93 protein-coding genes, 2 pseudogenes and 1 CRISPR repeat array (1 of these 96 cut by a window edge) are annotated in these 112,103 nt (G+C 50.2%); of the genes and pseudogenes, 20 read left to right on the forward strand and 75 right to left on the reverse strand.

The genetic code is table 11. The features are described 5' to 3' along the window. A CRISPR array of direct repeats spans positions 1-650; the repeat unit is 32 nt; unit sequence ATTTCAATCCACGCATCCACACAGGATGCGAC; it begins 246 nt to the left of the window's first position. A 363-nt stretch (positions 651-1,013) separates the two neighbouring features. After that, positions 1,014-1,610, forward strand: coding sequence for a LysE family translocator (locus AC27KL_RS20790; protein WP_487170889.1), 597 nt, complete (start codon positions 1,014-1,016; stop codon positions 1,608-1,610). Positions 1,611-1,653: 43 nt separating this feature from the next. After that, entirely contained in the window at positions 1,654-2,406 is a 753-nt protein-coding gene (locus tag AC27KL_RS20795) for an AraC family transcriptional regulator (RefSeq protein WP_487170972.1), read from the forward strand. Between the two features lie 65 nt (positions 2,407-2,471). Here AC27KL_RS20795 and AC27KL_RS20800 read toward each other — a convergent pair whose 3' ends face one another. Together AC27KL_RS20800 and AC27KL_RS20805 are read right to left on the reverse strand one after the other, a co-directional pair. Continuing rightward, positions 2,472-3,239 carry a hypothetical protein gene (locus tag AC27KL_RS20800; protein ID WP_487170890.1) on the reverse strand — a complete coding sequence of 256 codons (768 nt, stop codon included), beginning with the start codon at positions 3,237-3,239 and terminating at the stop codon, positions 2,472-2,474. 103 nt (positions 3,240-3,342) lie between these two features. Further along, positions 3,343-4,218 (reverse strand): ADP-ribosylglycohydrolase family protein, encoded by an 876-nt coding sequence (locus AC27KL_RS20805; protein ID WP_487170891.1) that lies wholly within the window; start codon positions 4,216-4,218, stop codon positions 3,343-3,345. A 212-nt stretch (positions 4,219-4,430) separates the two neighbouring features. Here AC27KL_RS20805 and AC27KL_RS20810 point away from each other — a divergent pair, with 212 nt between their 5' ends. Then, positions 4,431-4,907, forward strand: coding sequence for a hypothetical protein (locus AC27KL_RS20810; RefSeq protein ID WP_487170892.1), 477 nt, complete (start codon positions 4,431-4,433; stop codon positions 4,905-4,907). 82 nt (positions 4,908-4,989) lie between these two features. Here AC27KL_RS20810 and uvrA read toward each other — a convergent pair. After that, positions 4,990-5,406: pseudogene (gene uvrA, locus AC27KL_RS20815) on the reverse strand (ABC-ATPase UvrA); the annotation flags it as partial. A gap of 225 nt (positions 5,407-5,631) precedes the next feature. Here uvrA and AC27KL_RS20820 point away from each other — a divergent pair. Continuing rightward, a complete protein-coding gene (locus tag AC27KL_RS20820) occupies positions 5,632-5,994 on the forward strand; it encodes a hypothetical protein (RefSeq protein WP_487170893.1) in 363 nt (120 codons plus the stop codon). A 935-nt stretch (positions 5,995-6,929) separates the two neighbouring features. Here the strand turns inward: AC27KL_RS20820 and AC27KL_RS20825 are convergent. From AC27KL_RS20825 to AC27KL_RS20835, 3 genes are all read right to left on the reverse strand, one after another. Next, entirely contained in the window at positions 6,930-7,472 is a 543-nt protein-coding gene (locus tag AC27KL_RS20825; protein WP_487170894.1) for an NADPH-dependent FMN reductase, read from the reverse strand. A 69-nt stretch (positions 7,473-7,541) separates the two neighbouring features. After that, the gene (locus AC27KL_RS20830) at positions 7,542-8,474 is read right to left on the reverse strand and encodes an NADP-dependent oxidoreductase (protein ID WP_339323546.1); all 933 of its coding nucleotides are present in this window, start codon (positions 8,472-8,474) and stop codon (positions 7,542-7,544) included. Between the two features lie 38 nt (positions 8,475-8,512). Continuing rightward, on the reverse strand, positions 8,513-9,907 hold the full coding sequence (locus AC27KL_RS20835; protein ID WP_487170895.1) for an MFS transporter: 1,395 nt from the start codon (positions 9,905-9,907) through the stop codon (positions 8,513-8,515). Between the two features lie 184 nt (positions 9,908-10,091). Here AC27KL_RS20835 and AC27KL_RS20840 point away from each other — a divergent pair, with 184 nt between their 5' ends. Together AC27KL_RS20840 and chrA are read left to right on the forward strand one after the other, a co-directional pair. Then, positions 10,092-10,979, forward strand: a complete 888-nt coding sequence (locus AC27KL_RS20840; RefSeq protein WP_487170896.1) for a LysR family transcriptional regulator — start codon at positions 10,092-10,094, stop codon at positions 10,977-10,979. Between the two features lie 75 nt (positions 10,980-11,054). Continuing rightward, positions 11,055-12,281 carry a chromate efflux transporter gene (gene chrA, locus AC27KL_RS20845; RefSeq protein ID WP_487170897.1) on the forward strand — a complete coding sequence of 409 codons (1,227 nt, stop codon included), beginning with the start codon at positions 11,055-11,057 and terminating at the stop codon, positions 12,279-12,281. Positions 12,282-12,422: 141 nt separating this feature from the next. Here chrA and AC27KL_RS20850 read toward each other — a convergent pair whose 3' ends face one another. From AC27KL_RS20850 to AC27KL_RS20935, 18 genes are all read right to left on the reverse strand, one after another. Then, complete coding sequence (locus tag AC27KL_RS20850) at positions 12,423-13,817, reverse strand: MATE family efflux transporter (protein WP_487170898.1); 1,395 nt, start codon at positions 13,815-13,817, stop codon at positions 12,423-12,425. Positions 13,818-13,939: 122 nt separating this feature from the next. Beyond that, positions 13,940-14,848 (reverse strand): HD domain-containing protein, encoded by a 909-nt coding sequence (locus AC27KL_RS20855; protein WP_487170899.1) that lies wholly within the window; start codon positions 14,846-14,848, stop codon positions 13,940-13,942. A gap of 256 nt (positions 14,849-15,104) precedes the next feature. Then, on the reverse strand, positions 15,105-15,530 hold the full coding sequence (locus AC27KL_RS20860) for a VOC family protein (RefSeq protein WP_487170900.1): 426 nt from the start codon (positions 15,528-15,530) through the stop codon (positions 15,105-15,107). 96 nt (positions 15,531-15,626) lie between these two features. Continuing rightward, positions 15,627-17,183, reverse strand: a complete 1,557-nt coding sequence (gene spoVB, locus AC27KL_RS20865) for a stage V sporulation protein B (protein WP_487170901.1) — start codon at positions 17,181-17,183, stop codon at positions 15,627-15,629. A 223-nt stretch (positions 17,184-17,406) separates the two neighbouring features. Further along, entirely contained in the window at positions 17,407-18,324 is a 918-nt protein-coding gene (locus AC27KL_RS20870; protein ID WP_487170902.1) for a hypothetical protein, read from the reverse strand. After that, positions 18,321-19,811: a hypothetical protein gene (locus tag AC27KL_RS20875; RefSeq protein WP_487170903.1), complete on the reverse strand. Its 1,491-nt coding sequence runs from the start codon at positions 19,809-19,811 to the stop codon at positions 18,321-18,323. The genes AC27KL_RS20870 and AC27KL_RS20875 overlap by 4 nt, the downstream gene beginning before the upstream one ends. Before the next feature lie 99 nt (positions 19,812-19,910). Then, the gene (locus AC27KL_RS20880) at positions 19,911-20,711 is read right to left on the reverse strand and encodes a type 2 periplasmic-binding domain-containing protein (protein WP_487170904.1); all 801 of its coding nucleotides are present in this window, start codon (positions 20,709-20,711) and stop codon (positions 19,911-19,913) included. Positions 20,712-20,905: 194 nt separating this feature from the next. After that, on the reverse strand, positions 20,906-21,247 hold the full coding sequence (locus AC27KL_RS20885) for a hypothetical protein (protein ID WP_487170905.1): 342 nt from the start codon (positions 21,245-21,247) through the stop codon (positions 20,906-20,908). 88 nt (positions 21,248-21,335) lie between these two features. Next, positions 21,336-21,542, reverse strand: coding sequence for a hypothetical protein (locus tag AC27KL_RS20890; protein WP_487170906.1), 207 nt, complete (start codon positions 21,540-21,542; stop codon positions 21,336-21,338). 7 nt (positions 21,543-21,549) lie between these two features. Further along, positions 21,550-22,446 (reverse strand): carbohydrate ABC transporter permease, encoded by an 897-nt coding sequence (locus tag AC27KL_RS20895; RefSeq protein WP_487170907.1) that lies wholly within the window; start codon positions 22,444-22,446, stop codon positions 21,550-21,552. A gap of 25 nt (positions 22,447-22,471) precedes the next feature. After that, positions 22,472-23,386: an ABC transporter permease gene (locus AC27KL_RS20900; RefSeq protein WP_339323536.1), complete on the reverse strand. Its 915-nt coding sequence runs from the start codon at positions 23,384-23,386 to the stop codon at positions 22,472-22,474. A 164-nt stretch (positions 23,387-23,550) separates the two neighbouring features. Continuing rightward, positions 23,551-25,266: a sensor histidine kinase gene (locus tag AC27KL_RS20905; protein WP_487170908.1), complete on the reverse strand. Its 1,716-nt coding sequence runs from the start codon at positions 25,264-25,266 to the stop codon at positions 23,551-23,553. 3 nt (positions 25,267-25,269) lie between these two features. Then, positions 25,270-26,793, reverse strand: coding sequence for a response regulator transcription factor (locus AC27KL_RS20910; RefSeq protein WP_487170909.1), 1,524 nt, complete (start codon positions 26,791-26,793; stop codon positions 25,270-25,272). A 248-nt stretch (positions 26,794-27,041) separates the two neighbouring features. Further along, entirely contained in the window at positions 27,042-27,875 is an 834-nt protein-coding gene (locus AC27KL_RS20915; RefSeq protein WP_487170910.1) for a MurR/RpiR family transcriptional regulator, read from the reverse strand. A 64-nt stretch (positions 27,876-27,939) separates the two neighbouring features. Then, positions 27,940-28,704: a PHP-associated domain-containing protein gene (locus tag AC27KL_RS20920; protein ID WP_487170911.1), complete on the reverse strand. Its 765-nt coding sequence runs from the start codon at positions 28,702-28,704 to the stop codon at positions 27,940-27,942. Continuing rightward, entirely contained in the window at positions 28,701-29,846 is a 1,146-nt protein-coding gene (locus AC27KL_RS20925) for an ABC transporter ATP-binding protein (protein WP_487170912.1), read from the reverse strand. The genes AC27KL_RS20920 and AC27KL_RS20925 overlap by 4 nt, the downstream gene beginning before the upstream one ends. Next, on the reverse strand, positions 29,847-31,673 hold the full coding sequence (locus AC27KL_RS20930) for an ABC transporter permease (protein WP_487170913.1): 1,827 nt from the start codon (positions 31,671-31,673) through the stop codon (positions 29,847-29,849). It lies immediately after the preceding gene. Between the two features lie 34 nt (positions 31,674-31,707). Then, positions 31,708-33,000, reverse strand: coding sequence for an ABC transporter substrate-binding protein (locus tag AC27KL_RS20935; RefSeq protein ID WP_487170914.1), 1,293 nt, complete (start codon positions 32,998-33,000; stop codon positions 31,708-31,710). Positions 33,001-33,547: 547 nt separating this feature from the next. On the opposite strand from AC27KL_RS20935, the gene AC27KL_RS20940 reads away from it, so the two are divergent. Continuing rightward, positions 33,548-38,011 carry a glycosyl hydrolase gene (locus AC27KL_RS20940; RefSeq protein WP_487170915.1) on the forward strand — a complete coding sequence of 1,488 codons (4,464 nt, stop codon included), beginning with the start codon at positions 33,548-33,550 and terminating at the stop codon, positions 38,009-38,011. A gap of 360 nt (positions 38,012-38,371) precedes the next feature. On the opposite strand, the gene AC27KL_RS20945 is transcribed toward AC27KL_RS20940, so the two are convergent. The 4 genes and pseudogenes from AC27KL_RS20945 to arsM form a co-directional block, all read right to left on the reverse strand. Continuing rightward, positions 38,372-38,743 (reverse strand): hypothetical protein, encoded by a 372-nt coding sequence (locus AC27KL_RS20945; protein WP_487170916.1) that lies wholly within the window; start codon positions 38,741-38,743, stop codon positions 38,372-38,374. 185 nt (positions 38,744-38,928) lie between these two features. Next, the gene (locus AC27KL_RS20950) at positions 38,929-39,774 is read right to left on the reverse strand and encodes a Gfo/Idh/MocA family oxidoreductase (RefSeq protein ID WP_487170917.1); all 846 of its coding nucleotides are present in this window, start codon (positions 39,772-39,774) and stop codon (positions 38,929-38,931) included. After that, positions 39,771-40,850: a Gfo/Idh/MocA family protein gene (locus tag AC27KL_RS20955; protein ID WP_487170918.1), complete on the reverse strand. Its 1,080-nt coding sequence runs from the start codon at positions 40,848-40,850 to the stop codon at positions 39,771-39,773. Before AC27KL_RS20955 ends, AC27KL_RS20950 begins: the two co-directional genes overlap by 4 nt. A gap of 489 nt (positions 40,851-41,339) precedes the next feature. Beyond that, a pseudogene (gene arsM, locus AC27KL_RS20960) lies at positions 41,340-41,474 on the reverse strand (arsenite methyltransferase); the annotation flags it as partial. Positions 41,475-41,646: 172 nt separating this feature from the next. On the opposite strand from arsM, the gene AC27KL_RS20965 reads away from it, so the two are divergent. Then, complete coding sequence (locus tag AC27KL_RS20965) at positions 41,647-42,537, forward strand: diguanylate cyclase domain-containing protein (RefSeq protein WP_487170919.1); 891 nt, start codon at positions 41,647-41,649, stop codon at positions 42,535-42,537. 199 nt (positions 42,538-42,736) lie between these two features. On the opposite strand, the gene AC27KL_RS20970 is transcribed toward AC27KL_RS20965, so the two are convergent. The 10 genes from AC27KL_RS20970 to AC27KL_RS21015 all read right to left on the reverse strand — a co-directional run bounded on the left by AC27KL_RS20970 (position 42,737) and on the right by AC27KL_RS21015 (position 58,225). After that, positions 42,737-43,543, reverse strand: coding sequence for a helix-turn-helix domain-containing protein (locus tag AC27KL_RS20970; protein ID WP_487170920.1), 807 nt, complete (start codon positions 43,541-43,543; stop codon positions 42,737-42,739). Between the two features lie 2,365 nt (positions 43,544-45,908). Continuing rightward, on the reverse strand, positions 45,909-45,956 hold the full coding sequence (locus AC27KL_RS20975; RefSeq protein ID WP_487170973.1) for a hypothetical protein: 48 nt from the start codon (positions 45,954-45,956) through the stop codon (positions 45,909-45,911). A 665-nt stretch (positions 45,957-46,621) separates the two neighbouring features. After that, complete coding sequence (locus tag AC27KL_RS20980) at positions 46,622-47,668, reverse strand: BadF/BadG/BcrA/BcrD ATPase family protein (protein WP_487170921.1); 1,047 nt, start codon at positions 47,666-47,668, stop codon at positions 46,622-46,624. Then, a complete protein-coding gene (gene argH, locus AC27KL_RS20985; RefSeq protein WP_036711369.1) occupies positions 47,665-49,176 on the reverse strand; it encodes an argininosuccinate lyase in 1,512 nt (503 codons plus the stop codon). Before argH ends, AC27KL_RS20980 begins: the two co-directional genes overlap by 4 nt. A gap of 531 nt (positions 49,177-49,707) precedes the next feature. Then, positions 49,708-52,224: an NEW3 domain-containing protein gene (locus tag AC27KL_RS20990; RefSeq protein ID WP_487170974.1), complete on the reverse strand. Its 2,517-nt coding sequence runs from the start codon at positions 52,222-52,224 to the stop codon at positions 49,708-49,710. Between the two features lie 232 nt (positions 52,225-52,456). Next, positions 52,457-54,199 (reverse strand): ABC transporter permease, encoded by a 1,743-nt coding sequence (locus AC27KL_RS20995; RefSeq protein ID WP_487170922.1) that lies wholly within the window; start codon positions 54,197-54,199, stop codon positions 52,457-52,459. Between the two features lie 16 nt (positions 54,200-54,215). Beyond that, positions 54,216-55,298, reverse strand: a complete 1,083-nt coding sequence (locus AC27KL_RS21000; RefSeq protein ID WP_487170923.1) for an ABC transporter ATP-binding protein — start codon at positions 55,296-55,298, stop codon at positions 54,216-54,218. 172 nt (positions 55,299-55,470) lie between these two features. Next, a complete protein-coding gene (locus tag AC27KL_RS21005; RefSeq protein ID WP_339323519.1) occupies positions 55,471-56,553 on the reverse strand; it encodes an extracellular solute-binding protein in 1,083 nt (360 codons plus the stop codon). A 180-nt stretch (positions 56,554-56,733) separates the two neighbouring features. Then, on the reverse strand, positions 56,734-57,879 hold the full coding sequence (locus AC27KL_RS21010) for an ROK family transcriptional regulator (protein WP_487170924.1): 1,146 nt from the start codon (positions 57,877-57,879) through the stop codon (positions 56,734-56,736). An 82-nt stretch (positions 57,880-57,961) separates the two neighbouring features. After that, the gene (locus AC27KL_RS21015) at positions 57,962-58,225 is read right to left on the reverse strand and encodes a hypothetical protein (protein ID WP_487170925.1); all 264 of its coding nucleotides are present in this window, start codon (positions 58,223-58,225) and stop codon (positions 57,962-57,964) included. Positions 58,226-58,395: 170 nt separating this feature from the next. Between AC27KL_RS21015 and AC27KL_RS21020 the strand changes: the two genes are divergently transcribed. The 3 genes from AC27KL_RS21020 to AC27KL_RS21030 all read left to right on the forward strand — a co-directional run bounded on the left by AC27KL_RS21020 (position 58,396) and on the right by AC27KL_RS21030 (position 61,167). After that, positions 58,396-59,001 carry a TetR/AcrR family transcriptional regulator gene (locus tag AC27KL_RS21020; RefSeq protein WP_339323517.1) on the forward strand — a complete coding sequence of 202 codons (606 nt, stop codon included), beginning with the start codon at positions 58,396-58,398 and terminating at the stop codon, positions 58,999-59,001. Between the two features lie 134 nt (positions 59,002-59,135). Further along, positions 59,136-59,684 carry an HXXEE domain-containing protein gene (locus AC27KL_RS21025; RefSeq protein WP_487170975.1) on the forward strand — a complete coding sequence of 183 codons (549 nt, stop codon included), beginning with the start codon at positions 59,136-59,138 and terminating at the stop codon, positions 59,682-59,684. Positions 59,685-59,940: 256 nt separating this feature from the next. Beyond that, the gene (locus AC27KL_RS21030) at positions 59,941-61,167 is read left to right on the forward strand and encodes a copper amine oxidase N-terminal domain-containing protein (protein ID WP_487170976.1); all 1,227 of its coding nucleotides are present in this window, start codon (positions 59,941-59,943) and stop codon (positions 61,165-61,167) included. A 1,951-nt stretch (positions 61,168-63,118) separates the two neighbouring features. On the opposite strand, the gene AC27KL_RS21035 is transcribed toward AC27KL_RS21030, so the two are convergent. The 3 genes from AC27KL_RS21035 to nirB are packed head-to-tail and all read right to left on the reverse strand — an operon-like array spanning position 63,119 to position 66,626. Next, the gene (locus AC27KL_RS21035; protein ID WP_339323513.1) at positions 63,119-63,880 is read right to left on the reverse strand and encodes a formate/nitrite transporter family protein; all 762 of its coding nucleotides are present in this window, start codon (positions 63,878-63,880) and stop codon (positions 63,119-63,121) included. Next, positions 63,855-64,205, reverse strand: coding sequence for a nitrite reductase small subunit NirD (gene nirD / locus AC27KL_RS21040; RefSeq protein ID WP_487170926.1), 351 nt, complete (start codon positions 64,203-64,205; stop codon positions 63,855-63,857). Before nirD ends, AC27KL_RS21035 begins: the two co-directional genes overlap by 26 nt. A gap of 15 nt (positions 64,206-64,220) precedes the next feature. Then, positions 64,221-66,626, reverse strand: a complete 2,406-nt coding sequence (gene nirB / locus AC27KL_RS21045) for a nitrite reductase large subunit NirB (protein ID WP_487170927.1) — start codon at positions 66,624-66,626, stop codon at positions 64,221-64,223. Between the two features lie 251 nt (positions 66,627-66,877). Between nirB and AC27KL_RS21050 the strand changes: the two genes are divergently transcribed. Continuing rightward, the gene (locus tag AC27KL_RS21050; protein ID WP_487170928.1) at positions 66,878-67,726 is read left to right on the forward strand and encodes a nucleotidyltransferase domain-containing protein; all 849 of its coding nucleotides are present in this window, start codon (positions 66,878-66,880) and stop codon (positions 67,724-67,726) included. A 509-nt stretch (positions 67,727-68,235) separates the two neighbouring features. On the opposite strand, the gene AC27KL_RS21055 is transcribed toward AC27KL_RS21050, so the two are convergent. The 19 genes from AC27KL_RS21055 to AC27KL_RS21145 all read right to left on the reverse strand — a co-directional run bounded on the left by AC27KL_RS21055 (position 68,236) and on the right by AC27KL_RS21145 (position 85,015). Then, positions 68,236-68,796, reverse strand: a complete 561-nt coding sequence (locus AC27KL_RS21055) for a hypothetical protein (protein ID WP_487170929.1) — start codon at positions 68,794-68,796, stop codon at positions 68,236-68,238. 302 nt (positions 68,797-69,098) lie between these two features. Beyond that, complete coding sequence (locus AC27KL_RS21060) at positions 69,099-70,187, reverse strand: toxic anion resistance protein (protein WP_487170930.1); 1,089 nt, start codon at positions 70,185-70,187, stop codon at positions 69,099-69,101. Between the two features lie 18 nt (positions 70,188-70,205). Continuing rightward, positions 70,206-70,874 carry a hypothetical protein gene (locus AC27KL_RS21065; protein ID WP_487170931.1) on the reverse strand — a complete coding sequence of 223 codons (669 nt, stop codon included), beginning with the start codon at positions 70,872-70,874 and terminating at the stop codon, positions 70,206-70,208. 17 nt (positions 70,875-70,891) lie between these two features. Then, positions 70,892-71,515, reverse strand: coding sequence for a hypothetical protein (locus AC27KL_RS21070; RefSeq protein WP_487170932.1), 624 nt, complete (start codon positions 71,513-71,515; stop codon positions 70,892-70,894). Positions 71,516-71,652: 137 nt separating this feature from the next. Next, positions 71,653-72,678: an ATP-grasp domain-containing protein gene (locus tag AC27KL_RS21075; RefSeq protein ID WP_487170933.1), complete on the reverse strand. Its 1,026-nt coding sequence runs from the start codon at positions 72,676-72,678 to the stop codon at positions 71,653-71,655. Between the two features lie 9 nt (positions 72,679-72,687). After that, complete coding sequence (locus AC27KL_RS21080; RefSeq protein ID WP_487170977.1) at positions 72,688-73,509, reverse strand: HAD family hydrolase; 822 nt, start codon at positions 73,507-73,509, stop codon at positions 72,688-72,690. Next, a complete protein-coding gene (locus AC27KL_RS21085) occupies positions 73,509-74,654 on the reverse strand; it encodes a cysteine protease StiP family protein (RefSeq protein WP_487170934.1) in 1,146 nt (381 codons plus the stop codon). Before AC27KL_RS21085 ends, AC27KL_RS21080 begins: the two co-directional genes overlap by 1 nt. A 24-nt stretch (positions 74,655-74,678) precedes the next feature. Then, complete coding sequence (locus tag AC27KL_RS21090; RefSeq protein WP_487170935.1) at positions 74,679-75,926, reverse strand: phosphoribosyltransferase family protein; 1,248 nt, start codon at positions 75,924-75,926, stop codon at positions 74,679-74,681. A 67-nt stretch (positions 75,927-75,993) separates the two neighbouring features. Continuing rightward, the gene (locus AC27KL_RS21095) at positions 75,994-77,220 is read right to left on the reverse strand and encodes an HpcH/HpaI aldolase/citrate lyase family protein (protein ID WP_487170936.1); all 1,227 of its coding nucleotides are present in this window, start codon (positions 77,218-77,220) and stop codon (positions 75,994-75,996) included. Between the two features lie 132 nt (positions 77,221-77,352). Next, complete coding sequence (locus tag AC27KL_RS21100; RefSeq protein WP_487170937.1) at positions 77,353-78,159, reverse strand: TerC family protein; 807 nt, start codon at positions 78,157-78,159, stop codon at positions 77,353-77,355. A gap of 32 nt (positions 78,160-78,191) precedes the next feature. Next, positions 78,192-79,448 (reverse strand): TerD family protein, encoded by a 1,257-nt coding sequence (locus AC27KL_RS21105; protein WP_487170938.1) that lies wholly within the window; start codon positions 79,446-79,448, stop codon positions 78,192-78,194. A gap of 71 nt (positions 79,449-79,519) precedes the next feature. Further along, a complete protein-coding gene (locus tag AC27KL_RS21110; RefSeq protein WP_487170939.1) occupies positions 79,520-80,101 on the reverse strand; it encodes a TerD family protein in 582 nt (193 codons plus the stop codon). An 84-nt stretch (positions 80,102-80,185) separates the two neighbouring features. Beyond that, positions 80,186-80,761, reverse strand: a complete 576-nt coding sequence (locus AC27KL_RS21115; protein WP_487170940.1) for a TerD family protein — start codon at positions 80,759-80,761, stop codon at positions 80,186-80,188. A 25-nt stretch (positions 80,762-80,786) separates the two neighbouring features. Continuing rightward, on the reverse strand, positions 80,787-81,386 hold the full coding sequence (locus AC27KL_RS21120) for a TerD family protein (protein WP_487170941.1): 600 nt from the start codon (positions 81,384-81,386) through the stop codon (positions 80,787-80,789). A 295-nt stretch (positions 81,387-81,681) separates the two neighbouring features. Next, a complete protein-coding gene (locus AC27KL_RS21125; RefSeq protein WP_487170978.1) occupies positions 81,682-82,128 on the reverse strand; it encodes a tellurite resistance TerB family protein in 447 nt (148 codons plus the stop codon). 41 nt (positions 82,129-82,169) lie between these two features. Beyond that, positions 82,170-82,931 carry a VWA domain-containing protein gene (locus AC27KL_RS21130; RefSeq protein WP_487170942.1) on the reverse strand — a complete coding sequence of 254 codons (762 nt, stop codon included), beginning with the start codon at positions 82,929-82,931 and terminating at the stop codon, positions 82,170-82,172. A 335-nt stretch (positions 82,932-83,266) separates the two neighbouring features. Next, complete coding sequence (locus AC27KL_RS21135; protein WP_487170943.1) at positions 83,267-83,827, reverse strand: sigma-70 family RNA polymerase sigma factor; 561 nt, start codon at positions 83,825-83,827, stop codon at positions 83,267-83,269. Positions 83,828-83,948: 121 nt separating this feature from the next. Then, on the reverse strand, positions 83,949-84,449 hold the full coding sequence (locus AC27KL_RS21140; protein ID WP_487170944.1) for a hypothetical protein: 501 nt from the start codon (positions 84,447-84,449) through the stop codon (positions 83,949-83,951). A gap of 236 nt (positions 84,450-84,685) precedes the next feature. Then, a complete protein-coding gene (locus AC27KL_RS21145) occupies positions 84,686-85,015 on the reverse strand; it encodes an OsmC family protein (RefSeq protein ID WP_487170945.1) in 330 nt (109 codons plus the stop codon). 266 nt (positions 85,016-85,281) lie between these two features. On the opposite strand from AC27KL_RS21145, the gene guaD reads away from it, so the two are divergent. From guaD to AC27KL_RS21165, 4 genes are all read left to right on the forward strand, one after another. Then, on the forward strand, positions 85,282-86,646 hold the full coding sequence (gene guaD, locus AC27KL_RS21150; RefSeq protein WP_487170946.1) for a guanine deaminase: 1,365 nt from the start codon (positions 85,282-85,284) through the stop codon (positions 86,644-86,646). A gap of 101 nt (positions 86,647-86,747) precedes the next feature. Then, a complete protein-coding gene (locus AC27KL_RS21155) occupies positions 86,748-88,088 on the forward strand; it encodes a uracil-xanthine permease family protein (protein ID WP_487170947.1) in 1,341 nt (446 codons plus the stop codon). A 236-nt stretch (positions 88,089-88,324) separates the two neighbouring features. Further along, positions 88,325-88,462 carry a TetR/AcrR family transcriptional regulator gene (locus AC27KL_RS21160; protein WP_487170948.1) on the forward strand — a complete coding sequence of 46 codons (138 nt, stop codon included), beginning with the start codon at positions 88,325-88,327 and terminating at the stop codon, positions 88,460-88,462. 111 nt (positions 88,463-88,573) lie between these two features. Then, on the forward strand, positions 88,574-89,080 hold the full coding sequence (locus AC27KL_RS21165) for a hypothetical protein (protein WP_487170949.1): 507 nt from the start codon (positions 88,574-88,576) through the stop codon (positions 89,078-89,080). A gap of 299 nt (positions 89,081-89,379) precedes the next feature. On the opposite strand, the gene AC27KL_RS21170 is transcribed toward AC27KL_RS21165, so the two are convergent. After that, positions 89,380-90,105, reverse strand: coding sequence for an SMI1/KNR4 family protein (locus AC27KL_RS21170; protein ID WP_487170950.1), 726 nt, complete (start codon positions 90,103-90,105; stop codon positions 89,380-89,382). Between the two features lie 310 nt (positions 90,106-90,415). Between AC27KL_RS21170 and AC27KL_RS21175 the strand changes: the two genes are divergently transcribed. Continuing rightward, positions 90,416-91,027 (forward strand): hypothetical protein, encoded by a 612-nt coding sequence (locus tag AC27KL_RS21175; RefSeq protein WP_487170951.1) that lies wholly within the window; start codon positions 90,416-90,418, stop codon positions 91,025-91,027. Positions 91,028-91,210: 183 nt separating this feature from the next. Here AC27KL_RS21175 and AC27KL_RS21180 read toward each other — a convergent pair whose 3' ends face one another. After that, positions 91,211-92,116: a TetR/AcrR family transcriptional regulator gene (locus AC27KL_RS21180; protein WP_487170952.1), complete on the reverse strand. Its 906-nt coding sequence runs from the start codon at positions 92,114-92,116 to the stop codon at positions 91,211-91,213. 236 nt (positions 92,117-92,352) lie between these two features. Between AC27KL_RS21180 and AC27KL_RS21185 the strand changes: the two genes are divergently transcribed. Further along, positions 92,353-93,795, forward strand: coding sequence for a DHA2 family efflux MFS transporter permease subunit (locus tag AC27KL_RS21185; RefSeq protein WP_487170953.1), 1,443 nt, complete (start codon positions 92,353-92,355; stop codon positions 93,793-93,795). A gap of 204 nt (positions 93,796-93,999) precedes the next feature. Here the strand turns inward: AC27KL_RS21185 and AC27KL_RS21190 are convergent, their stop codons facing one another. From AC27KL_RS21190 to AC27KL_RS21245, 12 genes are all read right to left on the reverse strand, one after another. Continuing rightward, on the reverse strand, positions 94,000-94,704 hold the full coding sequence (locus AC27KL_RS21190) for an ABC transporter ATP-binding protein (RefSeq protein WP_487170954.1): 705 nt from the start codon (positions 94,702-94,704) through the stop codon (positions 94,000-94,002). A 22-nt stretch (positions 94,705-94,726) separates the two neighbouring features. Continuing rightward, a complete protein-coding gene (locus AC27KL_RS21195) occupies positions 94,727-95,965 on the reverse strand; it encodes an FtsX-like permease family protein (RefSeq protein WP_487170955.1) in 1,239 nt (412 codons plus the stop codon). Then, positions 95,922-97,412: an ABC transporter permease gene (locus AC27KL_RS21200; RefSeq protein ID WP_487170956.1), complete on the reverse strand. Its 1,491-nt coding sequence runs from the start codon at positions 97,410-97,412 to the stop codon at positions 95,922-95,924. Before AC27KL_RS21200 ends, AC27KL_RS21195 begins: the two co-directional genes overlap by 44 nt. Before the next feature lie 606 nt (positions 97,413-98,018). Next, positions 98,019-99,230: an MFS transporter gene (locus AC27KL_RS21205; protein ID WP_487170957.1), complete on the reverse strand. Its 1,212-nt coding sequence runs from the start codon at positions 99,228-99,230 to the stop codon at positions 98,019-98,021. 14 nt (positions 99,231-99,244) lie between these two features. Then, positions 99,245-100,372 (reverse strand): Gfo/Idh/MocA family protein, encoded by a 1,128-nt coding sequence (locus tag AC27KL_RS21210; RefSeq protein WP_487170958.1) that lies wholly within the window; start codon positions 100,370-100,372, stop codon positions 99,245-99,247. A 49-nt stretch (positions 100,373-100,421) separates the two neighbouring features. Next, on the reverse strand, positions 100,422-101,237 hold the full coding sequence (locus AC27KL_RS21215) for a sugar phosphate isomerase/epimerase family protein (RefSeq protein ID WP_487170959.1): 816 nt from the start codon (positions 101,235-101,237) through the stop codon (positions 100,422-100,424). Positions 101,238-101,243: 6 nt separating this feature from the next. Then, a complete protein-coding gene (locus AC27KL_RS21220) occupies positions 101,244-102,779 on the reverse strand; it encodes an ABC transporter substrate-binding protein (RefSeq protein WP_487170960.1) in 1,536 nt (511 codons plus the stop codon). A gap of 43 nt (positions 102,780-102,822) precedes the next feature. Continuing rightward, on the reverse strand, positions 102,823-103,707 hold the full coding sequence (locus AC27KL_RS21225) for a carbohydrate ABC transporter permease (protein WP_487170961.1): 885 nt from the start codon (positions 103,705-103,707) through the stop codon (positions 102,823-102,825). Between the two features lie 17 nt (positions 103,708-103,724). Next, on the reverse strand, positions 103,725-104,657 hold the full coding sequence (locus tag AC27KL_RS21230; RefSeq protein WP_310860671.1) for an ABC transporter permease: 933 nt from the start codon (positions 104,655-104,657) through the stop codon (positions 103,725-103,727). Positions 104,658-104,760: 103 nt separating this feature from the next. Next, the gene (locus AC27KL_RS21235) at positions 104,761-106,371 is read right to left on the reverse strand and encodes a response regulator transcription factor (protein WP_487170962.1); all 1,611 of its coding nucleotides are present in this window, start codon (positions 106,369-106,371) and stop codon (positions 104,761-104,763) included. Next, on the reverse strand, positions 106,349-108,076 hold the full coding sequence (locus AC27KL_RS21240) for a sensor histidine kinase (protein ID WP_487170963.1): 1,728 nt from the start codon (positions 108,074-108,076) through the stop codon (positions 106,349-106,351). Before AC27KL_RS21240 ends, AC27KL_RS21235 begins: the two co-directional genes overlap by 23 nt. 759 nt (positions 108,077-108,835) lie before the next feature. After that, positions 108,836-109,327 carry a hypothetical protein gene (locus AC27KL_RS21245; RefSeq protein WP_487170964.1) on the reverse strand — a complete coding sequence of 164 codons (492 nt, stop codon included), beginning with the start codon at positions 109,325-109,327 and terminating at the stop codon, positions 108,836-108,838. A 201-nt stretch (positions 109,328-109,528) separates the two neighbouring features. Here AC27KL_RS21245 and AC27KL_RS21250 point away from each other — a divergent pair, with 201 nt between their 5' ends. Further along, a complete protein-coding gene (locus AC27KL_RS21250; protein WP_487170979.1) occupies positions 109,529-109,870 on the forward strand; it encodes a helix-turn-helix domain-containing protein in 342 nt (113 codons plus the stop codon). 569 nt (positions 109,871-110,439) lie between these two features. Continuing rightward, the gene (locus AC27KL_RS21255) at positions 110,440-110,763 is read left to right on the forward strand and encodes a BC1872 family protein (RefSeq protein ID WP_487170965.1); all 324 of its coding nucleotides are present in this window, start codon (positions 110,440-110,442) and stop codon (positions 110,761-110,763) included. Between the two features lie 37 nt (positions 110,764-110,800). Here the strand turns inward: AC27KL_RS21255 and AC27KL_RS21260 are convergent, their stop codons facing one another. Then, positions 110,801-111,883 (reverse strand): hypothetical protein, encoded by a 1,083-nt coding sequence (locus tag AC27KL_RS21260; protein ID WP_487170966.1) that lies wholly within the window; start codon positions 111,881-111,883, stop codon positions 110,801-110,803. Positions 111,884-112,103 lie beyond the last annotated feature (220 nt).

Consider the following 112,103-nt stretch of genomic DNA (forward strand, 5'->3'; position numbering starts at 1 on the left):
TACTATATCTTCCTGCATATTTCAATCCACGCATCCACACAGGATGCGACAATTGCAGCTAAATAATCAAATGCGGTCTATGAGGATTTCAATCCACGCATCCACACAGGATGCGACAGTCCTTAAAGGAATACCAATCTCCACCCCATGTATTTCAATCCACGCATCCACACAGGATGCGACCCGGAAGACGGGACGCTTTATAAACCTGACCCCAATTTCAATCCACGCATCCACACAGGATGCGACGCGTTCGCTAAACGAAATTAAAGGAGGACGAAAATATTTCAATCCACGCATCCACACAGGATGCGACCCCGACGCGTTGGCGTGAATTGATTGCCGAGCCTATATTTCAATCCACGCATCCACACAGGATGCGACGATTTCGTCGTAACGTCCATACTGCACTTCGTTGTTATTTCAATCCACGCATCCACACAGGATGCGACTGAAAAGGCAATCATTCCGCGAAGTTGCACCGGCATTTCAATCCACGCATCCACACAGGATGCGACATTTAAAACACCAGACATATATACAGATATATTGATTTCAATCCACGCATCCACACAGGATGCGACGATAGAAAACGACGAATACTTCGTCATGATCTGCATTTCAATCCACGCATCCACACAGGATGCGACTCCGATTTTCAGGCGAACTTCCCTCAAAATAGGCTCTTTATTTCATTAAACAACATTTCCTGCCCCATAGAATAAACATTTATTCACATAAAAGGAAGGGTACCAAGATTTTTCGGGTGCGAACCCCCGGGGAATTCATGTTCACTTCACATTCGCACCAAAGACTTTCCCAGGCGATCTGTAAAAAGGTACCGCTTACTTCTTTATCTTATCATAACCCGTACGGGACAGCTATGATGTTCCCCAAACCATGCGGAGTCCCGGAAAAATCTATCTCCTGAGCTCCTTGCAATAATGTACTATTCCCTATCGGCTTTTCGGCTCTATAATGCAAGAAACTTATTCTTGAAGGAGCCTGTGAGCATGAACATCATGTCGTTCCTCTTATACTGCGTCGTCGTCACCTTCACGCCGGGACCCTCGAATATCGTCATTTTGGCGTCGGTGAATCAAAACGGCTTCAAACACGCTTTAAAGTTCATTGCCGGATCTTCTTTGGCTTTTGTGCTGCTGATCGCAGCCTCGGTAACGGTAAACCGGGAATTGCTGACCCGCATGCCGGTATTGCTCGCCGGACTTCGAATCGCCGGGAGCTTGTTCATCCTTTACCTGGCTTATAAAATCCTCCGGATGGATGTGTCCCGCGCGGCTGCCAAGCAGGCAACGTCGTTCATGTCCGGATTTTGCATGCAGTTTCTCAATCCCAAGGTGGTCTTGTTTACCGTTACGGTGATCCCGATCTACGTCATGCCTTACTATACATCGGGCTTCGTCCTTTCGGCCTTTGTGGCGCTGGTTTCGCTCATCGGGATTTTAGCCTACCTAACCTGGGCGGTTTTTGGTAAGCTGTTAAAAACACTGCTGCAAAAATACCAAAAAGCGACCAATATCATACTCGCATCGTCTCTGGTCTATTCTGCGGTCATGGTGTCCGGGATCGTGGAGCTTGCAAAGGGGTGACATGACATTGGAAGAACGGTTTACCTACAGCCAATCCGCAGGCATGACGGCTCTGTCCGCCAGCTTATCGGATTTCACTTATAAAAAACACTGCCACGAGGAATACGCCATGGGGGTTACCCTGCGCGGGGTCCAACAGTATCATCTGGAAGGCAGCATGCAGTCGTCCGTCCGGGGCGGCGTGATGTTGTTTCATCCGGAGCAGACCCATGACGGAAAAGCCCACGACCGGTCGGGAATCGACTACGTCATGGTCTACGTTCATCCGGATCTCTTTTTGGAGGCTCTCGGAAAAAAGGATGTGCTGCGCTTCAAAGAACCGATCGTGTATCATGCCGGGTTAAGGCAAAGCTTGCTGGAGTTATCGCAGGCTATTTCCGAAGGTCGGGACGAAGCGTTATGCAGCGATCTGCTTTTTAAAGTCGCGGGGCATGTCTCCCAGGATATTTTGGAGCCGATGAACATCAAGGACCGTACCTTTACGGAAAAAGCCAAAGAAATGATGCGCAGCGACCTGCAGCATGTGCTTCGCCTGGATGAAATCAGCCTTGCCTTCGGGATGTCCAAATACCAATTCATCCGCGCTTTTAAAGCCAACACCGGCATCTCGCCTTACCAGTATTTCGTGAACTGCCGGGTGGAGCAGGCAAAACAGGTGATCGAGCAGCATAAGGACATTTATCTGGCCGTCAGCAGCTGCGGTTTTGTGGATCTGGCCCATCTGAACCGGCATTTTAAACAGGTGTACGGCACGACGGCTTTCGAATATTTGTCCTATGTGAAAGGTAACATGTGACTATCGTTCCGCCCGGCTCTTCGTCCTGTATCCGGAAAGGATGGCTGGCTGGAGAGCCTCTTCGCTCATTCGGATACCAGCCGCTTCTTGTCCAAATCCAGCCGGTATTGTATTTTCCCGATGGGGTCGCCGCCCGCTCCCACAGGCGGATACACGATCAATTTGTCGTTTTCAACATGCGGAAACGGATTGATTTCGGAATAAACCAGCGTATGGAACACATGCCCGTTGCTAACGATTTGCAAAGGAAAAGCTTCGCCGCTGCGTTGATCGACCGCAAACAAATATCCTTCCACCCCATGACCCGTTTTGTACTGCGGGGTAAGAACGTAAACGTCCGCATCTTTGAAACGAATCCTCTCGAAAGACAGCTTCTTGTCGTCGGGCCGGGCAAACATCAACGCGGGCAGCTCCAGCAATACCCGATTTTCTTTTCCTTGCCGGTAAATAACGGAATAGTCGCTTTGAAACGTTTTGTCGCCTTCCCGTCCGTAATTGCTCGATGCGACCAAATGCCCAAGCTCCTCCCACCCGTTCGACATCATCACTAACGTTCCTTGCTCGGTGACCGTCTTGGCACGAATGGATGGAGTGTCTTTCACCGAGTCGAGTTCGGTGGAAGCCGTAAGAATCGATTTTGGAAACTGGCTGGTGAGCTTGCTTGGGGTTTCCGGCCCGTGGGAAACCTCGTCTTTTTTGTGAATGGCTTGATCGGTGGGATTCGGCGCGGAAAGATCCGTAGCGCGATCAGGTTCAACCGCCGCCTGAGGCGTGCAGCCCATCAGCAGGCCAAACCATAAAAGAGATGCAGAAAATAAAATCTTCGTGTTCATATGAATTCTCCCGTTTTCGCTTACCATGCGTTTCCTTCATTGTACTCGCCGAATCCATCCAAAAAGTTTATAAAATGTATTTCATTATTTAAATTTCCGTCATCTAGGTCCTAAGCGCATACAACCCCGAAACCGCCCGGTCGAGTCTCTCTTTGATTAGAATCGCCTCCGTATATCGGGCGGGAATGCCCTCGTAGCCATAATAGATACCAGCCAACCCGCCGGCAATCGCGCCGATCGTGTCGGAGTCTCCCCCTAGATTCGCCGCCTGCTGCACGACGCTAGCAAAATCCGGCGCATGGAGCAAAATATGCAGCACCCACCGGAAGGTATGTACGACAAAACCGCTCGGCGGGCAATCCGGCTCCGCTTCGATGATGCCTTCGTATTCGCTACCTGCCGTCTCGGCCAAAATCGCTGCTCTTAAGTTTTCGCCCTGCAAAAGACGCTCAGCGATCCGGTTGTACAGGATGCAGGCTTCCGCGCACCTTGGATCGTAATGCGTCATCCGCGACTGCATGGTTGTCACCCGCTCCATATCCGCCGGGTCGCTGTAGGCCAGCGCCGCCGGCAGGCACCGCATAAGGGACCCGTTTCCGCCGCTTTGTCCCATATCCATATGCGCAACAAAAGCCGCTTCGAACCAGTCCCCCTCGTATTTCTCAAATACGTGACGGATGATGTTCCCGATGTCTTTGGGCCGCGATTCATACCAGGCCATAAAACGGCGCCCGATCGCCTCCATCGGCTCCTCCGGATGTTCGAGAATCCCTTCCGCCACGCAAAGCGTCATCATCGTATCGTCGGTCACTTCCCCCGGTTCCAGGCTCCACACGCCCCCGCCGATGATCTCCGTCAAATAGCCGTGTTTCGCCTCGACCTCTTTTGCGCTCATAAACTCCGTCGTTCCGCCCAGCGCGTCGCCCACGGCCACGCCATACAGCCCGCCTTTGATGCGGTCGAATAGTTTGCTTTCCATGTAAGCACCTCGTTTCCTGATTTGGAGATAGAATTCCAGGCAAATGCTTATTTGGCTATGATTATACTACAATAGGCCGCTTATGTCGGGGCGTGCCGTTAGGCAGCCCGGTGCAGACCCGATTTCACAGACCACCCTTTTAGAAAAATAATATAGATAAAGCAGCAACAGTCGGTATTTTTCCATCGTCTTTTAAATGGAGGTGTTTATCCATGAAGATCATTATTGCCGTTATCATTCTTTTGAGCTTGTTCGTCTCTCAGTCCTTTAATCCGGGGCAACTTCGGTCGACAATCACGGGGGTGGAATCCAAGAATTCGGATATGAAGGATTTTACGGCCCGTGTCACCGTCCCAAAGAAACTGAAAACGGGCAAGGAGTTTGTGGTAAAAGCCGAGCTTCTAGTGAACACGGAACAAAAAATGACGATGATGAGCAGGGAGAACGTGTTCGTATTTTTGATTAAAGATAGAAACGGAAAGCAAATCAACTCTTTTGGGGTTCATGATGTAGGAAAGGTACGGACGCTCTCCGGCAAGAAGACGATCTCAGAGGTATACCACTATAAGATAAAGGAACCGGGCGTCTATACGATTTCAGCAGTCGCGGAATTTAAAGTAAATCAAGGCGGCAGTTTCAAGGACTATAAAATGGAAGCCGATCCCCAAACGGTTGAGGTAACGGAATGACAAAGATAGCCCCAAAGTTTTCTTTGGACTGCCTTATCATTTTCCGATGAACGGTATGCGTAAAGGCTCCTGCCGGCTTCGATCATTTCCGGGCGCGCGAGAGATGGGCCGCCAAGTATGTTCCGGTGTGGGAGCCTTTGGTGGCGGCGACTTCTTCCGGCGTGCCCTGAGCGATCAAGCGTCCTCCCTCTTCGCCGCCCACCGTGTTCGAAATCGGCCACCCAGTCCGATTCCGCAATAAGGTCGAGATTATGCTCGATCACGATCACCGTATTGCCGGCGTCTACCAAACGGTTGAGCAGGGAGCAAAGCTGGCGTACATCCCAGGGATGGAGCCCCGTCGTCGGCTAATCCAATAAATAGAGGGTATGTTCCTGGTTTTTTTACTTAGTTCCTTCGCCAGTTTGATGCGCTGGGCTTCTCCTCACGACAAGGTGGATGTTGGCTGTCCCAGTTGCAGGTAGTCCAGGCCGACCTCGCAGAGCAGTTCCAGCCTTCCGGCAATTTCCGGCTCCACGAAAATCGAAGCGTTCTCCCGGACCGTCCCTGGAATCTATTGATATTATGGATAAGTCACTTAAGGCCTCAGTATGTCCAGATGTTTCTAACGGAGTTGAATCCTGTGGAGCATGGGACAACTACTATAGACATAACATACTAAATGGAGATTTCACAGCTCAGGTTCTGGGACTTTCAAACGAGCCTCACATGTACACCAGTCTTCATGGAAATATTGGCAACGATTCAGGCAAAGCATCAAGACTTTCTACATTTTAAGTCTTATATAGACACATATGAAAGATACGTTGTTGATGGATTGGAATATTACAAGTTTATGGAAGCATTAAGCTGGGGAGGAACAATTGCATCATTTATTTTGTTTTATACAACATATTCCGGCCCAGTTGGTTGGGTAGCCATGGTAATAAACTACTCGAATGCATTAACCATATTAATTGGAATTACTTCATCAGCATATGGCACTAAATCGAGGCTGGACATTACTAAAAATACAGCTCAGTATCAACAAAATGCTATTAATCAGATATACAATATGTTTGGTGATGCCAATTATGGTATAATATAAATCTGGCTTTTAGCAGAAAGGAGAAGGGTCATTAAACGTCGAATAGCCTATGCTATACCTGTTTTAATTTTTATCGGAACCGATATTGGATTACTCATATTCTTAGCTTCAAATTTTAAGGGATTATCCGAAATCGGAAGTATGGGTATTATCCTGATTGTTTGGTGTTTATTGACATTGGTAACTTTATATGCTGTTTACCAATATATTGCCTGGATAAGAGATAAAAAGATATAGCAGAAAATAGCCCTCTTAACAAAGACCGCTTAAGCATTGTGCTTAGGCGGTCTAGTCTAATTGATTTTATATATCTTAATTCCGGCTCTTTTGTCATTCAAGAGTGTATTGATTCAGAAAGCCCGAAATCGGGAACGGTTGGAGTATGTTTAAGCAAGAAAATCAAGTCTTCGGACGTCTGATAATATTCGGTGGCATTATATTCAGATAACTGAATATCGGTAAAATCCGCTTCGCCTTATAAATAAAAGCTCTCGATTTTAAAGTCATTAAGTGGGAAATGGAGTTTCACCCATATTGATTTTGGCAAGCGGCAAAAAACGCTACTGACATACTGTTGTCAGTAGCGTTTTTATATCATCATTAAACCATTAAACGAGAAGTGGCTATATGGCTCCGCATCCAGCCTATACTATCTTTATGTGTGAAGCGAACGTTATGAATAGGTCCAATCAAAACCAAGAGCAGCGACGTTATTGGATTGGCGTCGTCTCCGGAGCTCATGTCAGATATGGAGAGGAAGGCGGTTTTGCGCAGCTTTCGTTCATGGCTGTTTCCCTCATTTCACCTGACCTGACTTTACCATCAGTATAACCCCCAATTATGACATAAGTTGACGTAAATGAGAGGTGAGGGATACAAAAAGAGCCTTTGCCGCGAACGGCAAAGACTCTCAACACACTTTTGAAAAACAGCCTTTATCGCAAAGTTTTTAAAGCACCGCTCCAGGCGATCGTTTGATCCAGCATCGCGTTTACATTTTGAAGATGCAATTCGGCCGGTTTGAATGTTCTGAAGTTTTCGAAATCCGTATACAGCGATAAGGTCGGATGCACGCGAACGTCCGCAACCAGCAATTCGCCCAGGATTCCCCGCAAATGCTCGGCCGCGCGTGCTCCGCCCGTCGAACCGTAGCTGACGATCCCCGCCGCCTTGTTGTTCCATTCGTCGCGTGCAGAATCCAGCGCATTTTTTAAGGCTCCCGTAATGCTGTGATTGTACTCTTGAACAATAAATACAAAACCATCCAAGCGGGAAAGCTTCTCCGACCATGCCGTCAATCCGGGTTCGTTGCCGGTACCCTCTCCATAAAACGGCAGTTTATAGTCTGCGATGTCTACGATTTCATAATTCGCGTCTCCCCGTTGATCCCCGATTTCTTTCACCCAATTTCCGACTTGCGGGCTTAAACGTCCTTGGCGCGTGCTTCCTAAAATGATGCCGATGTTCAACTTTTCCATGTTATATCCTCCTCTATTTTACGATCGCCAACTTTAATAGCTGGTCGTTTTTCAGGTTAACTCGCGGAATTACTCCGCAATCCGGACGATGATCCGCCCTCTCCCGTGCCCGGTTTGGCATAGCTCGTGGGCCTGCTGAAGGTCTTGAAGCGGAAATTCCTTTCCAATCGTCGCTTTCACTTTTCCTTCCGCCATCAATTGGGCAATCGCTTGAAACACTTCGTTGGGCGCAAGTTCATTGCTGAATCGCGCATGAATGCCCAGTTCCTCGGCTTTCTTTTCGGAAGGGACGTCGACAAGCGAGAGAAGCGTTCCTCCGCGTTTTAAAACGGACCATGAACGTTCAAGCGTTTCTCCCCCGACAGCGTCAAGCACCAAATCGACGTCTTGGACGACCTCTTCGAACGACGTCGTTTTGTAATCGATCACGGTATCCGCGCCTAGCGACTTCACATAGTCTACATTGGCCGTCGAACACGTTCCGATTACCTCGGCGCCTTTCCATTTGGCAAATTGAACCGCAAACGAGCCGACGCCTCCTGCGGCGGCATGAACCAACACGCGTTGTCCCGGTTCCAGGCCGCCATGGGCAAAAAGCGCCATCCAGGCCGTCGTGGCCCCGCCCGATATCGCAGCTGCTTCGGCAAAAGAAAGCTGCTCCGGTTTATGGGCGATGGTTTTCACGGTCGTTGTCACATACTCCGCGCAGGCTCCGTGACTGGCCCGGCCGAAAACGGCCTGCCCTTTCTCGAATCCTTTTACGTTCGACTCTTCGACGACTCCGGCCACAGCCGATCCGGGAATAAAGGGAAACTGCAGCGGAACGTGTTTCTGCATCAACCCTTGGCGGTAAGCCCAGTCGACGGGCAATACGCCCACGGCATGCACGCGAATCAATATCTCATCGGACGCCGGCGTCGGTACCGGGATCCTCTCCAGCGTTAAAACCTCGGGCCCTCCATATTGATGAACACGGACGGCTTGCATCATGGGTCTGGTCATCATGATTCTCCTTTACATGCATCGTTATATTTCAAAACTTAGCCTGCCTTGGCGCGTTTTTTCGGGTCCGGACGGAAGGAAGCTTGGACGCTTTTGGCGCCGAACAGAACGAAATACAACGCAATCGCCAAAAGAGAAACGCAGGCAAGCATAAAAAAGGCATTGCTATACGCGGCGGCCCGCTCATAGACTTGCCAAGGATTCAACCGAACGGTCGCCAAAGCATCGAGCACCTTGCCGATCATAGCGGTGGAAGCCGCTCCCGCCATAAACGTCATCATCGTATAAAAACCCATCCCGATCCCGGCCTGCTCCTTCGACAAAGTGCGGGATACGTTATTGGACATCGCCACCTGAATGAAGGTCTGCCCTATGTTCGCCAAGGCCAAAACGATCCACAGCCACGCCGGAGACATCCCCGACAACGTCGATAAAACGCAAAAGCTCATGAACAAAGGAATGGCCGCCGCATAAAAAAGAAACGAATTCCCCTTCCGGTCAGCCAGTTTGCCGGCCGCCCTCCCTAACAGCGCGGCAGCAACCGCCCCCGGGAACAGCACAAAGCCAATATACGCGGAAGAGACATGGTTTACGTTGGAAAGCAGCTGCGGCGCGATAAACGGCACTCCCGCACCCAAACCGGCGGCCAGCAAGGCAACGAGAACGGCTAGCGAATAATTTTTACTTCGAAACAACGACGGCTCGATAAAGGGTTCGGCAGCAAACCGGATGCGCAGAAGCAGTAAAACGAATGAAAGCAGGCCGACCGGCAGGAAAATGAGCGAACGGGTGAGCGACAAAAGCACGCAAGCGACCGTACCCGCAAGAAGAACGCCCCCGATCACATCGAGCTTGCTTGCCGTTTTGATCGGTTGATCGTCCAAGTGTTTTCGGAAAAAAGGCAGCGTCAACCAGATCAGAAACGAAAAACAGAACAGCAAACGCCAATGCAGCATGCCTGCCACCAAACCGGCCGCAATGGGGCTCAACGCATTCCCAAGCGCTAACCCGCTAACCAACGTGCCTATTGCGCGGCCGCGCTTTTCGGAAGTAAAATACTTTACCGGGATCAGCATCGAGATGGAGGGAATCACGGCGGCTCCTGCCGCCTGCAGCATTCGCCCGGCAACCAGCATTCCATATTGCGTCGCTGCGAGCCCCGCAAGCGAACCTAAAGACATCAGAATCAATCCGAATGTCAACACATTCTTCAATCGATATCGATCGGCCAATTTGCCATACGTGACCGTTCCGATCGCATACACGATGCCGTATCCGGTCGTCATCCAGCTGACGTTCGAGGCGGAGAGGGAAAATTCTTCGCTAATCGAAGGAAGGGCCACATTAAAGATCGTTGCGTTCATCACGGATATGATCAGCGTAAAAAACATGATTCGAAGCAGTTTTTCCGCCGTTTTTTCCGTCTTCTTCAAAGAGGCCTCCACTTATACCACCCCCTCCCTCATGAACATGTGATACATTTAAACACGGATCGATCTATCAAATTTGACGCCGCGTCTGCCTTTGTTTTCCATTGTATGATTGCTTTAAAATAAATGAAAATATATATTTATTTATATAATGATATACTCGGGTATATGGATAGGAGGGATGCACGTGGAATTGCTGCAGCTGAAATATTTTCAAACGGTCGCCCGGCTGGAACATATGACCAAAGCTGCCGAAGAGCTTCATATTGCTCAGCCGGCCCTCAGCAAAACAATTTCTCGTTTGGAACAGGATGTAGGCGTGCCCCTTTTCGACCGCCAGAACCGGCAAATTCGGCTGAACCAATTCGGCAAAATCTTTTTGGAGCATGTCGAGTCGGCCCTCTTATCGTTGGAAGAAGGGAAGCGCCAAGTGTTGGAGCAAGCCGGGCTGGAACGCGGGCGCCTGTTTTTGGCGACGACCAATCACAAATGCGATGCCGAAGTGATCGGTTCGTTTTTATCGATGTACCCCAACATTAACCTTCGCCTGACGCAAATCCCGACGGAAGAGGAGAAATTGGATCTCCTTCTAAACGGGGAAGCGGATTTTTGCATCACCTCTTTGCCCGTGGAACATGAGGAAGTCGACAGCATGCCGTTTCTGACGGAGGAAATCTTTTTGGCCGTACCTCCCGGCCATCGCTTCGCCGATCGGCAAAGCATCGACTTGATCGAAGCGGCGGCGGAGCCTTTCATCAGTTTGAAAGAAGGGAACAGCTTCAGGGAATTAACGAACGGCTTTTGCAGGGAAGCGGGGTTTGAACCTGCGACGATATGCGCCGTGGACGAATTCGCGGTCATCAGCAACTTTGTGCAGAACGGGATGGGCGTTGGTTTTTTGACGGAAACCGCCAAAGAGAAAGACCCTTCTTTAACGCTGGTTCCGATCCGTCAACCCTATTGCCGGCGTTCTTTTCGGTTAATTTGGCTGAAAAAGCGCTATTTGTCGCAAGCGGCGCAAACTTTCCGCGACTTTCTTCTCCAGTATTACAGAGACTTTAACAAGCCTCAGTGACGCGTTGCAGACGAGGCGCTATCGATGTGGAACGTGCATATTCCAAAAAACACGAGGGCGAGGTCGAAAGTAAAAATGACGAAACAAACGGATGCAGCATCGCATGCCGAAACGGAAGCCACGAAACGTCCCGAAGGTTCGATCCTCGAAATCCTGGGAGCATCGACGAAGCTCGGATTGACGTCGTTTGGCGGGCCGATCGCCCATTTGGGCTATTTTCGCGACGAATACGTCAAACGCCGGAAATGGCTGGACGAAAAAAGTTATGCCGACCTGGTCGCCTTGTGCCAGTTCCTGCCGGGACCGGCCAGCAGCCAGGTCGGGATCGCCATCGGCATGATGCGCGGCGGACTGCTCGGCGGGATCGCGTCCTGGATCGGTTTTACGCTGCCCTCCGCTTTGGCGCTGATGCTCTTCGCTTATCTGCTTCACCATGCCGACGTCAGCGGCGCCGGTTGGCTGCACGGGCTGATGATCGCCGCCGTGGCCGTCGTCGCCCAAGCCGTCTGGGGCATGGCCCGAAGCCTGGCTCCCGACCGGAACCGGGGCACCATCGCCATTTTGACCGCTGTCATCGTCTTGGTATGGCCTTCTGCTTATACGCAGTTGATCCTTATTGCTGCCGCGGGGCTTGTCGGCCGATGGTTTTTGACCGCATCCAACGTTCCGGAAACGCCTCGTCTGGGCATAGCGATCCGCCGCCGTACGGCGGTTGCCGCCTGGGTCGTGTTTGTCGGCCTGCTGCTGGGATTGCCGCTGCTGCGAGCCGCCTCCTCCTCCCAAGGCTTGGCGCTGTTCGACTCCTTTTTCCGAGTCGGTTCGCTCGTTTTCGGCGGCGGCCACGTCGTGCTTCCGATGCTTCAGGCCGAGGTGGTTCCCGCTGGCTGGGTCACGGAAGCCCAGTTTCTTGCCGGGTACGGGGCGGCTCAAGCGATCCCGGGTCCCTTGTTCACCTTCTCCGCTTATTTGGGAACCGTCATGAACGGCTGGGCCGGAGCGGGCATCGCCTTAATCGCGATGTTCCTGCCTTCTTTTCTGCTGGTTACCGGTGCGCTGCCGTTCTGGGATATGATTCGCAACCGTCCGCGTTTCCAGTCGGTGTTCCAAGGGATCAACGCCGCCGTGGTCGGCATTTTGCTCGCCGCGCTGTACGATCCGGTGTGGACGAAAGCGATTCATACGCCTTACGACTTTGGCCTTGCGATCGCTGCATTCGGCTTGCTGATGTTATGGAAGCTTCCCCCATGGGCCGTCGTGTTGTTTTGCGCAGCCGGCGGGGCGATTATCTCTTCGTTCACGTAAGTCACGATCAAGATACCGACAATCCTCCGAGAACTTTGTCCCATCAAAAAACCCCCTGGAATTCATCGGATCGCCTTAACCGTTCCAATGTTTATTCCAAGGGGGCCCTTTATTTTTGCCCGCTTTTCATTACGATCTATATCAAATCAGCTTCCTGCGGTACCACTTCTCGCCCCTGAAACGCCACCAGAAAATCGCGCCGCGGACGCCCCATTCGGTGACCATCGCCACCCAAACGCCCATGATGCCGAATTTCAGCGGGATGGCGAGCACATAACCCAAAATGACGCGCAGCACCCACATCGACAGCAGCGACGTGATCGAGGTGAAGTTCGAATCCCCGGCCGCGCGCAGCGCCGACGGCATGATGAAGCTGGCGGACCAGAAAATCGGCTGCGTAATGGCGATGAGCAGCGTGAGGTTAAAAATGTCCGGAACGATTTCGGCCGGCGGCGAAAACAGATTGACGATCCACGGGAACAGCGGCAAAATGATCGCCGCGATCACGATAAAAAACACCGTCGACAGCCCGATAAAGGACTTGATGAATTTCCGGGCGTCCGGAATGTTGCCGTTCCCGATGCACTGGCCGACCACCGTGACGACGGCGATGCTGAGCGCGCTGCCCCCGATCTGGAACAGGAGCGAAATCGAACCGCCGATCGCGTTTACCGTAATCGCCAGCGTTCCAAGCTGCACGATAAACGTCTGCGTCAGCAGCTTGCCGCCGTTAAAAAACATCTGCTCCGCGGCAAACGGGATGCCGATGATCATGATCTTTTTCAGCAGCGAAAAATCGATCTTCAGCGCATCCTTGATCCGGTAGCGAAGCGTGTGGTTCATGCGGATCAAATAAAACAGCGAAATGCCCGTGCCGAGCACCCTTGCCGTAATCAGCGAAATAATGAGTCCCATGATGCCCATATCGAGCACGGTAATGAACAAAATGTTCAGCAATAAATAGGACAGGTTCAAAATCAGGGACAACCCGAGGCACGCTTTCGTCTCCGCTACGCCTCGGAGCGCTCCGGTCACGGCTTGGAACACCGCGATAAACGGATACGAAAGGCAGCTTCCGATCAGATACAGCCTTGCATTTTGGAAGACGTCGGCTTCCGCCTGCCCGAACAGCAAATTCAGCAAAGGGGTGTGAAAAGCGATCACGAGCACGCACAGCAGGATCGAAATGAGCGCCACCGCCGTAATGGCCTGCGCGGCCGTTTTCGATACCATGCCGTCGTTCCCGCTGCCCTTGTACTGCGCCACGATGACGGTCCCGCCCGTCGCGACGGCAATAAAGACGTTCACGAGGAAAATGTTCAGCGAATCCACCATGCTGACCGCGCTGACGGCCGCCACCCCGGAGGAGGCAATCATTGCCGTGTTCAACAAGCTCATTAAAATAATAAAAGCTTGATCCACAAATATCGGGATAATGATCGCGATAATTTGCCTGTAATCAAGCTTGCTTCCGGTAAAATACTTATTCAGGAATACATTCGTTTTCTGTTTGTAATATGGAGCCGGCGTACCCAAAATGTCATCTCTTCTTCCGTGTAGTTTAAAGCGTTCACCGTATTATAGCACGGTTTGGGCGGAATGGATGGGATGGATTCGTTTTTTTCGAAAAAATGCTCCGAAGCATCCCTCGCGGCGGGCTATAAAAGGCCCTTCTTCAAACTGCGGAGAAGATGATGGTACACTTCATGCGGGTACAGCCGGAACGCCTCCTGCATGGCCGCGCAGGCCGAAATGATGATATCCGTGCCTTCCGAATTGGGTTCGAAGTCGATGCCTCGCGAAGTGAAGTAGCGAAACATCTCAACTTTTTTCTCCGCGCATTCCCCATCCCCTTGCCTGCAGCGCTCGATCCGCTCGAAGACGGACCGTTTGCAGGCGAGCAGCCCCTTTTCCTCCAGTTCGCTTTCGATGCGGGCAATCCGCTCGGAAGAAGCAAACAAACACGCAAACACCGCATCGAAAAACTTCGGATTTCGGCGGCACCGGCTCTCCTCCTCCGAAACCTCGATTCCCAGGAAAAACGACTCGACCTCGTCCTGGAACGTATCCAGCAGCGGAAAACGCGAGGCGTACCCGAGGCTTTCCACCAGGTTCACGTAATACCATTTCTGCTTGTCGTAACCCCGTTTGAATTTGTTCCATACTTCGTCGCCGTACGCTGCAAAATCCCTTCGGACGGAGCGCAAATTATGCAATTTGTCCGCGCAGGACAGCTGCCTGGTGGACAGGTCGGCGCTTTTCAAAAATTCCAGCGTATGTTCCTTACGCGCTTCCCACGACAGGCTTTTGTCCGGTTCGGACGCGCCCTGCACCAGGCGCAGCACCTCCTCGCCGAATCGGCTGCGGATGTCTTCGTCCGTGGTGTCGGTATCCTCGAGGGTATCGTGAAGCAGGCCGGCCATGACGACCTCCTCCTTGCATTTGGCTTCAAGCAGAATCATCGCCACGCCGAAAGGATGGCTGATATAAGGGATTTCGCTTCCTTTTCTGAACTGGTTCCGATGGGCGTAGGCCGCAAATTCGATGGCAGCGTCGATTCGATTCATGGGTTTTCACATCCTTTGCGAGTATTTTAACCATAGACCAAAGGTATGGCCGGCATTCGATGTTTACTCCGATCGATTACCGTTATTATGAACGAACCGTTTCGGGAAGTCGATCCCTATTTTGGACATAAGCTCGCTCATTGCTTTTTTGCCCTTTGCCGGGAAGTTTTAATACTATATTTCGCGTTGTGCGGCATGGTTCTTTTCTGAAAAGAAAAAAGCCGCCGTGTCGGCGGCCGGGCATGGCATCGGTATTTCAAATGCCTGTCTTCAATATATCCAAAAAATGCGGATTGTACATGATCCCCAGAACGTTGCCGAACGGATCCGTGACCGAAGCCGTGATAAAACCTTGGCCACGATGCGTGACCGGTTCGTATTCTTCCGCTCCCATGTCTATTAATTTCTCGAAAAGGGTTTCCACATCGTCTACATGCCAGTACATGATAACGCCCCCCGGATCGGCCGCGGAACGCGTGGGAGCAAAACGCCGGTCGATCAGGCCCAATTCATGTTGATAATCCCCGACGCGGAATTCGGCATAGACGAGCAGTCCGTCCGGCCCCCGGCGCTCGAAGTATGGCTCCATGCCGAGCAGATCCGAATACCACGTTTTTGCAGCCTCCATATCTTCCGCCCAATAACTGATCGTCGCAAATCCGCGCAAGGTTTGTTTTTTCATTTTTCGTTCCTCCCCAAATTCATTTGATATCGTTCCTCTATGGGTAGGATAACGAAGAATCTTTGACGCCTGTATGTCAGTGTTTAGGATATCTCCTCAGGAAACCGGCGTTATCGTCGGCGTCTTCGGTCCGCTCCGCAATGCCCGGGTCAGCTGCAATGTTCCGAGATAGGCGAGGATCGAGACGAGCAGCGCCCCGATCAAGGCGATCGCCTGCCCCAAGTCCATGCGTTCGAGAAAACGGTGGGCCGCCAGGCTCGTTACCGTCATGACGATGCCGCCCGCTCCCGCTTTCAGCAACACGCGAAAATCGAAATAAAATCCGATCGTTTGGGCCACGGCAAAAAAATTCAGCACGGTGAGCAGCAGCGTGCCCAGCCCGAAGGCTACGGCCACCCCTTTGATTCCGATGTTGGAGCCCAGCACGAAAATGAGGCTCATTTCGAAAATGTTCGTCATCACATGGTTCCACATGACCGTGGACGCTTTGCCCAACCCGAGCAAAATGGCCTGCAGCGGCTTTTCGAAATAATGGAGAAAAAACAGCGGGGCAAGCAGCTGCAGCAAAACGCCTGCTTCGGGGGCGTGATAGATCACGGTCGTTAACGGTTCGGCCCATAAATACAGGATCAGGGTGCAAGGCACGCCGACGAGAAGCGCAGTGCGCATGGCCATGTCCATTCTGCTGTGCACGAGCCGGCTGTTGTTGTCCACGCTCGCTTCGCTGATGGCCGGGATCAACGCGGTCGAAAGCGATTGGGTAAAAAAGCCGGGGAGAAACAGCAGCGGAATGGCATAACCGGCCAGCAGGCCGAACTGCTTGGTCGCCATCTCGACGCCGACCCCGAACAACACCAGGCTTTTCGTAATGACCAGCGGCAGAAACGCGTGGTACAAGGAATGGATGAAGCCGCTGCCCGTCATCGGAAGGCCGATGCGGAGCAGGTCTCTTAGCGTGCGGTCCCCTTTGGGCGATCTTCGGGGGACAAGCGCAGGTTTTTCCTTGCCTTTTCCCCGGTGCGCCCATTTGAACACCGAAAACAGATAAAGCAGCCCGACGCCTTCGCCGACGACGGAAGCGGCCATCGCCCCCGCGGCGGCATACGCGATGCCGTAAGGAATCAGGACGTTCACGACGCCGATAATGACGACGATCTGCGCCAGGTTTTCGATGATGTCGGATAGGGCGAGCGGGTTCATGTTTTGCCTGCCGCGAAAATATCCCTTCAACACGGCGGACATGGCGATGATCGGAATGATCGGCGTAATCGCAACCATCGCGTAATACGCCCGCTGATCGGCCAAAACGATCGAAGCGATCCATTTGGAGCCGAAAAGGGCCGCCAAGGTCAATACGACGCTCAGCGTGCCCGTGACCGATAAAGATACGGCCAAAATCCGTTTGATCCGCGCTTCATCCCCCTTGGCCTCCGCCTCCGACACGAGCTTCGAAATCGCGACCGGAAGCCCGAGCTCCGTCATCGTAATAAACAACGGCAGCAGCGGATGGGCGATCATGAGCAGCCCGACCCCTTCCGCCCCCAAAAAACGCGCCAGCAAAATGCCGTTCACAAAACCGAGCCCTTTGGTAAAAAACGACGATACGGTCAACACAAACGTTCCGCGAATAAAACTTTGCTTTTTTAGTCCCATTGGTCGCATCCCCACCTACTGTTTGTCCTGTTCTATTTTTTAAGCTTATTCGGACAGGGGGCAATACATGCAGACAAGGTTGCGAAAACGGCTCATTCTTCCATAAAATTCCTAAAGCGCAAATCGCGCAGCGATCGAGGAAACTCGCCCATTTCAATGGATCGGTAACATACTTTTGCCAATGGGGCGCTGCATTCAAACATATATTGTTCTACCGGCGCTGCTAATTCGCTCCGATCTGCTCCGGTTCCCCCCGGGTGAACACTTTAACGCTGACAACCGGCTTGGGATCTCCCTTGAATTTGCAGCTGAACGACAATGTCTGCCCGCCTGCAGCTACAGTCGGCGCCTCGGCGGATGTCTTGACGGTTCTCAGGAGATTCCAGTTCCGATCATAGATTTTGCCTTCGGAGGCGCCCTCGCAGACCAGATACTCATTGACGGCAACTTCAGTTTCAAAAGTCATATACGTGCCGTTCGTATAAATCGTCGGACGCTCTACTGCCGCATCTTCATTGCCGTAAGAAGGCATCACGCGCAGGCAGAAACGGAGGGGCTGAGCCGCATACTTGTTGTAAAAGGCCCAGTCAGCACCGCCCGGCTGACCGGGCTGCAGCTCTTCCGGGCTGCAAACAAGCGGTTTGGAGATAGCAATCGGATACAGCTTCCATCTCCCCCTTCCCGCTTCCTCCAGATGCCAGTCGCTTTTCGCATCGCAAAGCCGCTGACGCTGCTCCGCGGTAAAAACCTGCGCATGCCGGGCTTCCTCCCAGACACGCACGCTATCGAGCAATATATTGATATTGCCGTTACGCTCAAGTACAGCCATGTCGGCAACCAGTGAGAAGCCGGCGTTAAATCCTGCGGCTTTCGACAGCACCCATTCTATTTCATCCAGAGCAGTCGCTTCGAAGCGCTCCGAAGCAGAACGGATCAGGAACCAGCCAAGCATCGGCGGTATGAAATTTCGTTTGAAATAGCGCTGGTTGCTAAGCCGAAGTTCAAGCTGGCCTTCCCGGGTGAGAGCACCCCACGGTTCACCCCAATTGAAGCGGGTAAATATATGCCATAAATAATTCGGCACGACAATACTCGCATCATTGATGACCTCGCTGCCCCAGCGCTCGTAGCACATATTCACGAACCGGTTGACGCCGTGACCGTCCTGTCCTGTCCTGTCGCATACAAGCCTTCCAAACCGTCAAACGAGATTTGCTTTAGTCCAGCCTCGGCCATCAATCCGCCAATACGTTCACTGAACCGGTCCTGCAGCCGGATATTCGGGAACACAACATCATACGGATGATCCCATAAACGGCCGATTTCCGTTCCTTCCAGATGCGGGGCCGGGGCGGTTCCGTGCATGCCGCGTTTGACACCTGTCAGCTTCCACGGAGCGTTCTCCGAAACACCGCCATATTCGATGAGTTCCTGATCAATCTTGGCCGTACGCCGGAACAAGCTGGCCGTAAACGGCCGAGGATCTTCGATCCCGATCTCCTGGTCGAGCGCTCCGATCGATGCCGTCAGCTTCGCCGTACCGACCTTTGCCAGTCCTTCATCAGGAACGGGAGCAACGTAAGGATCGTTCAGCGTCGTGAAGTTGGACAAGGTATGAATGCCGACATGCACCCCTTCGTTTTCCGCCAGCTCGACACATCGCTTCAAGCTTCGGTCCCCGTCAGGGAAATGTTTGGGCTTCAGCTTGAAATGCCCCCAGTTCTCAAACGGATCCGGATGGTATACATAGTTCAAACCGGCAAGCCTCGTATACCGTACGGCCGCTTGGATCGTCTCCTCAGAAAAATCGGTAATCAAATAAGACCGGGTAGCCAGGGGCGACGTTTTCCCCCAGACACCGTCAAATTCCGGATGAGGCAGCCCTTCCCCAAGCTCAATCGCTTCAATTGTCGCCAGCACCCGATCAACCGGGCAGCCGAATAAGGCAATTTTGGTTCCCGGGATATGGGCGTCATCACCGTCCATGCCCTCTACTTCTGCATTCGGCAAATTCCATACCGGGCGATGTGCGGGTTTGGTCCTGTTGCGGGCGAATGACTGCAGCAAGCTCCCCCCCTTGACTACAGGCCAGGCCGTAGACACTTCGTAGTCGAACTTATTGTCGGACAGCTGACGTCCGCCGGAATCCGCATTGTCGCTGACGGCATAGGTCGGCTGGACGTATGCCATCCTTTCCAGTTCGGCTGGCCAGCCCCCGACGGTTTTTATATTCAGCGCCTGCATCCCGATGGCAAAATCACCACCTTGAACAACGCCTACCGACTCTCCGATCGAGGCGTCAATCGTTATGACGATTGGTCCCCAGATCAAGGTATCCGGATCTGCACCGGCGATACGGATCACCTCAAAGGTTGCGTAACATTCCCTGCTTGCTATGGAAACGGTCACGATCGCGCCGCCAGGATAATGTAACGTTAGCTCCCCGGACGCCGCATGGTATTTTGCTGCTGAGGGCGTTTCCAACTCTTGCCCGGTCGCAAGACGAATGAGCGGCGAATTGTGCGCTGTGTTCACATACGATTGCCGGCCTCCTGCATCTGAAAGCGCCGTCACTTCCCCGGTATCGCTGATTCGAATAGCCATCGATCCAGCCTGTATATTAAGCATGGTTTGGTGTCCTCCTTAATGACCTCTAACATTTTAGGAAATGTAAGGAGGCCCCCTCTCATCTAACGCCGGAATAAGGCCTCCCGCTTTTCTAACTAATCATTTTAAATTTTCATCATATATTTTTTGAGCTTCTTCCAGCACCTTGTCTCCGCCCATCTTCTTCCACTCGGCAACAAATTTATCGAATTCATCGAGAGATTTGCGGCCCGTTATAAAGTCGATATAGGTAGTGAGCGTGAACTGGCTCAATTTATCTTGATAATCGTTGTACACCGGCTTATTGAACGGTGATAGAATATCGATCACTTGTGTACCTTTCGCCCGGGTTTCTTGCGCCAATTTGCGCAAGTCTTGATCCGACGTATATGCGGTTTGGAAATAGTAATCATTGAAGGAGCCAGGCAAACAGAAGCCGCCGATTCCCGCTTTTTTGCGTACTTTTTCATCATCGTACGGCGGGATGAATTCGACCGTACCTTTATCGCCCTTCTTCCAGTGCTGACCTTCCACGCCGAAGTTCATCAGCTCATACATAGCCGGCTCAAACTCCGTAGCTTCAAATACCTGCATATATTTGATCAGCTTGTTTTGATCCTGTGCCAGCTGCTTGCCGAACATGATGCCGGAAGCGAAAGCCGGATTGTATTGCGAGATACCGTAGCTGCCGCTTGGACCCTTGACGCCGCCCACCGTTTCAAAATTAAAATCCGGATTCTTCTTTTTGAGCTTGTCGTACCATTGTTCGCCTCCCAGGAAGGCATTGCCCGGAAGGAATGACCACCAGTAATATTCTATGGCGCCGATCTTGTCGGCCAGCACTTTATCCTCAACGTTGCTCCCTTTGTTAACGACAAATTCAGGGTCGATCAATTCATTTTTATACCAGCGATTCAGCACGGTAAGCGCCTCTTTGGCCCCCGGCTCAATCTCGCCGCGGACAATCTTGCCGTCTTTTTCCCGGAAAATATTCGGATACGCATCAAAAGCGCCAAATACGGAACTGAACATCGATTCGATATTATCTGCCGAAGCGGTGATGCCATAGGTGTCCTTTTTGCCATTGCCGTCCGGGTCGTCATTCCGGAATTTGGTCAGCGCCTTTCCATTTCTTCCAGCGTTTCCGGCGTTTTGGCGATACCGACCTTCTTCATCCAGTCACTGCGGAAAGCAAGCTGGATGCCGTCGATTCCGATATCCCATATAACCGGCAGTCCATAGATTTTGTCGTCTCTTCTAACATATTTGAAGGGATCGTCGCCCAGATATCTTTTCAACCATGCAACGTATTTGGGCATATGCTGCTCGATCAGATTCTGCGGGATCTCAGTCGCAACCCCTTGCTCGATCAGCTTGTCGTAATCCGGGAAGTTCGGTTCCTTCCACCAATCGGGGATTTCGTTGGAAGCGATCATCAGGTTCAGCTTTTCTTTCATTGCATCTCTTGATGAACTAATAAAATCAATATCGATGTCGTACTCCTGTTTCAGCTTCTCAACAATGGGTGAATTCGTGGTTGTCGCATCATCCAAATTCCAGAATGTCAGCTTCGTCTTCTCCTCGGCCTTGGTTCCATTCATTCTCCGAGGCGCTGCCGGGATCGGCTCCCTTGGCGGATTCCGTCTTGCTGCAGGCCGACAGGACCGAGATAAGCAGGGCGCCTGCCAATATTCCGTTCAACCAGCTTCTCTTCAATTCAATCATCCCTTTCTTGAGATCGCTTTCAAACATGAGCAATTCAACCTTTAACCGCGCCGATCATAACGCCTTTAACGAAATATTTCTGAATAAACGGATACACCACGAGCATCGGAATAATGGAAAGCATGACGACCGTCGCCTGCAGCTGCCTGCCGGAGAAAACAGTCTCCTTCCCTATGTTCTGGATCACATTATTGATATCTGTCATATCGTTCTGAATGATGATTTTGCGCAATACAATTTGCAGCACCTGCTTGTGCGGATCTGACATATAGATCATGCTGTCGAACCAGGCATTCCAGTGCCCGACTCCGACCCACAGAGCTATGGTGGCAAGTACGGGTTTGGAGAGAGGAATGACGATTTGAACGAATATTCGAAGATAGCCGGCTCCATCGACCCTAGCGGATTCTTCCAGTTCATGCGGAATGGATCTGAAGAAATTTCGCATAATCAGTACGTTGAACGATCCGATCATACCGGGGATGACAAGTGCCCATAACGTGTTCAGCATATGAAGTTCTTTGATGATGAGGTAAGTCGGGATCAAGCCGCCGCCGAAGAGCATCGTGAACAAGATGAAGCTGGTCAGCGTCCGATTGAACGGAAGGTCTTTTTTGGCCAGCGGGTAAGAGGACAGCGCCGTGAAGAATACGGATAGAGCGACGCCTACGGTCGTACGAACAATGGTATTCCAGTACCCCCTCCACAGTTCATCGAACTCCATGGCCAGTTTGTAGCTTCCGAATGTCCATTGCTTGGGGAAGAGAACGAGGCCCGTGGCATAAGCGGCTCCTTCCGTATCCGCTCCGTCAAACGAAATGACAATTTGCGTCCAGAACGGGTACAGCGTAGCGATCATGATCAGCAGCATGATAAGATACAGCAGGGCGTCCACCACTTTGTCCCCCGCCGTCTTCTTGATGTTCATCATACCGACCGCTCCTTCGTTAGAAACTCTACCATAATGCGTGCTCCTTCCCGCCCAGCCGCTTTACGACAGTATTGACGGCAACAATCAAGATTAAAGCGATAACCGATTTGAAAAGCCCTACGGCTGTAGCATAACTGTAGTCCATTTCAACCAGGCCTTTGCGGTACACATAGGTGTCGATAATATCCGCGACGTTATACACTTTGACATTGTACATATTGAAGATTTGATCGAATCCGGCATCCAGTATGCCCGACATGGACAGAATGAGCATGATAGCGATTACAGGAGCGAGCATAGGGATGGAGATATAGAACATCCGTTGAAAACGTCCGGCGCCATCCATGACAGCCGCTTCATGCAGTTGGGGATCAATATTCGATAATGCAGCGAAATAAATGATCGAGCCCCAGCCAAAGCCCTGAAAGATGGACGTAACAACCAGAATCGTCCGAAAATAGCGTTCATCTGCCAGGAAGAGCGTCTTCTCGCCGCCAAGCAGGTGGACAATCATATTGACCGGACCATCAAGCGAGAAAATCGTAAAGAAAATCCCCGCTAATACAACCCAAGAGATGAAATGCGGCAAATACGATACCGTCTGTACCACCCTTTTGAATTTCGTACTGGTAATCTCGCTTAGCATTAAAGCAAACAAAATCGGAACGGGGAAACCAAAGAGAAGTTTGTATACACTGATCATGAGCGTGTTGCGTAGCACCGTGTAGAAGTAGGGATCTTCAAAAATCATTTCAAAATGCTTGAACCCGACCCAAGGACTCCCTAAAATCCCCTGCGTAATCTTGAAATCCTTAAAAGCCAGCAGCACGCCATACATCGGAGCATAGTTGAAAATGATGTAATAAATGACCGCCGGAACCATCATCAGCAGCAGAATACGGTACTGTTTGATCTTTTTTCGGGTATCTTTTGTCAGCATGCGTTATGCACCTTGGATGTACACGATTCTTTCATGGCCATCACCCCTTTCTATAGTGAAAACTATAGCAGAGGCTCAACATAAAGAAATTATCAAATATTTTGGAAACGATTCAGTTTTTTACGGAATTCATGGGGCTTGTCACCGGCCAAAATTCGTATCATCTATTCCATGGTATTTTGTTGATATTTCGGGACGGTGATGGTCATGATCGTGCCTTGCCCGAGTCGGCTGCTGACGGAAATCCCGTACTCCGGCCCGTACAGAAGCTGTATTCGGTCATTCACATTTTTAAGCCCGTAGCCGGTGGAATACGCCGTCAGAATTCTCTCGGCCGTATCCGGCGGCATTCCCGGCCCGTTATCTTCCACGTCAAAGACAATCGTGTTGTCACATACCCTCGCCCTCACTGTCAGCAGGCCGCGTTCCGCCTCCTTTTGGTCAATGCCATGGAGGATCGCATTCTCGACAAGCGGCTGAAGGATCAGATGGATCGTATGGTAAACGTATACCGCTTCCTCAATTTCATATTCGACGTCAAAGCTGTAATCACGCATGATCTGTATAATTTCCACATAGGACTTCATATTTTCGATTTCATCCCTGACGGAGGTAATGTTGTTCCCCCGGTTGAGCGCCGTCCGGTAAAACCTCGAAAGAGAGGTCACCACGTGGCTGATCTCATGAGAGTCGCTTTTGATCGCCTGCCAGTTGATGAAAGATAGCGTGTTGTACAAAAAATGCGGGTTGATTTGCCACTGCAGGGCTCTGAGCTCCGCCTCCTTCTGCACGATTTTGCTGCGGTAGGATTCGTCAATCAATTCATTAAGCCTGAACAGCATCCGTCCGAACCGGTTTGTCATCTCCCCGATCTCGTCTCTGGACGTGCTTGCCACCCGAAGGCTCAAATCCCCCATCTCTACCCGCTTCATCATAGCGTTGAGCGCATAAATGCGCCGAATCATCGTTCGGGAGAAAATATAAATAATAACGAGCAGCGCAGCAATGCAGACCAGAATCAAACCCAGGGTAACCCTGATGATCGAGCCGGCTCCCTCTGTTAATTTCTTAGTTGGAACAAAGCAATAGAAGGTCCAGTTCGTCTGCTGAATTTCCTTCTTGACCAGAAAAAATGAAGTTTGCCCGTCGACGATCATACTGCCGTCTTCTTTCGACAAATCCCCGGACAGCAGTCGTTGACGCTGGCTGGCGTTTGGGTTGGCATAGATTAATCGCTGGTTCTCATCTGCGATGAAAATAGCATTATCCTGCAGTGTATCCGATAAATTAAACAAATCCTTCGCATTGATCCTCATATAGACGAGGTTCGTATTTCCTTTCGCATAAAAGTTGGGGAATTGAGCAGTCACGATCAATCCGTCGTCGAAAAACCATTGATTCCGGTTCGGAGCGGCCAGAAGGGCGTCATGGTACCACCGCTCCTCGCTAACCCGTGATGCGGAGAGAAGCGCATCTCCAAATTCCGGAACGGAGCTTTGGGTGTAGAACGTGATCTGTTCAATGTTCTGGTCCATGTTTTTCATCATGTTAAAATACGGCAGCAAGTAGCCGTTCAGATCGCGGGACAAATTAACGAGGTCGATGTAGTCGTTCGTCACGATTTTCTCAAAGGTCGCATTATAAATAATAGATCGTATCGTATGATTGTACCGTTCCAGAGACTTCTCAATGCTCTCCGTGATCGTGCCCGCGTTCTTTTCAATTCCCTGCAGCGCCTGATACTCCAACATTTGCTTGGACTGATGATAGGCGTAGAGCCCGAGCACCAGAATGGGGATAATGATCACCGTCAAATAGGATACGAACAGCTTGTGCTTGAAACGCATCCGGTCAAATAGCCACAACCGCTCCCGTCTCATGGCTCACAGATCTCCCCGGTATTGTGATGGCGGTACGCCATAGTGGCTTTTGAACAACGAACTGAAATAGGGAAAATTGCTGTATCCCACATCCTGACTGATGTCGATAATTTTACGGTTCGTCGTCAGCAGCAGTTCCTTGGCCTTCTCCATCCGGTACATGGTGATGAATTTGTTGATACTGATCCCTTTTTCCTTTTTGAACAAATAACTTAAGTAGCTTGGAGACAAATAGACCTGCTTCGCCAGCCATTCCAGCGACAGGTCGGTTTGGTACCTGGTATGTATCATCCGAACGACTTCCTCGATTGCCTTCGGCATCCCGTCCCTGTATCCTTCGCCAGAGGGGATATGCTCATCCAAAATAGCCTGCATCACCCTGCGCAAATCGTGTAATCTGGCAGCGTTATTGATTTTCTCAAGCTCCTTCTTGAACAAGCCGGGTTGATTGCCCGAAGTAACGTCAAAGATCGATCTGACGATCTCCATGCACACATATTTGATGTAGACGACGGAGAGCTGCTTGCAGTTCTGCACGGTGTCGAACAATTGCTCGAACCTCAGTCTGACAATGCTCCAGCGGCTTAACTGGATATACTGCTTGATGTCCTCCATGGCATCATTGACGGAAGCCATCATATCGCCTTCCCCCGTCGGGACCGTCCGGTTTGCCTGCAGCACGGTTCCTTCCTCCAGAAAAAAAGAAATCTCCAGAAGGGGCTCCAGCTCCTGGTACGCCTGATACAGCTGATTGGCCTCATCAATCGGACCGCTGACAGCAACCATCATGTTCTGGCCGTAATCTTCCTTGACCCGGTTGATGATTTCCTGACCGAGCTCTGTAAACACCTCCACCGACTCATCCGCAGCAGCTTCAACGAGAAGCAGCCCCTGAAACTCATTCAAATGAATCAATTCAGATCCACGGTCTACCGCCTCCGCCAGCTTCACTTCAAAATCCTCCCGGTCAAACAAACGGCTGCGCGAAGTCAGCATCAGCATACGGATCAAGGAATAGCCGCATATGCTGCTGATCGGCATCGGCACCGGTTCCTTCACGGTTTGCCCTAGAATGAGATTGGTGAGTACCTTCTGCTTCTCGAAACGGACCTCCTTCAAGTAGGCTTGCTGCATCCGCTCCTGCTTCTCTTTCTGCAGCCGTTCCTGTTCACACTGCTGAATCACATGGGACAATACCTTGATGAACTCTCCAACCTGAACCGGCTTCAGCAAATAGCGTACCGCCTCCAGGCTGATGGCGCGCTGTGCATACTCGAATTCGCCGTAGGCGCTCATGAAAATAACTTTGATAGGCCGTCCGGATTCCCTTACTTTCTCTGCAAGCTGCAGTCCGTCCATTCCCTTCATTCGGATATCGGACAGCAAAATATCGACGTCGTGGTGATCGAGGTAAGAAATCGCTCCTTCGCCGCTTCCCGTTTCGGCAATTTCCAGATCAAATCCATATTTCTCTACCAAAAAACGGACGCCATCCCGTTCAAACTTGTCGTCGTCAACAATGAGCATCTTCAGCACATCCTGCACCACCTTATACCCAAAAATAATGAATTTAAATGGAAGGCATATACAACCAACTCTGCACGCCCACTCAGCAAAGTTCTCCATCTTCGCGCCTGAAGCCCAAAATATAAAGCGTTTACAATTTGGAACAATTCTAACACAAAAGTATAGGTTGAATAAGATCCTCATCAGTGCGTGGACAAAATAATTCAAAGCAATAAATTGCTAATAGCAAAAAAGCCGCCATGCAGGCTCTAAACCCGCTTTGGCAGCATCTTCGAATATCGTTGCCGCAGCTCGTGCAGCTCCTCGCTTCCCGTGACCGCCTGTTCGCCCATCTGCTTGCCGACGGCGACGATCAGCGACTCGAGCAGGGCGACCGGGGCGACCATGGAATGGAACTCCCAGAGCTGGCCGCGTGCCGTAAACAGGGTCACGTCGGCCTTCTCCAGCATCGGGCTGACCGCCAGATCCGTGATCAGCAAGGTCCGGTACCCCTTCATCCCGGCATAGTCGAACAGAACCGACAGTTCGGGCGACTCGGACACAAATCCGAACATGACGATGAGGTCCTGCGGCTGCACATGCACCAGCAGGTTCAACAGCTCATGCCCGCCGCGGTCGAGCCGCTTGACCCTCATCCCGAACCGGGTCAGCCGGAAATCGGTCAAAGCCGCGAGGCTTTCGGCGGAGCCCGGCCCGTAGAGGTACACGGTCCCCGCTTCGCGCAGGAGCGAAGCCGCCCGCTCGAACGACTCCTGACTCAAACGGTCGGCCGTCTGCCGCAAATAATCCGCACCGACGAGCAGGCTGGCGGCGGCGTCATTTTCGTTCATTTTGGAAAACGCGGACTGCAGCTTCTGCGACGGGGACAGCAGCATTTCGTCCTTTACCTTCTGCTTGAATTCCTTCAGGTTTTTGCATCCGACCTCGGACCAGAAACGCGACACCGTCGACGTGCTTACCTGGCAGGCGGCCGCGATCTCCTCCTCCACCATAAACGGGATATCTTCCATATGTTTGCTGATATAATCCGCGACCCGCTGATGCCCGCGCGACAGTTTCTGGCCTTCCAGCTCCAGATTCATGGGCTTGCCTCCTCTCCCGAAGGGATGAATGAACAACGGCCTAAACCATAAATGAAATGAAACGTTAAACGGCCTTCACTTCGACCTTTTTCTTCAGCAGCTTTTTCACCGCGTTTGCGGCTCGGACCTGCAGATGCAGACTCGGGGAAATGAATCGTTTGCAAGCCCCTTCCCGGATCGCGGCCTTCAGCTCGGCTACCGTTTCGTAGTCCCCCGGCAACTCGTTGTACACGCATCCGACCTGGAACATCTGGTGCGCGTCGCTGCCAGCCACGACCGGCACGCCCAGCTCTGCGCCGAGCGGCAGCACCAGGGCGATGTTTTCCTGAATGCCGATTTCATGCAGATCCTTGCCGTTCAGGTCGAAGGCGTCGAACCGGCGCAGCAGCTCACGGTCCACGTGATACAGATGGTTGGACTCGCGGAACGGGTGGCCGCCGATCACCATCATGCCCCGCGGTTCGCACATATCGAACAGCTCCGCAAGCCCGATGAACGAATCCGGCGTCGTATGCGGCTCAAGCAGCGCGCGAATTTCAAGCAGCGCGTCCTTCGGCCCCGAGACGAGGATGTGTCCGCCTTCGGCCACGTCCACTTCCATGCCCGTAAAAATTTTGAAGCCGTCGCGGTCGTAATAATGGTTGTTGCACGGCAGCAGCCGGTCGAGCGTCCCGTAGACCTCGTCGAAGCGGCGCGTATTGAAATGCTCGGTCAGCGTAATGGCCTCAAGCCCCTGCTCGCGGGCCTCGTCCAGCATCTCGTTGAAATGGTCCATGGAAAAATCGGTTTTTTTGGACAGTTTAACATGAAAGTGAAAGTCAATTTTCATCGGTGTATTTCCTCCAATATAGGTGTAATGGTCGACACGCCCAACTCCTGCCGTATGCCTGTTTCACGGTCGTACAGGTTGATGCGGTCCTTGCGGAAAGTCGCATACAACACGCGGCCCGGAGCGTAATCCGGATCTCCCATGACGCGGGCGCTCAGCTTCTCCTGACCGAAGGCCGCCCTCACCAGCGTCTCGCCGCCGGCGGGCAGCACCTCTTCCACCTTCACCGGGATCGAGCCGGGGACCCGCGCTTCGTGCAGCACGACATCCTCCGGCCTCAAGGTCAGGACCACGGCGCGGTCCGCTCCGCCGTCCAACGGCGCCGACAGCCGGAAGCTGCCGAGCGGCGTTGCCAGCATGGATTCGCCTCCGTTCCGGCGGCACATCCCCTCAATCCGGTTCAGCGGATAATCCGAGCTGCCCATGAATTCGGCCACCTGCAGCGTCCGGGGACGCCGGTACAACTCCCGCGGCGTATCCGCCTGCACGAGTTCGCCGCCGAAAAATACCGCGACCTTCGTTGACAGAGTAATCGCTTCGTGCTGGTCGTGCGTCACATAGACGATCGTCGTGCCCAGCTCGCGGTGGAGCCGCTTCAGCTCGGCGCGCATCTCGGTCCGCAGCTTCGCGTCCAGGTTCGAGAGGGGCTCGTCGAGCAGCAGGATCGACGGGGACGTCACGATCGCCCGGGCGATGGCGACCCGCTGCTGCTGCCCGCCCGAGAGCTCGCCGGGATAACGGTCCGCCAGCTCGGAGATGCGCATTTTGTCGAGGGCGGCCATGACGCTCCGCCGGACCTCGGCCTTCGGCTGCTTTCGCACCTGCAGGCCAAAGGCAACGTTGTCGAAGACGGTCATATGCGGCCACAGGGCATAACTCTGAAACACCAGGCTCACGCCCCGCTTGGCCGGATCGAGATGGTATGCCAGGCTGCCGTCAGCCACCCGGTTTCCGGAAATCACGACCGTCCCCTCATTCAGCTTTTGCAGCCCTGCGATCGTCCGAAGCAGGGTCGTTTTGCCGCAGCCCGACGGGCCGAGCAGCGTCACGAAATCCCCCTCTTCGATCGTCAGGTCGATGCCTTTTAAAATATGCTTCCGCTGCACATGCACATGAATCTGGCGCAGTTCAATCGCGTTCATTCATTGCCCTCCCAATCCTTTGGTCAAATCGGCCTTCCCGAACTTTACCGCAAGCGCGTAAACCGCCACGACGATCGCGATAATGATCATCAGCACGACGTTGGTCAACTGGTCGTATCCTTTTTCCACATAATAAAAGGTGAGCGTCGTCAACGTCTCCGTCCGCGGCGTGACAAGCATGATGATCAGCTCCATCTCCTTCATCGCCCCGATGAACACGAGGATGAAGGCGGACAGCAGGCTCTTGCGGCTAAGCGGCAGCAGCAGGCGCCGAAAACGCGTAAACCAGGAGGCGCCCCCAAGGACGGCGGCTTCCTCCAGCTCCGGCCCGATCTGCATCATCGCGGCGCCGCCCGCCTTGACGGTAAAGGGCAGCTCTTTGACTATCGTGATCAGGATTATGATCGTAATCGTGCCGTACAACGCCGGAATGAACAGGACCGGTTTCGCGAACATCGTAATGTAAATCGCCGCCAGCGAAATACCGGGGATAAAATACGGAAAAAACGAAAGCTGGTCCACCAGCTTGCCCATGGCCGTATTTTTGCCGCGGGCGACGGCGTAGCCGAACAGCAGCCCGAGCACCGCGGCCGCAACCGAGGCGATGCCCGCGATCACGAGCGAATTTTTCAGGGCGAGCAGGAAAATCGGGTTCTGCAGCACGCCCTTTTCTCCGGTGTTGATATTCGGATCGGAACCTCCCGCCCAGTAATGAAGCGTGAAGTTGTCGGGACTGAACGAGCCGTTTTTCAGCAGGAACGTTTGCAGCAGCAGCACCAAAAACGGCACGACCGCGACGGCCACCATCCCGGCCACCGTCGTCACCGCAGCCGGAAGCCGCCATTTGCCCAGCGGCATGTGCGTTACCGCGCTTCCTTTGCCCGACACGGTCACGTAGCTGCGCCGGCCGCCGATGAGGCGCTGATTGTAATAGATCGCCAGCATGGTGATCAGCATCAGCGTCAGCGACAGCACGTTTGCCTCGGTCGTCAGCCGCGAACGCATGCTGGAATACAGCATCGTCGAAATCATGTAGAAGTTGACCGGGGTTCCGAGCAGGGCAGGCACGCCGTAGGCGCTGACCGCCTTCGTGAAAATCAGGATGAAGCCCGACAGCACCGACGGCAGCATCAGGGGAAACACGATCCGCCGCAGCACCTGCAGCCGGTTTGCCCCCGCCATTTCGGCCGCCTCCTCCAGCTGGCTGTTCATCGAGCTGAGCGCCGCGCCGACAAGCAGAAAGAAATATACGCTGTCATGGATGGATAGGGTCAACACGATCGGCACGAAGCCGTACGACAGCCAGTCCGGCGGCGCCACATGCAGCAGCGACTGCAGAATGCCGGGCGTTCCGCCGATTTTGTCGTTTTTGAAAAAGGTCAGCCACGCCTGGGACAGCATCCACGAAGGCAGCAAATACGGAATGATCGCCAGAAACGTGATCGTCTTTTTCAGCGGAATATCCGTACGCGTCACGAGCCAGGCAAGCCCGCAGCCGAAAACCATGGACAGCGCCGAAACCGTCACCCCCACCGATAAGGCGTTCAGCACCGGCTTGTAAAAAAGGGACCAGCTCATGTCGCTCGCCAGCACGCGGCTCCAGTGGTACAGCGTCAGGTGCCCCGGATCCGCCGCGGGCGTGAGCCGGGCATCCTGGGTTTTCCAAATGAATGTCGAGTAGATTAAGTTCAGGACCGGCCAGACGATGGTGTACGCGAGAAACAGAAGGGCCGCCGCCCCGATCAGGTACAGCGGATTCCGCAGCGCATTGCGGCACCGGTTCAGCCATCTGGCCTGCCACGTATTCAGCATGGGTTTATGCAGCATCCGGATTTCCTCCTGCCTGTGTCATTCACGTTCGTCATTTCTGCTTGATCCAGAAATCCCGGACCTTCGGCGCCTCGAAGTACAGCTTCTCCCCATCGTAAATCCACAGGTTCAGGTCCTCGAAAGCCACCTCGTTTTTCGTCTTCACGTCCGAACGCGGCACCCAGGAGCCGACCTCGTTGAACGGAGCCATGCCTTCGCCCTGGCCGTCCTTCTCGCCCATCATCCAGCGGATGAACAGCTTCGCTCCGGCCGGATGCGGCGCTTTGTTCGCCAGGAACAGGTAGCCGGAATCCGGCACCGACGTCTTCGGCTTGATGTCGTAAATCGGGCGCACGTTCCAGCCTTTTTCCTCGACCTTCGATACGTCGCCGGACACGGCGAGCCCGACCGCGTCGCTGCCGCCCTTGCCGATCGCATCCAGCACGTCGTCGCTTCCTTTCAGCACGACCAGCCCGTTATCGAACAGCTGTTTGATAAACTCATACCCCGCGTTTTCCGTGCCGTGCAGCTCGATATCCTTCCCGAATTTTTCCTTGTAGGCCGCCGCCATATCGTCGCTGTGGATGACCATCGTCGTGAACAAATCCATGAACGCCGGCGAACTGAGCGGATCGGCCGTATACACCTTGCCTTTGAATTCAGGGGTCGTCAGGTCCCACCAGTTGGTGACCGGAGCCGACTTGTAATGACCGGTATTATAGAAAAGCGTGCGGAACTCCAGATAATTGGCGTATCCTTCGGCCTGCGTGCGGTACGGCTCGTCCACCTTCTCCGCCAGGTCTTCCGGCAGGTATTTGACGTATCTCCCTGGCTTCACCATCTCTTCTTCGACGGCTCCGCTCACTTCCTTCGTAATGATGACGTCCGGGTTGAACTGTCCGGCTTCCTGTTCCTTCGTCACCTTGTCCATCATCTCGTCGGACTTGACCTTGCTCACCTCGACCTTGATGCCCGGGTACTGCTTCATAAACGTCTCCGCCGCATCGTTCGCCCGTCCCGACGTGGAGTAGACGATGATCTTGCCTTCCTTTTTGGCTTGCTCGTACAGCGCCTCCGGCGTTTCGCTGCCGGACGCGGCCGCCGAACCTTGCACGGATTCCGCCGGTTTAGCAGGCGCATCCTGGCTGCCCGCCGAGCCGCTTCCTCCTTGTCCGCAGGCGGTCAGCAGCAGGGCCGTGCCCAGAACCAGCGCCGCTGCCTTGCCAGGCCAGGACCAGGCAATCCGTTTTCCCCCCGGCGCGTATGTATCCCGCTCCATCCCCGTTGTTCCTTTCGCGTTCACTTTCAAGACGGTCCTCTCGTTTACCTTCCCTTTTGTTCTCATGTTCCGTGGCCTCCCTATCGTTAACTTCGATTTATGAAGCGTATGGTCATCCGGATCTATCGCTTACACCTTCACTATAGGGAGGAAGTGTCAACGGAATGTTAGGCCGGCGTGCAATTTTGGTAAAAAATTATCATTTGTTCGTTAGAAGATAAAAAAATTTCATTTTCGAGATCAGAATCCCCCCAATATAGCCTCTCACCGGACCGGCCCCGGGTCATCCTGGCAATCAAACTGAGCACGCCGATCCCCGTGAACATGATGTTCCAATCATGCGAGCCCGCAATGAGCCTTCCCAATGGAACTCCTGAAAGGAGCCCAAGATTTGGATGGGGAGTGAGACCCCCATAATAACAATCGTTTATTTTGTTATTATTATATTAGTGTAATTAAATAACTTTTAATTGCCATTAAATTCCCATTGTGATAGTATAATGTCTCGAAAAGGGAAAAATAAAGCGGTTACAAACGAGTCATTCGATATTTTTGTTAGTTTATTTTCTCGCTTTGTTAGCCCTTTATCTTATTGCAGCAAAGGGGAGTTTGTATGAAATCATCGACCAAATGGCTTAGTACCGCCTTGTCGGCGGTATTGTTCGCTTCGCTGCTGTCTCCCGCTAACGGATCGGCCGCTTCCCAAACGACCGGCGGCAGCGCGGCAGCCAACGACATTCCCGGACACTGGGCCGAGGCAAGCATCCAAAAATGGGAGGGCAGCGGGCTGATCCGGGGTTATCCGGACGGCACCTTCCGCCCCAATGCGAAAATTACGCGCGCCGAGTTCGTGTCCTTGCTGAATCATTTGTTCGGTTTTAGGGCACCGTCGAAGGAGAGCTTTGCGGATGTGCCGGGCGATGCATGGTTTGCAAACGCTTTCCAATCTGCCAGAGCAGCAGGCTACTACACCGGATTTCCAGGCAATACGGCCAAGCCAAACCATCCGCTTACCCGTCAGGATGCAGCGGTGCTCTTGGCGCGGGCGTTTGAATTGAGCAGCAATGAAGCCGCCTCCTCTCCTTCTTATCCGGATCAGGAGAAGATCAGCGGATACGCCCGCGAAGCGGTCCGGTCTCTCTCGGGCATTTTTCAGGGTTCCCCCGGCGGGAGCTTCCGTCCGGAAGAACCTATCACCCGCGCTGAGGTCGTCACCTTGATCGATAAACTGGTACGCGCGTATTACCCGGCAGCCGGCACCTTTACCCCCGGGGAGGTCCAGGGCAACGTTGTGGTCAACCATGGGGATGTCGTCCTGAAGGACGCCGTCATTCAAGGCAACCTGTACCTTGCGCCGGGCATCGGCGATGGCGGAATCACCCTCGACCATGTTACCGTGCAGGGAACCGTCTTGATCGAAGGCGGACAGAACATCGTCTTGAAGGACTCCAAGCTCCGGACCGTCCTCGTTCACCGAGCCGACGGTCAGGTGCAAACGCAGGCGTCCGGCACGACCCATATCGGGCAGTTCACCGTAAACAGCGCGTTGTCGCTTGAAGCTGTCGATGCCTCTGCCATCGACAGCGCCGAATTCAACCGGCCTGTGCGGCTGAATTTGGGCGCGGGGGCCTCCATCGCCTCGCTGACCGTCACCCCGTCGGCCGCGGGCACATCCATCACGGGCACGGGCACAATCAAACAAGCGGTGATCCAGGGCGCTGACGTGACGCTAAACGGCAAAACGCTTCCGGCGGGAACGGTCAGCATTTCCGGCGGAGCGGTCGGCACAGGTTCGGTGTCGTCCGGCACCCCGGGAGCAGGCGGCAGCACATCCAGCAGCACAGGCGGCTCTTCTTCCGGCGGCAGCGGAAGCGGCGGGGACCACGGAGGCAGCCCGGCGGAGAACGTCCCGACCGTCAATCTGGTGGACGCGGCCGCGACCGACCGAACCAAGTCGCTGTTTGTTTATTTGAACGAGCTCCGCGGCAAAAACATTCTGTTCGGCCAGCAGCACGCCACGACGGAAGGCCTGTCCATTACGGCGAAAGACGGGACGCAGTCGGATACCTTCAACAGCGTGGGCGCCTACCCGGGGCTTTTCGGGTGGGATACGCTGAGCCTGGAAGGCAAGGAAAAGCCGGGCGTAGCCGGCAACGCCGAGCAAAGCCGGGACAATCTTGTCGCGGTGATGAAAAAAGCCTATGCCGACGGCGGCGTGCTGACGCTCAGCTCGCATATGCCGAACTTCGTCACGGGCGGGGATTTTTACGACACCAAAGGCAACGTCGTGTCCCACATCCTGCCGGGCGGCGACAAACACGCGGCGTACAACGCTTTTCTGGACCAAATTGCCGACTTCGCCCTTCACCTCAAGACGGACGACGGCAAGCCGATTCCGGTCATTTTCCGGCCGTTCCATGAGCAGAGCGGCAGCTGGTTCTGGTGGGGAGCCGCTTTTACGACCACCGACGAATACAAGGAGATTTACCGCTATACGGTCGAGTATCTGCGCGACAAAAAAGGCGTGCACAACTTCCTTTACGCCTACTCGCCCGGCGGCGGTTTTGGCGAATCCGCGGAAACATACCTCAAGACTTACCCGGGCGACGACTACGTCGATATTCTCGGCTTCGACAGCTATTACAACGGCGAAGGCGACTCCTGGTTCAACGGCGTGAAGACGGAGGCCAAAACCGTGTCCCGGATCGCCGACAGCCGCGGCAAGGTCGCTGCCTTCACCGAATTCGGCTATCAGAAAATGAAGGTCGCGGGCAACGCCACCCCCGACTTCTACACGAAGCTGGCGGAGACGCTCAAATCCGACCCGGACGCGAAAAAGATGGCGTACATGCAAACCTGGGCCAACTTCGGGCCGGATTCGGTTTACGTCCCATATCCGACCGGCGATCCGAACCAGGAGCATGAAATGCTGCCGGACTTCAGGAAATTCTATCAGGATGCGTATACGCTGTTCAGCGACGGCGTGACCGGAGCTTACGATAAAAAGGTCAACACTGTGTCCGAGCGGGGTTTCATGCACATCGCCTCCCCAACCAACCAAAGCACGATCAAAGACGCCTCGACACTCATCCGCGCCCGCGTGCTGAATGAAACGCCGGATCGCGTCGTGTACAACATCCAGGGCTCTGATGCCGAATACCCGATGGCGCTGAACCCGGACAGCGGTTACTACGAAGCGGAGTGGACGCCGGCGGCCGGCCTGAACGGCAAAACCGCGGACGTTACCGTCAAAGTCTACGGCCAAAACGGCGCCGTCCTGCATCAGCAAACGAACACCGTGTTCGTAAAAATCGGCGAGGTGCTCGCCGGAGCCTACACCTTCGATACGGCCGCCGACGTCGAAGGCGTTCAATACAACGGCGAATATACCGATTCGCTTAAGGAAACGCATGACGGAAGCGTGGCGCACAGCGATTTTAACGGGGGCTCCCTGGTGATCCGCGCCCCGCATTTGAACGGAACCGATTCGTGGCAGGAGCTGAAGCTGGAGCTGAAAAATGCCAAAACCAAGGCCGGGGCAAGCTCGCTCGCGGATATCAAACGGGTCAAAATGGACGTGTGGGTGCCGGCGTCCGCCGGGGAGACCAGCGTGAACGCCAGCCTGCGCGCGGTCGGACAATTGCCGCCGGATTGGAGCAATAAATACGGCATGGATACGACGTATGTCCCGCTCGCTTCCCTGCCGCAGGAGACGATCGACGGCGTGGAATACGTCAAATTCAGCCCGACGGTCGATTTTACGAATGCGGACGCCTTGGCGGCAGCCGACGACATCGCCTTGTCCATTGTGGGCAGCGGGCTGGATGCGGGCGGCGAAACGCTGCCGGTCTATGTCGATAACATCCGCCTTTACAACGCTTATCACGAGACATCGGGAGACCCGGCAATGGTCGACGACTTCGAGGGGTATCTGGGGAGCAGCGACGCCCTGGCCGGCAAGTTCGTGCATGCCGGCGGCGACCCGGCGAGCGCTGCGCTGGACGGCACGCATAAGCATGGCGGCAGCTACGGGCTGAAATACACGTACACGCTGGCGGGCAGCGGTTACGCCGGCATCACGAAAGCGATGAACGGCGCCGATTGGTCCGGCTTCAACGCCCTGCAGTTCTGGTACCAGCCGGACGGCCAAGGCCAGAAGCTGGTGATGCAAATCAACGCGGGCGGCAAAACGTACGAATATTACCCGGACACGAAAACGACCGAACCTGCACTGATCACCGCGCCGTTCAATGAATTCAAGCCCGCCAACGGCGCAACCGGCACGCTGACGAAAACGAACCTGAAGAACGTCCAGGCTTTTTCGATTTACACCAACGCCGTGCCGGACGGACATCGGCTGACGTCGTCCATGTATTTTGACGACATCCATGCGCTGCTTGATCCGAATGCCGGCACCGTCCCCAGCGGCAGCGAAAGCGGCGGCATCGCGCCGGGCGTGCTGTTCGATTTCAACGACAACATTGCCGGCTGGACGTTGAACGACAATACGCTGGGCGCGGACAACCTCGCGAATCCCGAGGACGGCGGCAGCAAGGTGCTCAGCGCAGACTTCCCGGCCGCGGCTGCCGGCGACCAACATTTCGAGCTTGCCTACATGAGCGACCAAGACCTCAGCCAAGGCAACACGTTAAAGGTTCGCGCCCGGGTCGCCGGCGGCACCGCCAAAGCCAAGCTGTTCATCAAAGCTGGAGCGAACTGGGCCTGGGCTTCAACGGATGAAGTGGAGCTGACCGGCGAATACCAGTGGATCACGCTCAGCCTGAACGGCAAGGATTTCAATGGCGAAGCCATCGACAAGACGCTGATCAAAGCGGTCGGCCTGCAAATCTCCTCGCCGAACGGGCAAGGAAAATTGACGGTGTACGTGGATGACGTGACCCTGGACGAAAAGGAGCTGGCTGCCGGGTCGGGCGATACAAACCTTCCTGAAAAAAGAGCAGCCGGGGAGGAACCAGCAACCGGCCAAACGGAACCTCCCGCTCAGGAAAAGCCAACAGATGAAGAAAGCGGCACAAGCCAAGAAAATGTTCCTTCCGGTGAAGACGAGGGGCTATGATAAACCAAATGGAATAAAAACGGACGTTTGCCTGAAGCACGCACCCGCAGGCTGTCGAGAAGGTTCTCGGCAGCCTTTTTTTATACACGATATATCGACTTCAGATCGTGTATCTTGAAAAAGCATAACTTTCTGATGTCCACGTTCGTTTTAAGTAATGTAAGGAAATTGTTGCAGCAAACGTCCATAAACCATACCCTTCAATCCTCGATCGCCTGATACATCATCGTCCATAAATCGAAGGGGAGCTTGCTGTTATTCGGCATCTGCGCGCCCCGCAGCCGAATCAAGAGCAGCTCTTTTTATTGGGGATGATGCCTCATATTATAATAGGCCGATGTGCAAACAGGTACGGCGTCCTTACCGAAACTGCGGCTTCAGCATTTCATCAAAGTAGGTGCGGCGGGCTTCTTCGCTGTCAAACTGAAGCATAACCTCGGCCGCATCGCTATACGCCCGGCAGCGTTTCGAACTCCGGCCGGTAAAACACATCAGGCCAATATAAACGATGATGACATACAGACTCCATGACATAAAAGAAAGCTGATGAACAAGCGCCAACCTTGATGTCCAAAATACAGCCCCCAGAAAGACGATGAACCCTAATTTGACGATCGTTTCATTAAAAAGCAGCCTGTTCTCGCTTCGGAGCTGCCTGGTGATAATTTCATCCTTGGTCATGGACAAGTAGCTTTCACATGCTTTGAGGTAATGCTTGTTATAAACTTTCATTGCTCTCCCCCACCGGTCCCCTTACTCGATCGCTATGCTAAAAAGACTTACAAAGGAATCAATTCTCTATTTTCTAATAAATTCCTTCTACACCGGAACGATCCAAAAGAAGACGCGTCCCAGGCAAAACAAGCAGCCATCCCCGGGTCTTCTTCCCGATGATGGCTGCTTTCTATGATTCGCGCTTATCCGTTTTCCGGCAGCTCGATCCATTGATATGGCTGCTTTGCGGCGATAAGCCCGCTTTCGATGATACTGATGACGGCAATCGTCTCGGCGGGCGGCACGGCCGCTTCCCCGGTCTCGAAAAACCTCGCCAAGTCGCGTATAAAGCTCTGGAAAAAATCCGATGCCGGCTGCACGACGCGGCAGGCTCCCGAGGCGTAGTTGACAGCCATCATAAACGGACAGCCCGGACCCGGCTGCTGGATCGTCGCCTGCCGGCCGCCTGAGAATTCGACCAGCAGGGTCGGCGCAGCCTCCGTGCCGGTGAACATGACGCGTTTCGCTTCCGTTCCCATCAAGGCCACGATCGGCTCGATCTGGTGAATCGAGTAGTTTTCCAGCAAACCCGGGCCCCAGCTGGAGATCACCCGGATGCCTTCCCTTTCGACCTCCGCGTATTCGGCGGCATACCGCAGCGCGGATGAAGAATACAGCGGCGTCCGGTGCCGCGCGGCCCGCTCGAACAAACGCAGGGCCGCCGCCCGGTCCGGGGCGAACGTCTTGTCGATGTAGGTCGGCTTCCCCGAAGCAAGCGGCAGCTCGGCAAGGGCCTCATGCTGCTCCGGGTTGTCGGGCGACAGCACGATCAGATAGTCGCTTCGGGCAACCACCTCTTCAATCGTTCCGCAAGGCGTCACGCCGTTTTTGGCGCACCACTCTTTATTGCTCAGCCCATGCTCGGCGTCCTTCATGCCGTATGCGAAGGCGACCTCCATCGCGCCTCCGGCGGCATCCCGAATCCATGCGGGATATTGATTGGCATGCCATTCGTCCAGGTAATAATCGATAAAGCCGATTTTCTTCATGCCAGCGCTCCCGCTTCCAGCAGGGAAATCTCGCGGCCTTCTTCCGAGGAACGGTAAATGGCCTCGATCATTTGGGCGGTCACGATCACCGTGTCAATATGCGACGGCAGCTTTTCCCCGGAATGGATCGCGGTGATAAAGGCGTCGATCTCCTCCTGAAAGGCATCGCTTTTCGGATAGTTCGGCGTGCTTTCGAGCAAAGCGCCATGCTTTGCCGAATAAAGCGTAAACTCCTTGCCGTACTTCAGGCGGATGCCTGCCTTGTCCCCGAGAAAATCGATGTACATTTCTTCCACGCCGATATTTTGCGCCCATGCGCCGTTGACCGTGATTGACGGTCCTTCCGTGCGGATCATGGCCGTCACGAAATCATCCACGTCATAGCTGCCTTCGTAATTCGGAGGGCCGGCCCACATGTTCAGGTAAGCGTAGTTCTGCATGTCCGTGCCCAGCTTGGAGTACGCCTGTCCCGTCACCGTTTTCGGCCGTGGATCGCCCGCGCAATACATGACGATATCCAGGAAGTGAACGCCCCAGTCAATCAGCGCCCCGCCCCCGGCAACCGCCTTGGTCGTAAAATCGCCCCCAAGCCCGGGGATCGAGCGATGCGCACGGAAGCTGACGACGACGTGGTACAGCTCGCCAAGCTCGCCGCTTTCGATCATCTGTTTGATAATGTTGACGCCTTTGTTGAAGCGGTTCACGACGCCGATGTTCAGCGTTTTGCCGGTTTCGTGCTGCACCTTCTGCATCTCCAGCGCTTCCTTATACGTTCTGGCCGCCGGCTTTTCGCACAGGACGTGTTTGCCCGCGCGCATGCAGTCGATCGCGATCGGGGCATGGACATTGTTCGGCGTGCAAATCGATACCGCCACCACGTCCGGATCCTCCAAAATGACGCGGTAATCCTCCACCGCCGTGCCGCAGCCGTACTTCTCGACGGCCTGTTCGGCCCGCTCCTTGCGAATGTCGCAGAAATACTTGATCTCGGCGTCCTTATTGGCCATATAAGCCGGAATATGCGCGCCGTTGGCGATCGTTCCGCAGCCGATCACGGCCACCGTCGTTTTTGCCATCGCTTTTTCCCCTCCGATTTTTGAACCCGGCAAAGGCAGCTCCGGATTGCGTATAGTATTGACCGGCAACGTGATCCGAAAATAGCTCCAACCTCCGCTGAAGCCGGCAGCTTTTTCATTCGTGACCCGTTACGGGCAACTACTGACATGTTACCATGAAAGCGGTTTATTTGACTTCAAAATCGTATATGAAAATAGGATTATCGTATCCGTTTCGCTCGCGGCCGAGCTCGCTCGGGAAACGGAAGCGGGTCAGGCTATGCGCCGTCATTTTAAAAAAATTATGCACCAACGGATGGGCTTATTCCCACGCAGTTTATCCTCCAGCACCTTCCACTTCCGGGCCTTGTTATCCGCAATAGAAAAAGCGGCAGCGATGTTCTGTAGCTTCATCGTTCAGCCGCTCTCCCGTCATATCTGTTTCGCTAAGTTGTAAAAAAAGCACCGGTTAAGGTGCTCATACCCTGGTGGTTTGTCGCCTCGTGACCTTTAGGGTTTGGTCGCTTGGATCACTGCCGAAACGATATAATCTTCAATATTTGATCCCGGAACCCAATCCTTAATAAACGCCCTGGACTCATCCTTCGGCTCCACGCTGATGTTGTCGAATCCGCTTTGTTGAATTTTTACGGATTGGATTGTTATTTCTGATCAGCATATCATATCAGCACTCACTTATATAGCGTCAAAAAGAAGGGGCCATTCGCTCGAGGAGGATTGACTTTCCTGTTAGGGTAAGGTTTATGCTTAACGTAAGGAATTCCGGCCGGAATAACTTGCGAAAGGGTGTCCTCGTTTGAGAATTGGAGAGTTCGCGGAGCTGAACCAGGTGACCACCAAAATGCTCCGCCACTACGACGAAATCGGATTGCTTAAGCCTGCGGCCATTGACCCCGGGACAGGCTATCGATCCTATGCATCGGAGCAATCTCGTCTATTGAATTGGATTATGATTCTGAAAAATCTCGATTTTTCCCTGAAAGAAATCAAGGAATTTGTAAGCGGCCCCATCGAGAGCACGTTCGTCGTTCAACAATTGATCCGCAAACGCATCGAGATTTCCGCAGCGTTGAATGAACAAATCCAGAAGAAAACGGCCATTGATCGCCTTATAACCATCATCGAAAAGGAAGGATTCGAAATGAACAAGGAAATCGATTTGCAGAATATAGGACCGGCGGATGTGCATGAAATCAAGAAGAACATGCCCAATATGGAAACGTTTCTTGAAGCGGCGGCCCGCATTGTTGCGCTTTGTTCGGACGATGACCATCTCTCGGTTTTCCGGTTTGACATCAGCCACTTCAAATCAATTAATGACGATTACGGTTTCGAAGTCGGGGACAACGTCATTGTCGCCTGCTATAACATGATTGAATCCAACGTGAAAAAGTACATACCGCATGCGACCATTGGCCGCGCGCACGGCGATGAATTCATTGTTTTCGCCCAAGCTGGCAAGGACTTGACCACCCTCACCGCGCAACAGATCATCAACGATATGAAAGGTTTTGATTTTGCCTCGATCGGTTGTCCGAAGCAGGTGGGGTGTTATATCGGAGGTCTGGCCGGACCGTTCAAAAACCGCGCGAATATTCGGCACATCATCGAGGATTCGATCGAAGCGATTAACCGCGCAAGGCGAAACGGACCCAACTCGTTTGCGATCGAAGCTTACGGCGTCTAATAGCGCTCTATGATGCTCCGCCCTTATCTTTCAAGGCTTAACCGAATCTTTCTAAGGATCCAGAGCGAAACGATAACCACCGGATGTAGGCGATGCCTTTTCTCCCGGTGGTTTTTCTTGTTGTACTGCGCCTGCTTTAACCTTCCGTCGATGCCAACGTCTGCCCCCTGCTTTTATTTTCAGCTGAAGCCGCGCCTCCTCACCCGCCCGTTTCCTTCGTTTGCCCCGCCTTCGGGATGCTCCGCCGAAATTCATTCGGGGTGATCCCGTATTCCTTTTTGAAGACGCGGTAAAAGGACCTTAAACTGTTGAATCCGGACTCAAACGCGATCTCCGTGACCGGATGCATGGTCGACCGCAGCAGCATGTGGGCATACGCCGCCCGTTGGCCGTTGAGGTAATCGCGGAAGGAAATGCGAAACTGTTCCGAGAAGAGGCGGGAAATGAGAAACTTGCCGATGCAAAGCTCCCTGGAGAGCGTGTCCAGCGTGATCGGCTCCAAAAAATGAATGTCGATGTAAGCGAGGATTTTTTGGACGATGTCCATGTTCTTCGTGTAATCGACTTTTTGCAGGGACAACAACGGCAACACATGCCCCAGCAGCACGGAAGCGTAGGCCTTAAGCAGACGAGGGTCGCAGGATTCGGCGTATAGCCCGTACATGGTTTCCAGGGTGCTTATAACGACCGGATGTTTCGGGACGACGGGGTTGTCCGGAATCGAATGAAGCAAATCCCCCGTGTAGTCGCCCGGAAACGAGGCATCGAAAAAGATGAGCAGAATCCGGCTGTGCTCGATCGTTTTGTAGCTGTGAGGCTGATTGGGAAAAATGATCGCCATGTCTCCCTCGGACAAGATATACTCCCGCTGACCGATGCCGATATGGATTTCGCCGGACAAAACCAATGCGATTTCCACGTTTTTATGCAAATGAAGGGGATACGTGTTATTGGTGGACACAAACGAATGAAACTGCTGGTCGCGATGCTGGTATTTGAGTTTCATGGTTAACCCTCCGTGTCGGCATGGATGTCCTAAGCAGTGGAGTCTGCGTGATGTCGATATAAAAAACATAATACGGACCGGACGCGCCGCACAAGAAGCGGGAGCAATATTTGGCACAAAAAAGATTCGTTTTTGGCAGGTAAAACCATTTCAAAAGATTTAAAGTAATAGCAAGCAGCAAGCTGCCCGATGAGAGAAAAAGCAAACAAAAACCAAGCTTAACGACAAACATTCAAGCGAAGGGAGGAAGTATAACGGGATCGCCATCGAACGGTAAGGATGCATCCAGGTTATACGGCAAACGCATGAAATGGAAGAGCAAAGGATTCAAGAGAGTCACGGCCGTCGTTTCGAGTTTTGTGGTAGCGCTTTCACTTGTAGAGGTACAGATTGCTGATGCGGATTCGGCGCAGGCGGCCGGGAAAAAGCCGGTTGTGGGCACCCCCCTCCCCGCTTTTCCGGGCGCGGAAGGCGGCGGAGCGTATACTACCGGCGGCCGGGGCGGCGACGTTTACATCGTGACGACACTCGAAGATTACGGCCTCAACGAACAGCCTGTCCCGGGATCGCTTCGGTACGGGATTTTAACGACGCCGAAAGAAGGACGCACGATTGTTTTTAACGTATCCGGCACGATCGAGCTGGAAAGCTCCTTGAAATTCAAGAACATCAAAAACCTGACCATCGCCGGACAAACCGCGCCGGGCAACGGCATTACGATCGCCGGCTGGGATACCGACATCAGCAATTCGGAAAACATCATCATCCGCTATATCGCCTTCCGCCCGGGGGCCACCAATGTCTTTAACGGCAGCGATTCGATGGATGCGCTCTGGGGACGGGACAACAACCAGTTTATCATCGACCATTGCTCCTTCAGCTGGAATACGGATGAAACCTTGTCGCTGTACAGAGGCGAAAACGGCACGGTTCAGTGGTCCATCATCTCGGAGAGCCTCACCTTATCCGGCCATTCCAAAGGCAGACACGGCTACGGCGGCATCGCCGGCGGGGACAAAACGACGTTCCATCACAACCTGTACGCCAACCATACGTCGCGGAATCCCAGACTCGGCGGCGGCTACGCCGGAGCGGCGGACGCCGACCATACGGCGGTAGTCCAGTTCTCCAACAACGTGATCTATAACTGGGGGTTTAACGGCACGTACGGCGGAGGATTCACCTTCACGAACTATATGAACAATATCCAAATTGCCGGCCCGGGCACCAGGGATAACGTCACCGACCGGGTCATCGATGCGGGCGAATCCAAAAAGCTTGGCGGCTTCTATATCGCAGGCAACCGGATTAACGGCAAACTTACGGGCTACCTCGACGGATCGTCGGCGAATGTCAAAAGCTCCGGCGACGACAGCGGGGACCAAAAGACGACCTTTGCGGACAAACCGTACCTTTCCGCGGACAGCACGGGAGCCAACCACGGGGTGACCAACCCGGCGTTTGACGATTACGTGCAGCGCAGCGTGGTAAAAGCAAACGAGCCGCTGCTGAGAGACATTTTGCAGAAGGCCGGAGCCACCTATCCGCGCCGCGACGCCATCGACGCAAGAATCGTCGCGGAAGTGGAGCAAGGACTGGGAAGATACATCAACACCGAAAACGAGGTCGGCGGGTATGTCTCGGACTTTGGCGTCGTGGAAGAGCAGCGGCCGGCGGATTTTGATTCCAATCTCAACGGCATCGACGACGAGTGGGAAAAGAAACATAAGATCTGGGGCGTCAAAGATGCCTATAAAACCGTGACCGACAACGGCTACACCTGGCTCGAGCTATATCTCAACGGCCTGGTCGACATGGATCATGCCGCCGAAAACCCCGAAGCGAAACTGTTAGCGCCCGAGAATAACGCGCAATTCGCTTTGGGAGAAGCCGTACCGGTGAAGATCAAAACTTCCTCCAAATTCGGGCATAAAATCGAGAAGGTAGCCGTGTACAACGGTTCCGAGTACCTTGGAGACGCCGTCAAAAGCGGAGGACAATATGTCTTTACCATCAAAGACCTGAAAGATGCCTCCTACCATATCTCGGCAAAAGTCACGGACTCGGAAGGAAACGCCACCCAAACCACGGCATCCGACATTCACGTCAATACCGATTCCCGAACGCTGACGGGCGCAGGGTGGGCTTCGGCCGACGTCGGCCATCCGGACGTTCAAGGCACCGGCAGCCTCGTTGACGGCGTGATCACCGTCAAAGGCAACGGAAAGCTGGGGACAAGCGAAGGCAGCACGAAATCATCGCCCGAAGCCGACGCTGCCAAGGACGACTTCCATTTCGTCTATAAGGAAATGACCGGAGACATGGAAATCACCGCGAAACTGGAGGCCATCGGCTCGGTCGACAATCATGCCTTCACGGGTCTGATGATCCGCGAGGATCTGACGGAGGACAGCGCCGCCGCAGCCCTGGGTCTGTCTTGGGTGAAGTTGTCCAAAGCGACGAGCTGGTCCGCTTATTTGGCGGGAAGAGACAAAAAAGGCGCAGGCTTCGACGCCTTGGACGAAAGTCTGGACAGCGCCGCTGCGGCCGCAAAGGCCGGCGTCCAGCTGATCCCGGACATTCCGTTCAAGATCGGCGGCGTGGAGCAAGGCTATTGGCTTAAGCTGGGCCGTAAAGGCGACACGTTCTATGCTTACGGTTCGACCGACGGCAAGGCATGGACAAAAATCGGCGAAAGAACGATCGCGATGAACGATTCGGTATACGTCGGTTTTGCCGTCGACAGCAATGACGTTGCCAACGATATCGAGCAGCTGAACTATGCCAAGTTCTCCAACGTCCATATAGAAAATCGCTTTGAACCGGTCGCCGACTAGGTTCTGGGGAAAAGCGTTGCCCACGGGCAAATTTTAAAATGGATTCCGGATCATCGTTAACCGCCTTCCTGGAAGGCGGTTAACTTCGTTTATTTCATGCAATGTTCTCCACTTCAATACATACGCCAATCGACGGCGTTTCCGGCGCTTCCTTTTTGAACGCAAAAATCGGAACAGGGACATGCTTAACGCAGGTCCCCATTCTCCTAGTTGTGACGTGCTCGATCGAGCCATTTTCCATTTAATTTTGACGCCGCAAAAGCCGCAATCCCTGGGCAATGACGCCGAAAATCGGTTCCTTTTTCGCCTCGTCGATTTGCGCCAAAGGGCAGAGGGACCGGAAGCTATTCACCAATCGGTTCCTTACAAACGGGTTATTTTGCAGCACGCCCCCCTGCAAAATTACGGTAAACGGCGCGGCAGCCATGCCGAGTCTGTCCATAACCGACCTTGCCCCCAGAAACAGCTCATCTGCCGCCGTCTCCAGAATCAAGCGCGCAGCCTCGTCCCCCTCCTGTTCCGCTTCCCCGGCGAGCAAGGCGAGTTCGGCCGTTTTGTCCACGCTGTACTCGGAGGAGTACGCCCAGTTGAACAACTCCTCTTCATTCCGCAGCCCCAGATGCCGAAGCAGCTTGCCGGTTAACGCCGTAGGGACGCCCCTTCCGTCGAATCCGCGCAAAGCGGCACGGATCGCCTGTTGGCCGATCCAATACCCGCTGCCTTCGTCGCCGACACGGTGGCCCCAGCCGCCTGCCCGCGCGCTTTGGCCATGATCGTTGATTCCGTGCACGATCGAACCGGTACCGGCGATCACGAGGATGCCGGGCGCCCCGCCCGTGGCCCCAAGCAAGGCGGCCACGCCGTCATTCTCCACGACGACGCGGTCCGCCGTCACTCGGGTGCGGGCGAGGGCTTCCCTCACCATCCCTTCGATCACTTCCCGATCATGCCCGGTATCCAGGCCGGCTACGCCAAATACCGCGCAGGCCACGTCAAGCGGCCCGTCTTCCGCGATGTCGGCCCTTTCCTTCCGGGCAGAAGATGCCGATGCGGCACCGGGCTCAAGCGGCGCTTCTCCTCTTTCGGCGGCCGACGCAGCCAACTGCCGCTTGGCCTCCCGGATCGCCCGCGTCAGCTCCAGCGCCGCCGCTTCCCTTCCCGTTCCCTGGTAGTTGCAGGAACCCGCTCTCCCGCTCGCCAGCATCCGACCCTCCCTATCCGCGAACACGGCCAGACATTTCGTCCCTCCGCCGTCCAAGGCCAGCAGAGGGACTCTTGCTGCCATCATGAGCCGCCGCCCCAACCGGCCAGCGTTCGGTCAAGCTCCGCAAGCGCTCCTTCGACCCGGCTACGGGCTGCAGCCAGCCACTGCTCCTGACTCTGCTGGCTTGTTTTCCGCGCAGCGATGGCACGCCGGATTTCCGCCGGAGAAGGTCCTCCCGGCAATGTCCGGATATCCACGAAATGAACCGGATCCAGCGCCAACCGCAGCTCCTCCGCAGTCAGCGACAGCTTCCGGCCAATGACCTGAAGGGCAATCTCGTTGACAAGCTCCAGCGTAATTTCGCTTGCCGCCAGCCCCGCGGCGACGGAACGTTTTACCACTTGGCTCACGATATGATGGGCATTGCGGAAGGACAGACGGTCGGTGCGGACCAGCGTATCCGCCAGTTCGGTCACCGTTGCGAAGCTGGCTTCGGCCCGCTTCCGGAGAACCTCTTTGTTGACGTCGATCGTCCCGATGACGCATGAGAGCAGGCGGTACATCCGGTCCAACACCTTGAGCGCCTTCCAGGCGTAAGGCTGCATGTCGTCTTCGGTATCGACGATGTCGCCGAACGGCGTGTTGTGCATCATGGTCAGCACCGTTTGGGCATTGCCCACGCAGCTGGACAAAAGCGCGCGCATATGTTCGAACGAAACCGGGTTCCGTTTTTGCGGCATAATGGAGCTGATCTGCACATAGGGGTCCGCGACGCGCAGCATGCCGAACTCCTGGGTGCACCACAGCAGAAAATCCTGCGACGATCGGCCCAAATTAATGGCCGCCAATTGCACGGCCGTCATGATTTCGCCGATGTAATCGGCCCCGCCGATCGCATCGTAGGAGTTATAGATCAGCTCGTCAAAGCCAAGCAGCTCCTGCATCCGCTCCCGGCTGATGGCAAAACCGGAAGTGGTCAGCGCCGCCGCCCCCATGCTGCTCCGGTTGCAATTGGCATAAGCCGCCTGCATCCGGCGGAAATCGCGGTCGAGCGAGTCCGTCATCGCCAGGATATAATGGGCGAGCGTCGTCGGCTGCGCCTGCTGCGTATGGGTATACCCGATCATGACCGTATCGGCATGCTCCTCGGCAAACGCAAGGAGCTGGCTCTTCAGCTCCAGAGCGCCGCGAAGCGTTACGAGCATGTTCTCCCGCAGCACGATCCGGTAAATCGCGATGCCCATATCGTTGCGGCTGCGGGCCAAATGCAGATTGTCCGCGATGTCACCGGCCGCCGCATGCAATTGATGCTCGACCTGGAAAAACAAATCCTCGAATTGTCCGGTATATTCGGCTTGGCGAAGCTTCTCCAGATCGAGGCCGCGAATCGCCGCCGCAATTTGCCCCGCTTCTTCTTCGGTAACCAGTCCCTGTTCTTTCAGCATGATGAGATGCGCCTTGTTGATCGCCATCATCGGCGCCAGCAGACTGGTTTTCGCTTCGTCAAACGCAGGCGCGAGCACGACTTCCGTATAAGTGCGGCCTGGAAAAAGCTTGCCTTCCTCCTCCAAAATTTGTTCCCGATTCCTCATGTTGTTCAGATCCTTTCCGTTAATGATCTTGTGATTTTAAACTCATTATTTCAGGCTCAAAACCGAAGCCTTGATATTATGCGGTTGACCGCTACGGTTCCGGATCGTTCTTCCGATCGCTGCCCGCCTCCAAATTTCTATGATTTCACTTTCCACAAAGGTAGAAATTCGGAGACAGCTTATGCTTCCGATGCTAGCTTTTCTTCGAAAAGCTTTCAGGCGAACGCAGCATATGCTTCCGAAGTAGCTTTTTTTCAAAAAGCTTTTAGCTTCGTAAGAATCGATTCCGGCCCCTCCGCTACTTCGCTTATTTTCAAGTGCTTATTGTCATGTCGAGTCTTATTTCAATTCGTTATAAAATTAAATCGCGTTCGAATCCTGCCCTATGTACCTTCTCGCGACTTACTGCGAACCTGTCATCCCATTAGCCAGAAGGAGAGGGCACGACGCAAAGCGGTTTGGCTTTACGACGCGCCCGGCCTACCTTTTAGCCGACTTCTTTACTTCCTCGCCCAAATTCCCGCTCGGGTGTTACATCTTAGGAGCAGCAACCCCGGCTGGCGCCGCACCACCTTGTTTCAGGCTGATCATGTTCACGAACATCCGGATCGAACCCGGCACAAGGCTTGGCATTTCGCGGTACCAAACAAGAGAACTGTACGTGTAAGTACCTTTGCCGTAGTCAGCCGTCAGGAACGTGCCGGTAAATTCTTTTTCGCCAGGATCTCCGTTCGAGATCAGCTCCGTATACTCCTTGCCCCATTCGGACGGGTTGTACGCGGAGCGGTCCTGAATCCAATTTTGCCAGTCGGCGTCCGTAATTTTGTTCGGCGTGTTAAAGATCGGATGCTCCGGCGCCAGCACCGTGACCTTGGAATTTTCGTCCGTGACGCGCCACTGGATCAGCGGCTGACCGATCTTGATCGGATACGGGGCCAAATCCGGCGACCATTTGTCCTCCGGCTTGTGGTATTGGACCACCAGGTTGCCGCCGTTTTTGGCATAATCGAGCAGACGCTGGTTGCTTGGAATCAGCTCCGGACGGAAGGCATAAGCCCGGATGCCGAGCACGATCGTGTCGTATTGCGACAGATCGCCGAACTGGATCGTTTTGGCGTCCAGATTCGTTACGTTGACACCCACTTGACGCAGTACCTGATCGATGTTGTCGAATCCGCTGGACACATATCCGACCTTCAGTCCTTGCGGCACCTTCAGATCAAACGCCTGGACGGCAAGGTTGGCCGGTTTGACGTAGTAGGTTTTGCCGATATGCGGGTACTGGATCACCTGCACCGTTCTGCTGCTGTCTGACGTGCCGTCGTTTGCTATGGCCGCCAGGTTGTAACTTCCCGCTTTGACACTCGCCGGTGCCTTGACCGTAAACTCGGCCGTTTTGGTCTCGTATTTGGCCGCGAAGCTCAATTCCTGCACCGCTGGCTCTGCGGTCCAGCCTTCCGGCGTTTTCAGCGAAACCTTGGTTTTTTCCGCACCTTGCGCATAATTCGTCGCCGTAACCTTCACCGATATCGGCTCCTCCGGCTTCAGCGTATTCAGCACCGCCGCTTCCGGGCTCAGCGACAACGCCACCGGCGGCAGCACCGCTACCGCATTGTCCGGAATGGCATGCAGCGACGTTTCCGTACCGAACGCTTCATACCGGATATCCGCGGAAATTAGCGGAAGGGCATAAGGATTAAAGTCCTCCGCCTGCTTGGGAACCGTGACGGTAAACTCCGTTTGGACCGTCTGATTTTTGGCAAGTTGATCGAAGCGGTCCGCCCCGGACGCCTTCGCGGTCCAGCCTTCCGGCACATTCAGCTTCAGATGGACTTGGCGGATGTCCACCTCGCCGCCGTTAAAAGCGGTCACCGTCACTTTCGTGGTTTGCCCCGGAATCAGCTCGCCGGTCTCGGGTTTCACCTTTACCACGGTGGATGTCGCTTCCTGGCTGGCCTTATCAAGCTGCTTCACCTTCACGGCCAGCCGGTGCAGCAGATCGCTTTTCGCCGTTTGCTCCAAGGACGACGACTTTACCAGCTCGACGGCAGTGTTGACGTCCGTTTTCATCTCATGGACTTCGCGGGCCACCTTCGCAAATGATGGATAAGCGGCAATGACTTCGTTTGCATCCTGCTGCAGCGTTTTCAGCTGCTTGACGACCTTGTTGTCCTTTCCTTTTACATCCAGCTCTTGCGCCAAATCCTCGAACGTGAAGGCAATCCCGCCAAAAAACGACGTTTCCGGCTTGCCGCCGGCTTTTTTGCCGTCCGCCGATTCCTGCAGCTTGTAATACGCCGTTCCTTGGCCTTCGTCGATGTGTCTTCCCATGCCTTGGCTCTTGTGCATATACCGCGATTCTTCGCCCAGCTGGGCATACGAAGCGCCGTACAGCTCGCTATATTCGTTTACCGGCAGGGAAACGTCATAATCTTTATCCGAGGCCGGCACATACAGCTTTTTCGGCTGCCATGGCTGGAGCCCTTCCTTGATCTGCTCAGGGAAAACCTGCGGATTGCCTGCATCCTTAAACGCCCGTACGGTCAGGACATTCACGGCGCGGTGATGACCGTGCGTCGAAGGTTCGTTCAGGAAGGCCGGAATGAGCACGTCCGGACGTTTCTCCCGGATTTGGCGGATCAGCCGTTCATAAGCGACGTCTTCGCCCCATTTGGCGAGCGTTTCATCCGGGCTTTTGGAGAAGCCGAAATCATAGATCGGGTCGCTCAGCTTTTGGCTCAAGTTCGCCAGCGTAACGTTGGTGATCTTGGACGCTTCCTGCAGCTCCCGGGTGCGGATGATGCCGAGGGCGTTGCCGAGCTCGCTTCCGATTTCGTTTTGCCCGCCTTCTCCGCGATTGGCGATGACGCTGTAGGTATCCACGCCGAGTCCCAAAGAAAGATACGCCAGCGTCGCGCTGTGCTCGTCATCCGGGTGAGCTCCCGTATTCATCGCGCTTGCGATAGTAGTAAGCGGCTTGATCGCCTTCCATAAATCAACCACCCCTCTGTCTGCAGCCGCTTTTGGGGGACCGGCTTGAAAAGCCATCGTTCCGGCCAGCACCAGACTGAGCGAAGCCGCCACCCATTTTTTCGTCCTGCGTTTTGCGCTGATTTGATTCAATTCGCATCTCCTCCATCAAGCGTAGTTGTGGCTCGCACCGGCAAACGCCGGCGCCCGCCTGTATCATTATCGCGGGAGGCCCGGATGGAATGCAGGGCGTCCGCGTAATGAAAGAGTGCCGTCCGTGCCGTTTTAACTCCAAGAAAAAAATCTATCGTCAAATGGCAGACCCGGCATTGCCGCCGGTCAGCTTGCGGGAAACATAAAGAACCAGAATAATCATCACGATTTGCAGCACGCCGTAAGCGCAGGCGGTACCGAACTCGAACGCGTACATCCGCTGGAAGATTTCGACGGAGATCGGCGTCGTCTTGTTCGTGTACAGCAGGATCGAAGCGACAAACTCGCCGATGCCTTCCACCAGAGCCAGCAGCGTGCCGGCAAGGATGCCGCTCAGCGCCATCGGAAATACGACGCGGCGGAACGCATACCACCAGGATGCCCCCAAATTGCGGGCCGCTTCCTCCACGGAGCGGTCGGTTTGCATCAGCGTCGACGAAGTCGAGCGGAAGATCAGCGGCAAATGCCGCACAAAATAGGCGAGCGGCAAAATCCAGAAGCTGCCGATCAGCACCTGCCCGAAAGAGAATGCGTTCGGCTCGCTGAATGCCGTAATCAGGTTGACGGCGACCACCGTGCCGGGAAGCGCCCAAGGGAGCATGATCAAAATATCGAGCAGCGTCTTGCCTTTGAATTTCATGCGCACAACTGCGTATGCCGCCGCAACGCCAAACAGCAGGTTGCCGATCGTCGCCGCGATGCTGATCTTGAAGCTGTTGGCGATCGGGCGCCACGTTTTGCTGTCGGTGAACAAATCCTTAAAATGATCCAGCGTATAAGACGGCGGCAGAACCTGGGTCGTCCATTTCCCGTCTTCCGAAAAAGCGAGCAGCACGATGACGAGAATCGGCAGCATGAGCACCAGCACCCCAAGGAAGGACAACACCATCGCGGTGTTTCTGCCGGCTTTGCTTTTCACCTCGGTCCGATGAACGCTGATGCCCTTGCTCATGTTTTGGTAGTTCCGGGCGCCCTGATACCATCTCATCAAAACGAGGAACAGGATGGACACGACCGACAGCAGCGTCGATTGCGTCGAAGCCATGTCCAGGTCGCCGTTGGTGCGCGACAGGTAAATCTGCATCGTCATCGTCCGTTCGATCCCGAAAATAAGCGGCGCGGTATACGACGCCATCGAAATCATAAAGACGAGCAGCGATGCCGCAACGATGGCCGGCGTCAGCATCGGCAGAATCACCCGGCGCCAGACCGTGAACCGGTTCGCTCCCAGGTTGGCCGCAGCCTCCTCCAGCGACGGATCAAGTCCCCGGATCGCAGACGATGCGGTCATATAAAAATAGGTGTACATCGTAAACGTATGAACCACAAGCACGCCCCAAATGCCCTTTAGGGTAAAAGGCGGCTTTTCCAAATGCAGCAAATGCTGCAATCCGCGCGGGATTATGCCGCTCGAACCGTACAAAAACTCAAACGAAAGCACCCCGATCAGCGGCGGCAAAGCCATCGGCACAAGGACAAGCACCGAAAGCAGCTTGCGTCCCGGGAACTCGTACCTTTCCAGCAGGAATGCCATCCCTACCCCGACGATGCCGCAGGTGATCACGCTTAGCACCGAGATGTACACGCTCGTCCAAAGCGCCTCCAAATTGGCCGTATGTTCGAGGCTAAAAAACCGGGAGTAGTTTTGGAGCGAAAAGCTGCCGTCCGTCTTGACGCTTTGCAGGAAGGTCTGGAAAAAAGGATAGATGACATACCCCAGAAGAATCAGGAATAACGGCGCGATCAGCACGTACACAAAATGCGGCGATGTCGTCACCGAATTCCAGCGGCTGACCGGACGAATGGTTGGCGGTGTCAATTGAGGTTCCGGTTTGCTCATTTTTTCGGCTCACCCCTTATCCCAAAAAATAAATGCTGTCCCGAGCTACGGCAAACCAAACGTCCTCATCCCGGTTCCGCATCCGGTGCCCTTGCCCGACGAACATCGCCTTCACGGACAGCGGACCGGCCTGCGCGATATAATTGACGCTGATGCCGGTGAACTCCGACAGCAGCACTTTGGCCGCCATCGTATTCGCTTCGCCGCGTTCCGACGGGCCGGCTTCCCGGATCGCTTCGGGCCGTACCGACAGCGTTACTTTCTGCCCCGCCTCCAGCTTGCATTCAGGCGAAGCGTTTTCGGCAAGGCCGGTCAGCAGCAAATCCGGCGTTACGCGAACGTCGACCGTGCCGCCTTCGAGCCGTTCCACCGTTCCCTCCCACAGATTCGACTCGCCGATGAACGAAGCGACGAAACGGTTGGCCGGACGGTTGTAAATTTCATGCGGGGTACCGATCTGCTGCACGACGCCGTCTTTCATGACCATGATGCGGTCCGACATCGACATCGCTTCCGATTGGTCGTGCGTGACGTAGATCGTCGTGATGCCGAGCTCCAGCTGGAGCCTTTTGATCTCCTGCCTCGTTTCTTCGCGCAGCTTAGCATCCAGATTGGACAAGGGCTCATCGAGCAGGAGAATATTCGGTTCGATCACCAAAGCTCGCGCCAGCGCTACCCGCTGCTGCTGTCCGCCCGACAATTGGTCGATGCGGCGCTGGCCGTAACCGTCCAGGTGCACAAGCTTTTGAGCCCGGGTTACTTTGTCGTGAATCTCCGCCTTTCCCTGTTTACGGACTTGGAGACCGAAAGCAATATTCTCAAACACGGTCATGTGCGGGAACAACGCATAGTTCTGGAACACCATCCCCGTATTGCGTTTATTCGGCGGCATGTGGGTGACGTTTTGCTCGCCAAACAGGATGCGCCCGGCGTTTGGATAATAAAAGCCGGCAATCATGCGCAATGTCGTCGTTTTGCCGCAGCCGCTCGGACCCAAAAAGGTAAAAAACTCGCCCGGCTTGATATGTACGTCCACATTCTCCACACCTTTGGCTGCGCCAAAGGTTTTGCTGACGCGATCCAGCGTCACTCCGATCATAATGAATCCTCCTTCAGTCATTCTCTGTAAGATGCAGTTAGGAATTGTTAGGGGCGTACCGAATGGCCGGGCGGGGTTGCCCCCGCCAGCACCGCCGTCCCTGGCCGGCCCTTCATTCCATCCATATCGGCCCCCCATGATGGTCCGGATGGAGCCAATTTCGATTCGGCTGTTACTTTCCGCCTTTGCCTTTGATGTTTTCATCCCAATATTGCATCCACTCTTTCTCTTTCTCCGCAAGAACCTGCCAGTCCAGATCCAGCGGCTTGGCATCCAGCTTTTTGTACCAGTCCGGGAACTCGCTTTTGTCGACGTCGGTCCGGGTTGGGATCTGGAACAGCTTATCCGCCTTCTCCTTCAGCTGGTCCTTATCGAAGAGGAAATCGAAGAACTTCTTGGCGGCATCCATATTTTTGGCGCCTTTGACGATTCCGACCCCGTCGACCAAAATCGGCGCGCCACTCGCCGGATAAATATAATCAAAAGGCTGCTTCTGCAGTTCCTTCTGGATCAGAATGTCCTGTAGATTCCAAAGCGACAGCGTTCCTTCCTGCCGGGCAAGCTTCAAGTAAAGCTGGGTCGGATCCTGGGTATATTCTTTCGTGTTCGCATCGAGCTTTTTGAGCCATTCGTAACCTTTCTCCGGATTTGCGGGATCTTGGCGGTAAATCATTGCATCGTAGATCGTCCGCATCGTCCCGGAAGCCATGACGCCCCGGATCAAAATTTGATCCTTCCATTTCGGGTCGAGCAGATCGTCCCAATCCTTCGGCGCATCAGCTTCCTTGATCGCTTCGGAATTGTACATGATGACCTCGGGCAGGAGCATCTCGCCGTACCAGCGGTCCTGCGCGTCTTTGTATTCGGCCGGCACGCTGTCCGCGAAGCTTGGTTTGTACGATTCCAGCAGTCCTTCATTGGCCGCGGTAATAAAAGAGGACTGCGTTCCGCCCCACCAGAAGTCGGCCTGCGGATTCGCTTTCTCGCCGCGGACCCGCTCCATGATCTGCTGGGCGCCCATCGTCATCACTTCGACGTCGATATCCGGGTTCTGTTCCTCAAACTTCGGCAGGATCTGCTCCACGACGTTTTTGTCGCGGGCGGTATAGATGACCAGCTTCTGGGAACCTTTCTTGCCGCTGTCTCCGCCGGAGGCTGCCGGTTGCTCCTTTTCTCCCCCGCCGCAAGCCGTCAGACCGACCGTCATCGCCAGCGCCACTCCTAACATGCCAAGCTTCGACCATTTCTTTTTCATGATTCGGATTCCCCCTGATTTTTAGATTTCATACTGAAATTAGTTCTTGATATGATGCGTGTTGACCGCTACGGCTCCGGATCGTTCTTCCGATCACTGTCGCTTCTTCGGATCGATTCCGTCCCCTCCGCTTCTTGTTAAGTACTAATTATGCGCTGGGCCAAATTTTAAAACCGAATTTTAGATTCTAGCCCCCATCGCCGCTGAAGAATGCGCTTCCAAAACGCTGTGCACCGCACCCAGCAAACCCGCGCGTTCGCGCAGCGCCGCCAGACGGATGTCCGGCACCACGGGCACCCAATCGAACAACAGCTCGCGGATCCGGTTCAGTCCCGCCTCGTTCAGATGCACCATTTCGCCGCTCAGGACGAGCCTCTCCGGATCGAGCACGCTGACCGTATTGGCGATCCCCGATGCCCAGCCGTGGTACACTTCATCGAGCAGCCTCTCCGCTTGCGGATGGTTTTCCTCGCCCAGCTGGATCAGCTGCTTGAGAATGCTCCCCTCCGGGTCCACACGGAGACCAAGCGCCTTCGCTTTCCCCTGAATGCCGGCAACCGAGAAATTTTTCTCAAACACGCCGAATTCGTCCTTCCGCCGTCCAGGCGAATCGCCGATCCGCATATAACCGATCTCCCCGGAGGCTTCCCTGCTCCCCCGGTACAGCTGCTTGTCGATGATGATGCCGGCTCCAATTCCCGTTCCGACATACATGTAGACCAGGCTGGACACGCCGGAGCCGGCTCCGCCGAAAAATTCCCCTTGTGTCATCATATTGACGTCGTTATCCAGCACGACCGGCAATCGAAGGCGTTCTTCGATTTCTTTGCCTACGGGCAGATCCATCCACCCCGTACTTGGGGCATGGCTGACGGTTCCGCTGAGGCGCTGCGTAATTCCCGGCAGGCCGACGCCGATCCCGATCACCCGGTCGCGATCCATACCGCTTGCATCAAGCAGGCGCGAAAGCGTAACTTCGAGCGCATGCAGCGCCGATTCGCCGTCCACCGGCTGGTTCAAGCGGGTATGGACCTGCGCGATCAGTTCGCCTTTCATGTCGGCCACCGCCATTTCGAGCTCGCTTCCCTCAAAGACGGCGCCTACCACCGCGTAAGCCTGCACATTGTATTCAAGCAGAATGGGTTTTCGTCCCCCTTTGGATTCGCCTGTGCCAACCTCCCGAATCAGCCCTTCCCCAATCATCTCTTCGACCAGCGCCGAGACGCAGGGGCGGCTAAGCTTGGTTTTTGCTGCCAGTTCGGCCCGTGACAAGCGGGGCTCCTGCCGCAGCTGGTGCAATATGCCTTCCCGATTCATCTGCTTCATAACTTTCGTATTCCCGGTTTTCCCCCGACCGATCACGATGTGCTTCACCACCTTGATTAGTTAAAATAACTAACAAATAAATTTAAGCCTCAGTATATGAATGCGCTTTCATTGTGTCAATCAGGATATGGAAAAATGATCTCTTTTTCCTAAAGAACGGTCCCCCTCGATCATTGCCGATTTCCAGGTCTCTACCCGTTCCAAGCTCCCGTGCCGCAAGCCCGGACGGGGTTTTCTTCGGGCGCTTTGCCGCCCCCTTTTTGTCGAATTCGGGATAGGCCTTCCAGCCGGACTTTTTACCTATGAGCTCTGTTTGTCCTACGAGGATCGTCAGAATGCGCGCCAAACGTCATATTCTGCATCTTCTGCATTTGGCTTCAACGAGCTGCAGCGGATGACATCATTGCACAGCAGATTTGCCTCATTGACAGAAAATATTCCCAGATCTATAATTTGAGTAATCACTCAAAATTACATTCCATGACATGAAGCACATGAAGAAAGGTCGTATTGCCGTTGGCCAACTCTAATAACGCGGACTCTAAAAAAGACCGCATCATCGCTGCCGCCCTCAAGCTTTTTTCACAAAAAGGGTTCCATGGAACCACAACGAAGGAAATCGCCAATGAATGCGGCGTCGCGGAGGGACTCATATTTTACCACTTTGGCGACAAAAGAAAGCTGCTGCTGCATATCGTGAGGAATTTTTCCTTTGCCATTCAAGCCCAAAAAATTGACGGATATTTATCCGGCAGAACGCTGGAAGAGGCGCTGGTTCTGTATGGCCTTGAATACCTGCAATTTCTGAAAAAGCATATCGACTACCTGACGTTGATCTGGTCGCCCGAAATGATCCAGGATGAAGCGGTATCCGAGGAGGTATTCCGACTGATCGGAAGCATTGAATCTGCGGGCGGCAGCATGCTGAAGCAGGGGATGGAAAAAGAGCCGTTAGCCGAAGGTACGTATGAAGTCGCCATGTCGATGCTGACGTCTTCCATCTTTCTTTATTATATGATCCACTCCCGCTTCGGCAAAAACTCCTTTACGTACGATGAGGAGTCGTATGTTCGCAAGCTTGTCCAACTCCTCCTTCACGGCCTGCATGGGCAATCGCATTAAAAGGACTGTCCGGATGCTTCGTAGTTTATATTTTTTTACATGGACTACGGAGCTTTTTTACCGAATTATTTTGAGTGAGTACTCAGTTAAAAATTCGATTTGGGAGGTTCGATATAACGATGCTGGATTTTTTAATGTCATTTGATCCAATTCCACTGCAAACACTCATCTGGCTGATACCGGTCGCCTTTTTCATTCATGACGGGGAGGAGATCCTCCTGATGGAGAAATGGCTGCGGAGCCACGGCAATCATTCCCGGATAGCTTTCGAGAACCGCCTGCTCGATCCGGGCAAAAGCATTACGCTGCAGTTCACGGTCGCCGTGCTGCTGCTCGGTTCGGTTCTCAGCTTGATTACCTTCCTATCGGTGATGCGGTTCGAAAAGAACGGCCAATTGATCATGCTCTGCGCCGGCGTTTTGGCCGTGATACTGCTCGACGGAATTAAACATGTCATATTTAGTTTGCTGCTGCGGGCCTATTCCGCGGGGGTCATCACCGCCATTTTGGTTGAAATCCCCTTTGCATCCTACGCGCTTTACCGTTTTTACGATGCGGGCAAAATCAGCTTGATTACCTTGGCCGGAGGTCTGGCTCTCGCGCTGCCGCTTACGATTCTGCTTGTTTTTTGCGGTTTAATGCTGGGCAGATGGATCATTCCATATTCAAAAGTAAGAAGATGATCTTGGATGAACTTAGATGAACTTAGATGAACTTGGATGATCCCCCAAGACTACAGCGTGTGCGTTATTGCCTACTTCGAGCTTAACAGTGAAAATATACTTCATGATTCCTTACAAAAATCCGGTCATATTCCACTTTCAAACCTCCTACCTACTGACCTTGTTGCCAAGGATCGATCACTTTATAATCTCATTGTGTGACCCTACCGCATACAGGAAGAAAACGAACAAATCCAAAAAGATAAGGAATTCACTCATGAGAAAATGGCTAGTTTGCACGTTAGCGATCATGTTAAGTTTCGCGGCGTTCACCCCCACTATTTACGCTGCTGAAGTTCGAGTATCCGTGGATGGGCGTGATGTACAGTTCCCGGATGAGCACCCCTATATCGATCAGAAATCGAATCTGACGATGGTTCCGCTTGCTTTTGTTTCCGACAAGCTCGGAGCCGCTACGAAATGGAACGGAACATTAAAGCAAATGACGATCACGCTTAACCGCGACACCGTTGTATTGGTGATTGGCGATCATCATGCCCTGGTAAACGGGAAAAGAGTCGACTTTGAAGGGGCCGCGGTGCTCAAAAACGGCCGCACGATGGTTCCGCTGCGCTTCATCAGCGAAGCCCTGCATGCAAACGTGGATTGGCAGCCTGCCCAGCATCTGGCGAACATCACGACTTCCGTGGCCAACGTTCCGAAAGGAACCTGGATATGGGACACTCATATCATCCAACAGGATCAGGATCATATCATAAACTTCGCAAAAATGAAGGGCGTAACATCGATTTACCTTCAGGTGGATCGAGATCTCGCCCCGGCGATATACGAGAGTTTTATTCGAAAAGCCACAAGCGCAGGAATGCAAGTGGAGGCCCTTGAGGGGCGCCCTGAATGGGTCTATAAGTCTAAGCAGGAGGATATTCAAAAATTCATCGCGTGGGTTAAAACCTATAATGCCTCCGCCCACCCGGACGCCCGCTTTACGGGACTGCATTTCGATATCGAGCCTTATGCGCTTAGCGAATGGACCAAGGACAATAAGGCGATTCTGGAGAGCTGGATGGACAATTTGAGGCTGATCGAAAAAGAAACCAACGGCAGCGGCTTGAGCATTGCAATGGACGTTCCGTATTGGCTGAATACGATTTATGTCCCCGGAAAGAATTACAGCATGAGCGCGTGGATGCTGGAGAAGTTCGATTGCCTGGTCATCATGAATTATCGGAATCATGCATTAGGCAGGAATGGGATTGTTGAAAATGCGCAGGGGATGTTGAGAGAAGCTTCGACGCTCAAGAAAAAAGTTGTGATTGCTGTAGAAACAGTCAAAAGCGCCGAGGGCCCGCGGGTCTCATTCTTTTCCATGAACAACGAGGCGATGGAAAAAGAGCTCCGGTCCGCCCATAATCAATTGGCGCGCTACGCAAGTTATGGCGGCTTCGCCGTTCACGATTTCAAAAGCTGGCAGGATATGAAATAAGAAGCTTCTCCTCGTTGTATTGTGTGGATAAAGCTATGTTTGCTAGACTAATAGAGCGATTTGGCATGGAACATGAAGCCTGTGCGGTCATGAGTACTTGCGGAAGCGGTGAAGCACAAGGGCTTGTGGAAGCCGCAAAACATAAGGACTTGCGGAAGCCGTGAAACATAAGGATTTCGTTACGCTAACCCGCGCTTTTTATGCCCGAAATCGCTGGTCTCAAATTCTAACGGTTGCCACTACGGCTAATACCGGGAAACGGCAGGTTTTGAATTTTTAACGGTTCTGGGTAACGTTATTTAGGCAATTCTGGGGACACAGCGACGTATTCCTGTAAAATAAGCTCACTGATATCCGTTAGAATTTGCAAATCCATAATTTGAGCGAAATAAGCGCTGGTACAACCGTTAATTTTGGGACCCGCCCTAGACACATCGTTACATTTGGGATCCGCCTTCAGGCAGTCCCTCCACCTTTGTCGGTCGAGCTGCTGCGGTCGTAGCAATATGGATCGGAACGCCAGAACGCGGCATCGCCTAACCGGATGCCACTTCATCTGCAGATTTACTAGGCTAATAGAGCGATTTGACATGGAACGTGGAGCCTATGGTGTCATGAGTACTTGCGGAAGCAGTGAAGCATATGAACTTACAGAAGCCGCGGAGCATAAGGACTTCGAGACGCTAACTCAGCTTTTATGCCCGAAATCGCTGGTCTCAAATTCTAACGGTTGCCACTGCGGCTAATACGGGGAAACGGCAGGTTTTCAATTTTTAACGGTTCTGGTTGACGTTATTTGGGCAATTATGGGGACATAGCGACGTATTCGTCCAAAATAAGCTCAATGGTATCCGTTAGAATTTGCAAATCCACAATTTGAGCGAAATAAGCGCTGGTACAACCGTTACATTTTGGGTTCCGCCTTCGGGCACAACCGTTACATTTTGGGACCCGCTTTCGGGCACCATCGTTACATTTTGAGATCCACCTTCGGGCACCATCGTAACAATTTGGGATCCGCCTTCAGGCAGTGACTTCACCTTCGTCGGTCGAGCTGCTGCAGTCGTAATCATATGGATCGGAACGCCGGAACGCGGCATCGCCTAACCGGATGCCATTTCATCTGCAGATTTACTAGGCTAATAGAGCGATATGACATGGAACATGGAGCCTATGGTGTTATGAGTTACTCGCGGAAGCCGCGAAATATAAGGACTTGTGGAAGCCGTGAAGCATATGAACTTGCGGAAGCCGCGAAACATAAGGGCTTCGTTATGCTAACTCGCGCTTTTTATGCCCAAAATCGCTGGTCTCAAATTCTAACGGTTGCCACAGCCGTTAATACCGGGAAACGGCAGGTTTTGAATTTTTAACGGTTCTGGGTAACGTTATTTAGGCAATTCTGGGGACACAGCGACGTATTCCTGCAAAATAAGCTCACTGGTGTCCGTTAGAATTTGCAAATCCACAATTTGAGCGAAATAAGCGCCGTCACAACCGTTACATTTGGGGACCCGCCTTCTGGCACCATCGTTACATTTTGGGATCCGTCTTCGCGCACAATCGTTACATTTTGAGATCCGCCCTCGAGCACAACCATTAAAATTTGGGATCCGCCCTCAGGCAGTGACTTCACCTTCGTCGGTCGAGCTGCTGTGGTTGTAGAGATATGGATCGGAACGCCGGAACGCGGCATAGCCTCACCGGATGCCATTTCATCTGCAGATGTGGTGAACTATCCACCCTATTAGGCACTTGCTGTTATTTGTACAAGCGGATGCAGCGAGAAGAAGCAGCCCGATCTGCTAATAGCTGTGATATTAGACTGAGCGTTTCTATGCGCCCTTACCGGCATCCGGCCAGGCAAAAAAGCCGCCGTCCCCGCTTTCGCAAAGCAGCGACAGACGGCATGCCTGCATTTCTATAGAGCAGTCCTGTTTTGCCCTGTCCCTTAATCCCTCGCAATATACCAATAAGCGATGCCGACGAACAAAATGCCGCCGACCATGTTGCCGAGCGTGACCGGGATCAAATTCGCGGCCATTCCCGCCCACGAGACCGTCTCCGGATGCGGGATGAACAGCGAAATCGACAGCAGCGTCATATTCGCCACGCTGTGCTCGAACCCGGAAGTAATAAAGGCGAACAGGCACCAGAAAATCATGACCAGCTTCGCGATTTCTTCCTTCAGCTTCATGGAGCACCAAACCGCGAGACAAACGAGCGTATTACACAAAATGCCGCGCATGAACAGCTCCATAAACGGCGCATTCATCTTGGCGCTTGCCGCGCTGTTGATAAAATCGGCCGTGCCGCCCTTCGCAAGACCGGTAAAGACGAAAATCGCCGCTACCAGCATGGACCCGGCAAAATTGCCGGCATAGCTGTACAGCCATATTTTGACCGTATCCAGCCAGGTCGTTTTTTTGTTCAGCGTGCTGACGACCATGACGAAGTTGTTCCCGGTAAACAGATCCGATCCGGCCATCAAAACAAGACTCAAGGCGATGCCGAAGCTGACCCCCATCACGATTTTCGTGGCGGGAGCATGGGCCGGGGACAACAACCCGCCAATCGTAAAGATCAGGATGATGCCAAAGCCAACGAACAAGCCGGCCAGCATCGAAGACACAAGGTATTTCCCCAAACTCCGGTTCAGCAGGTTTACCTTGCCGATCCCGGCGTTTTCAACGATTTGGATCGTGTTTTGCATGATGCTTCCGCCCCCCAACATAGACGTAACCGTCGATCACCGCGGTTTCGTACGTGGCGATGCAGCCGTCGTCCGGCTTTTGCACCTCGCCCGTCGTCAGCGAGATTTTCCAATCATGCAGCGGGCAAAATACGTACTCGCCCGACACGATTCCCTCGGCCAGCGGCCCGTTTTTGTGCGGGCACCGGTTGCCTACGGCGCGCACCTCGCCGTTTGACAGCCGGAATAATGCGATCGTTTCGTCCCGCACCTGGACCTCCTTGCCGATCAGCGGCTTCAGGTCCTCCAGCTTCATCACTTTCACCAGTTCCTTTGTAGCGCTCATGCGGTTCCCTCCCCGTTATGGTTTTTCCACCGTGTACATGCTGCGGCGTTCCTCGTTGTCGAGCGCGGCTTTCCAGGCTTCGCGGTACGTGCTTTTCGCCGCTTCGAAGCGACCGACCAAAATTTCGACCTCCGCTTCATCCGCCAGCATTTGGCGCACCCAATCCGCGCCCATCCGGTTCACCCAAGGGGCCGTGCGTTCGCCGTAGATGCCCGTTTCCCGGTAGAGCTGCACGTAAGCTTTGGCGAGCCTGATGACATCCTCTTCTGTTGCCACCGTCGTCAGGCTGTCGCATTCCCGGACCTCGGTGCCGCCGTTGCCGCCAAAATAAAGCTGATATCCGTTTTCCACGCACACCACGCCAAAATCTTTGGTGAGCACCTCAGCGCAGTTCCGCGGGCAGCCGGTGACGCCCATTTTCATTTTGTGCGGCGTGTCGACCATCTCGATCTCCTGCTCGAGCCGGATGCCGAGCCCCAGCGAATCCTGCGTGCCGAAGCGGCAAAATCTCGAGCCGACGCACGACTTCACGTTCCGCAGCGATTTCGAGTAGGCATACCCCGAACGCATCTCCAGCTCTTCCCACACTTTAGGGACATCCTCTTTTTTCACGCCGTACAGGCCGATGCGGCTGGCCCCCGTGATTTTCACCAGCGGCACCTCGTATTTTTTCGCCACTTCGCCGATGCGGATCAGATCCTCCGGCGTCGTCGTGCCTCCATACATCCGCGGAATGACGGAGAAGGTGCCGTCCTTCTGGATGTTGCCTTCCATCCGCTCGTTCACGTACCGGGAAGCCTTGTCGTCGGCATACGTCTCGGGACGCAGCATCCGCAGGTAGTAGTTCAACGCCGGACGGCATTTGGAGCAGCCTTCCTCATGCGCAAACCCAAGCACGATGCGCACTTCCCTTGGCGACTGCAGCCCTTTCTCCTTGATCGCGGCGACGACCTCGTCGCGGGACAACGTCGTGCAGCCGCACATGCCGGCCGCTTTTTGCGCCGAGGCATCGAATTTGTCGCCAAGCGTATGCGCGAGGATCGCTTCGACCATGCCGCGGCATTTGCCGCACGAGCCGCCGGCTTTCGTCAAGGATTTGACTTCATCGAAGGTCGTTAATCCATGTTCGAGGATCGCACCGACGATTCTTCCTTTCGTCACGCCGTTGCATCCGCAGATCGTCTCGTCCGCGCTGATCGCCGCCACGTCCAGTCCCCCGTCATCCCCGGCTTTGTGCAGCACCGATGCGCTCGTATATTCCTGAATGTCGCTTCCTTTTTTCAGCATGTTGAACAGCCGGTTGCCGTCCGAAACATCCCCATAGAGAACGACCCCGACGACCTTTCCGTCACGGACCAACACCTTTTTATAGGCTCCGGCAAATTCGTCCTGCACCACGATTGCCTTCGTATTTTCGTCTGCATGAATTTCACCGCCGCTGAACAGGTCGCAGCCCGCCACCTTCAACTGCGTGGACAGCACGCTGCCATGGTACCCTTCCGTCGGCCGGCCTGTCAGATGGTCTGCAAGCACGACGCCCTGCTCATACAGCGGCGCCACCAATCCATAAGCGATGCCGCGGTGTTCGGCGCATTCGCCGACCGCATATACGCAAGGGTCCGACGTCTGCATGACGTCATTAACCTGGATGCCCCGGCCCACCGCCAGCCCCGCTTCGCGCGCCAACGCGACGTTCGGCCGGATGCCGACGGCCATCACGACAAGATCGCATTCGACGCTGGTGCCGTCTTCGAATCGCAGTCCTTGTACCCGGCTGTCGCCGTAGATTTCCGTCGTTTTTTTCTCCATCAGGAACTTCATGCCCTGGGCTTCCAAGTCCCGCTGCAGCAGCTTCGCGGCTGCCGGGTCCAGCTGCATCTCCATCAAGTACGGCAGCAAATGCACGACATGCACGTCCATCCCTTGGTTCATCAGCCCGCGCGCCGCTTCCAGGCCCAACAGTCCGCCCCCGATAACGACCGCCTTTCTGTAGCGTTTGGCCGCTTCCAGCATCATTTTGGTGTCGTCAATCGTGCGGAAGCCGATCACGCCGTCGAGCGTATGCCCCGGTACCGGCAGAATAAACGCGCTTGACCCCGTCGCGATAATCAGCTCGTCATAAGGCACCACGCTTCCCCGATCCGTCGTGACTTGTTTTGCTTCCCGGTCGATCGCCACCACGCGCTCATTCGCCAGCAAATGTATGTCATTGGATTGATACCAATCCCAATCGTTGATCGTAATTTCCTCGAACGTCGTTTTGCCCTGCAGCACAGGGGACAACATGATGCGGTTGTAGTTCGGATAAGGTTCGTCTCCAATCATCGTCACATCATAGCGCTCGCGGTCGCGGCGAAGGATCTCCTCGATGCACCGTGCTCCCGCCATTCCGTTGCCAATCATCACCAATCTTTTTCGCATTGCCACGCCTCCTGTGCAACATTGTGAAATCTATTACATGTTAAGCGTAGCTGATTTTCAAGGATTTGGATGTATCAAAGATCACAGACATGGGAAAAGGTTCAAATTTGGGAAAAGAAAAATTTTGAGGAATTTTTAATATTGGGAGGCTGAGGCGGACCAGATTTTTCAAACGATCTACTCCCTATTCGCTAAAGAGCCAAATCGTTTATGATGAGATAAACTCAAACTTGGAAGCGGAGTGAAAAAGCATGGATGCGCAAGCGATCATTTCAAAACTCGTAGACGTTCTGAAGCAAGTCGACGGCGTGCAAGCCCTGGTATTGGGCAGTTCAAGAGCGAAGGGAACGCATCATCCCGGCTCCGATATCGATATCGGCATTTATTATGATCAAGACAAAGGGCTGGACCTTGCCCAACTGCGCCGCGCAGCCTCGGCTTTGGACGACGATCATCGAGACAACGTCATGACGGACATCGGCGGTTGGGGATCCTGGATCAATGGCGGCGGCTGGCTGCAGGTGAAGCAAATGCCGGTTGATTTTTTATACCGTGACCTCAGCAAAGTGTCCCAAGTCATTGAGCAGTGCCACGCCGGACATCTCACGATCGACTATCAGCCGGGGCATCCTCATGGATTCCTTAATGCGATTTATGCAGCTGAAGCAGCGTTGTGCAGGGTGTTATGGGATCCATCGGGACTTGTTGGTGAAATGAAGAGCAGAATGACCCCCTACCCGCATGCGCTTCAAAAGGCGATCATCGAAAAATTTCTGTGGGAAGCAAGTTTTTCGCTGGAGATCGGAAAAAAAGGCATCCCTAAAAAAGACTTATCTTATATCGCCGGATGCTGTTTCAGGGCCGTCTCCTGCTTGAATCAGGTTTTGTTTGCCCTGAACGAAACGTATTGGATGAACGAAAAAGGAGCTGCGGCCATCGCCGATTCTTTTTCCACGGTGCCAAGCCAATATTCCAAAAGAGTCAATAACATCATCACCCTGGTCACGGAAGATCAAACCGGTTTAGAGAAGGCATTGGAAACACTGCGTAATTTGATTCAGGAAACGGAGCATCTGGTAAAGATGAAAGGTGTGTATTGACGTAATCGGTTGAACGTTCATTCAACAAGAGCAAATCCCAAAAAATCTGGCGTATCCTTTTTCAAAGTCCGGTTTGTGCGGATCGCCCCGAGTAAGTTCGATCATATCACACAAACTATAAATCCGGTCATAACACCAGCTTCTGCCTGAATTCTTCGGGGTAATAACGCATATGCATAACAAAAAACGACAGTATCAACATATCCTGCCGCTTGGCGTTATGAACATCGGATCATGTCTGCATCAGTTCTTTGTTCCAGGTCACTGAAAACGCAGATCAAAGCATCCAGCCTGGTTCAACATTTATGGTAGCCTCGGATTATTCATGGACCTCATTTCATGATCATGCAGACATAGTTCCAAGATAAATAGTCGGCATGTGGTTCCGTTCAAAGTCACGAAAAAAAAGCACGCAAAAGATCCTTTTCAAGAACCATGCATGCTTCGCCCCCAACTTATTTCATTACTATAAATATACAAATAACCAATGCTATTGGTAATAATCAAGATCAAAATCTTCTTCTATTGCTTGGGAAATCGGGCCCCTTCGTATCGTCAATATATTCAACTGCGGATTCCATGGCACGGATGATTCGCTGAATAGATGCAAATTCGGGATCCTCGGGGCCTAAATCCTCCATGAACATCATTTGCAGGATTTGTCTATAAAATAATATCCTCTCGTTAAATCTCTCTTTTTCCAAACGAATGATATCTTCAATGGTATGTGAATGGATGAACTCCATGAGTGGATTCTCTTCCGTTGATCTTCTATCCCACTCCCAGGTTGTGCTGATCTGTTCTTCGGTATCAGAAAGGTCAATAGAGGAACGAATACTATTAAATGTTATGTGTTCTTTTGCCAACATAACGTGAAATGATTTGTTTTGGAACAGCTCTTTGAGAACCATTACACACATTTGTCGATTCGCAAGTAAGATACCTTCGAAAGGGTGAATGATCCAAAGGCCATCTTGCGGGTACAAATTAAACGTAAAAAATTCTCCTCCATAGTTATACTTAATCGAAATAGAATGATTCGACATTAGTTCATAATGAAACTCTTGCATAGGTTTCCCCTCCCGCTACGCTTCTACTAAACCTATCATAGCAGAAGCATTAACGTTCAGGTATCTCTATCAGCTATAGAATCAGCACGTTCGGATGCAGCCGCTACAATCAGTATGGTCAGCAGTCCAGTGCAGACGATGATACCAAGCATCGCATTCACCCCATTGTTTTTACTACTATATATGCAATCCGGTGAAGGTATATGCTATCTATCATTCCCTGCGCTTAGAATTCTATGCTGAAAAGAGAAAGAGGAGGCAATGCCCCCTCCTTTTCCTCAGATATATGACAGTTGTCTCTTCTAATCAAGAAGGCCAAACTCCGCGCTTTTTAATTCAGGATTTGGAGTAGTACCCGGTTTCATACCGAGACGTTGACCCATTCGTTGATTGATTTCGCCAAGACGCTTGTTTTGTTCACTCGCTGTTTGAATAATAGTCCGGTTCGATTGTTCGAAAAGATCCATCGCTGCAAACAAATCCGAAATTCCCCGTTCAATGGAATCCATCTGCAATCCAGGTTTGCTCAATAAATCGTTTGTCTTTTGCGTTGTCTCTTTCAACAGCCTCGAATTCTCCTCAAACATACTGCTTAGAGTAGCATTGGTATTGTTTACCGCTTCAATAGTTTGAGCTTGATCATTCAGTGCCATCGAAATCATAGCCGAGACGGTAAGCAGATTTTGCGTCTTCTCGATGGTTGCATCCACAGCGTCAATAAGCTTGTCGTTATTGTCGTTGATGATATCCGTTCCAGCAATCGCCTGCTGATAGAGCAGAATCATTTCCTGGAAGGACTGAATCCGGGTAACTACCTTACGCAGGCCGCGCTCTAATAGCGATTTGCGTGCCTCGCTTTCCGTCTTTGCAATTTCGTCCTCGAACAATGACTTCAATTTTTCGCCCATGGCAATCCGCATTTGAAGTTGATATACGTTTTCGATCGACGTTCTTTTCAGAGCCTTCATGTAAGCCATATTCTCCTCAAGCGTTTCCTTGCCATTACGAAGCGATTGTACAATTGCATTGACGTTTGTTTTGACTGATTGGTACTTATAAACGTAATTTTTTAGAGGAGATTTTTTCAGGATCTTGTCCATAAAACCAAGCTGTTTACTCTTGCTCAAGGAATCAATCTCGCCGCGCAATTTCAAAATGTTGCTTTGGACTTCAGAACGTTTCCCAGACATCAGCTCGTTTACCGGCCGCTCGAGCATCGCAAGAGATTGACTTGCCTGCTCCATCGTCTTTGATCCCATCTTCCCGATCGTATCCATAAGTGGTTCCAACTCCATCGTATCGGTACCTGATACTCTACTTAGCAGTTGCTTCGCCTCTTCTTCAACTTTCATCAGATCAGGTTGTTTCAATTCAACGAGTTGTGTGGCCATTCTTATTCCTCCTCTAAATTAGTCGGTAGTTCCATACCTTTGATGGATGAGTTCCACCCTTGCCTGAAGTTCAATGAGATCCTTTTGCTCGATCGTCTCAACATAGGATGAAAGTTTTGCGTTAATATCCTTTAATCCATTTAGCAATAAGCGACGGTTCATTTGCTTGCCTTCCCCGCTGAGTTTCAGGAATGGATTGATTGCTCCGTTCAAGTCCTTGAATACGAGCCGCTGTATATTATGATTTATATTGCTGGCATTCATTTCTCGTAGCTGGGGAATTAAGTGCTTGATTCTTGTAAGAAGACTTAAGCTTTTCTCCACGATCTCATTATCAAGCGCATCCTTTTGTCCCTCCGAAATAATCATTTCTTGGAGAACATCAATGTAGTCCTGAATCTGCCCCCAAAATGGATCTTGTTGGATGGCATGCTCCGTTTCTTCAATACCTAGTCGCTCATTGACAGGCTTCTGCTCATTAAGCTTTGGCTTTTCAGTAATTGTCTGAGAAGGAATGGTTGGCCCTTTTAATGCGATCGAATGTTTACTTAGTACAATGAAACCAATAATGGAGACTGCTGTTGGAATTAACAGATCCAATGCGACGGGGAGAAAAAAGGATGCGATCAAACTGGCGACATAGCCAGCCGCTGCAGCACCAATGGCGATTTTATATTTCAGCTGCACAGAATATGTACCCCCTCTTATCTTTGATCGGTTAAATTCGCGTATTCTTCTGCAATCCGCTTTTCGTAGTGCTTTTGAATAGCCTCTACGTACCCAGCCGGTTTCGTTTTTGACCAGACTGTAAAACGCGGAATCTCAGTAAGAACTACCGTATCGTCTGGGAGTTTTTCTGAATTAATAATGGAGTAACCTATATCATATTTGCGACAGTCTCTCAATGCACTAAATATTTCTGCTAAGACACCTGATGGATGGGATCTTGTCTTTCCTGTCCCTTTGCAAATGCAACATTCAAGTCCATGGATCAATCCAGTCATTGAACAAGCAAGGCATCCTTCTTCCTTTCCTGCTTTGGCGATAATCAAACGGTCGTTTTGTGTGGTGAACGATACGTCTGAATCCGTATCCAACTGCAGATGCGAGCGAAGTTTACCGGAAATCGATAGCTGGCCTTTCTTTGTAATACGAACCGGCTTGATCAACACGGTCTTCTCGAATGCGTCGTATTTCGAGATAATAAGGCAGTGATACGGTCCTGTTTCGACTTTCAGGGCATCCGTTCCCGGAGTAATGCCGAGAAAATCCTTTGCAGCCTTAGGGATGGTAACAAGCCCTGTCTTTGAAACTGGAGCATAGAGCATGTGGGCATCCCCTTTCTTTATTACGTATCATTACTATGTATTACTTTTTATTACCTCGATGATAAAAGAATTGTTGAAGCCTGTCAAATTAAGGAATATAAAAAAATACCGACCCATGGAGGATCGGAACACCCAGACTAGATCTGGTGTCTAAGAATGATTTCTTTTTCGTAATGTGTGGCCATGATATTAAGCTGGTATTTCGGAATCGAAATTTCTTTTCCGAGCAATAGTTTCAGCGCAAGGTAAGGAAAATTGATCCCACTTAAGCAAGACGTATACATGCCACCGGACATTCTGGGATTTATTTCGAGCAACTTTGGCGTTTCGCCTTGATAAATGAATTGGATATTAAAGTTGTATTTCAGAGGAAGTTGTTGGTGGATCGAGGAAGACAACTGGATTAGGTTTTGGTTATCTTCGAGCGCTCTTATCCTTCCCTCTACCTTTTTACGAGGAACGGCCGCCAACAGCTGGTGCTTCGTGCCTAGACAATCTACGCTGTACTCGCTTCCTTTAAGATGCTCCATGACCATAAGCGGTGCAAAAGGCTCCTCGTGTTTTTTTATTAATCGAAGGATATCCCCTATGTAAATCCTTGGTTTAACTGACTCATAAAGAGATTGAATCGTAGGAGGGGTTTTATCGATAATTCGAAAACCCGCTCCTCCTTCGCCTGTTACTGGCTTTACACAAACATCTAATCCCTTTTCATCGAGGCTATGGTAAGCTTTAATAAACTCCTCTGCCGTCGTCACGACATAATGTTCCGGAATGTGGAGGCCTTGAATGTTTGCTAATCTATTAAATATTTCACCTTTATCAGAAACGATCCTTAACAGTTCCGGATCACCCGAAAACATAACTCTGGTGCCAATCCGACTAAAGTCTTCCGCATAAGGAGCAAGATCCGACAGACCAAAGTGGGGAATAAAAACATCAATTTGGTGTTTCCGGCAGAAGTCAATGCAATACTCTACATACTCATTCATTTGAAGAACAGGTTCGAGCTCTGAATAATCTGCCGCTTGTAGCATTAAGGAATGCCGTTTCGGGTGTGTAGCGTATATTTCCACCTTCAGATCATCAGGATTGTTTCGGATCATTTCGACATAATGAATTGCTGTGGCGAAAGTACGATTAAACCATATTCGTGTAGTCATAAGCTCCTCCTAACGGGCAGAAATAAGTTGATTTTTGTGTTCTAAGAGCGCCTGAAGCACCCGCTCCAGAAGTTCCTCTGAAGCCCTGATTCCGGAAGATTCCGTGAACCGATGAAGGTTGCTGTCTTTATAAATTGCGTAGAGCTCGCCGTGGCGAGGAGCGATTGCAAAATCCGCGACTTGTAAGAGGCTTTCATCCAGTAAGGAATCTCCCGAAGCAGCAATGTAAGTTGCTCCGATACGTTCCTTCAAATATATCAGCGCATCTCCTTTGGTTATCCTTGCGGGCACAAGGTAGACCTTTCTTCCTTGTACAGATAATACCCATCCAAAATCGAGCAACTTCTGCCTGAAATGTTCTAGCTTTTCAAGTGGAGTTCTTTCTGGATCAATGATCATAGTATAAAAGAGATTATCACATAGCCATCCGCGCAGGGCCCACTCGGGTGAGGATATTTCATCATACATTGCCTTAATTTCATCGCTGTCGGCACTCAATTTCAAAGCGGCTTTTACCCGTTCACACCATTCCATATCGGGTTCCCCGTTCACAAGTATATTTCCACCATTGCTCGTAATGGCATACTTCACATTCGCATGCTTTGAAAAGTGAAAAACTCTTTGATACTGCGAAATGGTTCGAGTTGTTACCGGCACAAAAGATGAAACTTGAACAATCGAAACCATTTGTTCTAAGGCACGGTAAGTCATAAAGGAGGTGAACATCCCCCCATTTTCCTCCACCGGCATAATTTCTTTATCAGACAGTGTCTCTTCCATTGATTTTTTGGAATAAATCAAGGTTTTGTCGAGGTCGCTTGCAAATATCATCACGATTTATCTCCCCCATTTACTGGCTTGATGATTCCGCAACACGAATAGGTTAGATCAGGATATACCTCAACAGGAACGTTACGATCTTTGGCTAACAATAGGATGTGTTTAAGGTTCGGGTTGTCCATGCGGTCAACGAGGATCTTCCATGGTACACGGCGTAGGAGAACCCGGGTTGTTTCTCCAACACCTGGTTTAACTAAGTTCACGTCTGTTATACCAAAGTCATCCTGGATTCTCTTAATATCTTTCATTCCTTTCCATGTCGCTTCTGTCTCATGAGGCGAGGTCAATAGATAGGCTGCTTGTTGTTTCGCTTCTTCCACTACCGCCGGGAAAAAGTCAGTAATCGTATCAACAAAGAGGTTAGATACATCATCCTTCAACCATTCCTTATAAAACTTGGCACCGTGGAAATCATTGGGGCCAATTAGGTCAGCTCGCAATACGGTTCTGCTCATTAGTCCAGAAACGGTAGAGTTCAGGCAGGCGCTGGGAATAAGAAAGTCTTCCCGCGTACCAAAGGTTGATGAACAGCGACCGGGATCTGCGAGAACTGCCAGGTCGTCATCAATGATGATGCCATACTTAACCTTTAAAGTTTGCCGGGCTTCAATGAGAACATTTCGAATTGCCCCTTTTCCAGTCCAACCATCAACAAACTGAATCTCGTATTGAGGATGTTGTTTCAACATATAAAGAACTGCGTTTTCGTCGATCCCTTTCCCTCTGATTATGGAGATGCTGTAGTGGGGAAGATCCCGATGATAAGCCATACGAATGTAGCGTTTAATTAAGATTCCAATCGGCGTTCCGGCTCTAGCAAGAGAAGCGATGATGGTTTCTTCACCCCGTTTCGCCCATATCAGCTCCGCCGTAATTGCAGCAGCGAGAGCAACCTTCCGTGCTTTCGCCTTCAGGGTGTCATGGAAAAGTTGGATGTATTCTTGAGTTGGCTGATATTCGACCGGTAACATCTCGGAATAATGCGTTCCCGACTGTATGGCCTCTTCCCTATCCTCTGTGCCCTTTTCCAACTGAACAGAACTTAGATCTTTAAGTAAAAACACAACATCGTCAGGACTGTAGCTGCCTAACAGCGTAGGTTCCGGAATGGGTTTAATACTTGTTTGGATGGACATGAATATACCCCCATATTGATTTAGTTATTTATTGAAATGAACGAAATGAATGATCGGGACGCCGGTCGCTTTTATTGCATTAATAAATGGGATTAGCATGTCGAGGGAGGAAACCCGCTCCACAAAAATGAAAATTTCATCATACATCCCACTTTGGATGTTGTAAAAAAAGTTCGTTACCGAGAAGTCTTCCTGGCTTTGGAACGAATAACCACTTCGAATGGCGTAATTATCGCCACAACTTGGGTGAATTGGACTACGAGTGCTGGACTGATAAGAAATCCCCTCTCCCATCTCAGCCGCGACGCGCATAGGAACATACATAAACTCTCCAGTTCCCATACACAGAGTGTTTCGGCCGCGCCTTTTGCTCTTTAACTCACTTGCACATTTTGAGATCCGGTCATCAATCGTAGGCACTTCGCTTCCTGTTAAACCAAAACGTCCAGTTTCGATTAAATAAGGTTGGATGTTTTTTTTACCATCTTCATGCAATGAAACGAATGGAATGTGCATGAAATGATGTCCAACCGAATGATGGTAAACGGTTGGTTCAGACTCGTATTTAAAAGTAGATTCTGATGTATGGTGTTCCACCGGACCGCCCGTCACGGAAACTTTACCTTGCAGAATGGAAATACACGTTATCGAAATCCCAAGTTCACGCTCGACTTGTCTGAACCTTTCCTGATCCGTGTCGGAACGCCAATCCAGTAACGAGGCGACGATATATTTTTTTCTCGGCGACTTCACATTTAAGTCACGAATAATATTGAGGGCGGTTTTCCCCGTCGTAATTTCATCATCAACTAATACAACCGTTTCTGTCCCCTTTAAGAAGTGATCGTCCAAGGAATAGCACCGGTGACTTGTTGCGTGAGAGTGTTCTTCTTCAAAACTTATGGATGGCTGCTTGTCGGTAACAACGTCCCTTGTCGTGTGAATGTACTTAGTGGCACCACTGAATACATCAAACATGCTATGGCCCAGTGCCGTCGCCGTTTCTGCAAAACCAATAAACAAGGTTGGTTCGGCTAATTGAAGCGGATTACCCTTTATGTTTTGGTATAGTTTTTCGGCAAATTCAGGGTCTTGTAATGACGACCGAATGTCTGCTTCGTCTAACCGGAACGGCAACTCCTTTTGATTGGAATAAAGCAGTCCGAGAATAGCCCCGCCCATTAGAGAGATATAAGGGTTTACTGGCAGGTGCTTACCCAGAATTTTACTGACGAATAGAAAACTTCTTTTTTTGTTGATTCTAGCAGCCATTTGGAATAGCCCCTCAAGAGGGAGGTTAAACGGATTATTTGTAATTTCTATATTGACTTCTAAGTTCTCAAGAATACGAAAAGACTGCCTTTTCATGTTGTGAAGATTCGTGTCCGAGTAAAATGGAAGTATAGTTTTTGTTCTCATTTAGCACCCCATATATTTTGGCTCTTGTCAGGATTCGACTGGCCCAGTTTAGATGTGGCTTAATTTCATTCATTTTATTCGCATATTGACTCTTAACGACCCCAACCATCCCATTATTGCTATTGATGATATTGAGAGCATCCATGTATTCTTCGTAAGTAACAACATATAAAGACTGTACCGGAATAATGTGAGTTGGATGAATGATTGTTTTTCCGATGATTCCATTTGCCTTATCTAAGCAAACTTCACGAATAAGACCTTCAACGTATTCATTCATAACATCGATTCGTGCTCGTTGCGAAGATTTCCCACCCAGATCCTCAAATGTTGCAGGACGTAAATAAGATTTCGCTGTATGGTCATTTTGAAAATACTCCCAGACCGGTCCGGAAATTACGTATTGGTCGTCGGCTCTTCCAAAGATGTTTAAAATATCAGCGATGCAATCCCGGATTACGCTTAAATCATATATAGTCATATCCGGGCTTCGACGGAGTCCAAACAAACTAGAGAAATCAGTTGCTCCTATTCTTACATTCAAAACAAACTCTCTGTATTTCGACAGCAACCCCTTGATCGCGTAAAGGGTTGAGTATCTTGTTTCCTTAAAAATTACATCAGCCGTCTCCAAAATAGGCATGGCATAAAGGGTCGGGAAATTGGATGGCTTCTGCTCATTGTAAAAGGTTATCAATTTTAAATATTCTGCGCCCACTTCTACATTGAATTTTGGCAAGACGAACCCGGTAATCAGGTTAATAATTGGTTTGAGGAGTGCAATGATCCGTTCCATTTGCCTTGGTGTTCTAACTCTAATGAAAATCAGCGGCAGGTTCTGGGCGTTGATAGTTTCATCCTTTACCAGTCCTGCCAACCGGAACATTTGCTGGCCCAGGTTATCTTCTGCTAACTCGACTTGAAGATCTCCGACTGCATCTTCGAGGTCCATCACAACGGTTACGAGTCCTTCGTGTTTACCAGCTGCGAGATCGTCGGCAATGTTCATCCTTGTCGCCGGCATATATAACGCTGCACCAATGGCGTGTGATAGAACTTCTCTTTCCGAATAGTTATTGAAGGCGATCGGGACGGAATAAAAGGTCCGTTCTTCTTCATCGCGAGTTAAATAATTGAAATACCGCATTTTCTACCTCCTCTTTCATGGTCGTTACCTGATCCTTGACCGACATTTATGATACTTTGGGTAGAGGTATAAAATATCCCTCCCTAAAAGGGAGGGAATATTTATTCAATTCTTCTTTCCCTTAGAAAAGATTTACGCCGATTCAGATGTACTCTCCTTGGACTTTTTATTACGAATAGCGCTCATGATAATGGTACCTACAAACACTGCGATCAAAAGTCCAAAGAAGGCGACATGAGGAAGCTCATATCCAGCCACCGCTGCAAGCATCTTGAGTCCAATAATGATAATGAGGACAAAGGCTGCTTGTTCAAGCTCTGGGAACCGTCCAATGAGTTTCAAGAACACCTGAGCTACTCCACGCATCATTAGAACGCCGAGTATACCGCCAAGGAACAAGACCCAGACTTGATCACTTACGCCGAATGCTGCGATAACGCTGTCCACACTGAATGCAATATCCATTAGTTCTACGGTCAAAACGGTCCCCCAGAAGCTTCGTGCTTTACCCCTCACTTCATCTTCTTCTCCCTCGTCATTCTTCCTTGCTATGTAAGGGAGAAGAGGGACGTTGCCTGCACGGAGCCATTTGACCTCCAGGTCGAAGAGATTGCTGAGTGCGATCCAAAGTAGGTAAAGGCCGCCGGCAACTTTAATCCAAGTGATCTTCACAAGGAAGGTACCAATGCTGATTGCGAGAAACCGGAAGACATAAGCGCCGAGCAATCCGTAAAAGAGAGCCTTCTTTTGTTGGTCCTTTGGCAGGTGTTTAACCAATACAGCAAGAACCAGAGCATTATCAGCGGATAACAATCCTTCTAACAATACTAGACTTGCTATTATCCCCCAACTTACTGGGTCTGAAAGAATCGCAACCGTATGATCCCAGTTGAAAAACTCCGAGAAATTGTCTACAAAACTTTTGAAAAAGTCCAGCATAAAAATATAGTACCCCCTACAAATAATTGGATTTATTTGCTACCTGCTACCCATCTTAAGCCCCAATTGTAGGCCCTATCCAATTCCTCATGACCTGAAAAATACTCTACAAGTCGTTCGATACTGAAGGTCTGATCGTGGACGTTTCGGATCATGGCAATAGCGCACATCCCCTTACGATTGTCATGTTGATCGAGCTTAACCTCAATATCTGGTCCTCCGTTTTGTTTAATAGTGACAATACCATCGGCATCAGACCACTTTGTAACACCTTCATAAATAAAGGCATATACAACAATCCTCTCAATCTCCGAAACGTGCTTACCGTTAATCCGTAGATTCTCGCCGGTCGTAACAGCGCCCGTACGATCATCCCCGTCTAACGAAATGAAGGGAGCTCGGTTTAGATTGCCGAAACTATCCCCGAGCGCTTGAATCGCTCCCTTACGTCCATCCTTCAATTCAAAAAGGCATCCTAAATCTAGGTCAACCCCTTTAGAGCCAAAGAATGATCCTGATTTCTTTCTATTCCAATTCAGATTTACTAAAATTTCTCCGATTGAACCGGAACCTTTTTGAAGATTGATAACATCCCCTTTTTTCTTCAATTCAATCTTTGAAAGATTGATGGAAGGTGGGGAACTTGGTGGTGGAGCTTGATCTCGAATCGGCTTTGGTGTCTCTTGTATGGGCGGTTTTGGTGTTTCTTGTACATCCTGATGGAGTTCTTGAGAAACTTCTACACCATAGCTTCCGCACAGTGCTTCTAGGCCACCTGAATACCCAGATCCTATCGGATTAAATTTCCACTCGCTGTTATATCTGTAAAGTTCACCGGCCACAATAGCTGTTTCGACGGAGAATGATTTTCCAATGTTAAATCGTAACAACTCTGTTCTTGAAGCTGCATCAATAATACGAATATAGCATTCATCCAGCATCGAAAAGTTTTGCTTTCTTTTTTCTCCTTCGTAAATTGTTAAAGCAAAAGCTATTCTCTCGTATTGTGAAGGGATGCTGCGCAAAGTAATTGAAACCTGTGTCTTGTCCTCGCTCAAAGAAGATGAGTTCATTACCTGAACCGAGTTATTTGGTCCTAAAGGATTTCCGTAAAATATTAAATCTTCGTCCTTGGAGACTTTGGATTGACCAGTTAGGAGGAATGCTGAAAAATCAACTTCGATGGATGAGTTCGGGGTCTTCCATCCCATGCCGACAATAACGTTGTTTATCGAAGGGTTTCCTTTGGTAAGGTCCGCCTTTTGCCCCTTCACAAGTTGGGTGGACATATGTATCAACCTTTCAAGTGGAGTATTCAACAATGGGTGCTGTCTAAGACACAGCACCCATTAGATTGTTTTTATTGAGCATCCAAACCATAATTCTTGCATAATGCAGCGAGTCCGCCGTTAAATCCAGAACCAACGGCTTGGAACTTCCAATCAGCCCCGTTTCTGTAAAGCTCACAGATAACAACGGCGGTCTCTAGGGAGAATTCCTCGCCAAGGTCGTAACGAAGAACTTCACGGTCAGTCGCAGCATCGACAACGCGAACGAATGCGTTGGATACATGGCCAAAGTTTTGTTTGCGCAATTCGGCTTCGTGAATGGTAACCGTGATTCCGATTCTTTCGATATGCGCAGGCACCTTCGTGAAATCGATGATGATCTGCTCGTCATCACCATCGCCGGCACCGGTCCGGTTGTCCCCGGTGTGCTCGACGGCGCCGTTATACAAATTCGGGTTATTATAAAAGAGGAAGTCTTCTATCCCCTTTGCTTTGCCGTCACTATGAAGCATAAAGGCAGATGCATCCAAATCGTAATCTGCACCTGTATTGTATTTGTTGATATCCCAACCCAAGCCCACTACCACTTTGGTTAGTCCGGGGTTAGTCTTGGTAAGATCAATTCGTTGACCTTTGGACAAGCTGATGGTCATATATTAACACTCCTCCTCGAGAATTTTGGGAATTAAAAGGCCGTCCGATTTAGACGGCCTTTCGGGCATAAATATTGCAGGTCATTAGGCCAGGCCGAAATCTCTTACTAAGCCGGCCAGACCATCTTGGTACCCTGCGCCGACTGCACTGAACTTCCACTCGCCGTTATGACGGTATAGTTCTCCGACAACAATTGCCGTTTCAATGGAGAAGTCTTCGCCAAGATCATAACGGATAACTTCTTCACCATTTGCCTCGTTCAGGATACGAACATAAGCATTGGAGACTTGACCAAAGTTTTGGTTGCGCTCCGCACCTTCATGAATGGTGATGCAGAACGAAATTTTTTCGACTTCCGCCGGAATAGAAGCAAGATCGACCTTGATTACTTCGTCATCGCCATCTCCAGCGCCAGTACGGTTGTCGCCGCTATGTACAACCGAGCCGTTTGCATTTTGAGGGTTATTGTAAAAAATGAAATCGCCTTCCGAAGCTGCTTTACCGTTCCCATTCAACAAGAATGCCGAAGCATCGAGGTCGAAATCCTTTCCTCCGTCGTACTTGTTCGTATCCCAGCCAAGTCCGACAAGAACTTTGGTAAGGCCCGGATTGGTTTTGGTAAGATCAACTTTTTGACCTTTGGAAAGATTGATTGCCATGGGTATCTATCTCCTATCATTTGGATTATTGATAACGTTCAGCAAGAATATCGATGTGAGCTGCATGAGCCCCTTCACCAATTGCATTAAATTTCCATTCGCCGTTATGACGATAAATTTCACCTACGATCAATGCGGTCATACCTGCATAATTGTCGGTAAGATTGAAACGGATTAGTTCCTGATTCTGAGCAGAGTTCAGCACGCGGATATATGCTGATTTGATCATGCCGAAATCCTGACCGCGCGCTTCACAGTTGTAGATGTTAACGCACATCAGAATTCGATGGACATCTGCTGGCACCTTGTCGAGAGAAATCAGGATCTGTTCGTCGTCCCCTTCTCCCTCACCAGTCAGGTTATCACCGCTATGTTTGACAGATCCACAAGGGCTTGTCAGGTTGTGAAAGCATACAACGTTTTTCCGCTTCGACAATTTACCATTTTCATCAAGCAGAATGGCAGATGCATCGCAGTCGATATTCGCGCTAGATTTCTTTCTCCCGAAAAACCCCCGGCTTTCTGTTTCAACTGGGTCCCAGCCAAGTCCTACCGTGATTCGTGAAAGACCGGCATTACCTTTCGTCAGGTCAACCTTTTGACCTTTTACCAATGAGATTGCCATGAGTTTACACCTCCCTTCAATGTTCCCGCATGTCTAATTATGCTGGAAAATGCCCCCATCTGCAATTTTTCGACGGCATTTTTTTCATCAGCTACCAAGTATTACGCATTAATCTTCTAGATGATTCAAATTTCCTATAAATTTTTTTAAAAAAATTTCCGGGATAAAAAAAAGAGGAAGCATCTAAGACAAGGCATAAATACCTATCAGGGGTGCTTCCTCGACAGTAGTATTCAATTAGTTAGATCAGATTATCTCATAAAGCAAACCGAATTTGACAACGAAATTTTAGGACTTATAGCCCGAATTCGCCTGGCGATAGACCTAGAACGTTGCAAATATCTCTAACGACCCCTTTTTCCTGGTCATCAAAGTCGCCGTCAGCCGCTCCTACTGCGCAGCAAACTCCAACAATAATTCGCGCTACTTCGGGCTTCGATTTAAACTTCCCGATGACGCGAAGTGATTCTTGCTTGCCGATCATTACGTCGAATTCCATGTTTCCGGCGAAGTGATTAAAGCGATCAATTACTTCACTCATATTAAATACGCTCAAGTCCTGGCTGCGTCCGAGGAATCCTGCCATTTTCTGTTTCTCGGATGCTTCGATTGTCCCATCAGCTGCAGCAACCATAGCACATCCCGCTACAATTGCATCAAGGAGATCCTTATTTTTAAAACGTTTGACTCCATCAGCCAAATTTCCTTTGGTGCGAGATAACCAACTCGAAAATGCGCTCATTGTACTCATTTGTGTTCCTCCAATTGATAAATAATATTTGATTATCTGATTACGTCTTTACTACGTGCTTCCCTGATCCAGGAAGGGAATTCCGTCAGAAGCTTATCATAAAGTTCATCGTCGGACATTTTATCAATATCTCTGACTTGAAAAAAGTTAGCATTGTCAATGAATCTGCCGTTTAAGTTATCGAGTTCTATTAAGTACGAGAATCTCTCGTTTCCAACACCTACAAATTGGAAAAAGATCCCTAGTTCAGAGGCCTTGGTAATTACTTCAGTTGTTTCATTGCTATCGAAGCAGTTTCCGTCAGTAACGAACATTATGTAGACTGGCTCTTGCTTACGGTATTTCGAGCTGTCTACAATAAGCTCCCGCTTCATACCCAGAAGACCCGACTTCTTATAAGTTAATGCTCCAGGGAAGTAGTGCTCGATAATACGAACCATAACGCCGGCGTAATTTGTTCCGCCTTCCAGACTTCGTTTAGAGTAAATTTCTCGATTCACGAAATCATAGAAATTCTCCTTGGCGATCTCTCCGATCGTGTAATTGTTTTGGCCAAAAACAAATACATCCGCTGCCCCGTTGTCATCGAAATTCATGGCAAGTGCAAGCAATCGTTCTGTTACTCTCTGTACAGAACCACTTCTATACTGATTTGTCATTGATGCAGAAATGTCGAGGGCGAGACCAACTCTAGCAATTTCGCCAGTTAGTCCTTTCTTGGTTAAGCTGATTGCAGCTTTTTTCGACAAATCGATAAGATTTTCTTCAGCTCGTTTCTTCAAGTCAATACTCATTCGTCAACCTCCCTTAAATGATACTATTTTGTTGGTACACTACTAATGTAATTCTTTCTACAAGGTTTTACAAATTTTACCCATGATAAAATTTACGTATTTGGTTATCATTAAGTTTCAGAAAAAAAGAGAGGCACCCCCTCTTCTTTTTATCGTTCTAACAAATCCATAACGTCTTGCAACTCTTGCTTCACCAGCAGAGTATGTATAAAGAAAACTGTCACTATGATACTATATCGCCAGTTGCATTGCAGGGAATATATTCGTTCTTAGCCCTCATGAAAAGAGCACTAGAAGAGCAGCCTACCATCTCTGACTTCGCTCTTTTCTTGTCGTTATTCGGCGATTTCGATTAGATAGCGTTTTTGCAAATAACTGCGAGCTCGATAAAGCCTGGATTTTACGGTGCTTACTGGCATGTCATTGGCAATACTCAATTCTTCAAGTGTCATATCAAGGATATAATGCTGGTAAATGAACGGTTTCCACTTAGCCGGGAGTTCATCCATGAATCTCTCAATCTGTACTTTAAGTTCTTTATTTATTGTTGCATCCTCAGGTGAAATCTCTTTACTAGGAAGCGTATCCATTAAATCGAAGTCTTGGTCCCTCATCGGTAAGAGAACTGCTGTACGTCTTGTTGATTTCCGTCGAAGGGTGTCAATACAAATATTCGTTCCGATCCGGTGTATCCATGCGGAAACATTCTTGGTCGAATCAAACCGGCTCAGATTAGTATAAACCCTCATAAATGTTTCTTGAACAACATCTTCCCGGTCTAAACGATTATTAAAAAACCTGCCGGTCAGACGATAAATCTTGTCTTTATATTCGGAAACGAGCATAGTGAATTGAATATCTTTATTTATCTTATCTTTGGCTGCTGAATCACTCATGTCTTCCCCTTCCCCCACATTCATCCTTTTCCTAATTATAACAATATAGGCGCAACCGTGGCAGGTTTTCCAGAGAAAAATAATAGAAGCTGGTTTCAATTCAAACCCGCTCCCCCTTAAGCTAATGCTGAAGTTTTTTCATAAAGTAACTTTTGTTAAAGACTTTGTTCAGGCATACCAGATGCTCCCGCTGCAGATCCTTGTTATTCTGAACCAATGCCTTGATTTCCTGGAACTTCTTTAGCCCTTCAATAAAAACTTTATAATCATCTCCCATCCCTCGAACGTTAAACGCATAAGCAGCCTGTCGTAGATATTCAATTTCTTTATCAATATGTTCCAAGTAAAACTCACGATGGCTTCGAATATTGTTGTTCGTTACCGGAAAATATTTCATAATCTCCCGACTTAAAACTAGGTAAGAAAGCAGCCGAGAGAGCACATACAGAACGATGACAACTATTGGGCCCAGATAAACCGCGGCTGCATTGTGTACAGACGAAAAACCCAACCAATGTAAGATGGTTACTACACCCATACCAGCAAATAATGAACCGGGTAAAAAAAGAACTGCTCCAAAAAACAAAAATAGAAACCTTTTCATTTGACGATTATTTTCCAAGATGATTCCTCCTAACGACTGTTACGCAAGTCCGTAAACTCTTAGGTGTATACTTTTTAGTACGTAAACTTATCTCAGAGGATTCAGCTTATTCTAAATTCCTTCTCCGCAAATCGATCCGCTCTATTTCATATACGGGATTCCTCTCACCATTTTCTGCTCCAATTCCTCAATAACCCATCCCCAACAGGAAGAATCCAAACGTTGCAGCGATTCAAACCACCGCCTTAAATGATTCAATAAGTCGTTTTCTCCTCCGGAACCCCGTTTTCTGAATACAATCTCCTCGGTTTCCTCATCGATGGATCCCTTAATGTCGATTTGATACTAAAAGCCGTTTTGGCGTCGTTGCTTCGATCCAGTTCAACTTTGACGGCAATCCTGCCGTAAGATACGTTCATGGCATCCAAAACCATTCTCACCGTCATGTTCAAACACGGAGCATAGGCGGCTTCCGGCAGGTCATGGGGCCCTAAAATAGGCTCCGCTCCCCCCTTTTCTTCGATCACGTCCGAATAAATGGCATCCGTGCCATTAGACAGCCCGGTCACATAAGCCTGGCTCACGTTCCCGTCCTTCCATTTTGTATCTACGAAAAGGTGCAATTCACGCGGAACCGTAACGTACATATTTTGCTGCCCCCTACGGTCATCCTTCGGCATTTTTGTCAGGCCAATCATCCTTGACCCTAAGGAACCTCATCGCATCCCCCTGCTAAAAACCCAATGCCGTGACAGATCCCAAAACATTCGCCTTTTGATATAGACTTATCATTTTTCAGCGCATATAATAACAGATAAACCATCCAAAAACGAACATTAAGGCGGTTAAAATGGATAAATATAAGCAACTGTTTCGTGGAACGGCATTTTCTAGCAAATCCTCCAAAGAAATTGAAATCTTGCAAGACCATCTGTTCTGCATCAATCCGGACGGCATGATCGAAAAAATCGTCGCCCCCGGCGATGCCGATTACCAGCCTTTGCTGGACGCTTATCAAGGGAAAGACAACTTCCATCAGCTAGCCGAAGGCCAGTACCTGCTCCCCGGCTTCATCGATCTGCATGTGCACGCGCCGCAATGGGCCCAGTCCGGGACGGCATTGGACATTCCGCTTTATGATTGGCTCAATACCTATACTTTCCCGCTGGAAGCCAAGTTTTCGGATCTCGATTTTGCGCAGGAGGTCTACGACGATTTGGTCCGCACCCTGCTCGCCAACGGCACGACGACGGCGCTCTATTTTGCCACCGTGCATAAGGAAGCCAGCTTATTGTTAGCCCAGATTTGCGCCGACAAAGGCCAACGCGGACTCGTCGGGAAGGTCGTCATGGATGATCCGGAGCAAAACCCGGAAAACTACCGCGACGCGGATACCCAAACGGCCCTGGCCGATACGGAGGAATTTATTCTCGCCGTCAGAGAGTTGTCCAAAACGACCAAACAAGGCGTATTCCCCGTCGTGACGCCAAGGTTCATTCCAAGCTGCACGGATGAGGCGTTAAAAGGGCTCGGAGCGCTGGCAAAAAAATACGATGCGTACGTGCAATCCCACTGCAGCGAAAGCGACTGGGCGCATGGTTACGTGCGGGACCGGTTCGGGAAAAACGATACGTTTGCCCTGCATGATTTTGGGCTGCTGCGCGACAAGTCCGTCATGGCCCACTGTAATTTCCTGAGCGACGATGACGCCGATTTGTTTGCCGAAACGGGAACGGCGATTGCCCACTGCCCGATATCCAACGCCTATTTTGCCAACAGTGTCATCCCCGTCGCCCATTTCCATGCCAAAGGCGTGGACATCGGCCTCGGGACCGACATTTCGGGAGGTTTTTCGCCGAGCCTGTTCGACAACGTCAGACAAGCCGTCATGTCCTCGAGAATGCTGGAAGATGGCGTGAACCCTGCCCTTCCTGCCGAAGGCCGCGGCGTACCGGGATCGCGCATTACGGTCGACGAGGCGTTTTATCTGGCGACAGCCGGCGGCGGTGAAAGCCTAAGCTTACCGATCGGCCGCATTCAAGAAAAATATGCCTGGGACGTGCAGATCATCGACACCAAGCTGCCATCCGCCAAACTGCCGATTTTTAACGAAAACGAAGATTTGCATGACATTTTCCAAAAAATCATGTACCTGACCCGGCCGGAGAACATCCGCGAAGTCTGGGTACAGGGCGAAAAAGTGCATTCGCGATAAACATAGCGCAGCGGCCCGTTGCCATGTTCGACGTTCTTTCGACTAATGACAAAACCGCATTTCGCGGGAAACCATCCAAAAAATTCGAGGTGTACTCCTGAGTGAAAACACAAGCTGACACGCAAAATCATGCTCCACAATTAACCGTTTCACCGGACGAAAAAATTTCGGTCGGCAAATCCATCCTCCTCGGTTTGCAGCACGTCGTCGCCATGGACGTCTACGTCGTGCCTTTCCTGATCGCGATGTTGATCGGCCTCTCGTCCGGCCAGTCCAGCGCTCTGATCCAGGCGACCTTTATTGCGGCCGGGCTGGCCACGATCGTACAAACGTATTTTTGCATGAAGCTGCCTGTCGCCCAAGGTCCTTCGTATGTTCCGCTTGGCGCGATCGTCAGCATTTATGCCGCCAGCGGCGGCGGGCAATTGGGCTGGAATTCCGTGTTGGGCGCCGGTTTGGTTGGCGCGGTTTTGGTGATTGTGTTGGGCTTCACCGGCATTTTCAATAAAATCGTAAAAACGTTTATCCCGCCGATCGTTGGCGGCACTATTATTTTTATTGTGGGCCTTTCTTTGCTGCCTGTGGCTATCCGGGACAATATCTACGGGGCCAAAGACGCGACGATCAACCAAAACGTGCTGCTGGCCCTCATTTCGGGCGCGGTGCTCATTCTTTTCGTCATCCTGGGTTCCCTGTTCCGCAACAAAGGCTCCATCTTCCGCATCATTTCGGTCATGGTCGCGTTAATCGTCGGATGTATATCGGCGAATGTGATGGGCGTGTTGGACTTTTCCGCGGTGAGCAGCGCCAAATGGTTCAGCATGCCGCAGCTCCCTTTTGCCGACTTCGGATTTTCCTTTAACTTCTCGGCGATCGTTACCATGGTCATTATCTATTTCGTTCTGCTGGCCGAAACGACAGGCACATGGTTTGCCGTCAGCAACGTCATCGATAAACCGTTAACGGACAAAAACCTCAACCGGGGCGTGATCGGGGAAGGCATCAGCTGCCTGATCGCTTCCTTGCTCGGTTCGACGCCGGTGACGGGGTATTCCACCAATGCCGGCATCATCTCCATCACAGGCATCGCAAGCCGTCGCGTCTTCCTGGCCGTAGGCGTCTGGTTCGTCATCTTCGGCTGCTCGGGCAAACTGGCGGCCCTGATCTCTTCGATCCCGACGGCCGTCATCGGCGGCGTGTTCACCATCGTGTGCGGCATTATCGCCATCAACGGCATTCAGGTCATGAAAAACGTCAAAATCGCCGAAAAAGAAATGTACATCATCGCCATCCCGATGATCCTCACCTTGGCTCTGGTCATGATTCCGCAAGACTTCCTGCATTCGCTGCCTACGTTCGTGCAATATCTGTTGGGCTCGCCGATTTTGGCCGCGTCGCTTGCGGCGATTGTGCTCAATAAGGTGCTGCCGGGCGGGCGGTAAGTTCGGAAATCGAGGCCGCTGTATTGGGGTTCGGCTCCCACCAAACCATTCTCAATAAACAAACAACAAAATGTAAACCCGGGCTGACTTGGAGGTATTGACAACCTTCCAGGCCGGCCCTTTTTATGTATAAGTTCATCTGGAGGTTGAACATAGAAGTCATCGAGAAAATGGAAATTGTTTACACGCGAAAATGCCGAGGTCAATATTTATTTATAGATAATGGAGCGACAAAGATGGTCGTCAAGCAAGATCGCAAAGAACAAATTTTAGCCAAAGCAGCCGACGTATTCGCCGAAATCGGGTATTACAAAGCAACGACGACGCGGGTAGCCAAGGGAGCGGGCGTTAAGCAGTTAACGAAAAAAACATAACTTTCGATGTGAATTAAGCGTTTATTGAGTAAGCGGGAAATAAATTGACGAGGGATTTTTTTAAGATATATGAGTAATTATGACAGTGGGAAATAAGGGGAAAGGGGAATCATGAAGAAGAAAACAGCGATAGTTGGAGTTTTATCCTTGGCTTTAGCAACAACGGCGGTAACTGCTTGGGCTTCACAAGGTGGCAAAGAAGGTTCGGGTGATTCCGAATCTAAAGTCGTAATTCAACCAAATAACAATCCTGTTAGCGATGATCGCATTGTAAATCCGTTTATTGTCGATAAGGAATGGAGTACACCAATGACTAGTGGGTCTGGATCATCCGCAAGAGATTACTTTACAGTTAACCCTGGAAATGGTTATCTTGAGCTCCATTTGGCCAACTACTCAAGCTCTCCAGTTAGAGTTACCTTGACGCACATAGACACTGGATATGTGTACTACGATAAAACTGTCGATCCTTCCAGCTCCAAAGATTATTTCAGCTGGCTTGAAGGAGCGCCTCAGGGACTGTGTACAGGAAGCTATCTTATTCAATACATTGGTGGAGCAAACCCAGTAAATGGAGAATATTGGGGGAAACTCGCTTCATCCAAAACAGATTTTTAATATCTGCTTCCGAAAAAAAGCCCTCAATAGAGGATTGAAGACTGACTCCGTAATGTGAGACAAATTAAAAAACACCTTCAAATTGGAAGGAGCCATGTCGGGAGATATGGAGGCAACTTGAAGGTGTTTTTGCATTGGCAACACAATTTAGCTATCCTGTAGAAGTGAAAATGCAGGCAATTAAAATGAGATTAGCAAGTATTCCGGTTAAGTAGGTCATGGAAGAACTAAGGATTCAGGAATGTAACTCACCTCTCCCTCAATCACAAACGTGTGCAGCGAATCATCCGTCAACGTTCTCACAGATTCGTTCGAAACGGGGGCAGGCTGGCGTCCTTCCCCATTTCGCTCAGGAGATTTTCGATGCTTGCCCGCTGAAATGAAGCCAGGAATACGGCCAACGGTTCCTCCGCTCCCTCTTCGGATACGTCGAGTTCAAACACGATCAGCACATCGTCCTTCACATAGATTTTCCATGCGTTCAGTTCGGAACCTTCATCAATCTCGCACTCCCGATCCAGACGCATGCATCTGCGATAGTCCGACATCCCCCACATGCTCTCATCGAAATTGGCCCAATACGGAAGCCGATCCTCAACGCCCAACTGAATGAGTGCCTTGCCGGCGAGAAAACGCCGAAGCGATCGATTTTCCAGCTGCCAATCGGGCAAGCTCCATGCGCACAGGTAAACCGGCGGGTCTTCCATCTGCAAATCCTGCATTCGAATCCCGCAATAGATCACGGACTCCTCCACCTGATAGAAAACCAGGAAATCCTTATCCGTCGTAAAAAAATCATTATCGGGAATGAATACCTCCTCCAGCGGAAGGGGTTCATATTGGTTATTGCACCCTTGGGTGATATACGGCGATCGCCCCAAAATCTTATAATAATCCCGCAGCGCAGCCGGCAACGGAAAGCCTAAGCTTTGTTCCTTGGCCTGAATGTCTGCCTCCGGAATGCCGTGTGTCTCCTGATGGTGTTCTCCTAATATGCGAAGAAGTGTGTCGGTGTTAGCTTTCATTTATAAAATCTTCTCCTAATATCTTATATGATGCTATGGTTCAAGACTTCCCATCTTAGCGAATCGGCAGCTCCATTTTTGAACCTGAACCATTGCTCCCCAATAAATGTATATCCAAAGTATAAACTTGTCATCAAAAGAGTCAAATATAGGTTGACCTGCGGCAGTTGCAAAGGTCGGAAAATACATCCAATGCTTGGGAGAAGCAGAAGCAAACTAATGTTTGATGACAACTTTGGACAGTAAAATTTTTTATACTGATCGAAACTAAATACACCTTATCGAGTTTAAGTTCATAAAGGAGGCGCTTATGAAGATTACATGCATGGAGTCGGACTATGCTCATATTGGTTATGTGTATCTACAACCACCATCCGGAAATATCCCCCACCAAACCAACTGCAAATTAAATCAGCTCATTGATATTTCCCAGATCCAAATCCCTTTTGAAAAAAAACCGGAACTGGGAACCATCCTCGACAATATGACGATGCTCCCTTATTCGTTTCGAAGCGGTTATAAACAAGAGAAGTTCGAAACTGAATATGGGGTCGATTTTGACCATTCCGGATATATTACCGGCTATGAAATCGGGCTGTCTCCAACGCAATTTATAAAGCTCATTGAAAGTCAGTCGTACAGACTCTACGAATCGACCTGGAGGAATCTAACCTGCCATATCTTCTTAATGGATGAATATGATTCGGTATTTTCTGAAAATAATATGATTTGTCCCATGAACCGAAAGGACGACGCTTATCTCATTATTCAATTCGTTGAACCTGCGGCGCTCGGCGTAACCTTCTTCTCATCGGAAGATAAGAAAATCGCTTTGATCAAGGGGCTTGTTTCAGCGAAACCAGAGCTTTATCCTCTGAGCTATTTAATGCACCCTGATTTTGAGCTTATTGAAGATATATAAACCCCGCTGGGCCTGTCCTCCGGACAGTTCATGCGGCATGGCCTTCAACTAATCCGATAGCATGACATTTAAAGGCGATGCGCCAATCCGACAACGCCGGTTTCAGATTAGAGCAGCTCCCCAAGTACATTCCTCCATCGATGTACAAGTGCACCCCATTTTTTAAAGACGGACTCTATCTCATCACGGATTCAGGTCTACAGGATAAAACCCTAGCTTTTTTAATGTATTCAAATAAATGACCAATTCATCCGTATTCATAATACTTTTTATATTCATTAAAGATTTCAAACAACTTGAGATTACGGCTTTCCGCGGATTCTCCGACATTGCTTCATTCTGCACAAATTGTAACAAATCAAGGGCGTTCTGCTTATTATCGTTATTCGCAGGAAGTTTCTCAATTAATTTTTTTAAATTCCCAGTGCTTAACATGAGGTCATTATAAGGGAAGTCTACTTGTCCTATGCTAAGTAAAGACTGTTCAAAATCCTCAATATTAAAAAGCCGTATACGCTTATGTTTGAGTAATGGAAGTACTTCATCCACCAGACTAAAACAATAATTGCAAATTTCAATCATGGGTTTGGGTTGGATTTGAACATTATTTATTTCGTTGGCATTATGCAGAATCCCCGTTAAAAAAATGGTAGCATCCGCAATATAATCCCGATATTCCGGGTAAATCTGCTTCATCCTTGTGAAGAACCAATGAGCCCATTGTTGCCTAATCTGTTTTAAGAAAGCAATAATTTCATTATCGTTGGAAACTAAAGCATCCATGAGCAATGCATCGACTTTTTTTTCTATGCGATAGCTCATCATCACTTCTAACTGACGAATAAAGATATCTTTGTTCGTTTCATCCTCTCCGATTAAAAGTTGGTCCCGCTCCACATACATTTTTTCTTCGGAATACACAAGCACATCCCTAAATAGTTCTCCTTTGGTTTGAAAGTGTTTATAAAAGGTTCCTCTTGAAATATTGGATTGGTCAAGAATGTCCTGAATCGATGTGGCATGATAACCTTGTTCAATAAAAAGACGGAGAGCCGTCATTAAAATATCGGATTTTTTCACCTGCACCATGATCATCCTTTCTGTTAACATTATACACCACATACCGTCTGTTCAAATATATACTTCGAGTATATTTAGTGATTGATTTTTTGATCATCCAAGTATAATATGGATCAAGTAAACCATGAGTTCAATTTTATACTCTTGGTATAAACAGCGAAAACCGCAGCTTATTTCGTCGTACCGATAATGCTAGGTACTGCAATGGGTGTTATTTATTCCATTTTGAACAGGAGGAAAACAACATGGAGAAAGAACAGTCTCTATCAACGTTTAAGCGGACTGTACTTGTGGTCGTTATGCTTGCAGGTGCATTTGTTACCATGTTAAATCAGACGCTGCTCAATACGGCTTTGCCGCAAATCATGAAGGATCTATCCATTTCCGCTAATACAGCTCAGTGGTTAACGACCGGATTCATGCTTGTCACCGGGGTGTTGATTCCGGTTTCAGCTTTTCTAATAGAAAAATTTTCGACAAGAAAACTATTTATTACGGCCATGTGCCTGTTTGCGTCCGGGACATTGCTCGCTGCTATTGCACCAAACTTTCCTGTTTTAATATTGGGTAGGATTTTACAGGCGGTAAGTGACGGGCTCATGCTCCCGTTAATGCAAACGATCTTTTTAATGATTTTTCCTGTTAAGCAACGCGGGTCGGCAATGGGTATGGTGGGACTGGTGATGGCTTTTGCTCCTGCGATTGGACCGACGCTTTCCGGTTGGGTTGTTGGCAACTTTTCATGGCGGGCGCTCTTTTATATGATTTTCCCAATTGCTGTACTTATCATCATTTTTGCTTCGTTTATGCTTGAAAATGTTACGAAAGTGACTCATCCAAAAATTGATATCATGTCCATTATTTTGTCATCCCTTGGGTTTGGAGGATTGTTGTACGGCTTCAGCAGCGCAGGTAATCATGCCTGGAACAGTTCAGAAGTGGTCATTGCTTTGATTGTCGGTACGATTGCTATTGGTTTGTTTATTTGGCGGCAGCTGGCTGTTGAAAAACCGATGCTTGAGTTCAGGGTGTTAAAAAACCGGACCTTCTCATTGACCTTATTCATCGGTATGGCTGTTATGGTGACGATGATCGGCGTAGAGCTTTTTCTTCCGCTTTATGTACAAACGGCAAGAGGCTTTACACCGCTGGAATCGGGTTTGCTGTTGTTACCGGGTGCGATTGTGATGGGGGTTATGTCGCCGATTACCGGGAGGATCTTTGATAAGATTGGAGCAAGACCGTTGGCTCTTATTGGTTCGGTTATCTTAGTAGGTACGACGTTCATGTTCAGCAACATGACCGCTTCAACGCCATACATCTATATGATGGTGATTTACGCCATACGAATGTTCGGAATATCTCTTATGATGATGCCAGTTATGACGGCCGGATTAAACCAGCTGCCTGACCATTTGATTCCACATGGAACCGCAATGAGTAACACGCTGACGCAATTGGCCGCTTCCGTTGGAGCAGCCTTGCTGGTTACGGTTATGACGAACAATACAACGGCTGCCGTTCAGCAACAACTTCCCAATCCAATGATTCATGGGGTGTCCGTTGCCTTTACGTTCTCCACCGTTTTGGCACTCGTTGCTTTAGTATTGTCATTCTTTATTAAACCGATGAAAATATCACAGAAAGAAAATACAAAAGACGAAGGCAGTTCTGCTACAGAAAACTAAAACGGGTCTGCGCGCTGCCAAGCGCACAAAAGTCCGCGAATTTCGCGGACTTTTTGGCGTTTAATTAATTGGTTTCTTTAATAAAAACACAATTCATAATATGATTGTATGACTGGGTATCAAATCTTGCAGACCCAAGACATTCAAGGAAAATCGTCTGGGCGGATCGACATCAAACGCATAACTAAACACGATCATGGCTTATCACTTGCCTGTTCCTTCTACCCTGTCGCACTTAACAGAATCAGCTAGTTTCCCGTCTTTCATACGAATTACACGATCTGTTGCTGATGCAACCACTGGGTCATGCGTGACGATCACGATGGTCACTTGCTTGGCTGCATTTATCTTGCGCAGCAATGTTATTATCGCCTCCGATGTCACCGTATCCAGAGCTCCAGTAGGCTCATCAGCCCAAATGACGCGAGGATTATGGACAATAGCGCGGGCAATCGCAACCCGCTGGGCTTGTCCTCCGGACAGTTCATGCGGCATGGCCTTCAACTTATCCGATAGCATGACATCTTCAAGTGCCGCCTTTGCAGCCTTGTGGGCAACTGACCTCTGCACGCCCTGACTGATAAGCGGCAATGCCACGTTATCGATGACATTCAACACAGGGATCAGATTGTATTGCTGATAGACAAAACCCATCGACGTCAACCTGAGCGCGGAAACATCTTTTTCACTCATTTGGTGTATAGCTTGCTTGTCGAACCAAATCTCGCCACTGTCAGCGGGCTCTATACCTGACAGCGTATAAAGCAACGTGGACTTACCACAACCAGATGGCCCCATAATACTCACGATTTCGCCCTTATGGATGTGTAAATCCACCCCGGATAATGCGACTGTTTGTGGAGTCGCTGCCATGCCGTATTTCTTGCGAACATCTTTGGCCACAATCATGATCAAGAAACCTCCTCCCATGTTACTCCGTCCGACTAATCCCTATACGTCTTAATCCGGCTGTGCTGAATCGGTTGAACAACCAGATGAAGATTAGCAATCCGATGATGAGACCTGTCACTTCCAGATAAGGGAACGAAAACTTAACACCCATCCACGCCAAACGCATCAGCATCTCCGAACCGAGCCTTCCGACCACAATACCGCTAATCAACCCAATGATCCCAATCAAACAACCCTCTACGATAAAAACCTGTTTCAACGACTTTTGGCTTACCCCCATCTGCCATAACATAACCATATGGGGAACCCGCTCCTGTACAGATCGAATCTGAATCACATACATGCCTAGTAAGGCCATAAGCATCATGAATGACATAATGTAAGAGAACAGCGTGAATTCAGCTTTAACAATCGTCGTAATGATGGCCTGGTCCTCACCAGGCGTTCTCACCGTAACACCAGCTGTTTTTGTAAAATGGTATTTCAGCATCTTTATGGAATCTACCGCCGTCACATCTGTATCAGTCAACTGCAACAGCGCATAGCCTTTGGGATCCCCGGGGTGCTTATAAGCGCCGTTCTTGCTATATTTATTGTAGAGTTCGTCAGCCACTAAAAATACGTTGCCATTGAAGCGGTTATCTTTACCAATGGCGAACGTTCCCGCTATCGTGACCACTTCCTCTCCAATTAGGTTCTCCTCTTTGCCTCCACCTTTCAGTAACCGAAGCGGAATCTGATCGCCTACTCGGTACGTGCCTTCCAATGTATCATCCACGAGAACGATAGACGCTTGATTGCTCATGGCCTGAAATACTTCTGCATCGCTCTGAAATTGCGGCGCACGGGAGGTGAGCGGTAATTGGTAACCTTTCCCTAGCCACTTGACCCACACCACTTGCGAATAGGCCCATTTGTTACCATTCGTAGGAGGTGTTACTTCGGTAAGTTCAAGTGCATTGTCGGGAGATGAAACCAATAGTCTGTACGTATCCATGTAGGCAGCACCATGCACGATTTCTTGTACTTCATTCATATTGGCTTTCAGCTTATCTTTTTCCCGCTCATCGGCATAAGACATATAGGCGTCGGTAGCCATAAAAGAATCTTTCTTGTTTGCAGCGGCATAATCTTCAACATTGGAAGCGAAACTGATCATCACAATCAAACAGCAGGATAATACCGTGAACAATAAAACGATGCCAAATGAACGATTAAACCGCATTTGCGGGTACTGCGTGCCTAACGTAACTGCCAAACGATCCAACCACCGATGCGGCAACACAGAGGATGCCCGTTTCATCCAAGGTACAATGAAGAAACATAAGATAGGCAGTCGTTATAATTCCAATAAGCCAACTTATAATCGAACCGAACACTTTTGCATCAAGCCTATCGCCATCCGAAAGCCCCTCTGTGGCGATATAATTAAAATAAATGAATGCCACTGTGACAAGGAGACAATCAAAGATTTTGAGCAGACGCTTCTGTGCCGGATTCACACGATTTTCCTCCTTGCCCATAAGGTGCAGAATGGATGTGCGCTTAATGAAACGCCCGACAAAACAAGCGAGGAGTAAGAAAACGATAAACATGGCCAACGCAATCCAGCATGTTGCCGTCACATCCACGTGAGGTTGGATTGGATAGGCGTAAGCGGCATACCGTTCCAGTAATTGATCGATATAAAATACATTAACAGACAGCAATCCGAAACCGAGTACATTCCCGAGAACAACTCCCGAGATGGTAATGACCGCGCACAGTAAGGTACACTCACTCACGTAGATGACAAAGCAGTTGCGGTTACTGAGTCCAAGCGATCGGAGCACGCCGAGATAATATTTGCGTCTTTCTTTCAGAATATTAAACAACTGCGCCAACAGCAGAATTCCAGCAAACAAAGAGACAGCGACAAAAAACAAAAATGGAGGCGTGAAAATACTCTGCACCATCGACATATGAGATAGCGCTTCTTTTTTAATTGCTCTCTCCGTAAGATCCGTAAAGAAGGAACTGCCCGGCAATGATGAATACATCTCGTCCGTCGCCAGCAAAATACTGTGTGCGCTTCCTTCTGGAACGCCGAATATCTGATGCGCAAGCCTATCCGAGAGAATAACCGTCCCTTGTGCCCGCACTGTTCCGCGAAAACCTGTTAATCCGCGTTCCTCTGCTACATCACGGATCGTTACAGGCACTTCTTGCCCGGCAAAAGAGATTACCATTGTTTCACCGACACTAAGTCCCAACTGCCGTGCCAGCGGAACGGATACAATCGCTTCTTCTGCCGTCAGGGGATCCGTAGACCACAGCGGTTGCTTTGGTTCTAATTCCCGCGCCTTTTGAAAATCAAACCCTAATGCAACGATGCTATCTTCCCTGGCTCCATCGTTATTCCCGCTGTGCACGGAAACGACCTGAGACACGTAGGGAAGGTTGGCAATGTTTCTGATTTGAAGCTTCGTTTGAACATTCTTAATCTGAGCCTCGGTCAAATCAAGTCCGACACGCGAATAAATCTCTGTACCAATGACACCAAAGTGTTTTTCTTCCCATTGTGATTTGCTGTGTGTAATAGAAGAAATAACAAAATAACAAGAAAAAATCAGAACGACACCGATAGACCCTATGCATACGGTGAGTAGCGTTTGCCGTATCTGAGCTATGAAATTTTTGGCTCCCATTTTCCAAAATATACCCATGTCATCACCAACTTTCCCTTATTGGCGCTTATAATCTTCGTTCCCTTATTGCAAACACCAATCGTAAATCTAACGATACTCCTATATATTCCGCAGGGTTAATTGATATGTTTTCGTGAAACTATCTTTCCCTACATAAATAGACGCTCGATTTATTCCAAATCCTTCACTTTTTTGATTATTTTTTCTCGTAAGCACACATGAAACAAAGTTCTAATGTTCATACAATGTTACAGTCAAGAAATCTCCATGCTTGAATATGAGAAGCCTCAAACCCACTGGATCGGGTTATCCAAAGGAGGCGGGGGGCAGAATGCAACATGACAGTCATAGGCCGAAAAAAGGGCGCACGAACCCGTAATCCACAAAAGCGAGGGTATGGATTTCTTTTTTTGTGCAAGTGATCCACTTGTGGATTAGTTCATCCCACAGTATTTTTCTCAACTCTGAATCCACAGTGAACCGGCAAAATCGCAAACGAAAAAAGCGCTGATCCGAAAGGCGATGAATAACCCTTTGGATCAGCTCCATGAACTCTTTTAAAAAAAAGGACAATCCTATCCGAATCGTACTTGCCCAGTAGTGGCACCAGCGCTGCCAAGCGGACTATGAATTAAATCGTTCGCTTTGTATGTTCACTTGACTCTTCGTCGTCCGAAACGAATGCCGTAACAAGAAGAAACCGATAAACCCGCAGATCGTGCCCACACAACAAATCCGGTACAATACGGAGGCATCCAGATTCTCGAACATCCAGCCGCCGAGTATGCCTGCGACGATGCCGGATACACCGCCCCATGTCAGACCGTAAACGGCCTGCCCGCTGGAGCGATATTCGCCGGGCACAAGGTGTGACGTAAGCTGGGTGCCAATGTAGTAATAACCTCCGAATGTAATGGAATGCAGCAATTGGATGAATATCACCTGTACTGCTGAAACCGCTACGGACATCAATAACCAGCGCGCCGAAAAGAGCAGGCAGATGACGGTCAACCAGGTCAGCATTGTACGCGAATTTTTCTTCAAATACCGATCCAGCAATAAAAATACGGGTACTTCCAAAATAGCCGTGGCAAAGGCGGACCAACCGACAACCGTGTCCGAGCCACCCAAGCCCTTAATGTAAATACTGAGAAAGGTCGAATTGATCGAATTGGGGATCGATATGAGCACCCCCAAACAAACGAAGATCAAAAAATACTTATTTCGAAACACCATGAAATATCCTTTATTGGTAAACTTCTCGGTCTGTGCTCTTTCGTTGCCGCTTGGCATCAGGAAGGTAAAGAAAATGGCGAATAACAGCATCGCATCGAATACGATCCAGAGCTTGCTTATTCCCAGCCAACCAATGACCGGGCCGGCTGCGACCGCAATAAGCGCCCACCCCAGCGACCCCCACGCACGAAACTCTCCAAACTTACGGTTGGTTCCTTCGATGACGTTCAGGATCAAGCTGTTGCTTTGCGTGAACAGCGGGCTCTGAAACATGAAATAAACCAGCATCAGACTATAAATCAAAGTGTAGGATTCCGTCATAAATACAAATTGCATGCATGTGAAATTACCGATCAGGCAAATAATCAGAATGCGCTTGTTATTGCGAAACCGGTCTGCAAAATACGCCCAGAATGGATTCGCTACCAGCCCGATGAGCGGACCGCCGGCTACGAGAAGCCCGATCTGCACATTGGAAAACCCGGTATCCTTCAGATATAACGCGAAGAACGTGCTATAAATCGCCAAGGCCCCATAAAGCACAAAGTTGAACACCTTCAGCATGCCAAGCATATTCCGGCTAATCATTTGATCCGACATGATTCCTTCATCCCTTACAATTTGACATTGGTCGACGCAGAATGCGTGATGATCTCCTCTACGGTTACTTCGCGTCCCAGTTGGTCGGACAGGTACACGCCTTCACTGATCAGCATGGTTTGCAGCGCAATCTCTGCTGTTGGCAGGAGGGGAACCCTTCCCTGCAAGGCTGCGATCCAATGATGTTGCGAAGAACGGTAAGCGTCATAATCCGCCTTGAGCCTGCCCCAACGAAGATCCATGTCGTCCAGGTTCACGTTGCTGTCCAGGTCCATGTCCGCGATGGTCGTATGAAAGCTTAGTCCGCTCGTCTGAGATATGGAAGAATACGAAGGGAGCCGAATTCCGCCTTTGCTGCCCACCAGGCTGGACCCTTCAAAACCTCCCATATGTATGGACCACGCCTCGATGAGATCAAGCGTTACCCCGCCTTCGAACCGGATAAATCCAAGACCCAGCTCTTCGACGTCGAACCCGGATTCCGCTCTTCTCGCCGCGTCCATATCCATTTCTTGATAGACTTTGCCGGATACGCTTTTTACCTTCGGAAGATCCAAAAGATATAACATCTGAGCTATGTGATAAACCCCCATGTCAAGTAAGGCGCCCCCTGCCGCGGTTTCCTTCCGGTTGAAAAATTTGGTGCCATAGCCATCGACAAATGGACGTCCTCTGCGCCGAAACCCCGTTGACCGGGCATGATAAAGCTTGCCCAAGCTTCCTTCTTCGATCAGCGCTTTGGCGGCTTTCGTCTCTTTTCGATAAAGCGTGTTCAGTTGAATATGAAGCATCTTATTGCAGGCTTTGGCCGTTTCCAGCATCGAATTGCCGTCATAATAGGTCCCGGCGATCGGCTTCTCGCAATAGACATGTTTCCCTGCCTCAAGCGCTTCATTGGTTACAGGAGCATGGAAGTTGTTATGGAGGCAAACATCGACCGCATCGATGTCCGTGCGTTTCAGCATCTCCCTAAAATCGGTGTAAACATCTTTGATATGAAATTGGCCGGCTACTGTTCGAGCTGCTTCTTCATTAATATCGCAGACAGCCACAACCTCAGCATCTGCGATATCCGCATAATTTTTCAGATGCGTGATGCCGATTAATCCGACTCCGACAATACCGATTCGAATTTTACCCATTGGTATTCGCTCCTTTAGGCCCTAATTTTTCGAAAGCTATTCTTACTTGTTAATTTACCTTCGACAATACTTTTTTCATGGCGGCAACGGCCCACCCAACCTCCACATATTGGTTATCCGGCGCATTATGTTCAATAGCCCAATATTCTTTAAATCCGCTGTCATGCAGCGTTTGGGCAATTCGAATCGCCCGATCTTCCGCAGCCAGCGTATTGCCTCCAAAATGGACATGGCATGCCCACGGCGCGATCATCGAATCTCCAAGTTCAGGGTCAACCTTCCAGCGGTCTACATGCAGCAGAACACCGAAATTCGGATGATTCACGGCCTTTGCGATCTGCTTCAGAAAATGAGGATTAAGCGACGGCCCCATATGATTCTCCGGGCCAACCTTACTGCCAAAATCAGCAGCAATCCGGCAATACTCCTGATATCTTTGTACGATATGTTCAAATTGTTCCTGACTCATATCGAAGAAATCCCCATTGGGATCATTCGAATACGAGCCGCCTGTGTCGATTCGTACCGTCTGAGCACCTAGTATTTCTGCTGCACGCAAATGCTTTAACGCATTTTGATATTGCAGCTCGCGTCTCTCTTCGTCTTGATCCCATAAGGAAGCCGTATCAACAGCGAAGTTAACGACGGTCAATTCTTTCTCATCCAAGGCTTCGCGAATTTTGCGAAGATAGTCATCATCCGCCAATTCCCATACAGGCCCGCTTTTATCCACAAAGAAACCGTTATACAGATCGACAACGTTCAGACCGTAACGGTATTTTACCGTTTCCAGATAGCCAAAAACGTCCATTTTACCTTGTACAAATGTGTTTTGAAACGAATATCCTCCAATCGATATCTTCACTTCAGCTCAACTCCCTGTCTTATTGTTTTTTGCCGCCCATTCATCTAGTTGCTTCTGCTTCTCTGCTATCACCTTGTCAATGCCGGCGGCACGAAGTGCAGCATTGAATTTAGGCAGATTGACTTCCGGATCCAGAGCACCATTCTCCAGGCCGCTTTGGAATTGACGAACGACGTTTGTAATCGCTGCCAATTCGGTTTTCACCGGCGACGGGTTGTAGGTGAAACCGAGGGCTGCAGATTTTTTGGATTCCCGATTGTATTGATCCATCTCCTCCCACAGATCCGGATTGTCTGTGACCCAAGTATGGGACAGAAGCTGATTGCCAAACATCCATCCTTGGCGCATGTTGTAACCGCTGTTTGTCGCATTGACGCCAGGCGGGAAATCAATTTGCTTTTCGCCGACCTTCACGTAGTGCTTGCCCTCAATCCCCCAGTCGATCAGGTTGATCAGATCCCGATCCGAGTTCAGCAGGTTCAAGAACATCATGGCACGTTCCGGATCTTTGGAATTGGCCGGAATGCCGAGCATAATCGCCGTAATATTGGTTGTGCTTGTGATTTGCTTGCCCAGATTGATCATCTCAAGCTTCGTACCAACACGTTGTTCCGTCTGCGCCAGCACACCTGGCTTGCCTTTTTGAATGACTCCGAAACCGACGTTCGCCTTGATTAAATCGACCGCCGTTTCCTTACTCGTCGCCGCATCTTTGCTGATATAACCCGCTTCATACCAACGTCTGGCTGTTTTTATCAGCTTCTCGTACTCCGGGGTTTCGAATAAATTCACGACCTTGAGTTCATCCAAATTGTCCAAAACGCCAATGTAGTCCCCCAGAATGTCCCAGCTATTTTCCAGAACACGATCCACGATCGAAGCTGAGGCTCCTGGCTTGCCTAGCGGTGTAATATTCGGCTCGTTCTTGTGAATGGTCTCCAGAATCGGGTCCAAATCGTCCAGCGTCTTCACCTTGCTAGCATCGAGATGATATTTATCGAGCAGGTCCTTGCGCATCATCACGGTGGTATTCGAGGCAAAATCCCTGATGCTTGGAATGGCATAGATTTTGCCGTCAACTTTGGTAGCTTCGAGTATTTCCGGCTGGAAGGCTTTCGTGATGTCTTGACCATGCTTTTGAAGCAGATCATCCAGCGGCAGCAGCTGCCCTTGCGCGACTTGTCTTGAAAAGTCCGTGCCTCCCGTCACAATTAAATCGACTTGTTCATTTCCGGTGAGCATAAGAATGGTTTGCTGATCCCAGGCTGCCGGTTCAATTCGTTCCAGTTTCACGGTCGCATTGATTTTTTCGAGCGTAATTTTGCTCATCTCTTTTTCAACGAGTTCCAAATCCTTCTGAGCCGGTCCATAAAAGACAAGCTTTACCTCATATGGCGGCAGCTTCCCGTCACCGGTTACGGCGGCACCCTCCTCTCCCGCAACCGCATCCTTCGTATTCGTGTTCGATTCTTTGCCGCAGCCTGCCAACAGCAAAGTCAACAATGTCATGATCAATAACATCTTACCTGCCCTGTTACGCATATATGCCCCTCCTATTGATAATCATTTGAGATCCATGACTGCTTTAGCCTTTGACTGCACCAACGGTAAGTCCCTTGGCAAAATATTTTTGAAAGAACGGGTAGGTCACCAGAATGGGGATCACGCCGATGGCGGCAATCGCCATTTTCAAACCATGATTAGGTATGTCATCGGCCGCGACCATGTCTTCCACAAAATTCGTGTTGCTGGCCAAGTATTGCGCATTCAACAGAATCGTATTGAGCAGCACTTGGATACTGTACAGCTTGCTGTCTGTGATATAGATGAGCCCGTTGAACCAGTCATTCCAGTAATTGATCAATTGGAACAAGCCAACTGCGCCCAATACGGGAGTAGACAATGGAAGAACGATTCGGGCAAAAATTTTGAATTCGCTCGCACCATCCATATAGGCGGACTCGATCACTTCGTTCGGAATATTCATGGTGAAAAAGGTCCGGATCAGAATTACAAAGAATGCGCTTACAAGTAATCCGGGAATCAAGAGGGCAAACAGCGTATTTTTAATGTGGAACACGTTGGTATACATTAAGTAGGTTGGAACAAGTCCCCCATTAAAGAGCATCGTGAAGAAGATAAAGAAAGAAACTGCATTTCGCAGCGGCATATCTCTTCTTGAGATCGGATAAGCCAGTAACGTCATCACGATCAAACTCGCAATGGTCCCGATGACGGTTATGAATATCGATATTCCATAGGCCCGGATCAGCATAGCCGGTTCCTTCAATAAATAACGGTAGCTCTCCAGGCTGAATTCCGTCGGAAACAACGTGTAGCCGTTCCGGATAATCGAAGCCTCGCTCGAAACGGATGATGCGACAAGCAGGATGAAGGGAATCAGGCAAAGGGATGAGATGGCGATAAAAACGATATTAATAACCCACTGCTCCGTTTTCCTGGGCATCATGTGATCTCACTCCTTTTTTAGAACAGTGAATTGTCAGGGTTGATTTTTTTAACGACATAGTTAGAAATGAGAATGATGATAAATCCAACGATGGACTGGTATACCCCTGCAGCTGACGACATGCCGATGTCTCCGTTTTTGATCAGGGCCCGGTATACGTAAGTATCGATCACATTGGTGGTGGGCATCAGTACGCCCGAGTCAAGCGGGACCTGATAGAATAGGCCAAAGTCGGAATAAAAAATACGGCCGATCTGAAGCAGGGTCATGATAATAATAACGGGCGTGATGAGAGGAATGGTGATTTTGAAAATTTGCTGCAGTTTATTGGCGCCATCCAGCGTCGCCGCTTCATAATACTCGTGATCAATACCGACGACGGCCGCAAAATAAACGATACTCAAGTACCCTGCTGTACTCCATATTTTGACCAGGGTTAAAATGTAGGGCCAATACTTGGGATCGTTGTACCACATGACACCGTCCCGTCCCAGAAGCGGGAGAATCGTATTGTTAATAAGTCCCGTTTCCATACTGAGCAGCGAATAAACAAGGTAACCGATAATAACGGAAGAAATTAAATACGGAAGCAATATGATGCTTTGATAAAGCCGGGGTAAGAAACGGTTTTTCAATTCGTACAATAATACGGCGAGTGCCACGGCTACAACCAGATTCAGGGCAATAAACACCAGGTTGTACAAAATGGTATTCCTCGTAATAATGTAGGCGTCTTCTGTTTTGAACAAATACTCAAAGTTTTTGAGCCCGACCCAATCGCTGTTCAAAATCCCCTTGGCGAAGTTAACGTCCTTAAAGGCAATCACGATGCCGAACATGGGGGCGTAATTGTTAATGAGCAAATAGACGACTCCTGGGATCAGCATAAGATACAGCATTTTGTACTTCTTTAGCTTCTTTAAGCTCATGCCTCTTACCCGCGAAGACATGGTGGTGATCCTCCTTTCCGTCAGCGTATTGTTGTTTCATTGACTGGCTCCATTGTAGCTAAGAGCGCTCCGGCCGAACCACCACGATACTGACCTCATAATATTACAATTCTGACCTGCGGGATTTGCGATACTGTTGTGGATTCATCTTTACCTCTTGCTTAAAGATCTTGGAGAAATACGAAAAATTCGAGTAACCCACACATAATGCAATTTCACTTACAGACATCTGGGTTGTTACGAGCAGCTCCTTGGCCATGGAAATTCGCTCTTCCACAATAAATTCCACAATGGACTTGCCTGTCTCTTTTTTGAACCGCCTCGACAAATAATCCGGATGCAAATTGACATGTCTGGCAATATCCTCTCTTGAAATCGCCTGATCCACATGCTCCTTGATAAAGGCTTTGATCCTTTCCATTAGCGGCTTCGTATCCTCGGCTCCATAACAAAACTGAGTGGTCTGGTCCAGCGCATACTTCACCCAGGTCTGCAGATCGGTCACAGAACGTACAGCCCGGGACAGCTGCTCCGTAGCTATCGCTTCCCCCAGAACCTCATAGGCTTGCCATTCTTTGTACTGGATAAAGGAATAGAGCATTTGCAGGAATTTCTGTAGAAATTGCCGCAGAACCTCTACATTCAATCCAACGACATCCTTCAGCGAGTTCAAATAACGTTCCGATTCGGAATAAACGGCGTCATATGCGCCTTGCTCCAGCATTTTTAACCAGACGTTCATTTGGATGACAGCGACGGATGGCGCGGTGTTGATGCCCTCGCTCACGAAAAAAACGTGATTATTCCGGTTTAGGTTACTTTCCTTCATGCAGATCAAGCGGTGATAGCGGGCCGCCATCTCATGGAGCATCCCCTGCTCACCCACATAACACGAAATATCGCAGCGGAAATACCGGTTGCATGACTCAATGTAAGTTTTGCACATCCGCTCCATATTCTTCGTGTGGTCTTCTGCCCGTGTCCCGGCAGGCAGGATCGCCACAAACATATCGCTGGTGATCCGTACCAACTGGCCCTGTTCCTCTCCGCGCAGAATCATATGGTCCGCAGCATTCATAAGCGCATATTCCATAAGCTTACGGTCTTGGGGATTCAGCTTCTCCGCCCAGCGCTGAACAAAAATCAAAATCGGCAGGAAGGAATCCGTCTCCCGGATGGGAAGGTTTCTGCTTTGCAGAATATCCCCTATCCGCTTCGGGCTTGCATCCCGCTGGTCCAGCACATCCTGCCAGAACCGCTCCATTAAGATGGACCGGTTCGTATGCCATAGCTTGGCGTAATATTGGCTTTCTGCTTTGCTGATGTGCTGCTCCCTTTTTTCATTCACTTTCTCTACGCCTTTCAGAACGACGGCTCGCAGCTCATTCATCTTGACGGGCTTCAGTATATAATCAAGGCTTCCGAGTTGAATCGCGTCCTTCGCATAGGCAAAGTTCGAATGGCATGTCAAAAATATGGATTCCGTTAGCAGATGCCGCTCCCTCACCCATGACAACAATTCAATCCCGCTGCCTTGGGGCATCTCGATATCACAAATCATAATGTCAATCGGATGTTCGCCAAATATCCCCATGGCCTGCTTGATATTATGGGCCACATGGATACGGGAGATCGACAGCTCTGACCAATCCACTGCAGCTTGTACGGCCCTCACCGCATGGATCTCGTCGTCAACGATCAGCAATTGATACATGCCATCCCTCCTCCGATGGATCTCCCAGCTGGAACGGGAGCCAAACCTCAACCCTCGCTCCCCCGTCCGGGTGATTGGATAGGATCAACTTTGCCCTGTCTTGGTAAATCAACCGTAATCGACGCCTGGAATTCCATATGCCAATATGCCCGGTGTCACCATGGGCTGATTCGTCTTCCGATTGCCATTCACTTAACGCTTTTTCAGAGAATCCTTTACCCGTGTCTTGAATCAAGATGCATAGATAGGGCTCCTTATCCCCGCTAAGCTTTATATCTACGTTTAACCGGATCGGATCATCCATCGTAACCGCATGCTTTATCGTGTTCTCTGCGAAGGTCTGTATCATGAGCGGAGGTATTAAGGCTTGGGAAAGCGATTCGTCGCTGTTAATCTGATAAGTAAACGCATCCTCGAACCTCAGCGCCTGGATCTGCAAGTAGTTGCGGGTATGGGCGATTTCTTCTTCCAGCGTGACGAACTTCAGGTTGTTCTGAAACATAAATCTCATGTAGTTGATCAAATGCTCCGACATGTCCTGGATCAGTTGATAGTTTTGGAATTGGGCAAGGTTGTAGATGGTATTCAGCGCATTCAAAAAAAAGTGCGGATTGATTTGCAGCTGCAGATGTTTGAGCTCTGCTTTCTGGATGAGCAGCTGCTCTTCATAGACCGTGATTTTTAAGGCCTTGATCTCCGAAACCATGCTGTTAAATACATCATTCATCAGTTCGAATTCATAGGAAACGGGGTACGGCTCGACCCGCTGCTCCAAATTTCCGTCGCGTACCCGTCTCATGACTTTTACGATCCGGTTGATCGGGAGCAGGATAATATGCCGCAGGAAGATATAAAAAATAGGAAGAATAATGAGGGCTCCCAGAATCAGCAGGTACCAAAGGCGCTGGAGAAGCGGGAGACGTTCCAGGATGACGCTGTAGGGAATCAAAAACAACAGAGAAAATTTCCCCTGCTTGGAATGGGTGCTGACCTGCAAATAATCATCGTCATTATCGATTGGTGCATTTCCGCTCATCGGTTTGAGCGTTTCCGTGACAAGCACTGATTTCCCTTCCGGCCTTTCGTCCAGCAAGCTGAGCGGGATCATCAGCTTCGATGCCTTCACCCATCCCCCGACATACACATTCCCGATCTTTTGTATTTTCACGATGTAGTACTCTTCATTCATGTTGTAAGGAAACCATTTCTCGAATGCCTGCTTCTGCTGGCCCTTCCTCTCCTGAAGCATCCGAATCATCCCTTGCCGGATCATTTTCAGTTCAGCCATCGTCGCCTCGGGCGGCTGATTCGTGATGAGCTCTTCATTGACGGAGGAATAAACGAATAGATAATCCATCTCTTTGTATGTATGAATATCCCTTTCCAATTTATTGAACAGATTGATCTTCGCCAAAAAATATTCATCCATATTCACGTCAGCAGGCCTGTCCAGCACAATCAAATCGTTCTCAAAAGCGACCATGGTCCGCAAATACTTATCGATCTCCTCCAGATTTCGGTCGATTTGATCCATGTATAAGGCTGCCAAATGCCGGTTGGAGTTGGCCACTTGCTCGCGAACGACTTTCATCGCATAGTAGTTATCGAAAATAAGCAGAAGCTGCAGGGGGATGACAAATAGAAGAAAGCCCGCAATCAACTTGAATCGAATCGACTTGCTTGATAGCCGATGTATGAATTTCATCCTTCATTGACCTCCTTAGGCGAATGCTCGGTATTCGGAATCGGGATGTGGCACCGCATGACGATACCAAAACTTCAGTTCATTAGATTTTGTGTTGGATTTCAGCGATCATCATATCCCTCCTTTTCGGACTCGGCAGCACCAACCTACTACCCAATTTTTATTGGGGACTAAAAATGGGTATGTTAAGATAAGAATAAAAATAAGGAGCAGCCGCCCTGCTGCTCCCCGGTACAAACATCTAGAGCGGGAATTTCTCCTCTAAGATCAAAAATGACCTGGAAGTAACCCACTTAGGCGCGAACCTTAAGAGTGGGGTTTTTCGTTTATCGATGTAAGTCAGCAATGCCAACAAGAAGATCCCGAAGGTTATCGCCTCACCAAACGAAACGTTCATCGCATCACCTCCTTCAAGGAGGAGTGCGCCCACTCAAGGTGTGTATGTGCCATCCAAATTATAACACCCCATGAAAACGGATTCATTAGCGATCCTATATTTCTTCCAATGCCCAACCGTTCGTTCTTACTACCTTCTACGAATTCCTAGCACACTCTTCGCCAAATCCCCCGACTCATGATCCAGCTCCATCTAACAGCACCCGCACGTCTTTCTTTCCGCCCTTTTTGCAAATCCTCTTCTGTTACCATTTGAGTTCTGTGATTTCCGTGGCCCTGTCGAAAATGCCGCTCTTCCCTAAAATCAAACACGCAGACGACGACTCCCTCTTGATCGGTTTCACTGACTAGCTTGCATTTTAATTAGTGAAAAATAGAGCGATACGACTCGGAAGGGGGAGAGCCGACTCTGGCTGACAGGTCAAGCAGCACATTGTCCACTTGGTTCAGCAGTTTCTGAAGCTGCGAGGAGGTTACATTTTGCAAGAAGGAAATGTCATTGCAGCCGGCCAGAAAATGGATGGTGCACATGAACAATACCCTATCCAAATCCGCGACAGAGTCCTGCACCGTTAACTGGAAGATATCCTGAATCGTAAATGAAGGCGGAGGAAACATGCAGTTATTCTTCTTCATATACAATGCCTTAAGCATGTACTCGAGAGCACGGTCACTAAACAAGATGCAGACATGTGCAGAGGTGGGATGCATCATCCGCGCGGCAGAGTTCATGTGGATCTGTGCGAGATGTTGCATTTTGATCATGCCTTTGGCTTGAGCAAAACTTCGTTCCTGGATTTTTAACGGCTTATTCCTACTATCTCTGGCTTTGTCGATGGAGGTTGAATGATTCACATGCTTCAGCTCCCGCTTTAGTATTTGTACGACTCATACTGAAAACATTGCCTCGACTGTTATGAATCCATGGATCGTGGAAATACTTATATTTACCATTATACACAAAATTAATATCTATAGATATCATCTATGATATTTAATCGCTGGTGTATAGCGGTTGTGATTTTATCTACACTTTTAGTAGTGAGGTGTGGAATGATGACGGATAAAGAGATACTTCTTCGAATAGGTGCCCGTTTACGTGATTTGAGAAAAGAAAAAGGATTAACACAAGAAGCCCTTGGAGAAAAAGGTGGATTTCACTTTTCTTATATCGGACAAATCGAGCGAGGAGAAAAAAACGTAGCTCTGTTAAATCTTGCGAAGATTGCTGAAGCATTAGAGATAGATATATCTCAACTCTTCACCTATACCAGTGTAGGGATCAATGAAGAATCAGAAGCTGATCTTCAAGAAATAATGCATATGCTCGAACAACAAAATCCCCAGCAAATCGCTATGGTAAAGAATGTGCTTAAAGCGATTTTTAATAATAAGTGATACTTGACACAAAGAGAGCTCTAATCAGCTCTTTAAATGAACAGAGATAACAGCTTTTCCTGTCCTTTTTACGTCTTGGTTTGGACTACAAGAGGGGATAAAAGTGCCATTAATGGAAGCTGAAAGTTTATGTAATAACAGGAGTCCTTGGCTTTTTTTAAGGCTGAAAATAGATCTATCCTACGAGGCATCTTTGAATGAATTTTATGGAGGTTTAGCTTGACTCGATAAGTAGGATGTCAGGATACAATAAATAGATTGGAGGATACAGTTCGTTTTTTGCTGAGATTAGTGCTTGATCAAAGGGAAAATTCCTTCCTTCCGAATTGTACAGGGTTTAAATACATAAGCTATAGGAAGTATATGTTCAATACACCAACTCACTTACAGCATCAATTATCACATTCAACCAAGATCTCGCTATAGCATCCCCTAGCACCCCTTTCAAAAACCCTTTGTTTGGTCAATGGATTACCATCTGTTTCTCAGTACTTTCAAACCGACTTTTAAGAATATCCACGTTTTATCTTGAATAGGATAGTTTTAAATTTCTCAAAGGATTGATTGTTTTGAAAAAATGGTTTGAAATGGATGAGGATGAACGTGATCAGTTAGTCGCAGAGAAGGTCATGGGATGGAACAAACAAGAAATCGGTTGGTACAAGATAAATAGTGTAGGCGTCGAAGAAGGACCATTTGAACTTCCTCGTTTTTCCTCCGATGACTCTTTAGCTTTTATTATACTTGGGCAATTCAACTCCTACCAAATTACTAAAATGTTTCCTACAAAATATAGAACAATTATCGATGCAAACAATAACCGTTCCCTCTCCGAAAATTTAATGGAGTCAATTTGTTTAGCAGCTCTTAAGGCTCGCGGAATCGAAAATTAAAAAGGAAATGCAACATTATTGCATCCCCTTTTTAATATCAGTTAAAAGTAACTCGCCTAACTTTACTATTTGTTAAATGAGGACTTTCAAGTATGTAAAGCTGGATATCTTCCTGTTGATACTCATTCTTCTTAACAAATAATTTTACAAAATTAATATCATGAGTAGAAAAGACCAGTTGCTTCCGTAATCCACCTAATACATCGCAGATTGAAAATTGATTAACATCGTCCATGTTTTGAATTGGATCATCTATCGCAACAAAATCCAACTTACTAACTCTCTGCGACTCATTGATTGCAAGGAAAATTGCCATAGCGAGAACATTTAACTGACCCGAGCTTAAAGTGTGCTGAGCATTTGATATACTTCCATTATCATCACTACTTGTTGGAACCATAATCTTTAAATTAAGATCACTTCCTTCAAATCGTACAGGTTTAGATGTCGGGAGCGGGTTTAAATAGCGATAATATTTTTGTATTGCAGATTGTGGAGTATTTAAGAAGTCCATTGCTGAATTCCCCAAAAGCTCACCGACATTATTAATTAATTGTTGTAAGGGACCTATTTTCTTTTGATACTCTTCCATTTTTGTATCAATTTCTTTCTTTTTCTTTTCAAGAGCCTGTACATCAATTGCCACTTTTGTATTTTGATCGACGGATTGTTTAAATGATGTCAAGTAATTTAATTTATCTTGAAGAGACGCCCGCTTCCCAAGGGTTAGCTTGAGAAGGTTCTCGATAGGTTCCTCCAACTCAGAAAGAGAGAGTTTCTCTGGGATAGCTGTGACATTTTTATATAGTCTTTCATATTGCTTTTTAAGTTCTTCCTTTAATAAACCTTTTTTATTCAAAATTCTTTCAATTCGTGTTTCAGCTCGTTCCAATCTCTCTCTTCTTTTTATAAGACCTGCTATCGACTCAACTTTATTGGTCCCCCCCGAATCAGTCAGTACCTTTAACTCGCTATTAGATCTTTCGATCATCTTTTTGGTTTTTATAATTTTTTCAATTTGGTTTATTTCTTCACGCAGTAATTCATACTTTTTATTATCAGCACTGTCAATTTGGAAAAATACTGAATCAAATAACTCACTATCCTGGATAAATTCCATACGGTTTTGAGCATTTTTTTGCTGAACTCTTATTTTGTTTATCTCACTCTTAATTTTTCTTATTTCTACATCTGATTGATTTTTCTTAGTTTCGAGCGTTTTGCAGTAATCTGAGGCCTTGAGCCGTAAGGATTTTCGGACATAAAAAAGGGACTTCACCCCAACTTGGAGAAGTTTTCAAGTGACCAAACCCAAAAACCTCAAGGATGGAGGAAGTCAC

The sequence above is a fragment of the Paenibacillus sp. YAE3 genome, assembly GCF_057546105.1.

What these genes read in the sequence shown, in the direction of transcription:
- AC27KL_RS20875 (WP_487170903.1), bottom strand. Translation starts at nt 19,811, where the DNA reads ATGCTTAATATACAGGCTGGATCGATGGCTATTCGAATCAGCGATACC.
- spoVB (WP_487170901.1), bottom strand. Translation starts at nt 17,183, where the DNA reads ATGGGACTAAAAAAGCAAAGTTTTATTCGCGGAACGTTTGTGTTGACC.
- AC27KL_RS21165 (WP_487170949.1), top strand. Translation starts at nt 88,574, where the DNA reads ATGAAGAAGAAAACAGCGATAGTTGGAGTTTTATCCTTGGCTTTAGCA.
- AC27KL_RS21210 (WP_487170958.1), bottom strand. Translation starts at nt 100,372, where the DNA reads ATGGGTAAAATTCGAATCGGTATTGTCGGAGTCGGATTAATCGGCATC.
- AC27KL_RS21120 (WP_487170941.1), bottom strand. Translation starts at nt 81,386, where the DNA reads ATGGCAATCTCATTGGTAAAAGGTCAAAAGGTTGACCTGACGAAAGGT.
- AC27KL_RS20895 (WP_487170907.1), bottom strand. Translation starts at nt 22,446, where the DNA reads ATGATGAACATCAAGAAGACGGCGGGGGACAAAGTGGTGGACGCCCTG.
- guaD (WP_487170946.1), top strand. Translation starts at nt 85,282, where the DNA reads ATGGATAAATATAAGCAACTGTTTCGTGGAACGGCATTTTCTAGCAAA.
- AC27KL_RS20820 (WP_487170893.1), top strand. Translation starts at nt 5,632, where the DNA reads ATGGAAATATTGGCAACGATTCAGGCAAAGCATCAAGACTTTCTACAT.
- AC27KL_RS20805 (WP_487170891.1), bottom strand. Translation starts at nt 4,218, where the DNA reads ATGGAAAGCAAACTATTCGACCGCATCAAAGGCGGGCTGTATGGCGTG.
- AC27KL_RS21035 (WP_339323513.1), bottom strand. Translation starts at nt 63,880, where the DNA reads ATGCAAAACACGATCCAAATCGTTGAAAACGCCGGGATCGGCAAGGTA.
- AC27KL_RS20830 (WP_339323546.1), bottom strand. Translation starts at nt 8,474, where the DNA reads ATGACCAGACCCATGATGCAAGCCGTCCGTGTTCATCAATATGGAGGG.
- AC27KL_RS21135 (WP_487170943.1), bottom strand. Translation starts at nt 83,827, where the DNA reads ATGAGTGATTCAGCAGCCAAAGATAAGATAAATAAAGATATTCAATTC.
- AC27KL_RS21200 (WP_487170956.1), bottom strand. Translation starts at nt 97,412, where the DNA reads ATGGGTATATTTTGGAAAATGGGAGCCAAAAATTTCATAGCTCAGATA.
- AC27KL_RS21010 (WP_487170924.1), bottom strand. Translation starts at nt 57,879, where the DNA reads ATGAAGCAGATGAATCGGGAAGGCATATTGCACCAGCTGCGGCAGGAG.
- AC27KL_RS21105 (WP_487170938.1), bottom strand. Translation starts at nt 79,448, where the DNA reads ATGTCCACCCAACTTGTGAAGGGGCAAAAGGCGGACCTTACCAAAGGA.
- nirD (WP_487170926.1), bottom strand. Translation starts at nt 64,205, where the DNA reads ATGAGCGCTACAAAGGAACTGGTGAAAGTGATGAAGCTGGAGGACCTG.
- AC27KL_RS21000 (WP_487170923.1), bottom strand. Translation starts at nt 55,298, where the DNA reads ATGATCGGAGTGACGCTGGATCGCGTCAGCAAAACCTTTGGCGCAGCC.
- AC27KL_RS21220 (WP_487170960.1), bottom strand. Translation starts at nt 102,779, where the DNA reads ATGCGTAACAGGGCAGGTAAGATGTTATTGATCATGACATTGTTGACT.
- AC27KL_RS20860 (WP_487170900.1), bottom strand. Translation starts at nt 15,530, where the DNA reads ATGAAAAAACAAACCTTGCGCGGATTTGCGACGATCAGTTATTGGGCG.
- AC27KL_RS20990 (WP_487170974.1), bottom strand. Translation starts at nt 52,224, where the DNA reads ATGGCTTTTCAAGCCGGTCCCCCAAAAGCGGCTGCAGACAGAGGGGTG.
- AC27KL_RS20980 (WP_487170921.1), bottom strand. Translation starts at nt 47,668, where the DNA reads ATGATGGCAGCAAGAGTCCCTCTGCTGGCCTTGGACGGCGGAGGGACG.
- AC27KL_RS21075 (WP_487170933.1), bottom strand. Translation starts at nt 72,678, where the DNA reads ATGACTACACGAATATGGTTTAATCGTACTTTCGCCACAGCAATTCAT.
- AC27KL_RS20950 (WP_487170917.1), bottom strand. Translation starts at nt 39,774, where the DNA reads ATGAAGAAAATCGGCTTTATCGATTATTACCTGGACGAATGGCATGCC.
- AC27KL_RS21130 (WP_487170942.1), bottom strand. Translation starts at nt 82,931, where the DNA reads ATGAGTATTGACTTGAAGAAACGAGCTGAAGAAAATCTTATCGATTTG.
- AC27KL_RS21235 (WP_487170962.1), bottom strand. Translation starts at nt 106,371, where the DNA reads ATGTATCAATTGCTGATCGTTGACGACGAGATCCATGCGGTGAGGGCC.
- AC27KL_RS20900 (WP_339323536.1), bottom strand. Translation starts at nt 23,386, where the DNA reads ATGCTGACAAAAGATACCCGAAAAAAGATCAAACAGTACCGTATTCTG.
- AC27KL_RS21085 (WP_487170934.1), bottom strand. Translation starts at nt 74,654, where the DNA reads ATGTCCATCCAAACAAGTATTAAACCCATTCCGGAACCTACGCTGTTA.
- AC27KL_RS21025 (WP_487170975.1), top strand. Translation starts at nt 59,136, where the DNA reads ATGTCATTTGATCCAATTCCACTGCAAACACTCATCTGGCTGATACCG.
- AC27KL_RS21250 (WP_487170979.1), top strand. Translation starts at nt 109,529, where the DNA reads ATGACGGATAAAGAGATACTTCTTCGAATAGGTGCCCGTTTACGTGAT.
- AC27KL_RS20825 (WP_487170894.1), bottom strand. Translation starts at nt 7,472, where the DNA reads ATGGAAAAGTTGAACATCGGCATCATTTTAGGAAGCACGCGCCAAGGA.
- AC27KL_RS21005 (WP_339323519.1), bottom strand. Translation starts at nt 56,553, where the DNA reads ATGAAAAAGAAATGGTCGAAGCTTGGCATGTTAGGAGTGGCGCTGGCG.
- AC27KL_RS20945 (WP_487170916.1), bottom strand. Translation starts at nt 38,743, where the DNA reads ATGAAAGTTTATAACAAGCATTACCTCAAAGCATGTGAAAGCTACTTG.
- AC27KL_RS21205 (WP_487170957.1), bottom strand. Translation starts at nt 99,230, where the DNA reads ATGTCGGATCAAATGATTAGCCGGAATATGCTTGGCATGCTGAAGGTG.
- chrA (WP_487170897.1), top strand. Translation starts at nt 11,055, where the DNA reads ATGACGAAACAAACGGATGCAGCATCGCATGCCGAAACGGAAGCCACG.
- AC27KL_RS20855 (WP_487170899.1), bottom strand. Translation starts at nt 14,848, where the DNA reads ATGAATCGAATCGACGCTGCCATCGAATTTGCGGCCTACGCCCATCGG.
- AC27KL_RS21070 (WP_487170932.1), bottom strand. Translation starts at nt 71,515, where the DNA reads ATGCTCTATGCTCCAGTTTCAAAGACAGGGCTTGTTACCATCCCTAAG.
- AC27KL_RS20905 (WP_487170908.1), bottom strand. Translation starts at nt 25,266, where the DNA reads ATGAGACGGGAGCGGTTGTGGCTATTTGACCGGATGCGTTTCAAGCAC.
- AC27KL_RS21230 (WP_310860671.1), bottom strand. Translation starts at nt 104,657, where the DNA reads ATGTCTTCGCGGGTAAGAGGCATGAGCTTAAAGAAGCTAAAGAAGTAC.
- AC27KL_RS21080 (WP_487170977.1), bottom strand. Translation starts at nt 73,509, where the DNA reads ATGATATTTGCAAGCGACCTCGACAAAACCTTGATTTATTCCAAAAAA.
- AC27KL_RS20800 (WP_487170890.1), bottom strand. Translation starts at nt 3,239, where the DNA reads ATGAACACGAAGATTTTATTTTCTGCATCTCTTTTATGGTTTGGCCTG.
- AC27KL_RS21240 (WP_487170963.1), bottom strand. Translation starts at nt 108,076, where the DNA reads ATGAAATTCATACATCGGCTATCAAGCAAGTCGATTCGATTCAAGTTG.
- AC27KL_RS21225 (WP_487170961.1), bottom strand. Translation starts at nt 103,707, where the DNA reads ATGATGCCCAGGAAAACGGAGCAGTGGGTTATTAATATCGTTTTTATC.
- AC27KL_RS20940 (WP_487170915.1), top strand. Translation starts at nt 33,548, where the DNA reads ATGAAATCATCGACCAAATGGCTTAGTACCGCCTTGTCGGCGGTATTG.
- AC27KL_RS21100 (WP_487170937.1), bottom strand. Translation starts at nt 78,159, where the DNA reads ATGCTGGACTTTTTCAAAAGTTTTGTAGACAATTTCTCGGAGTTTTTC.
- AC27KL_RS21090 (WP_487170935.1), bottom strand. Translation starts at nt 75,926, where the DNA reads ATGGCTGCTAGAATCAACAAAAAAAGAAGTTTTCTATTCGTCAGTAAA.
- AC27KL_RS21190 (WP_487170954.1), bottom strand. Translation starts at nt 94,704, where the DNA reads ATGATTGTGGCCAAAGATGTTCGCAAGAAATACGGCATGGCAGCGACT.
- AC27KL_RS20790 (WP_487170889.1), top strand. Translation starts at nt 1,014, where the DNA reads ATGAACATCATGTCGTTCCTCTTATACTGCGTCGTCGTCACCTTCACG.
- AC27KL_RS21180 (WP_487170952.1), bottom strand. Translation starts at nt 92,116, where the DNA reads ATGGTGCAGGTGAAAAAATCCGATATTTTAATGACGGCTCTCCGTCTT.
- AC27KL_RS21185 (WP_487170953.1), top strand. Translation starts at nt 92,353, where the DNA reads ATGGAGAAAGAACAGTCTCTATCAACGTTTAAGCGGACTGTACTTGTG.
- AC27KL_RS20995 (WP_487170922.1), bottom strand. Translation starts at nt 54,199, where the DNA reads ATGAGCAAACCGGAACCTCAATTGACACCGCCAACCATTCGTCCGGTC.
- AC27KL_RS20915 (WP_487170910.1), bottom strand. Translation starts at nt 27,875, where the DNA reads ATGAATCTGGAGCTGGAAGGCCAGAAACTGTCGCGCGGGCATCAGCGG.
- AC27KL_RS21055 (WP_487170929.1), bottom strand. Translation starts at nt 68,796, where the DNA reads ATGCAAGAGTTTCATTATGAACTAATGTCGAATCATTCTATTTCGATT.
- AC27KL_RS20795 (WP_487170972.1), top strand. Translation starts at nt 1,654, where the DNA reads ATGACGGCTCTGTCCGCCAGCTTATCGGATTTCACTTATAAAAAACAC.
- nirB (WP_487170927.1), bottom strand. Translation starts at nt 66,626, where the DNA reads ATGCGAAAAAGATTGGTGATGATTGGCAACGGAATGGCGGGAGCACGG.
- AC27KL_RS20970 (WP_487170920.1), bottom strand. Translation starts at nt 43,543, where the DNA reads ATGAAACTCAAATACCAGCATCGCGACCAGCAGTTTCATTCGTTTGTG.
- AC27KL_RS20955 (WP_487170918.1), bottom strand. Translation starts at nt 40,850, where the DNA reads ATGGCAAAAACGACGGTGGCCGTGATCGGCTGCGGAACGATCGCCAAC.
- argH (WP_036711369.1), bottom strand. Translation starts at nt 49,176, where the DNA reads ATGAGGAATCGGGAACAAATTTTGGAGGAGGAAGGCAAGCTTTTTCCA.
- AC27KL_RS21030 (WP_487170976.1), top strand. Translation starts at nt 59,941, where the DNA reads ATGAGAAAATGGCTAGTTTGCACGTTAGCGATCATGTTAAGTTTCGCG.
- AC27KL_RS21110 (WP_487170939.1), bottom strand. Translation starts at nt 80,101, where the DNA reads ATGACCATCAGCTTGTCCAAAGGTCAACGAATTGATCTTACCAAGACT.
- AC27KL_RS21050 (WP_487170928.1), top strand. Translation starts at nt 66,878, where the DNA reads ATGGATGCGCAAGCGATCATTTCAAAACTCGTAGACGTTCTGAAGCAA.
- AC27KL_RS20920 (WP_487170911.1), bottom strand. Translation starts at nt 28,704, where the DNA reads ATGAAAATTGACTTTCACTTTCATGTTAAACTGTCCAAAAAAACCGAT.
- AC27KL_RS20910 (WP_487170909.1), bottom strand. Translation starts at nt 26,793, where the DNA reads ATGCTCATTGTTGACGACGACAAGTTTGAACGGGATGGCGTCCGTTTT.
- AC27KL_RS20925 (WP_487170912.1), bottom strand. Translation starts at nt 29,846, where the DNA reads ATGAACGCGATTGAACTGCGCCAGATTCATGTGCATGTGCAGCGGAAG.
- AC27KL_RS21115 (WP_487170940.1), bottom strand. Translation starts at nt 80,761, where the DNA reads ATGGCAATCAATCTTTCCAAAGGTCAAAAAGTTGATCTTACCAAAACC.
- AC27KL_RS21095 (WP_487170936.1), bottom strand. Translation starts at nt 77,220, where the DNA reads ATGCGGTATTTCAATTATTTAACTCGCGATGAAGAAGAACGGACCTTT.
- AC27KL_RS20810 (WP_487170892.1), top strand. Translation starts at nt 4,431, where the DNA reads ATGAAGATCATTATTGCCGTTATCATTCTTTTGAGCTTGTTCGTCTCT.
- AC27KL_RS21125 (WP_487170978.1), bottom strand. Translation starts at nt 82,128, where the DNA reads ATGAGCGCATTTTCGAGTTGGTTATCTCGCACCAAAGGAAATTTGGCT.
- AC27KL_RS21060 (WP_487170930.1), bottom strand. Translation starts at nt 70,187, where the DNA reads ATGGCCACACAACTCGTTGAATTGAAACAACCTGATCTGATGAAAGTT.
- AC27KL_RS21160 (WP_487170948.1), top strand. Translation starts at nt 88,325, where the DNA reads ATGGTCGTCAAGCAAGATCGCAAAGAACAAATTTTAGCCAAAGCAGCC.
- AC27KL_RS21175 (WP_487170951.1), top strand. Translation starts at nt 90,416, where the DNA reads ATGAAGATTACATGCATGGAGTCGGACTATGCTCATATTGGTTATGTG.
- AC27KL_RS21260 (WP_487170966.1), bottom strand. Translation starts at nt 111,883, where the DNA reads ATGGAATTTATCCAGGATAGTGAGTTATTTGATTCAGTATTTTTCCAA.
- AC27KL_RS20935 (WP_487170914.1), bottom strand. Translation starts at nt 33,000, where the DNA reads ATGAGAACAAAAGGGAAGGTAAACGAGAGGACCGTCTTGAAAGTGAAC.
- AC27KL_RS20885 (WP_487170905.1), bottom strand. Translation starts at nt 21,247, where the DNA reads ATGAAAGAAAAGCTGAACCTGATGATCGCTTCCAACGAAATCCCCGAT.
- AC27KL_RS20890 (WP_487170906.1), bottom strand. Translation starts at nt 21,542, where the DNA reads ATGTTTGAAAGCGATCTCAAGAAAGGGATGATTGAATTGAAGAGAAGC.
- AC27KL_RS20930 (WP_487170913.1), bottom strand. Translation starts at nt 31,673, where the DNA reads ATGCTGCATAAACCCATGCTGAATACGTGGCAGGCCAGATGGCTGAAC.
- AC27KL_RS21170 (WP_487170950.1), bottom strand. Translation starts at nt 90,105, where the DNA reads ATGAAAGCTAACACCGACACACTTCTTCGCATATTAGGAGAACACCAT.